At 71.9% G+C, this 113798-nt stretch carries 105 protein-coding genes, 2 pseudogenes and 1 riboswitch (1 of these 108 only partly in view); of the genes and pseudogenes, 71 read left to right on the top strand and 36 right to left on the bottom strand.

The features are described 5' to 3' along the window. The 3 genes in view from pcaH to AMK33_RS24265 are tightly spaced (each overlapping or abutting the next) and all read right to left on the bottom strand, a layout consistent with a single transcriptional unit that may run on beyond the window. Window positions 1-235 carry the beginning of a protocatechuate 3,4-dioxygenase subunit beta gene (gene pcaH / locus AMK33_RS24275; protein WP_073935065.1) on the bottom strand. It extends 545 nt beyond the left edge of the window, so the window shows 235 of its 780 coding nt (coding positions 1-235); the start codon lies at window positions 233-235; the stop codon falls past the left edge of the window. Continuing rightward, complete coding sequence (locus tag AMK33_RS24270) at window positions 232-876, bottom strand: CoA transferase subunit B (protein WP_073935064.1); 645 nt, start codon at window positions 874-876, stop codon at window positions 232-234. The genes pcaH and AMK33_RS24270 overlap by 4 nt, the downstream gene beginning before the upstream one ends. Next, window positions 876-1631: a CoA transferase subunit A gene (locus tag AMK33_RS24265; RefSeq protein WP_073935063.1), complete on the bottom strand. Its 756-nt coding sequence runs from the start codon at window positions 1629-1631 to the stop codon at window positions 876-878. The genes AMK33_RS24270 and AMK33_RS24265 overlap by 1 nt, the downstream gene beginning before the upstream one ends. 142 nt (window positions 1632-1773) lie before the next feature. Between AMK33_RS24265 and AMK33_RS24260 the strand changes: the two genes are divergently transcribed. Beyond that, window positions 1774-2238 (top strand): MarR family winged helix-turn-helix transcriptional regulator, encoded by a 465-nt coding sequence (locus tag AMK33_RS24260; RefSeq protein ID WP_073935062.1) that lies wholly within the window; start codon window positions 1774-1776, stop codon window positions 2236-2238. A gap of 3 nt (window positions 2239-2241) precedes the next feature. On the opposite strand, the gene AMK33_RS24255 is transcribed toward AMK33_RS24260, so the two are convergent. Next, window positions 2242-3234 carry a DUF3048 domain-containing protein gene (locus AMK33_RS24255; RefSeq protein ID WP_073935061.1) on the bottom strand — a complete coding sequence of 331 codons (993 nt, stop codon included), beginning with the start codon at window positions 3232-3234 and terminating at the stop codon, window positions 2242-2244. A gap of 198 nt (window positions 3235-3432) precedes the next feature. Between AMK33_RS24255 and AMK33_RS24250 the strand changes: the two genes are divergently transcribed. Then, on the top strand, window positions 3433-4623 hold the full coding sequence (locus AMK33_RS24250) for a zinc-dependent alcohol dehydrogenase (protein ID WP_073935060.1): 1191 nt from the start codon (window positions 3433-3435) through the stop codon (window positions 4621-4623). Between the two features lie 69 nt (window positions 4624-4692). Here AMK33_RS24250 and AMK33_RS24245 read toward each other — a convergent pair whose 3' ends face one another. Together AMK33_RS24245 and AMK33_RS24240 are read right to left on the bottom strand one after the other, a co-directional pair. Beyond that, window positions 4693-6882 carry an OmpL47-type beta-barrel domain-containing protein gene (locus AMK33_RS24245; protein ID WP_073935059.1) on the bottom strand — a complete coding sequence of 730 codons (2190 nt, stop codon included), beginning with the start codon at window positions 6880-6882 and terminating at the stop codon, window positions 4693-4695. Window positions 6883-6905: 23 nt separating this feature from the next. Beyond that, on the bottom strand, window positions 6906-9416 hold the full coding sequence (locus AMK33_RS24240) for a ThuA domain-containing protein (RefSeq protein WP_383615177.1): 2511 nt from the start codon (window positions 9414-9416) through the stop codon (window positions 6906-6908). A gap of 201 nt (window positions 9417-9617) precedes the next feature. On the opposite strand from AMK33_RS24240, the gene AMK33_RS24235 reads away from it, so the two are divergent. From AMK33_RS24235 to AMK33_RS24220, 4 genes are all read left to right on the top strand, one after another. Next, window positions 9618-10610 (top strand): multicopper oxidase domain-containing protein, encoded by a 993-nt coding sequence (locus AMK33_RS24235; RefSeq protein WP_073935057.1) that lies wholly within the window; start codon window positions 9618-9620, stop codon window positions 10608-10610. Between the two features lie 85 nt (window positions 10611-10695). Then, window positions 10696-11736: a LacI family DNA-binding transcriptional regulator gene (locus AMK33_RS24230; protein WP_073935056.1), complete on the top strand. Its 1041-nt coding sequence runs from the start codon at window positions 10696-10698 to the stop codon at window positions 11734-11736. A gap of 284 nt (window positions 11737-12020) precedes the next feature. Continuing rightward, a complete protein-coding gene (locus tag AMK33_RS24225) occupies window positions 12021-12815 on the top strand; it encodes a VOC family protein (protein WP_073935055.1) in 795 nt (264 codons plus the stop codon). 130 nt (window positions 12816-12945) lie between these two features. Beyond that, window positions 12946-13191 carry a WhiB family transcriptional regulator gene (locus AMK33_RS24220; RefSeq protein ID WP_073935054.1) on the top strand — a complete coding sequence of 82 codons (246 nt, stop codon included), beginning with the start codon at window positions 12946-12948 and terminating at the stop codon, window positions 13189-13191. A gap of 16 nt (window positions 13192-13207) precedes the next feature. Here AMK33_RS24220 and AMK33_RS24215 read toward each other — a convergent pair whose 3' ends face one another. From AMK33_RS24215 to AMK33_RS24205, 3 genes are all read right to left on the bottom strand, one after another. Beyond that, window positions 13208-14185, bottom strand: a complete 978-nt coding sequence (locus AMK33_RS24215) for an acyl-ACP desaturase (protein WP_073935053.1) — start codon at window positions 14183-14185, stop codon at window positions 13208-13210. A gap of 201 nt (window positions 14186-14386) precedes the next feature. Continuing rightward, window positions 14387-15163 (bottom strand): dimethylargininase, encoded by a 777-nt coding sequence (gene ddaH / locus AMK33_RS24210; RefSeq protein WP_073935052.1) that lies wholly within the window; start codon window positions 15161-15163, stop codon window positions 14387-14389. 178 nt (window positions 15164-15341) lie between these two features. Then, window positions 15342-16967 carry an ABC-F family ATP-binding cassette domain-containing protein gene (locus tag AMK33_RS24205; protein WP_073935051.1) on the bottom strand — a complete coding sequence of 542 codons (1626 nt, stop codon included), beginning with the start codon at window positions 16965-16967 and terminating at the stop codon, window positions 15342-15344. Window positions 16968-17281: 314 nt separating this feature from the next. On the opposite strand from AMK33_RS24205, the gene AMK33_RS24200 reads away from it, so the two are divergent. Both AMK33_RS24200 and AMK33_RS24195 read left to right on the top strand, forming a co-directional pair. Further along, a complete protein-coding gene (locus AMK33_RS24200; protein WP_073935050.1) occupies window positions 17282-17929 on the top strand; it encodes a GOLPH3/VPS74 family protein in 648 nt (215 codons plus the stop codon). 71 nt (window positions 17930-18000) lie between these two features. Continuing rightward, window positions 18001-18840 (top strand): isocitrate lyase/PEP mutase family protein, encoded by an 840-nt coding sequence (locus AMK33_RS24195; protein WP_073935049.1) that lies wholly within the window; start codon window positions 18001-18003, stop codon window positions 18838-18840. A gap of 16 nt (window positions 18841-18856) precedes the next feature. On the opposite strand, the gene AMK33_RS24190 is transcribed toward AMK33_RS24195, so the two are convergent. Then, on the bottom strand, window positions 18857-19270 hold the full coding sequence (locus AMK33_RS24190) for an SsgA family sporulation/cell division regulator (protein WP_073935048.1): 414 nt from the start codon (window positions 19268-19270) through the stop codon (window positions 18857-18859). Window positions 19271-19769: 499 nt separating this feature from the next. Between AMK33_RS24190 and AMK33_RS24185 the strand changes: the two genes are divergently transcribed. Next, complete coding sequence (locus AMK33_RS24185; RefSeq protein ID WP_073935047.1) at window positions 19770-20093, top strand: plasmid stabilization protein; 324 nt, start codon at window positions 19770-19772, stop codon at window positions 20091-20093. Window positions 20094-20160: 67 nt separating this feature from the next. After that, window positions 20161-20853 carry an endonuclease V gene (locus AMK33_RS24180; protein WP_073935046.1) on the top strand — a complete coding sequence of 231 codons (693 nt, stop codon included), beginning with the start codon at window positions 20161-20163 and terminating at the stop codon, window positions 20851-20853. Here the strand turns inward: AMK33_RS24180 and AMK33_RS24175 are convergent. Then, window positions 20850-21041, bottom strand: coding sequence for a hypothetical protein (locus tag AMK33_RS24175; protein WP_073935045.1), 192 nt, complete (start codon window positions 21039-21041; stop codon window positions 20850-20852). The genes AMK33_RS24180 and AMK33_RS24175 overlap by 4 nt on opposite strands. Before the next feature lie 211 nt (window positions 21042-21252). On the opposite strand from AMK33_RS24175, the gene mmpA reads away from it, so the two are divergent. Beyond that, window positions 21253-21399: a morphogenic membrane protein MmpA gene (mmpA, locus tag AMK33_RS24170; protein ID WP_201263071.1), complete on the top strand. Its 147-nt coding sequence runs from the start codon at window positions 21253-21255 to the stop codon at window positions 21397-21399. Window positions 21400-21417: 18 nt separating this feature from the next. On the opposite strand, the gene AMK33_RS24165 is transcribed toward mmpA, so the two are convergent. Continuing rightward, on the bottom strand, window positions 21418-22596 hold the full coding sequence (locus AMK33_RS24165; RefSeq protein ID WP_073935043.1) for a saccharopine dehydrogenase family protein: 1179 nt from the start codon (window positions 22594-22596) through the stop codon (window positions 21418-21420). Window positions 22597-22868: 272 nt separating this feature from the next. Between AMK33_RS24165 and AMK33_RS24160 the strand changes: the two genes are divergently transcribed. Genes AMK33_RS24160 through AMK33_RS24150 form a run of 3 tightly spaced genes read left to right on the top strand, consistent with a single transcriptional unit; the run spans window position 22869 to window position 27475 of the window. Continuing rightward, window positions 22869-24032, top strand: coding sequence for a CaiB/BaiF CoA transferase family protein (locus AMK33_RS24160; RefSeq protein ID WP_073935042.1), 1164 nt, complete (start codon window positions 22869-22871; stop codon window positions 24030-24032). 11 nt (window positions 24033-24043) lie between these two features. Further along, the gene (locus tag AMK33_RS24155) at window positions 24044-25258 is read left to right on the top strand and encodes an acetyl-CoA C-acetyltransferase (RefSeq protein ID WP_073935041.1); all 1215 of its coding nucleotides are present in this window, start codon (window positions 24044-24046) and stop codon (window positions 25256-25258) included. 39 nt (window positions 25259-25297) lie between these two features. Further along, window positions 25298-27475 carry a 3-hydroxyacyl-CoA dehydrogenase NAD-binding domain-containing protein gene (locus AMK33_RS24150; protein WP_073935040.1) on the top strand — a complete coding sequence of 726 codons (2178 nt, stop codon included), beginning with the start codon at window positions 25298-25300 and terminating at the stop codon, window positions 27473-27475. A 31-nt stretch (window positions 27476-27506) separates the two neighbouring features. Here the strand turns inward: AMK33_RS24150 and AMK33_RS24145 are convergent, their stop codons facing one another. Then, window positions 27507-28202, bottom strand: coding sequence for a MerR family transcriptional regulator (locus AMK33_RS24145; protein WP_073935039.1), 696 nt, complete (start codon window positions 28200-28202; stop codon window positions 27507-27509). Window positions 28203-28422: 220 nt separating this feature from the next. Between AMK33_RS24145 and AMK33_RS24140 the strand changes: the two genes are divergently transcribed. The 4 genes from AMK33_RS24140 (at window position 28423) to AMK33_RS24125 (ending at window position 34313) form a co-directional block, all read left to right on the top strand. Then, window positions 28423-29889, top strand: coding sequence for an amino acid permease (locus tag AMK33_RS24140; protein ID WP_073935038.1), 1467 nt, complete (start codon window positions 28423-28425; stop codon window positions 29887-29889). A 42-nt stretch (window positions 29890-29931) separates the two neighbouring features. Continuing rightward, window positions 29932-30411 carry a macro domain-containing protein gene (locus AMK33_RS24135; RefSeq protein WP_073935037.1) on the top strand — a complete coding sequence of 160 codons (480 nt, stop codon included), beginning with the start codon at window positions 29932-29934 and terminating at the stop codon, window positions 30409-30411. Between the two features lie 128 nt (window positions 30412-30539). Further along, window positions 30540-32507 carry a Xaa-Pro dipeptidyl-peptidase gene (locus tag AMK33_RS24130; protein ID WP_073935036.1) on the top strand — a complete coding sequence of 656 codons (1968 nt, stop codon included), beginning with the start codon at window positions 30540-30542 and terminating at the stop codon, window positions 32505-32507. Window positions 32508-32591: 84 nt separating this feature from the next. Continuing rightward, complete coding sequence (locus AMK33_RS24125; protein ID WP_073935035.1) at window positions 32592-34313, top strand: BCCT family transporter; 1722 nt, start codon at window positions 32592-32594, stop codon at window positions 34311-34313. Window positions 34314-34471: 158 nt separating this feature from the next. Here AMK33_RS24125 and AMK33_RS24120 read toward each other — a convergent pair whose 3' ends face one another. Then, window positions 34472-35425 (bottom strand): FAD-dependent oxidoreductase, encoded by a 954-nt coding sequence (locus AMK33_RS24120; protein WP_073935034.1) that lies wholly within the window; start codon window positions 35423-35425, stop codon window positions 34472-34474. A gap of 66 nt (window positions 35426-35491) precedes the next feature. On the opposite strand from AMK33_RS24120, the gene AMK33_RS24115 reads away from it, so the two are divergent. Both AMK33_RS24115 and AMK33_RS24110 read left to right on the top strand, forming a co-directional pair. Continuing rightward, window positions 35492-36514 carry an oxidoreductase gene (locus AMK33_RS24115; protein WP_073935033.1) on the top strand — a complete coding sequence of 341 codons (1023 nt, stop codon included), beginning with the start codon at window positions 35492-35494 and terminating at the stop codon, window positions 36512-36514. Between the two features lie 48 nt (window positions 36515-36562). Then, on the top strand, window positions 36563-38209 hold the full coding sequence (locus AMK33_RS24110) for an ABC-F family ATP-binding cassette domain-containing protein (RefSeq protein WP_073935032.1): 1647 nt from the start codon (window positions 36563-36565) through the stop codon (window positions 38207-38209). A gap of 178 nt (window positions 38210-38387) precedes the next feature. On the opposite strand, the gene AMK33_RS24105 is transcribed toward AMK33_RS24110, so the two are convergent. Then, a complete protein-coding gene (locus AMK33_RS24105) occupies window positions 38388-40730 on the bottom strand; it encodes a Tex family protein (protein WP_073935031.1) in 2343 nt (780 codons plus the stop codon). Between the two features lie 105 nt (window positions 40731-40835). Then, window positions 40836-40967, bottom strand: coding sequence for an LPFR motif small protein (locus tag AMK33_RS44740; RefSeq protein ID WP_267883264.1), 132 nt, complete (start codon window positions 40965-40967; stop codon window positions 40836-40838). 155 nt (window positions 40968-41122) lie between these two features. Here AMK33_RS44740 and AMK33_RS24100 point away from each other — a divergent pair, with 155 nt between their 5' ends. Further along, a complete protein-coding gene (locus AMK33_RS24100) occupies window positions 41123-42085 on the top strand; it encodes a GlxA family transcriptional regulator (RefSeq protein WP_073935030.1) in 963 nt (320 codons plus the stop codon). A 10-nt stretch (window positions 42086-42095) separates the two neighbouring features. Then, window positions 42096-42746, top strand: coding sequence for a DJ-1/PfpI family protein (locus AMK33_RS24095; RefSeq protein WP_073935029.1), 651 nt, complete (start codon window positions 42096-42098; stop codon window positions 42744-42746). Here the strand turns inward: AMK33_RS24095 and AMK33_RS24090 are convergent. After that, the gene (locus AMK33_RS24090) at window positions 42718-43473 is read right to left on the bottom strand and encodes an enoyl-CoA hydratase/isomerase family protein (RefSeq protein WP_073935028.1); all 756 of its coding nucleotides are present in this window, start codon (window positions 43471-43473) and stop codon (window positions 42718-42720) included. The genes AMK33_RS24095 and AMK33_RS24090 overlap by 29 nt on opposite strands. Before the next feature lie 112 nt (window positions 43474-43585). On the opposite strand from AMK33_RS24090, the gene AMK33_RS24085 reads away from it, so the two are divergent. Together AMK33_RS24085 and AMK33_RS24080 are read left to right on the top strand one after the other, a co-directional pair. Continuing rightward, on the top strand, window positions 43586-44248 hold the full coding sequence (locus tag AMK33_RS24085) for an HdeD family acid-resistance protein (protein ID WP_073935027.1): 663 nt from the start codon (window positions 43586-43588) through the stop codon (window positions 44246-44248). 137 nt (window positions 44249-44385) lie between these two features. Continuing rightward, entirely contained in the window at window positions 44386-44841 is a 456-nt protein-coding gene (locus tag AMK33_RS24080; RefSeq protein WP_073935026.1) for an ATP-binding protein, read from the top strand. Between the two features lies 1 nt (window position 44842). Here the strand turns inward: AMK33_RS24080 and idi are convergent, their stop codons facing one another. The 3 genes from idi to galE form a co-directional block, all read right to left on the bottom strand. Continuing rightward, a complete protein-coding gene (gene idi, locus AMK33_RS24075) occupies window positions 44843-45436 on the bottom strand; it encodes an isopentenyl-diphosphate Delta-isomerase (RefSeq protein ID WP_073935025.1) in 594 nt (197 codons plus the stop codon). A 158-nt stretch (window positions 45437-45594) separates the two neighbouring features. Then, complete coding sequence (locus tag AMK33_RS24070) at window positions 45595-46533, bottom strand: cation diffusion facilitator family transporter (protein WP_073935024.1); 939 nt, start codon at window positions 46531-46533, stop codon at window positions 45595-45597. Between the two features lie 147 nt (window positions 46534-46680). After that, window positions 46681-47652 carry a UDP-glucose 4-epimerase GalE gene (galE, locus tag AMK33_RS24065; protein WP_073935023.1) on the bottom strand — a complete coding sequence of 324 codons (972 nt, stop codon included), beginning with the start codon at window positions 47650-47652 and terminating at the stop codon, window positions 46681-46683. A gap of 285 nt (window positions 47653-47937) precedes the next feature. Here galE and AMK33_RS24060 point away from each other — a divergent pair, with 285 nt between their 5' ends. The 20 genes from AMK33_RS24060 (at window position 47938) to AMK33_RS23970 (ending at window position 69273) form a co-directional block, all read left to right on the top strand. Further along, a complete protein-coding gene (locus AMK33_RS24060; RefSeq protein WP_073935022.1) occupies window positions 47938-49758 on the top strand; it encodes a DUF5941 domain-containing protein in 1821 nt (606 codons plus the stop codon). After that, the gene (locus AMK33_RS24055) at window positions 49755-50507 is read left to right on the top strand and encodes a phosphocholine cytidylyltransferase family protein (RefSeq protein WP_073935021.1); all 753 of its coding nucleotides are present in this window, start codon (window positions 49755-49757) and stop codon (window positions 50505-50507) included. The genes AMK33_RS24060 and AMK33_RS24055 overlap by 4 nt, the downstream gene beginning before the upstream one ends. Next, window positions 50495-51556, top strand: coding sequence for an iron-containing alcohol dehydrogenase family protein (locus tag AMK33_RS24050; protein ID WP_073935020.1), 1062 nt, complete (start codon window positions 50495-50497; stop codon window positions 51554-51556). Before AMK33_RS24055 ends, AMK33_RS24050 begins: the two co-directional genes overlap by 13 nt. Next, window positions 51534-52313 (top strand): CDP-alcohol phosphatidyltransferase family protein, encoded by a 780-nt coding sequence (locus AMK33_RS24045; RefSeq protein WP_073935019.1) that lies wholly within the window; start codon window positions 51534-51536, stop codon window positions 52311-52313. The genes AMK33_RS24050 and AMK33_RS24045 overlap by 23 nt, the downstream gene beginning before the upstream one ends. A gap of 8 nt (window positions 52314-52321) precedes the next feature. Next, the gene (locus tag AMK33_RS24040) at window positions 52322-53194 is read left to right on the top strand and encodes a glycosyltransferase family 2 protein (RefSeq protein ID WP_073935018.1); all 873 of its coding nucleotides are present in this window, start codon (window positions 52322-52324) and stop codon (window positions 53192-53194) included. 99 nt (window positions 53195-53293) lie between these two features. After that, window positions 53294-54229 carry an ABC transporter permease gene (locus AMK33_RS24035; protein WP_073935017.1) on the top strand — a complete coding sequence of 312 codons (936 nt, stop codon included), beginning with the start codon at window positions 53294-53296 and terminating at the stop codon, window positions 54227-54229. Continuing rightward, complete coding sequence (locus tag AMK33_RS24030; RefSeq protein WP_073935016.1) at window positions 54222-54998, top strand: ABC transporter ATP-binding protein; 777 nt, start codon at window positions 54222-54224, stop codon at window positions 54996-54998. Before AMK33_RS24035 ends, AMK33_RS24030 begins: the two co-directional genes overlap by 8 nt. 359 nt (window positions 54999-55357) lie before the next feature. Continuing rightward, window positions 55358-56269, top strand: coding sequence for a squalene synthase HpnC (gene hpnC / locus AMK33_RS24025; protein ID WP_073935015.1), 912 nt, complete (start codon window positions 55358-55360; stop codon window positions 56267-56269). Further along, entirely contained in the window at window positions 56266-57216 is a 951-nt protein-coding gene (hpnD, locus tag AMK33_RS24020; protein ID WP_073935014.1) for a presqualene diphosphate synthase HpnD, read from the top strand. The genes hpnC and hpnD overlap by 4 nt, the downstream gene beginning before the upstream one ends. Continuing rightward, complete coding sequence (locus tag AMK33_RS45220) at window positions 57216-57341, top strand: DUF6380 family protein (RefSeq protein WP_383462426.1); 126 nt, start codon at window positions 57216-57218, stop codon at window positions 57339-57341. The genes hpnD and AMK33_RS45220 overlap by 1 nt, the downstream gene beginning before the upstream one ends. Beyond that, window positions 57338-58855 carry a hydroxysqualene dehydroxylase HpnE gene (gene hpnE / locus AMK33_RS24015; RefSeq protein ID WP_073935013.1) on the top strand — a complete coding sequence of 506 codons (1518 nt, stop codon included), beginning with the start codon at window positions 57338-57340 and terminating at the stop codon, window positions 58853-58855. The genes AMK33_RS45220 and hpnE overlap by 4 nt, the downstream gene beginning before the upstream one ends. A gap of 64 nt (window positions 58856-58919) precedes the next feature. Next, on the top strand, window positions 58920-59984 hold the full coding sequence (locus AMK33_RS24010) for a polyprenyl synthetase family protein (RefSeq protein ID WP_073935012.1): 1065 nt from the start codon (window positions 58920-58922) through the stop codon (window positions 59982-59984). Window positions 59985-60101: 117 nt separating this feature from the next. Next, window positions 60102-62147 carry a squalene--hopene cyclase gene (gene shc / locus AMK33_RS24005; protein WP_073935011.1) on the top strand — a complete coding sequence of 682 codons (2046 nt, stop codon included), beginning with the start codon at window positions 60102-60104 and terminating at the stop codon, window positions 62145-62147. Further along, window positions 62147-62917 carry a phosphorylase family protein gene (locus tag AMK33_RS24000; protein ID WP_073935010.1) on the top strand — a complete coding sequence of 257 codons (771 nt, stop codon included), beginning with the start codon at window positions 62147-62149 and terminating at the stop codon, window positions 62915-62917. The genes shc and AMK33_RS24000 overlap by 1 nt, the downstream gene beginning before the upstream one ends. Window positions 62918-62922: 5 nt before the next feature. Then, the gene (gene hpnH, locus AMK33_RS23995) at window positions 62923-63945 is read left to right on the top strand and encodes an adenosyl-hopene transferase HpnH (protein ID WP_073935009.1); all 1023 of its coding nucleotides are present in this window, start codon (window positions 62923-62925) and stop codon (window positions 63943-63945) included. A gap of 4 nt (window positions 63946-63949) precedes the next feature. Further along, the gene (ispG, locus tag AMK33_RS23990; protein ID WP_073935008.1) at window positions 63950-65107 is read left to right on the top strand and encodes a flavodoxin-dependent (E)-4-hydroxy-3-methylbut-2-enyl-diphosphate synthase; all 1158 of its coding nucleotides are present in this window, start codon (window positions 63950-63952) and stop codon (window positions 65105-65107) included. A gap of 28 nt (window positions 65108-65135) precedes the next feature. Continuing rightward, window positions 65136-67049 (top strand): 1-deoxy-D-xylulose-5-phosphate synthase, encoded by a 1914-nt coding sequence (dxs, locus tag AMK33_RS23985; RefSeq protein WP_073935007.1) that lies wholly within the window; start codon window positions 65136-65138, stop codon window positions 67047-67049. After that, window positions 67046-68449 carry an aspartate aminotransferase family protein gene (locus AMK33_RS23980; protein WP_073935006.1) on the top strand — a complete coding sequence of 468 codons (1404 nt, stop codon included), beginning with the start codon at window positions 67046-67048 and terminating at the stop codon, window positions 68447-68449. The genes dxs and AMK33_RS23980 overlap by 4 nt, the downstream gene beginning before the upstream one ends. A 75-nt stretch (window positions 68450-68524) precedes the next feature. Then, a complete protein-coding gene (locus tag AMK33_RS23975; protein ID WP_073935005.1) occupies window positions 68525-69148 on the top strand; it encodes a helix-turn-helix domain-containing protein in 624 nt (207 codons plus the stop codon). Then, entirely contained in the window at window positions 69145-69273 is a 129-nt protein-coding gene (locus AMK33_RS23970) for a DUF6126 family protein (RefSeq protein WP_073935004.1), read from the top strand. The genes AMK33_RS23975 and AMK33_RS23970 overlap by 4 nt, the downstream gene beginning before the upstream one ends. Window positions 69274-69281: 8 nt before the next feature. Here AMK33_RS23970 and AMK33_RS23965 read toward each other — a convergent pair whose 3' ends face one another. Next, window positions 69282-70079, bottom strand: a complete 798-nt coding sequence (locus AMK33_RS23965; protein WP_073935003.1) for a tyrosine-protein phosphatase — start codon at window positions 70077-70079, stop codon at window positions 69282-69284. 171 nt (window positions 70080-70250) lie between these two features. Between AMK33_RS23965 and AMK33_RS23960 the strand changes: the two genes are divergently transcribed. The 4 genes from AMK33_RS23960 to AMK33_RS23945 all read left to right on the top strand — a co-directional run bounded on the left by AMK33_RS23960 (window position 70251) and on the right by AMK33_RS23945 (window position 76029). Further along, window positions 70251-72350 (top strand): alpha-galactosidase, encoded by a 2100-nt coding sequence (locus AMK33_RS23960; RefSeq protein ID WP_073935002.1) that lies wholly within the window; start codon window positions 70251-70253, stop codon window positions 72348-72350. Between the two features lie 304 nt (window positions 72351-72654). Further along, a riboswitch (cyclic di-AMP (ydaO/yuaA leader) is annotated at window positions 72655-72818 on the top strand. A gap of 2 nt (window positions 72819-72820) precedes the next feature. Beyond that, window positions 72821-73750, top strand: coding sequence for a M23 family metallopeptidase (locus AMK33_RS23955; protein ID WP_073935001.1), 930 nt, complete (start codon window positions 72821-72823; stop codon window positions 73748-73750). Window positions 73751-73955: 205 nt separating this feature from the next. Further along, a complete protein-coding gene (locus tag AMK33_RS23950) occupies window positions 73956-74741 on the top strand; it encodes an SGNH/GDSL hydrolase family protein (RefSeq protein ID WP_073935000.1) in 786 nt (261 codons plus the stop codon). Between the two features lie 94 nt (window positions 74742-74835). Beyond that, window positions 74836-76029: an MBL fold metallo-hydrolase gene (locus AMK33_RS23945; protein ID WP_073934999.1), complete on the top strand. Its 1194-nt coding sequence runs from the start codon at window positions 74836-74838 to the stop codon at window positions 76027-76029. 135 nt (window positions 76030-76164) lie between these two features. On the opposite strand, the gene AMK33_RS45215 is transcribed toward AMK33_RS23945, so the two are convergent. Further along, window positions 76165-76476, bottom strand: a complete 312-nt coding sequence (locus AMK33_RS45215; protein WP_073934998.1) for a hypothetical protein — start codon at window positions 76474-76476, stop codon at window positions 76165-76167. A 183-nt stretch (window positions 76477-76659) separates the two neighbouring features. Between AMK33_RS45215 and AMK33_RS23935 the strand changes: the two genes are divergently transcribed. Next, window positions 76660-77391, top strand: a complete 732-nt coding sequence (locus AMK33_RS23935; RefSeq protein WP_073934997.1) for an alpha/beta fold hydrolase — start codon at window positions 76660-76662, stop codon at window positions 77389-77391. Between the two features lie 342 nt (window positions 77392-77733). Here the strand turns inward: AMK33_RS23935 and AMK33_RS23930 are convergent, their stop codons facing one another. Beyond that, window positions 77734-78522: an alpha/beta fold hydrolase gene (locus AMK33_RS23930; RefSeq protein ID WP_073934996.1), complete on the bottom strand. Its 789-nt coding sequence runs from the start codon at window positions 78520-78522 to the stop codon at window positions 77734-77736. A gap of 249 nt (window positions 78523-78771) precedes the next feature. Between AMK33_RS23930 and AMK33_RS23925 the strand changes: the two genes are divergently transcribed. Beyond that, window positions 78772-79773, top strand: a complete 1002-nt coding sequence (locus AMK33_RS23925; RefSeq protein WP_073934995.1) for an NAD(P)H-dependent flavin oxidoreductase — start codon at window positions 78772-78774, stop codon at window positions 79771-79773. 183 nt (window positions 79774-79956) lie between these two features. Here the strand turns inward: AMK33_RS23925 and AMK33_RS23920 are convergent, their stop codons facing one another. The 3 genes and pseudogenes from AMK33_RS23920 to AMK33_RS23910 all read right to left on the bottom strand — a co-directional run bounded on the left by AMK33_RS23920 (window position 79957) and on the right by AMK33_RS23910 (window position 82378). Further along, on the bottom strand, window positions 79957-80772 hold the full coding sequence (locus AMK33_RS23920) for a class I SAM-dependent methyltransferase (RefSeq protein ID WP_073934994.1): 816 nt from the start codon (window positions 80770-80772) through the stop codon (window positions 79957-79959). 373 nt (window positions 80773-81145) lie between these two features. Continuing rightward, window positions 81146-81391, bottom strand: a pseudogene (locus tag AMK33_RS43280) (MMPL family transporter); the annotation flags it as partial. 186 nt (window positions 81392-81577) lie between these two features. Next, window positions 81578-82378, bottom strand: coding sequence for a hypothetical protein (locus AMK33_RS23910; RefSeq protein ID WP_073934992.1), 801 nt, complete (start codon window positions 82376-82378; stop codon window positions 81578-81580). Between the two features lie 638 nt (window positions 82379-83016). On the opposite strand from AMK33_RS23910, the gene AMK33_RS42240 reads away from it, so the two are divergent. Continuing rightward, window positions 83017-83301: a hypothetical protein gene (locus AMK33_RS42240; RefSeq protein WP_143203856.1), complete on the top strand. Its 285-nt coding sequence runs from the start codon at window positions 83017-83019 to the stop codon at window positions 83299-83301. Between the two features lie 12 nt (window positions 83302-83313). Here AMK33_RS42240 and AMK33_RS23905 read toward each other — a convergent pair whose 3' ends face one another. Continuing rightward, entirely contained in the window at window positions 83314-83856 is a 543-nt protein-coding gene (locus AMK33_RS23905; protein ID WP_201263070.1) for an MOSC domain-containing protein, read from the bottom strand. A 299-nt stretch (window positions 83857-84155) separates the two neighbouring features. On the opposite strand from AMK33_RS23905, the gene AMK33_RS23900 reads away from it, so the two are divergent. From AMK33_RS23900 to AMK33_RS23875, 5 genes and pseudogenes are all read left to right on the top strand, one after another. Then, window positions 84156-85517, top strand: a complete 1362-nt coding sequence (locus tag AMK33_RS23900; RefSeq protein ID WP_073934990.1) for a CARDB domain-containing protein — start codon at window positions 84156-84158, stop codon at window positions 85515-85517. Window positions 85518-85781: 264 nt separating this feature from the next. After that, a pseudogene (locus AMK33_RS23895) lies at window positions 85782-85981 on the top strand (transcriptional regulator). 649 nt (window positions 85982-86630) lie between these two features. Continuing rightward, a complete protein-coding gene (locus tag AMK33_RS23885; RefSeq protein WP_073934988.1) occupies window positions 86631-87125 on the top strand; it encodes a hypothetical protein in 495 nt (164 codons plus the stop codon). Between the two features lie 50 nt (window positions 87126-87175). Next, window positions 87176-87925, top strand: coding sequence for a DsbA family protein (locus tag AMK33_RS23880; RefSeq protein WP_073934987.1), 750 nt, complete (start codon window positions 87176-87178; stop codon window positions 87923-87925). Then, complete coding sequence (locus AMK33_RS23875) at window positions 87922-88788, top strand: cytochrome c biogenesis CcdA family protein (protein WP_073934986.1); 867 nt, start codon at window positions 87922-87924, stop codon at window positions 88786-88788. Before AMK33_RS23880 ends, AMK33_RS23875 begins: the two co-directional genes overlap by 4 nt. Before the next feature lie 391 nt (window positions 88789-89179). On the opposite strand, the gene AMK33_RS23870 is transcribed toward AMK33_RS23875, so the two are convergent. From AMK33_RS23870 to AMK33_RS23850, 5 genes are all read right to left on the bottom strand, one after another. After that, complete coding sequence (locus AMK33_RS23870; protein WP_073934985.1) at window positions 89180-90223, bottom strand: zinc-binding dehydrogenase; 1044 nt, start codon at window positions 90221-90223, stop codon at window positions 89180-89182. Between the two features lie 371 nt (window positions 90224-90594). Next, window positions 90595-91170 carry a GTP-binding protein gene (locus AMK33_RS23865; RefSeq protein ID WP_073934984.1) on the bottom strand — a complete coding sequence of 192 codons (576 nt, stop codon included), beginning with the start codon at window positions 91168-91170 and terminating at the stop codon, window positions 90595-90597. A gap of 26 nt (window positions 91171-91196) precedes the next feature. Further along, window positions 91197-91565 carry a DUF742 domain-containing protein gene (locus tag AMK33_RS23860; RefSeq protein WP_073934983.1) on the bottom strand — a complete coding sequence of 123 codons (369 nt, stop codon included), beginning with the start codon at window positions 91563-91565 and terminating at the stop codon, window positions 91197-91199. Next, a complete protein-coding gene (locus AMK33_RS23855) occupies window positions 91562-91963 on the bottom strand; it encodes a roadblock/LC7 domain-containing protein (protein ID WP_073934982.1) in 402 nt (133 codons plus the stop codon). Before AMK33_RS23855 ends, AMK33_RS23860 begins: the two co-directional genes overlap by 4 nt. 13 nt (window positions 91964-91976) lie before the next feature. Next, window positions 91977-94505 (bottom strand): sensor histidine kinase, encoded by a 2529-nt coding sequence (locus AMK33_RS23850; protein WP_073934981.1) that lies wholly within the window; start codon window positions 94503-94505, stop codon window positions 91977-91979. Window positions 94506-95023: 518 nt separating this feature from the next. Between AMK33_RS23850 and AMK33_RS23845 the strand changes: the two genes are divergently transcribed. From AMK33_RS23845 to AMK33_RS23800, 10 genes are all read left to right on the top strand, one after another. Continuing rightward, complete coding sequence (locus tag AMK33_RS23845) at window positions 95024-95305, top strand: hypothetical protein (RefSeq protein ID WP_073934980.1); 282 nt, start codon at window positions 95024-95026, stop codon at window positions 95303-95305. 195 nt (window positions 95306-95500) lie between these two features. Continuing rightward, on the top strand, window positions 95501-95815 hold the full coding sequence (locus tag AMK33_RS23840) for a hypothetical protein (protein ID WP_073934979.1): 315 nt from the start codon (window positions 95501-95503) through the stop codon (window positions 95813-95815). 497 nt (window positions 95816-96312) lie between these two features. After that, window positions 96313-98190 (top strand): sensor histidine kinase, encoded by a 1878-nt coding sequence (locus AMK33_RS23835; RefSeq protein WP_073934978.1) that lies wholly within the window; start codon window positions 96313-96315, stop codon window positions 98188-98190. Between the two features lie 56 nt (window positions 98191-98246). Continuing rightward, on the top strand, window positions 98247-98681 hold the full coding sequence (locus AMK33_RS23830) for a roadblock/LC7 domain-containing protein (RefSeq protein WP_073934977.1): 435 nt from the start codon (window positions 98247-98249) through the stop codon (window positions 98679-98681). A gap of 2 nt (window positions 98682-98683) precedes the next feature. Beyond that, a complete protein-coding gene (locus tag AMK33_RS23825) occupies window positions 98684-99055 on the top strand; it encodes a DUF742 domain-containing protein (protein WP_030862933.1) in 372 nt (123 codons plus the stop codon). Next, window positions 99033-99662 (top strand): GTP-binding protein, encoded by a 630-nt coding sequence (locus AMK33_RS23820; protein ID WP_073934976.1) that lies wholly within the window; start codon window positions 99033-99035, stop codon window positions 99660-99662. The genes AMK33_RS23825 and AMK33_RS23820 overlap by 23 nt, the downstream gene beginning before the upstream one ends. A gap of 58 nt (window positions 99663-99720) precedes the next feature. Then, a complete protein-coding gene (locus tag AMK33_RS23815; protein WP_073934975.1) occupies window positions 99721-100296 on the top strand; it encodes a GAF domain-containing protein in 576 nt (191 codons plus the stop codon). Window positions 100297-100479: 183 nt separating this feature from the next. Further along, on the top strand, window positions 100480-101508 hold the full coding sequence (gene tdh, locus AMK33_RS23810) for an L-threonine 3-dehydrogenase (RefSeq protein WP_073934974.1): 1029 nt from the start codon (window positions 100480-100482) through the stop codon (window positions 101506-101508). A 181-nt stretch (window positions 101509-101689) separates the two neighbouring features. Next, window positions 101690-102889, top strand: coding sequence for a glycine C-acetyltransferase (locus AMK33_RS23805; protein ID WP_073934973.1), 1200 nt, complete (start codon window positions 101690-101692; stop codon window positions 102887-102889). 45 nt (window positions 102890-102934) lie between these two features. Further along, a complete protein-coding gene (locus AMK33_RS23800; RefSeq protein ID WP_073934972.1) occupies window positions 102935-103840 on the top strand; it encodes a LysR family transcriptional regulator in 906 nt (301 codons plus the stop codon). Between the two features lie 13 nt (window positions 103841-103853). Here the strand turns inward: AMK33_RS23800 and AMK33_RS23795 are convergent, their stop codons facing one another. Beyond that, window positions 103854-104615, bottom strand: a complete 762-nt coding sequence (locus AMK33_RS23795; RefSeq protein ID WP_073935116.1) for an SDR family NAD(P)-dependent oxidoreductase — start codon at window positions 104613-104615, stop codon at window positions 103854-103856. 146 nt (window positions 104616-104761) lie between these two features. Between AMK33_RS23795 and AMK33_RS23790 the strand changes: the two genes are divergently transcribed. Continuing rightward, on the top strand, window positions 104762-105400 hold the full coding sequence (locus tag AMK33_RS23790) for a TetR/AcrR family transcriptional regulator (RefSeq protein ID WP_073934971.1): 639 nt from the start codon (window positions 104762-104764) through the stop codon (window positions 105398-105400). A gap of 28 nt (window positions 105401-105428) precedes the next feature. Next, a complete protein-coding gene (locus AMK33_RS23785; protein ID WP_073934970.1) occupies window positions 105429-106013 on the top strand; it encodes a TetR/AcrR family transcriptional regulator in 585 nt (194 codons plus the stop codon). A gap of 4 nt (window positions 106014-106017) precedes the next feature. On the opposite strand, the gene AMK33_RS23780 is transcribed toward AMK33_RS23785, so the two are convergent. Continuing rightward, window positions 106018-107025: an SMP-30/gluconolactonase/LRE family protein gene (locus AMK33_RS23780; RefSeq protein WP_073934969.1), complete on the bottom strand. Its 1008-nt coding sequence runs from the start codon at window positions 107023-107025 to the stop codon at window positions 106018-106020. Window positions 107026-107214: 189 nt separating this feature from the next. On the opposite strand from AMK33_RS23780, the gene AMK33_RS23775 reads away from it, so the two are divergent. Then, on the top strand, window positions 107215-109023 hold the full coding sequence (locus tag AMK33_RS23775) for a flavin-containing monooxygenase (protein WP_073935115.1): 1809 nt from the start codon (window positions 107215-107217) through the stop codon (window positions 109021-109023). A gap of 86 nt (window positions 109024-109109) precedes the next feature. Here the strand turns inward: AMK33_RS23775 and AMK33_RS23770 are convergent, their stop codons facing one another. Both AMK33_RS23770 and AMK33_RS23765 read right to left on the bottom strand, forming a co-directional pair. Next, on the bottom strand, window positions 109110-110279 hold the full coding sequence (locus AMK33_RS23770; RefSeq protein ID WP_073934968.1) for a 4-hydroxybenzoate 3-monooxygenase: 1170 nt from the start codon (window positions 110277-110279) through the stop codon (window positions 109110-109112). Between the two features lie 120 nt (window positions 110280-110399). Then, on the bottom strand, window positions 110400-111155 hold the full coding sequence (locus AMK33_RS23765; protein WP_073934967.1) for an IclR family transcriptional regulator: 756 nt from the start codon (window positions 111153-111155) through the stop codon (window positions 110400-110402). Window positions 111156-111320: 165 nt separating this feature from the next. On the opposite strand from AMK33_RS23765, the gene AMK33_RS23760 reads away from it, so the two are divergent. Continuing rightward, window positions 111321-112001, top strand: a complete 681-nt coding sequence (locus AMK33_RS23760) for a TetR/AcrR family transcriptional regulator (protein WP_073934966.1) — start codon at window positions 111321-111323, stop codon at window positions 111999-112001. Between the two features lie 174 nt (window positions 112002-112175). After that, entirely contained in the window at window positions 112176-113753 is a 1578-nt protein-coding gene (locus AMK33_RS23755; protein ID WP_167748588.1) for an MDR family MFS transporter, read from the top strand. Window positions 113754-113798: the final 45 nt, after the last annotated feature.

Raw genomic sequence — 113798 nt, 5'->3', positions numbered from 1 at the left:
TGATGTCCCGCTCCCCGAACGCGGGGGAGGACAGCTCCACCAGCTCGGGGTCCTTGGTGACGTCGATGGCGACCGGGGGCTGCCTCGGGTGGCGCAGCACCGAGGAGCGGTACGGCGCGTAGTCGCGGCGCGGCTGGTGCTCGACGGGCGCGCCGTCGGCGACCCGCTTCTCGTACGCGGCGTGCTCGGCCGCGATCTCCCGGTCGATGTCGGCTTGGGTGAGTACGTGGGTCACGACAGGCCCTCCGCGAGGGTGAGTTCGGCTCCGGTCTTGGCGGCGATCTCCCGGGCGGTCACGCCGGGAGCGGTCTCGACGAGGACGAGTCCGTCGTCGGTGACGTCGAGGACGCCGAGGTCGGTGATGATCCGGTCCACGCACGCCTTGCCGGTCAGCGGCAGCGCGCACTCCGTCACGATCTTCGGCGAGCCGTCCTTGGCGGTGTGGGTCATCACCACGATCACCGTGCGGGCGCCGTGGACCAGGTCCATCGCGCCGCCGATGCCGGTGACGAGCTTGCCGGGTACCGCCCAGTTGGCCAGGTCACCGCGGACGGACACCTGCATCGCGCCGAGGACGGCGACGTCGATGTGCCCGCCGCGGATCATCGAGAACGACAGCGCCGAGTCGAAGAAGGAGGCGCCCGGAAGGACCGTGACGGTCTCCTTCCCGGCGTTGATCAGGTCAGGATCGACGGCGTCCTCGGCGGGGTACGGGCCGGTGCCCAGGATGCCGTTCTCGCTCTCCAGCACCACCTCGACACCCGGCGGGAGGTGGTTGGGGATGAGCGTGGGCAGGCCGATGCCGAGATTGACGTACTGGCCGTCGCTCAGCTCCCGGGCCGCCCGCGCGGCCATCTCTTCCCGTGTCCAGGCCATCAGCCGCTCACCGTCCGCCGCTCGATCTTCTTGTCCGCCGCCTGCTCGGGCGTGAGGGCGACCACCCGCTGCACGAACACGCCCGGCAGGTGCACCGCGTCCGGGTCGAGGGCGCCGGGCTCGACCAGCTCCTCCACCTCCGCGACCGTCACCCGGCCCGCCGTCGCGGCCAGGGGGTTGAAGTTGCGGGCCGACTTGCTGAACACGAGGTTCCCGTGCCGGTCGCCCTTCGCCGCCCGCACCAGCGCGAAGTCGGTGCGGATGCCGCGCTCCAGCACGTACTGAGTGCCGTCGAACTCCCGGACCTCCTTCGCGGGTGAGGCGAGAGCCACCCCGCCGGAGCCGTCGTAGCGCCATGGCAGCCCGCCCTCGGCGACCTGCGTGCCGACCCCGGCCGGGGTGTAGAACGCCGGGATGCCGGCGCCCCCGGCGCGCAGCCTTTCGGCGAGCGTGCCCTGCGGGATCAGCTCCACCTCCAGCTCACCGGCCAGGTACTGCCGGGCGAACTCCTTGTTCGCGCCGATGTAGGAACCGGTCACTCGGGCGATCCGGCCCGCCGCGAGCAGCACCGCGAGCCCGGACTCCATCGCCCCGCAGTTGTTCGAGACGACCGACAGCCCGTCGACGCCCCGCTCGTACAGCGCCTGGACCAGCACGTTCGGCACACCGCTGAGGCCGAAGCCGCCCACCGCCAGTGACGCGCCGTCCGGCACGTCAGCCACCGCCTCCGCAGCCGAGGCGACCACCTTGTCCATCCGAGGAACCCCATCCCTTCCAGGCGACCCGATGACCATTTAGTCAGCGCACTGAGTATTTACACGAGATGGCTCCCCTGTCCAGTACTCTTCTGATCCCACTGAAAATCAGTGCACCGATGAAACAACCGGGAGAGCGCACATGGCCGCCGTGGACCTCACCACCCATCCCGGGCACCTCGCCCGGCGGCTCCAGCAGGCGCACCACCTGCTGTGGAACACGATGGTCTCCGAGGAGATCACCTCGCCGCAGTTCGCGGTCCTCAACGCGCTCGTCGCCGAGCCGGGCCTGGACCAGCGCACCGTGGGGGAGCGGGTCGGCCTTGACCGGTCCACCATCGCCGAGGTGATCGGCCGGCTCATCCGGCGCGGGCTGCTGGACAAGGTCCGCGATCCGCAGGACGGCCGCCGCTTCCTGCTGCGCCTCACCGACGACGGTGTGCGCACCCACCGCAAGCTGACGGTGCGCACCGCGCGGATGAACCAGGTCTTCCTGGCCCCGCTCGACGCCGACGAGCAGACACTCTTCATCGACCTGATCCGGCGGGTGGCCGACGCGGCCGAAGGGCTGCGCGACCCGGCCCCCACCCTGACCGCACCGCGCTGAGGCTCAGGGCGTCTTCGCGTACACCACCCAGACCTGGCCGCGCGCGAAGTTCACCGCTTCGCCGGAGTCGGTGCTGAACGAGGTGCCGTCCTCGGCGGCGGGCCGCTTCCAGTTCGCCTCGTAGGCGCGTCCGCCGCGCAGCACGGTGGCCTTCCCGGAGCCCACCGTCTCGGTGTACGGGGTGTTGTTGCCGAGGAAGTCCCGGAATCCGGAGCGGCGCACGGTCACGTACTGCACGACCACCGTCGCGGGCGCCAGCCGCTCGCCCTCCGTGGTGAGTGCCGGGGCGCCGTCCATCGAGACCAGCCAGCGGTCGCGGGCGCCGGACCAGGTGAAGGTGAAGCGGGCGGCCGGGTAGCGCACCGTGAGCTCGTTCCGGGGCTCGCCGTCCGCCGGCGGCCGGCCGAAGCGGAAACCGGTGGTCAGGGCGGCCTCGCCGGGCGGGTCGTCCATGAGCCGCTCCGGTCGCAGATACAGGTTGTGGGGAGCGGACCGGCCGGCGCCCCGGGTGTAGGCATCGGGCTCCGACTCGGGCGTCACCGCCTCGAGCGGTGCCCGCTCGATCAGCGGCATCAGCTTGCTCTGCGCCCCGGAGTAGGCCAGCACCGGCCGGTCGAACTGGCGCAGCAGCTCCAGATCCGACTCCCGGGCGCTGCGCACCGGACCGACGGACTCCGGCAGCTCGGTGGCGTACACGGCGATCAGTCTGCTGCTCCCGCCCTCGACCTGTTCGGCGTACACCACGTCGGCGGCGTCCACGCCGGTCTGAGGCCGGGCCGCGGGGGCGTTGTCGATCTTCACGGTGAGTACCGGCGGGCCGGCCTGCCCGCCGGGCCGTGTCGGTGACTCGCTCGGCGAACCCCGCCCGTCGTCGCGCGGCCCGTCCGACGTCGTGCACCCCGCCGCCAGACCGGCCGCCAGCAACGCGGCCACCAGCGCCCTCGCCCCCGTGCCGCGCCGCCGCCGCGCCCCTCGCTCCGTGCCCACCGTCGCCACCGCGCCCGCCTCATATCATCCGTTGTCTTGATTGTGCGCTTTTCCTATCGTTGCTGGCCATAGCCGATCAGGGGTGGTCCCGCGCGGTGGCTTCCGCCGATCGGCTCAGCGACCGGCGGTTCGGCACACGGCCGCTCGGGTACCCGGACGCCCACCGCACGAGCGACACACCGGCCACCACGGAGGGAGCGGGCGGCGATGAGGGCACTGACCTGGCAGGGAAAGCGGGACGTGAGGGTGGAGAACGTGCCCGATCCCCGGATCGAGGAGCCGACGGACGCGGTCATCCGCATCACCTCCACCGGACTGTGCGGATCCGATCTGCATCTGTACGAGGTCCTCACCCCGTTCATGACCCCGGGCGACATCCTCGGCCACGAGCCGATGGGCATCGTCGAGGAGGTCGGTGCGGCGGTGCCCGACCTCCAGGTCGGCGACCGGGTCGTGGTGCCGTTCCAGATCGCCTGCGGCAACTGCTGGATGTGCCTCACCGGACTGCCCACCCAGTGCGAGACCACCCAGGTGAACGCCGAGGGCATGGGCGCGGCCCTGTTCGGCTACACCCGGCTGTACGGCGCGGTACCGGGCGCCCAGGCCGAGTACCTGCGGGTCCCGCAGGCCCAGTACGGCCCGATCAAGGTCCCCGAGGGGCCGTCCGACGACCGGTTCGTCTACCTCTCCGACGTCCTGCCCACCGCCTGGCAGGCGGTCGAGTACGCCGGTGTCCCGCGGGGCGGCAGCGTCGCCGTGCTCGGACTCGGCCCCATCGGCGACATGGCCTGCCGGGTCGCCCAGGTCAAGGGAGCGGGCCGGGTGTTCGGCGTGGACCTGGTCCCGGAGCGGCTGAACCGGGCGAAGGAGCGGGGTGTGGAGACCTTCGACCTGCGCTCCTTCGACGACGAGAAGGAACTCGTCACCGCGATCCGCGACCGGACCGACGGCCGCGGGCCCGACGCCGTGATCGACGCCGTCGGCACCGAGGCGCACGGCAGCGCGGCGGCCCGCATGGTGCAGAACGCCTCGGCGCTGCTGCCCCGCAAACTCAGCGGCCCGATGGCGGAACGCTTCAGCGTCGACCGGCTCGCCGCCCTGCACACCGCGATCGAACTGGTGCGGCGCGGCGGCACCATCTCGGTCATCGGCGTCTACGGCGGCATGGCCGACCCGATGCCCATGCTCACCCTGTTCGACAAGCAGATCCAGATGCGCATGGGCCAGGCGAACGTACGCCGCTGGAGCGACGAGATCATCCCCTACCTCACCGACGAGGACCCGCTCGGCGTCGACGACTTCGCCACCCACCGCGTGCCGCTCGCCGAGGGCCCGGACGCCTACGCGATGTTCCAGAACAAGCGCGACGGCGCGGTCAAGGTACTGATGCAGCCCTGACCACGGCCCGCCGTGACGAAGCGGGAAGCCGAGACCCTCGGCTTCCCGCCCCGTGCCGATCCGTGGGAACTACAGCTCCTTGATCCGGACGTCCCGGTAGGAGACGACGTCCGTCGTGCCGTGCACCTGCAGCCCGATGTAACCGGAGGCGAACCGCCGTCCGTCCGTGCCCGGGTCGTCCGAGCGCGGCGGGGTGAAGTCCTGGCCGCCGATGTTGTCGAACTCGTTGATCAGCACACCGTTGCGGTAGACCGAGTAGTGCTGGTCCACCACCCGGATCTCGTAGTCGTTCCAGGTGCCCTTCTGCGTCACGCCCGCGCCGGCCAGACCGACCCGGTCGAAGCCGTAGACCGAGCCCGTCTTGTACATGTCGCCGGTGGGTGAGTCGAACACCTGTACCTCGTGCCCGTACTTGATGGCGACCCACTCCGGCCGCGTCTCCTCCGGGTGGTCGTGGACCTGCGGGAACCGCACGAACACACCGGAGTTGGCGTTGCCGGTGCCCGGGGCGTCGTCACGCCACTGGAGCTTCAGCGAGAAGTCGCCGTACTTGCGCTCGGGGAACCACAGCATGCCGAGCCCGCCCCGGGTGGTGCCGGAGGTGATCGACCCGTCCGGGTTCAGCCCGAACGAACCGCCGCCCACCTGCTCCCACTTGGCGAACGACTCCTCGCTGCCGTCCAGGATCTTGCGGTAGCCCTCGGTCTGGCCGGGCTTGCCGATGCCGGACTGCCGGGCCGCCTTGTTGATCGCCCGGTACTCCCGCTTGTCGATGACCCCTTCCTTCTGCAGCTTGTCCAGCACGCTCTTCACGTGCTTCAGGAACAGCGCCTGCGAGGTCCACTCCTTCTCGTCCTCGATCAGCTCGCCGATCCGGCACCGGTTGTTGGTGACCCGGTTCGGCACGCCCGAGTCGACCGTGCCGACGATCACCGTCAACCGCTCGTCGTACTCGGGGCAGTTGGGTGCGGGCACCCCGCCGTCCGCCACGACCGTGAAGCTCACCGTGAGCGGCTCGGAGGTGTTGCCGGCGTTGTCGCTCGCCCGGTACGCGACCGTGTGCCGGCCCGCCCGGTCGACGACCACGGGCTCGGTGTACGCCAGGTACGGCCCGCCGTCGAGCGAGTACTCGATACCGGCGACGCCGGAACCCCCGTGCCCGTCGTCGGCGCTGACGGTCACGGTGGCGTCACCGACGTAGGCGCCGTCGGAGTTCTTGGTGCCCTCCACGGTCACGCCGGTCGCCGGCGGGGTGGTGTCCTGCGGGGGAGCGGTGACGACCGTGAACTCGACGCTCTTGACCGCCGCCGTGTTGCCCGCCCGGTCGGTGGCGCGGTAGCGCACGGTGTGCGTGCCCACCTCGTGCACCATCACCGGACCGGTGTACGCCTGCCAGGCACCGTCGGCGCCGATCGCGTACTCGATGGTGTTGACGCCGGTGCCGGTGTCCGACGCGGTGACGGTGACCGTCGCCATGTCGATGTAGTCGCCGCCGTCGTTCTTCTCACCGGCCACCGTCGCCGAGGTCTCCGGCGGGGTGGTGTCGTCCGACTGCGGGGCGACGACGGTGAACCCGACGCTCTGCTCCGCCGACACGTTGCCCGCCTTGTCCAGGGCGCGGTAGCGCACGGTGTGCGTACCGACCTGGTCGACCACGACCGGGGCGGTGTACGGCTGCCAGGCGCCGTCGGCCCCGACCGCGTACTCGATCCGGTCCACGCCGGAGTCCGCGTCGGTGGCCTCGACCGTCACACTCGCCGAACCGACGTACTCGCCGTCGGCGTTCTGCGAGCCGGTCACCCTCGCCGTGGCCTCGGGCGCCGTGGTGTCCTCGCCACCGCCCTCGGTCACCGTCAGGATGCCCTGCATCTCGCCGTGGCCGGGGATGGTGCAGTGGTAGAAGTAGCGGCCCGGGGTGAGCGTGACCTCGGCGGTGTACTTGCCGCCCTGGGCGTCGTTCGGATTGGCCATGATGTTCAGCTGGACGTCGTTGTTGAACTCCGGGTCGGAGGTCACGAACGTCAGCGTGTGCGGCATCCCGGTGGTGTTGCCGGTCGCCGCGCTGTTCTCGAACACGATGGTCGCCGGACCGGCCACCGCGGTCGTCGGCGCGGACGTGTACGCGGTGATGCTGTCACCGGCGGTCCAGGTGAGCACCTGCGCCGCCGCTTCGGCGTCAGTGGACTCGGTCTCGCCGGCCGCGGACGTCGTCTGCAGGCCGAGCACCATGAGCAGGGCGGCCAGCAGGCCGGCCCACATTCTTCGTTGCCGTATCACTGGTTTCACTCGGCCTTCCTCGCCAGCTGACCGGCGGCCGGGGTCGGCCCGCCGCCCGTGTAGGTGACCCGCCACAGCGCGGACTTGGAGTCGGAGGTGAAGAAGCCGCGCCCGTAGTCGAGGACGTACAGCGAGCCGTCCGGGCCGAACTTCCAGCCCATCAGGTTCTTGATGCCGTCGTTGCCGACCGGCACGATCTCCTTCAGGGACTCCGAGTGCACCGGAAGACCGCCGTCTCCTTGCGTCTTCGGGTCCATCAGCACCGCGTTGCGCGGCTGGTCGGCGTCGTAGAAGTCACCGACGAACCACTTGCCGTCCCAGTACGCCGGCCACTTGACCTCACTGGCGCTGCCGGCGTCGTAGCGGTAGACCGGGCCGTTCATCGCGGCCTGCCCGCCGCCCTTGAGCCAGGGCAGCCGGTACGTGGCCTCGTCCTGCTCGTACGACGGGATGCCGTTCTCGTCGCGCGGGTAGTCCGGGCCGCCACCCTGCGGCGAGTACCAGATGTTGTTGCCGGTCACCGGCGGCAGGTTGACCAGGCCGTCGTTGTTCGGCGACTCGTTCTTCGGGGCGTCGCAGTCGTACCAGCCCAGCGGCTTCGACGGATCGGGCAGGTTGCGGTCCCGGTAGGGCTGCTTGTTGCCCATGCAGTACGGCCAGCCCCGGTTGGACGCCTCGGTGATCACGGCGAACGTGTCGTACTTCGCCGGGCCCCAGGTCGGCGACGGGGAGCCGGCGTCCGGGCCGACCCAGCCCGCGTAGAGGACGTCGGTCTCCTTGTCGACGGAGATGCGCGCCGGGTTGCGCACACCCATCACATAGATCTCGCCGCGCGTCTTGCCACCGCCCTCGGCGGTCTCCTTCCCGGTGAAGAGGTTGCCCTCGGGCAGCGTGTACGTGCCGTCCGGCTCCGGGTGGATGCGCAGGATCTTGCCGTTGAGGTTGTTGGTGTTGCCGGCGGTGCGGCGCGCGTCCGCGAAGGACACGCCCTTGAAGTTGGGCTCCGGGTTGTTGCCCGAGTAACCGCCGCTGAATCCACTGGAGTTGTTGTCACCGGTGGCGATGTACAGGTTGCCCTTGGAGTCCCAGGCCATCCCGCCGCCCGCGTGGCAGCAACTGTGGATCTGCACCGGCCACTTCAGCAGCACCTTCTCGCTGGCCAGATCCAGCTTGTTGGTCGCCTGGTCGAGGGTGAAGCGGGAGACCCGCCGCTCGGCCATGTGCGTGTCCCGGTTGATCTCGGAATGCGGGGTGTAGTGCAGATACACCCACCCGTTGTCCTCGAACCGCGGGTCCAGCTCGATGCCGAGCAGGCCCTCCTCGACCTTCCGCAGCTCGTCGCCGCCGCCCTTGTTGCCGAAGACGGTGAGCGCCCCCGCGAGGGTGACCTTCTTGGTCTCCGGGTCGTAGACGTGGACCTCGCCCTTGCCCTTGCCGATGTCGGGGTCGTTCCAGTCGGTGACGACGGGCTGGGAGGAGTCGGCACCTCCGCGCCCGATGTAGAAGACGCGGCCGTCGGGGGCGGCGACCAGGCCGTGCGGCTCACCGATCTGGTCGTTCTGGCCCGGCTGGTTGGGTTGGGTCAGCCGCTCCGCCTTGTAGTTGCCGGTGATCGTCGCCTTGCAGTCGGCCTGCACCAGGCGGGTGGTCCACAGCAGGGCGCCGCGCAGATGGTCACGGAAGTCGGTCTCGTCGTACGACGACACCGTGCCGCCCATGCCGGTGTAGAAGGACCGGCCGCCGTCGTAGTCACGGCACCAACTGACCGGGTGGTCCCAGCCGTTGGCGCTCGCACCGGGCGCGTACGTCGACTCGCGCACCCTGGCGACCGTGTGCACGTCGCCGGACGGGTTCTCCACCCAGTTCAGCCACTTGTCGGGCCGCTTCCACTGCATCGGCAGGCTCTTGGTCGCCGGATGCGCCCGGTCGCCGACCTCGACGGTCGCCCGCTGCACCTTGTCCGGACTGGAGGCGGCCGGGCGGGCGCCGATCAGACCGGTGAACCAGTCCGAGTACGGCTCCGCGCGGGCCGCGTCGTGCAGGCCGACGAAACCGCCGCCGGCCTCCATGTACGCCTCCAGGCCCGCCTCCTGGTCCGGGTCGAGGACGTCCCCGCCGCCGGTCAGGAACACGACGGTGTTGAACCGGCCCAGCTTCTTGGCGTTGGTGAAGACCGAGGCGTCGTCGGTGGCGGTGACCTTGAACCGCTGGTCCGCCGGGCCGGACAGCCCGATCTTCTCGATCGCCGCGATCCCGGCGTTCACGAGCGGCGACTCGTCACCGGCGGCAGCGGAGCCGTGGAACAGCAGCACGCGTACGTTCGCGCCGCCCGGGGGCGACTTGATGGACATCGTTGTCAGGGACGGATCCGGGGCCGGGCGCGCGCTGGCGGCGGGACCCGACAGCAGCCCGGCGGCGACGATCCCGGCGGTCACGGTGGCCGCCCAGACCCGTCGTCTCGTTCTCGTCCTTCGTGCGCTTGCGGTGCTTCTCATGCTCAACCCTCGTAAGTGCATGGGTTCTTGATGCGATGTGGACCGCATGTGGCTACCCACCCCTCCTCGGTCGCAGCAACAGCGTCAAGGAAGCTAGACCTCTTTGCGCCAGACGCCAATACCTATCGCAGAGATGAAACGAACTTTGTCCTGAGTGTGGATAAACCCCGGGGTGGCCGCTACGGTTTCACAGGTTCATGACAGCCACGTGGGGAGTTCGGCATGGACAGACGCGGTTTCAACCGACGGGTACTGCTGGGCGGCGCTGTCGTCGCGACATCGTTGTCCGTCGCGCCCGAGGCCGTGAGCGCGGCCAGACCGGCGAAGACCGCGCCCGCCGGGGGCGAGGTGCGGCGCATCAAGCTGTACGCCGAGCGGCTGGACGGCGGACAGATGGGCTACGGCTTCGAGAAGGGCAAGGCGTCCGTCCCGGGCCCGCTGATCGAGCTCAACGAGGGCGACACGCTGCACGTCGAGTTCGAGAACACCATGGACGTGCCCGTGAGCCTGCACGTCCACGGCCTGGACTACGAGATCTCCAGCGACGGCACCAAGCAGAACAAGAGCGACGTCGAACCCGGCGGCACCCGCACCTACACCTGGCGCACCCACAAACCCGGCCGGCGCTCGGACGGCACCTGGCGGGCGGGCAGCGCGGGCTACTGGCACTACCACGACCACGTCGTCGGCACCGCGCACGGCACCGGCGGCATCCGCAACGGGCTGTACGGGCCGGTGATCGTGCGCCGCAAGGGCGACGTCCTGCCCGACGCGACCCACACCATCGTCTTCAACGACATGTCGATCAACAACAAGCCCGCCCACACCGGTCCGAACTTCGAGGCCACGGTGGGCGATCGCGTCGAGATCGTCATGATCACGCACGGCGAGTACTACCACACCTTCCACATGCACGGTCACCGCTGGGCCGACAACCGCACCGGCATGCTCACGGGACCCGACGACCCGAGCCAGGTCATCGACAACAAGATCTGCGGTCCGGCCGACTCCTTCGGTTTCCAGATCATCGCGGGGGAGGGCGTCGGAGCGGGCGCCTGGATGTACCACTGCCACGTCCAGAGCCACTCCGACATGGGCATGGTCGGCCTGTTCCTGGTGAAGAAGCCGGACGGCACCATCCCGGGATACGACCCGGACGCGCACGAGCACGTTCACCAGCCCGCCGCCGAGGAGGAGCCGACACACGAACACTGACGCGCCGGACGTGATCCGAGAGCGCTCTCGCCCGTGACCGGGCCGGGGCTATCCTTTCCCGCAGCCGCAGGTGAGGAGCCCCGAAGTGACCGACACAGCGCCACGCCCCACGCTGGAGGCCGTGGCCGCGCGGGCCGGGGTCTCCCGGGCCACGGTCTCCCGCGTGGTCAACGGCTCCCACGGGGTGCGGGAGCGCCTGGCCGAACGGGTGAGGCGGGCGGTGGAGGAACTCGGGTACGTGCCGAACCAGGCCGCCCGCAGCCTGGTGACGAAGCGGCACGACGCCATCGCCGTCATCGTGGCCGAACCGGAGACCCGGGTCTTCGCCGACCCCTTCTTCGCCCGGCAGCTGCGCGGCATCAGCAAGGAGCTGACGGCCCACGACAACCAGCTCGTCCTGCTGCTCACCGAGGACCGCGACGACCATGTCCGCGTCGGCCGCTATGTGGCCGGCGGCCACGTGGACGGCGCCCTGGTGTTCTCCCTCCATATCGACGACCCACTGCCCGAACTGATCCGGCAGGCCGGCCTGCCGACCGTGTACGGCGGCCGGCCCGACTTCAGCGGCGGCCAGGGTGGCGTCGTCTACGTCGACAGCGACAACCGGGGCGGCGCCCGCGACGCCGTACGGCATCTGCTCGGCCTCGGCCGCAGCCGTATCGCCCACATCACCGGCGCCCTGGACCAGACCGCGGCGGTGGACCGGCTCGACGGCTTCCGGGACGTCATGGCCGACGCCGATCCCCGGCTGGTCGTGGAGGGCGACTTCACCCCCGCGAGCGGTGAGCGGGCGATGCGGGAACTCCTCGACCGCTGCCCGAGCCTGGACGCGGTGTTCGCCGGCAACGACCTCATGGCGGCGGGAGCCCTGCGCGTGCTGCGCGAGCACGGGCGGCGGGTGCCGGACGACGTGGCGGTCGTCGGCTTCGACGACATGCTCCCGATCGCCGAACAGACCGACCCCCCGCTCACCACGGTCCGCCAGGACATAGAGGAAATGGGCCGCCTGATGGCCCGCCTCCTCCTGCGCGACCTCGACGGCACCGGCACGCCGCCGGAGGCCGCGGGCGCCGGCTCCGACGGCCTGATCCTCCCGACGACGTTGATCCGACGCGCGTCCGCGTGACCCGCGGCGGGTTCCGTGGGCCCAACGGGACGCGCCCCCGCCGCCCCTTCCCGTCACCCGGGGGCGCTGCCCCCGGAACCCCCGCTCCTCGAACGCCGGAGAGGCTGAGTTCCAGCCTCTCCGGCGTTCGAGGAGCGGGGCCTGGGACGGAGCCCCAGGTCGGGACGGGAAGGGGCGGCGGGGGCGAGCAAACCCCACGTCCGTCCGGGTGCTCCGGCGGTGGTTGCGAGTGGGCGGTGGAAGACTCGTCAGAGCAGGCGACGGGACCTCTCGGAGGAGGCACCATGCTCACCACCCGCTTCGTCGACGGCGCCCCCGACTGGATCGACGTCGGCACGTCCGACATGGAGGGCGCCGCCCGCTTCTACGGCGGCCTCTTCGGCTGGGAGTTCGCCTCCGCCGGCCCCGACGCCGGAGGCTACGGCTTCTTCCGGCTCGCCGACCGCATCGTCGCCGGCGGTATGCAGACCACCTCCGGGCAGGGCGCACCCGCCTGGACCGTCTACTTCCAGAGCCCCGACGCGGACGCCACCACCCAAGCCGCCCAGGAGGCCCGCGGCAGCGCACCCGTCCCACTGATGGACGTGCCGCAACAGGGCCGCATGGCGATCCTCGCCGACCAGGCCGGCACACCCTTCGGCATCTGGGAACCGTCACTGCGCAAGGGCATCGAGGCGGCCGGCGAGGTCGGCACCCTGTGCTGGGTCGAGCTGTACACCCCGGACGTCGCCCGCGCCGCCGCGTTCTACCACTCCGTCCTCGGCTGGGAGACCTCGGCGGTGACCTTCCCCGACGGCGTCTACACCTCCGTCAACCCCGCCGGGACGGGCGAGGACGGCATGTTCGGCGGACTGGTCCCGCCGGCCGACGACCTCGCCGGGGCGGAGGCCGGCGGGCCCCACTGGCTGCCCTACTTCGGGGTGGACGACACGGACGCCGTCGTCGCCAGGGCCGTCGAGCTGGGCGGCAGGGTACGGCTGCCCGCCACCTCCCTCGTCGGCGTCGGCCGGCTGGCCCGCCTGGAGGACCCGTACGGCGCACGGTTCGCCGTCCTCAAGGGCGATCCGCGCGAGACCTGACACACCCGGCGCGCCGCCGTGCGCGCAGAGTGCCCCGGCGTCATCATCATGCGGGCACGGAAGACCCGAAGGGCCTCCCATTGATCCCGTGTTGATCAAACGTTTTTCGCCGCACGGCACGCTTCCGGTCATGCACACCGAAACGATCCCGTCGCCCGACCTCACCTGGCAGGAGGAGGCGCTGTGCGCGCAGACCGGGGGAGACTTCTTCTTCCCCGAGCCGGGCAGTTCGGTCCGCGAGGCCAAGCGGATCTGCGGCCTCTGCCCGATCCGCGCGACATGCCTCGAGTACGCCCTGGCCCACGACATGCGCTTCGGCGTCTGGGGCGGCATGTCCGAGAAGGAACGCCTGGAACTGCGCCGTACGGGCCGGTAGGCCCCCGCCTCCGCCGTCAGGCGCGTTCCGCGCGGGCCGCCATCCGGGCCTTGCGGGCGGCCAGCTTCTCGTCGAACTTCGACGCCTCCGCGTCCAGGCCGCCCATGAACAGGCCCAGTTCCTCCTGCGCCTTGAGGCCCTCGGGGCCCAGCCCGTCGATCTCCATGATCTTCAGGAAGCGCAGCACCGGCTGGAGCACGTCGTCGTGGTGGATGCGCAGGTTGTAGACCTCGCCGATCGCCATCTGCGCCGCGGCCCGCTCGAAGCCGGGGATGCCGTGGCCGGGCATCCGGAAGTCCACCACGACGTCGCGGACCGCCTGCATGGTCAGGTCGGGCGCGATCTCGAACGCCGCCTTGAGCAGGTTGCGGTAGAACACCATGTGCAGGTTCTCGTCGGTCGCGATGCGCGCCAGCATGCGGTCGCAGACCGGGTCACCGGACTGGTGGCCGGTGTTGCGGTGCGAGACGCGGGTGGCCAGCTCCTGGAACGCGACGTAGGCGACCGAGTGGAGCATCGAGTGCCGGTTGTCCGACTCGAAGCCCTCGCTCATGTGGGCCATGCGGAACTGCTCCAGCTTGTCCGGGTCCACCGCCCGCGAGGCGAGCAGGTAGTCCCGCATCACGATGCCGTGCCGGCCCTCCTCGGCGGTCCAGCGGTGCACCCAGGTGCCCCAGGCGCCGTCCCGGCCGAACAGGGTGGCGATCTCGTGGTGGTAGCTGGGGAGGTTGTCCTCGGTCAGCAGGTTCACCACCAGCGCGATCCGGCCGACCTCGGTGACCTTCGACTGCTCCTTGTCCCAGGCCTCGCCGTCCTCGAAGAAGCCGGGGAAGTTACGGGCGTCGCTGAACGGCACGTACTCGTGCGGCATCCAGTCCTTGGCGACCTTCAGATGCCGGTTGAGTTCCTTCTCGACCACTTCCTCCAGCGCGTACAACAGCCGGGCGTCGGTCCAGACCGAAGGGCTGCCCAGGTGGGGAGAAGTGATCGACACGGGTGACTCCAGGGGACGGTGACATACGGTGGTGCCGGCGAGCGGTGCCGGGAACCTACGGAATCGTAGGCTACGAATCCGTAGGTTACGTAACCGTAGGTTAAGGGCGCCGTAAAGAGCCCTGATCAGCGGGGTTCCCATGGAGCGCCGTCCGGCGCGGAGCCGCAGGTCGCTGCGCCTGACGGGCGACGGTGTCACCCGTCAGGAGTACAGCTCCCGCAGCCGCACCGAGAGGCAGGTCACACAGCCCTCGAGCTTCTCGAACTCGCCGATGTCCACCGGGACCGGCTCGTAGCCGAGGTCCGCGAACAGCTCGGCGGTCTTCGGCGCGCTCGCCGCCATCAGCAGCCTGTCCCCACCGAGCAGCACCACATGCGCCCCGGCCGCCTCCGGTACCGGGAGGAAGCGCGGGAACAGCGACGGCGCGTCCATGTTCGGGACGTGCCCGACGACCGTCCCGTCCGGCAGTGCCGTGACCGCCGACTTCAGGTGCAGCACCTTGGCGACCGGCACGGTGACCACCCGCGCCCCCAGCGGTTCGAACGCGGCCCGCACCTGCCGCACCCCGGCCGCGTTGGTCCGCCCGCCCCGCCCCACGTACACCGTGTCGCCGATCTTCAGCACATCGCCGCCGTCCAGCGTGCCCGGCTCCCAGACCCAGTTCACCGAGCAGCCGAGCGACGCCACGGCCTCCTCGACGCCGGGGGTCTCCGCGCGGCGGGACTCGGCACCGGAGCGGGCGATCAGCGCCACGTTCCGGTACATCACCACCGTGTCCTCCACGAACACGGAGTCCGGGCAGTCGTCGGCCGGGTCCACCTCGATCGTCTCCCAGCCGTGGGCGCGCAGCGTCTCCGTATACGCTTCCCACTGCTCCACCGCGCGGTCGACGTCGACGCCCTCCCGCTCGATGTGCGTCACCAGCCCCTCGGCCAGACGGGGAGCGGGACGGCGGACGAGGGCCTTCTTGCTGGGCACGAGGGGGACTCCGAATCGGACGGGGCAGGGCTCGGCCGTACCGGGGGAGTCCGTGGAGCGGCCGGTTCCCCGGGCGTCGGCCCAGCCATCATGCAGGGCCGGTCCGGCCCGGGCCACCCCCCGGCGGCGATGAGGTGAACCACCGGTAACCGGCCGCGGGCCCGGACCACCGCGGACGCTACGCGGAACGCTCGACGGTTTCCGGCGTGACCTCCTTCAGCTCCCCCTCCTCCATCAGCAGCCACCGGGTGATGCCGATCGACTCCAGGAACGGCAGATCGTGACTGGCCACGATCAGGGCTCCCTCGTACGACTCCAGTGCCGTGGTGAGCTGCCGGACGCTCGCCATGTCGAGGTTGTTGGTCGGCTCGTCCAGCATCAGCAGCTGCGGCGCGGGCTCCGCCAGCATCAGCGCCGCCAGCGCCGCCCGGAAGCGCTCGCCGCCGGAGAGCGTCGCCGCCTTCTGGTCGGCGCGGGCGCCCCGGAACAGGAAGCGGGCGAGCCGGGCCCGGACCCGGTTGTCGGTGGCACCCGGAGCGAACCGGGCCACGTTCTCGGCGACGGTCAGCTCCGCGTCGAGGACGTCGAGCCGCTGCGGCAGGAACCGCAGGGGCACATGGGCCCTCGTCTCCCCGGAGACCGGCTCCAGCTCCCCGGCGACCGTGCGCAGCAGCGTCGTCTTGCCCGCGCCGTTGCGCCCGATCAGCGCCACCCGTTCCGGGCCGCGCAGATCGAAGCCGCCGTTCACCCGGGCGCCGTACGCCAGCTCCAGGTCCATGAGGGTGAGGACGCCCCGGCCCGGCGGTACGGCTGTGTACGGCAGGTCGACGCGGATCTCGTCGTCGTCCCGTACGGCCTCCACCGCGTCGTCGAGCCGTTCCCTGGCCTCGGAGAGCCTCTCCTCGTGCATGATGCGGTGCTTGCCCGCGGACACCTGCGCCGCGCGCTTGCGCGCCCCCATGACGATCTTCGGCTCGCGCTTCTGCTCGAACATCTTCTGCCCGTACCGCTTGCGGCGGGCCAACTTGACCTGGGCGTCGACCAGTTCGCGCTTCTGCTTGCGCAAGTCCGCCTCGGCGACGCGCACCATGCGCTCGGCGGCCTCCTGTTCGACGGCCAGGGCCTCCTCGTACGCCGAGAAGTTGCCGCCGTACCAGGTGACCTCACCGGAGCGCAGATCCGCGATCTGGTCGACCAGATCGAGCAGTTCACGGTCGTGGCTGACCACGACCATGACGCCCGGCCAGCCTTTGACGGCCGCGTACAGCCGCCTGCGGGCGTACAGGTCGAGGTTGTTGGTGGGCTCGTCGAGCAGCAGCACGTCCGGGCGGCCCAGCAGCAGCGCGGCCAGCCGCAGCAGCACCGACTCGCCGCCCGACACCTCGCCGACGGTGCGGTCGAGACCGATGTGCCCGAGGCCGAGTTCGCCGAGCGTGGCCAGGGCGCGTTCCTCGACGTCCCAGTCGTCGCCGACGGTCTCGAAGTGCTCCTCGGCCACGTCGCCCGCCTCGATGGCGTGCAGCGCGGCCCGCAGCCCGGCGATGCCGAGGACCTCGTCGACCCGCAGCGCGGTGTCGAGCGTCACGTTCTGCGGCAGGTACCCCACCTCGCCGGCGACCCGGACGGCGCCGTCGGCCGGCCGGAGCTCACCGGCGATCAGCTTCAACAGGGTCGATTTCCCCGATCCGTTGACGCCGACGAGGCCGGTGCGGCCGGGGCCGAAGGCGACGTCGAGGCCCTCGAAGACGGTGGTGCCGTCGGGCCAGGTGAAGGCGAGGGACGTACAGGTGATGGATGGTGCCATGCGGGCCTCCGCGGTTGCTCGGGGCGATCAGGGGCAAACGCGTATCGAGACACCGCGGGACGAGGACCGGCAGCCGGGGAGGGAAGGCCTGGGCATGAGAAAAGCCCTGTTCCGCAAGGACCGCAAGGACGGCTCGAACGCCGAGGTCGCACGCGACGTACACACACGTGTGGTGTGACGCGGTGTCTCAGAACCTCAGACGAGCAACGTCCTTCTCCATTCGACGGCAACAGAACCGCTGTACACCGTAGGAGTGCCCGGAACGGCTGTCAACGGCTTTTCGGAGCACGACGTCACCGCCCCGAGGAGGCCCCGTGACCGACGGCCCGCTCTCACTGCCGGCCCGCCTCTGCCTGCTGGCCTGGGACACCGACCCGGCCCGGCTGCCCCCTCTGGTGCGGGCCGGGGCCCTCGCCGAGCTGGCCCGGCGCGGTCTGCTGGTCGACGACGACGGCATCGCCACACCGCTCGACCTGGACTCCCGGACCGGGGACCCGGTCCTCGACGGCCTGCTGGAGCTGGTCAGCGAGTCCTGCCCGCACCGCTGGCGCACCTGGGTGACGCTGCGCGCCCGGTACACCCTGGACGCGGTCCGGGAGCAACTGGTGGCCGAGGGGGTGCTGCGCGCCGAGAAGCACCGGGTCCTCGGGGTGTTCCCGTCGGTGGAGCACGTCCTGGCCGACGCGGGCCGGGTACGGGCCCTGCGGCGGCGGGCGCGGCGGATCCTCGACGGACCGACACCGCCCGAGGACGTCCCCGAGCCGGACGCGACGGCCGTCGCCCTGGGCGCGGCGGCGGGCCTGACCACCCTCCTCCCGGCCGGCGCCCGCGCCGACCGGGAACACCGCGTCGAGCAGCTCTCCGCCCGCGCGGCGACTCCCGCGCAGGCCGTGATCATCCGGGAACTCCGGAACGCCCTGAGCGCCACCGCGAAGGCATCGCCCCTCCCCACCGGCGGCTGAAGCCCCCGGCCGTACGTCCACGTCGGATTCCCGCCAGCCGGGACGGCCGGGCCGCTGGTTGAGTGGCCGGTATGACGAACTCCGCCGCCCTTCTGCGCGACCGCGCCCTCGCCTTCCGTTCCCTGCACGTCCCGGGGCGCCCGCTGATCCTGCCCAACGCCTGGGACCTCGCCAGCGCCCGGCTGGTGGAGGACGCGGGCGCCGCTGCCGTGGCGACCACCAGCGCCGGTGTCGCCTGGGCCCTCGGGGCGGCGGACGGGGACCGGCTGGAGCGCGAGCGGGCACTCGGGGCCGTCGCGGAGATCGCCGGGGCCGTCCGCGTGCCCGTCACCGCCGACATCGAGAGCGGCTACGCCGAGGACCCGGCGGGGGTCGGCGACACCGTGCGCGCGGTGCTCGCCGCGGGCGCGGTCGGGGTGAACATCGAGGACGGCCCGTACGGCGCCGGGCAGGGCCCGTTGCGTCCGACGGCCGAGCAGGCCGAGCGCCTCGCCGCGGCCCGCGGGGCGGCCGACGCGGCCGGCGTGCCGTTGTTCGTCAACGCGCGCGTCGACACCTTCCTGCGCGGCGCCGGGGGAGTGGACGACACCCTGGAGCGCGCCGCCGCCTACCTCGCCGCGGGCGCCGACGGGATCTTCGTCCCCGGGGCCGTCGACCCGGGGACCGTGAAGGAGCTCGCCGACGGGATCGACGCGCCGCTGAACGTGATGGCCGGTCCCGGCGCCCCGCCGGCCGGCGAGCTGGCCGCCCTGGGCGTCGCCCGCGTGAGCACCGGCTCCGGCATCGCCCAGGCCGCGCACGCCCTGGTCCGCCGCGCCGCGCGGGAACTGCTCGACACGGGGACGTACGACGCACAGGCCGACGGGCTGGCGTACGGCACGCTCAACGCCCTGATGGGCGGCGGGCGTTAGCCGGGCGCGTCACGCGTCACGCGTCGCGCATCAGCTCCGCGAGATCGTGGTCCAGGTCGAGCCGGAGGTGCTCCAGACCCGTCGGCACCAGCTCGCCGGTGGCCTCCAGGAACCGGCGCAGCTCGCCCGAGCGGACGTGCACGACGGCGGTCCCCTCGGGGGCGTGGAACTCCAGCACGGTGCGGTCGTAGCCGTACGGCCTGACCCGTACGTCACCGTCGCCCTCGGGCTCCTCCATCCCCGCGGCGAGCAGGTCGCGGGCGAAGGTCCAGCAGACCTCGACGCCCTCCAGGGTGGCGGGCGCGGGGAAGGTCATGCGGACGGCGAACGGGTCGTCGCGGTCGTAGTGCAGGGTGGCGGGAATGCTCGGCATCCGCGGCGCGGCGGCGACGAGACGGGCCTCGACGGTCTGCTCGATGACGGTGGACAACGCCTTGCTCCCTCGTGACGGCTGGACAGGCTTCCGGGGCGGATCGGGTCGGCTACTGGATGAGACGACGGAATCGGCCAATCCGTGCACACGAAAAGCGAGTGACCTCTGTCACCGCCTTCATGCACGCGAGTGACACGGCTCTCCTCGGCGCCCCCTGAGGCACCCGTGCCGCCCGCCACGAGGCACTCGCGGAGCACGCGACCGACGACACGGACGAGACGAACGCGCCGCCGGGCGCCCGCGACAGCCGTGCGCGCGACGGCCCCGGCCGCCCCGACGGCCGTACCGGCCCGGGCACACGGACGGACCACGGGACATCGCCGCACCGGGCGCTCAAGGACACCGGCACCCCGGACACGCGGTTCCGCGGACTGTCCGCCGTCGGCACCGGCTCGTACGACACGGCCGGCCGCCCGGAGCACTGACGCACGCGGTGTGCCCTGATCGCCGTCGACGTGGGTACCCGTTCGCTGTACGCGAGAGGAAGTGAGCGGACATGCCAAGCGGTTCCAGCCCCAAACGGGAGCGTCAGTACGAGCACATCAAGGAGAGCGCCGAGGACCGGGGCGAGAGCACCGGACGCGCCAAGGAGATCGCCTCCCGGACGGTGAACAAGGAGCGCGCCCGGTCCGGTGAGTCGAAGACGGCCAGCCGCACCTCGACGCAGGACATGTCGTCCGGTAAGCGCGGCGGCCAGCGGTCCGGCAAGGGCTCCCAGGGCCCCACGCGCGACCAGCTGTACGAGGAGGCCAAGAAGCGCGGCATCGAGGGCCGTTCGAACATGAACAAGGGTCAGCTCCAGCGGGCGCTCGGCAAGTGAGCCCCCTCCGCGCGGAGGGGGAGCACCCTCCGCGCGGAGCACGCGCGCCGCGTAGGCTCGGGGCACCATGACGACCGTACGCACACCGGCCGACTGGCCCGTGACCGAGGAAGAGGCCCGCGCGGTCCAGGACGCACTCCGCGCGCGGGTGGTGCTCGACGAACCGGGCCCGCCGCCCGGAAGGGGCCATGTCACCGGAGTCGACGTGGCGTACGACGACGAGCGGGACGTCGTCGCCGCCGCGGCCGTCGTCCTCGACGCGGCGACCCTCGACGTGGTCGCCGAGTCCACGGCCGTCGGCCGGGTCTCCTTCCCGTACGTCCCCGGACTGCTCGCCTTCCGCGAGATACCCACCGTGCTGGCCGCCCTCGACGCCCTGCCGTGTCCGCCCGGCCTGGTGGTCTGCGACGGCTACGGCCTCGCCCACCCCCGCCGCTTCGGTCTCGCCAGCCACCTCGGCGTCCTCACCGGCCTGCCGACGATCGGTGTCGCCAAGAACCCCTTCACCTTCACCCACGACGAACCGGACACCCCGCGCGGGAGCACCTCCCCGCTGCTGGCCGGCAGCGAGGAGGTGGGCCGCGCCCTGCGCACGAGGGACGCCGTCAAGCCGGTCTTCGTCTCGGTCGGTCACCGCGTGAGCCTGGACAACGCCTGCGCCCACACCCTCGCCCTGGTCCCCGCCTACCGCCTGCCGGAGACCACCCGCAGGGCGGACGCCCTGTGCCGCCGGGCACTCGGCGAGGCCGCTTCCGCCTAGGACGCGTCCTCGACGCTCCACCGCCCCACTTCCCGGTACCCGGAGTCGTGGATCGCCGACCCGTCCCCGGGCTCCAGCGCGTAGTGCCGCAGGTTCCCGCCCCAGTACCGCAGGATCCGCCCCAGCTCCCCGGCGGGATCCTTCACCAACGCTTCGTCGTCCATGGCCACTTCGAGAAGAAATCGCATACCTTCAAGTGTTTCATTGAACTCCCCTTTGAGAGTCTGGCGCTTGACCGGCCGCGTTCCCACCGTGTTACCAGCGTGGTTTCCGGGACGTGAGGCGCGGAAGTCTCAAGCGCGAGTCGATCCGGCGTGGGACGTGCCCGTGCGGTCTGAGTACCGCTCCTGAGTACCTGTACGGATGTCCGCCCCCGCCCGCCCCGGCAGGCTGACACACATGACAACGCACCGTGCCGCCAAGCCTGTTGCCGCCGACTCACGGCCCGTCGAGCGGGCCGTGACCGTCGGGCTCGCCCTCGCCGTACTGGCCGGGCTGGGCTGGATCGTCGGGATGATCTACACGTTGGTCGAGTGGCCGCTGTAGTCCCTGACCGGCCGGGCGTCAGCGGGTCGCGGCGACGCGGAAGCGGATGCCCGCCGCGCGGAGGCGGTCGATCAGCGCATCACCCATCGCCATCGCCGTCGTGACCTGGCCGGCCGTCGGCGGGAGGTCGTCGAAGGCCAGGCAGAGCGCCCCCTCGGCCAGCATCTTCGCCGTCTCGTCGTAACCGGGGTCGCCGCCCGCGACCTCCGTGTACACCCGGCGCCCGCCGCCCTCTCCGACGAAGCGGACGGTGAACCAGCTCCGGGCGCGCTTCTCGGGGCCAGGACCGTCGCCGGGTCCGAGCCGGTCGGAGAGCCTGCGTCGCAGCGGCGGGAACTGGGCCGCCGTCACCAGCGCGCCCACGGCCGCCACCCCGCCCACCGCCACCGGGAGCCGCCGCACGGCCGCGTAGTGCCGGTAGCGGAAGTCGGGACCGTACCGGTCGAGCGCCTTGGCCGAACGGCGCACGATCTGCCCGTCGATGGTCGGCAGGGGCAGGGCCCAGGCGCCGACCTCCGGCGCGTAGCGCGGCACGCCCGTCGGGGCCGACGCCCGGCGGCCCACCAGCCGCGGTTCATGGCGCCGGCGGTCCAGGGCCGCCGCGCGGAGCCCGCGGTGCCGGGCGAACTGGTTCAGCGCCGAGGCGAAGGTCCCGCCCGAGAAGGCCGCGTCGACGGTCACGAAGCCGTCCACGGTCAGCGGCACCCCCTCCGGGAGCTGCCGCACGGTGAAGTACGCGCCCAGGTCGTGCGGCACCGAGTCGAAGCCGCAGGCGTGCACCAGCCGCGCCCCGGTCTCCCGCGCGCGTGCGTCGTGCCGGACGTACATCAGGTCCACGAACTCCGGCTCACCCGTGAGGTCGACGTAGTCCGCCCCGGTGTCCGCGCAGGCGGCGACGAGTTCCTCGCCGTACTCCACATAGGGGCCGACGGTCGTGGCGACCACCCGCGCGTGCTCGGCGAGGGCGCGCAGCGAGGCCGGGTCGGACACGTCCGCCCGCAGCAGCCCGACCTCCGCACCGCCGGGCAGCCGGTCCCGCAGTCGCTCCAGCTTCTCCGTGCTGCGTCCGGCGATCGCCCAGCGCAGCCCGGCGGGGGCATGGCCGGCGAGATACTCCGCGGTCAGGGTTCCGACGAAGCCGGTCGCTCCGAAGAGCACGATGTCGTACGGACGGTCCGTCCTTTTCAGCCTGCTCATGACACCCCTTGGTCGTGCAGCCGCGCCGCTGTCGGTGGCCGAGGCTAGCGTGAGGGGTACGGAGTCCGACGGCGAGCCCGGAGGAAACCGGTGACCGTGCCCCGAACGCCCTGAAGAAGCGGGAAAAGGCGCGACAGCGCGTGGACCGGCGCGGGAGACGGCGCCGCGCCGTACAGTGGCCAAGCGCTTGCTCGCCCGGTCTTGTGCCGGGTGGAACACGTTCCTAACATCATGGGTGTTACACCAGTAGTGTCACAGCCGATGGGGGCTCGATGACGGAGGCGAAGACGCCGGGACACGGTCCGCTCGGCGGCGTGCGCGTGGTCGAGCTGGCCGGGATCGGGCCCGGCCCGTTCGCCGCCATGCTCCTGGCCGACCTGGGCGCCGACGTCGTACGCGTGGACCGCCCGGGCGGCCCCGGACTCGGGATCGCCCCCGCCCTCGACGTGACCAACCGCAACAAGCGCTCGGTGATCGTCGACCTGAAGGCCCCCGACGGCCCCGCCCGCGTCCTCGACCTCGTCGAACGCGCCGACGTGCTCATCGAGGGCTACCGCCCCGGAGTCGCCGAGCGGCTCGGCGTCGGCCCCGGGGACTGCCACGCCCGCAACCCGCGCCTGGTGTACGGCCGGATGACCGGCTGGGGCCAGCAGGGCCCCCTCGCCGACCGCGCGGGCCACGACATCGCCTACATCGCCCTCACCGGCACCCTCGGCATGATCGGCGACCCGGACGGGCCCCCGGCCGTCCCGGCCAACCTGCTCGGCGACTACGCGGGCGGCTCCCTCTACCTCGTCGTCGGCGTCCTCGCCGCGCTGCACCACGCGCGCGCGACCGGCACCGGACAGGTCGTCGACGCCGCCATCGTGGACGGCACCGCCCACCTCTCCGCGATGATCCACGGCATGCTCGCCGCCGGCGCCTGGCAGGACCGGCGCGGCGCCAACCTCCTCGACGGTGGCTGCCCCTACTACGGCACCTACGAGACCGCCGACGGCAGGCACATGGCGGTGGGCGCGCTGGAGCCGCGGTTCTACGCCGAGTTCCTGCGCCTGCTCGGCATCGACGGCCAGAGCGAGGCGCACACCGACGTCACCCGCTGGCCGGAGCTGCGCGAGCGGGTCGCCGCCCGCTTCAGGACCCGCACCCGCGACGAGTGGACGGCCCGCTTCGACGGCTCCGACGCGTGCGTGGCGCCGGTGCTGTCCCTGCGCGAGGCCCCGCACCACCCGCACCTCGCCGCCCGGGGCACCTTCACCGACCACGCCGGCATCACCCAGCCCGCACCGGCCCCGCGGTTCTCCGCGACCCCCGCCGGCGTCCGCACCGGGCCCGCCCGGCCGGGCGCCGACACCGACGACGTGGCCCGCGACTGGGACGTACCCCGACTGCTGTCCTCGCCCCCGAAGCCCCCGAAGCCCTCGAACCCTCAGTGAAAGGCCCCCTCGTGAGCACCGAAGCGTACGTGTACGACGCGATCCGCACCCCGCGCGGGCGCGGCAAGGCAGGCGGCGCCCTGCACGGCACCAAGCCCGTCGACCTGGTCGTCGGCCTCATCCACGAGGTCCGCGACCGCTTCCCCGGCCTCGACCCGGCGGCCGTCGACGACATCGTGCTCGGCGTCGTCGGCCCGGTCGGCGACCAGGGCTCCGACATCGCCCGCATCGCCGCCATCGCGGCCGGACTGCCCGACACGGTGGCGGGCGTGCAGGAGAACCGCTTCTGTGCCTCGGGTCTGGAGGCCGTCAACCTGGCCGCCGCCAAGGTCCGCTCCGGCTGGGAGGACCTGGTCCTCGCCGGCGGCGTCGAGTCGATGTCCCGGGTGCCGATGGCCTCGGACGGGGGCGCCTGGTTCAACGACCCGATGACCAACCTCGCCACCGACTTCGTCCCTCAGGGCATCGGCGCCGACCTGATCGCCACCATCGAGGGCTTCTCCCGGCGGGACGTCGACGAGTACGCCGCCCTGTCGCAGGAGCGCGCGGCCACCGCCTGGAAGGAGAACCGCTTCGAGCGGTCGGTCGTCCCGGTGCGGGACCGCAGCGGCCTCACCGTCCTCGACCACGACGAGCACCTGCGCCCCGGCACCACGGCCGACTCGCTGGCCAAGCTGAAGCCGTCCTTCGCGGACATCGGCGAGCTGGGCGGCTTCGACGCCGTGGCCCTGCAGAAGTACCACTGGGTCGAGAAGATCGACCACGTCCACCACGCGGGCAACTCCTCCGGCATCGTCGACGGCGCCGCGCTCGTCGCCATCGGCTCCAAGGAGGTCGGCGACCGCTACGGACTCACCCCGCGCGCCAGGATCGTCTCCGCCGCCGTGTCCGGGTCCGAGCCCACCATCATGCTCACCGGCCCCGCCCCCGCCACCCGCAAGGCCCTCGCCAAGGCCGGCCTGACCATCGACGACATCGACCTCGTCGAGATCAACGAGGCGTTCGCCGCCGTCGTCCTGCGTTTCGCGCGGGACATGGGCCTGTCCCTGGACAAGGTCAACGTCAACGGCGGCGCCATCGCGCTGGGCCACCCGCTCGGCGCCACCGGCGCGATGATCCTCGGCACCCTCGTCGACGAACTCGAGCGCCAGGACAAGCGCTACGGCCTCGCCACGCTGTGCGTGGGCGGCGGCATGGGCATCGCCACCGTCGTCGAACGCCTCTGAGCCCCAGCGCCCCGCCACCTCACTCACGGAGACTTCCCCATGACCGAGAGCACCACCATCCGCTGGGAACAGGACCGTACCGGCGTCGTCACCCTCGTCCTCGACGACCCCCACCAGTCCGCGAACACCATGAACCAGGCGTTCCGCGACTCCCTCGCCGTGATCACCGACCGCCTGGAGGCGGAGAGGGACTCCATCCGCGGCATCATCGTCACCTCCGCCAAGAAGACCTTCTTCGCCGGCGGCGACCTGCGCGACCTCATCCGGGTCACCTCCGAGACGGCGCAGGACCTCTTCGACGGCGGCATGGCCATCAAGCGGCACCTGCGCCGCATCGAGACCCTCGGCAAGCCCGTCGTCGCGGCGATCAACGGCGCCGCCCTCGGCGGCGGCTACGAACTCGCCCTCGCCTGCCACCACCGGATCGCCCTCGACGCCCCCGGCTCCAAGATCGGCTGCCCCGAGGTCACCCTCGGCCTGCTCCCCGGAGGCGGCGGCGTCGTCCGCACCGTCCGCATGCTCGGTATCACCGACGCGCTGCTGAAGGTGCTCCTCCAGGGCACCCAGTACAACCCGCGCCGCGCCCAGCAGAACGGCCTGGTCGACGAGATCGCCGACACGCGCGAGGACATGCTCGCCAAGGCCCGCGCCTTCATCGACGCCAACCCCGAGTCCGCCCAGCCCTGGGACCGGCCCGGCTACCGCATCCCCGGCGGTACCCCCGCCCACCCGAAGTTCGCCGCCAACCTCCCCGCCTTCCCGGCCAACCTGCGCAAGCAGACGGGCGGCGCCCCCTACCCGGCCCCGCGCAACATCATGGCCGCCGCCGTCGAGGGCTCCCAGGTCGACTTCGAGACCGCCCAGGTCATCGAGGCCCGCTACTTCGTCGAGCTGGCCGCCGGACAGACCTCGAAGAACATGATCCAGGCGTTCTTCTTCGACCTCCAGGCCGTCAACTCCGGCGCCAACCGGCCCAAGGGAGTCGAACCGCGCAAGGTGACCAAGGTGGCCGTCCTCGGCGCCGGGATGATGGGCGCGGGCATCGCCTACTCGTGCGCCCGCGCGGGCATCGAGGTCGTCCTGAAGGACGTCTCCCTGGAGGCCGCCGTCAAGGGCAAGGGCTACTCCGAGAAGCTGTGCGCCAAGGCCGTCGCCAAGGGCCGTACCAGCCAGGAGAAGGCCGACGCGCTGCTCGCCCGGATCACGCCCACCGCCGAGGCCGCCGACCTCGCCGGCTGTGACGCGGTCATCGAGGCCGTCTTCGAGGACACCTCCCTCAAGCACAAGGTGTTCCAGGAGATCCAGGACGTCGTCGCCCCCGACGCGCTGCTGTGCTCCAACACCTCCACCCTGCCCATCACCGCCCTCGCCGAGGGCGTCGAGCGCCAGGCCGACTTCATCGGGCTGCACTTCTTCTCGCCCGTCGACAAGATGCCGCTGGTCGAGATCATCAAGGGCGGGCGCACCGGCGACGAGGCGCTGGCCCGCGCCTTCGACCTGGTCCGGCAGATCAACAAGACCCCGATCGTCGTCAACGACTCGCGCGGCTTCTTCACCTCGCGCGTCATCGGGCACTTCATCAACGAGGGCGTCGCCATGGTCGGCGAGGGCATCGAGCCCGCCTCGGTCGAGCAGGCCGCCGCCCAGGCGGGCTACCCGGCCAAGGTGCTCTCCCTGATGGACGAGCTGACGCTCACCCTCCCGCGCAAGATCCGCAGCGAGACGAAGCGGGCCGTCGAGGAGGCCGGCGGCACCTGGACCGCACACCCCGCCGAGGCCGTCATCGACCGCATGGTCGACGAGTTCGAACGCCCCGGCCGCAGCGGAGGCGCCGGCTTCTACGAGTACGGCGAGGACGGCAAGCGCGGCAGCCTGTGGCCCGGACTGCGCGAGCACTTCGGGAAGGCCGACCACGAGATCCCGTTCCGCGACATGCAGGAGCGCATGCTGTTCGCCGAGGCGCTGGACACCGTCCGGCTGCTTGAGGAGGGCGTGCTGACCTCCGTCGCCGACGCCAACATCGGCTCCATCCTCGGCATCGGCTTCCCCGGCTGGACCGGCGGCGTCCTCCAGTACATCAACGGCTACGAGGGCGGCCTGCCCGGATTCGCGGCCCGCGCGCGTGAGCTCGCCGAGCGCTACGGCGAGCGCTTCACCCCGCCGGCGCTGCTGGTGGCGAAGGCGGAGCGGGGGGAGGTCTTCACGGACGCCCGCTGACCCGCCGCAGGGGGTGACGGGGCGTGCCCCGTCACCCCTCCTCGTCGAGCCACTTGGCCAGCTCCTCCCGCAGCGACCGCTGGAAGGTGGTCAGCAGCGCCTGCACCACCAGCGGATGCATCCGGGCGGACAGGGACCGCACGTCCCGCGCGTCCCGCTCCGCGACCGCGTCGCGCAGCAGCCGCGACAGCTCGCGGGCCGCCGCGCGGGAGTGCTCGGTGAGCGCGGTGCGCGCGGCGAGGACCGTCTCGTGGGACAGCGGTACGTCCAGCAGCTCCATCCCGAGGCGCAGCAGCCCTGGGTCGACCCGCAGCACCTCGCCGTCCCGCTCGACGACGCCCATCGCCGCCAGCCGCCGAAGATCGTCCTCGCCCAGTGCCCGCCCCGCCCGGCGCTCCAGCTCCCCGCGCGGCACCGTCTCCACCGCCTCGGGCGCCCAGGAGGCCACCACCGCCCGCTGGATCGCCAGGTCCCGGGCGCTCAGATCCGGCGGCAGCTGCCCCAGGTACCGCTCGATCGCCGCCAGCGTCATGCCCAGGTGCTGCAACTCCTCGATGAGCTCCAGCCGGGCCAGATGCTCCCGCCCGTAGTGACCGACCCGCCGGGGACCGATCACCGGCGGCGGCAGCAGTCCCTTGGTGCCGTAGAAACGGACCGTGCGCACGGTGACACCGGCTCGGGCCGCCAGTTCGTCGATCGTGAGCGGCTGCTCGGTCTCGGTCGTCATGTGCAGCAGTATCGCTGTCCCACCACCGCTGTGACATCTCGACTGTCACTCCGCGCGGGCGTGTGAGATGTTCCCCGCTGTGACGTGCGCCATCGCATGAGGCGCCGCACTTCCGGAAAGGTGCCCCCTCGGTCCGTGCCGTGAACCGAGCGCGCAGGCCGAGGCAATCCGGACACCCGGGCGGGACCCGCCCGAGCGCACCAGAGAGTGGAACCACTTCGTGAGCAAGGACGCCGTCACCACGGCAACGGCCGCGGCACCCGCCGCGGCGGCCCCGACGCCCGCGGACGCGGGCGACGCCGGCTACAGCAAGGACCTCAAGGCCCGCCACGTCAACATGATCGCCATCGGCGGCGCGATCGGCACCGGGCTCTTCCTGGGTGCCGGAGGACGCCTGCACGACGCGGGCCCGGCGCTCGCCCTGGCCTACCTGGTCTGCGGCGTCTTCGCCTTCTTCGTCGTCCGAGCCCTGGGCGAGCTGGTCCTGTACCGGCCGTCGTCCGGCTCCTTCGTGTCGTACGCGCGCGAGTTCCTCGGCGAGAAGGGCGCGTACGTCGCCGGCTGGATGTACTTCCTCAACTGGTCGACCACCGGTATCGCCGACATCACCGCGATCGCCCTCTACACGCACTACTGGAGCGCGTTCACCGACATCCCGCAGTGGGTGCTCGCACTGATCGCCCTCGCCGTGGTCCTCGCGGTGAACCTGATCTCGGTGAAGATCTTCGGCGAGATGGAGTTCTGGTTCGCGATCGTCAAGGTCGCCACCCTCGTCGCCTTCATGCTCGTCGGCGTCTTCCTGCTCGCCACCCAGCACGAGGTGGGCGGCGGCACCCCCGGCCCGAGCATGATCACCGACAACGGCGGCATCCTCCCGCACGGTGTGATGCCGGTCGTCCTCGTCATGCAGGGCGTGGTCTTCGCGTACGCGGCGCTGGAACTGGTCGGCGTCGCCGCGGGCGAGACCGCCGAACCGGAGAAGGTCGTCCCCCGCGCGGTGAACTCCATCATGTGGCGCGTCGGCCTCTTCTACGTCGGCTCCGTCGTCCTGCTCGCCCTCCTGCTCCCCGGCTCGATGTACTCGGCCGGCGAGAGCCCCTTCGTCACGGTCCTGTCGAAGATCGGCGTCCCGGCCGCCGGCGACGTGATGAACCTCGTCGTCCTCACGGCCGCGATGTCGTCCCTGAACTCCGGCCTGTACTCCACCGGCCGCATCCTGCGCTCCATGGCCATGGCGGGCTCCGCCCCGAAGTTCACCGCCCGCATGAACCGCAGCCAGGTGCCCTACGGCGGCATCCTGCTGACCTGCGGCGTGTGCGTCCTCGGCGTCGGCCTGAACTTCCTCATGCCGGCCCAGGCCTTCGAGATCGTGCTGAACGTCGCCTCCCTCGGCATCATCAGCACCTGGGTGATCATCATGATCTGCCACCTGGTCTTCGTCCGCCGCGCCCGCGCCGGACTTCTCGCCCGCCCGTCCTTCCGGCTCCCCGGCAGCCCGGTCACCGAGATCGCGACCATCGCCTTCCTGGTCTCCGTCCTCGGCCTGATGTGGAACGACCCGGAGGTCGGCCGCAAGACGCTGCTGCTCGTCCCGGTGATCGCCGCGATGCTGGTCGGCGGCTGGTACGGCGTCCGCCGCCGGGTGGCGCGGAACGCCGACCAGGAGCTCTCGCGGCTGACGAAGTAGCAGGCCGCGGCCACTGTCAGTGGCAACGCCTACGGTGGCGTCATGTCGGGGATCACATATGTCCGGGGTGACGCCACCGTTCCGTCGGTGAAGGGCGTCAAGGTCATCGCCCATGTCTGCAACGACATCGGCGGGTGGGGGAAGGGCTTCGTCCTGGCCGTATCGCGCCGCTGGCCCGAACCGGAGGCCGCCTACCGCGCCTGGCACCGCGACCGCGCCGCGAACGACTTCGGTCTGGGCGCGGTCCAGCTGGTCCAGGTCGACCGGTACGTCTGGGTGGCCAACATGATCGGCCAGCGCGGCGTACGGACGGGCAGCAAGGGCGTGCCCGTCCGTTACGAGGCGATCGACACGGCGCTCGGCCGCCTCGCCGACAGGGCGACGGAGCTGAACGCCTCCGTGCACATGCCCCGCATCGGCTGCGGCCTGGCCGGCGGCAAGTGGTCCCGCGTCGAGCCGCTGATCACCGAGCGGCTGGTGGAACGCGGCATACCGGTGACGGTGTACGACCACGGTGACTGAGCGGACCCGTCACCGCTCCCGCGCGGGAGCCGGCGTGTCCCACCAGGCGTGGTTTCAGCCATCGGTGGCTTCACGAGGCGTCAACCGCCCTCTTCTGCACCCGAGTTCACCCATGTACCGTCCCGCGCATGCCGAAACGCACGCGCTTCACGACCTGGAGACCACTTGCGACGGCGGCCACCGCCGCCCTGACGGCCACACTCCTCACCCCCACGGCCGCACACGCCGCGCCACCGCGCGAGAGCCTGCCCGTCCACTCCTACGACGACGCCGTCCGCGAGGCCGTCTGGGTGGACACCGGGCTCGACGAGGACCTGGACGGCCGCACCGACCGGGTCGCCGTCGACATCGTCCGCCCCCGCGAACCCGCGCAGCGGGGCCGGAAGGTCCCCGTCATCATGGACGCCAGCCCGTACTACTCCTGCTGCGGGCGCGGCAACGAGAGCCAGAAGAAGACCTACGACGCGAACGGCGACGTCGTGCGGATGCCGCTGTTCTACGACAACTACTTCGTGCCGCGCGGCTACGCCGTCGTCGGCGTGGACCTGGCAGGAACCAACCGGTCCGACGGCTGTGTGGACGTCGGGGGCCGCTCCGACATCCAGTCCGCCAAGGCCGTCGTGGACTGGCTGAACGGCCGCGGCACGGCGTACACCACCCGCACCGGCACCGAACGGGCCAGGGCCGACTGGACCAACGGCCGCACCGGAATGATCGGCAAGAGCTGGGACGGCACCATCGCCAACGGCGTCGCCGCCACGGGCGTCGAGGGCCTGGAGACCATCGTCCCGATCGCCGCGATCTCCTCCTGGTACGACTACTACTTCACCCAGGGCGCCCCGCTCTACGACTCCGGCCCCGACTGGCTGTCCCAGTACGTCGAGAGCCCCGAGGCCCGCGCCAACTGCGCCACGGTCCAGCGTGAACTCGTCGAGGGCGCCCCGCGCACCGGCGACTGGACGCCCATGTGGACCGAACGCGACTACACGCGCGCCGCGAAGAAGGTGAAGGCCAGCGTCTTCCTGGTGCACGGCATGCAGGACCTCAACGTACGGATGCAGCACGTCGGCCCGTGGTGGGACGCCCTCGCGAAGAACGGCGTCGAACGCAAGATCTGGCTCTCCCAGACCGGCCACGTCGACCCCTTCGACTTCCGCCGCGCCGAGTGGGTCGACACCCTGCACCGCTGGTTCGACCACGAACTCCTCGGCTACGACAACGGCATCGACCGTGAGCCCATGGCCGACATCGAACGCCGGCCCGACCAGTGGGTGACCTCGAAGAGCTGGCCGCCGCGCGGCACGCACACCACGACCCTGCGCCCCGCCCGGGGCACCGAGGCAGGCGTCGGCACCCTCGGCCTGCGCAAGGGCGAGGGGACCGAGACCTTCACCGACGACCCGCGGCTGAGCGAGACCGACTGGGCCGCCCGCGTCGACACCCCGACCCCGGCCAAGGCCGGCTTCGTCACCGGCCCGCTCACCCGTGACCTGCGCCTGTCCGGCGCCTCCCGGGTCACCGTCACCGCCACCCCCAGCACACCCACGGCCCACCTCTCCGCCGTACTCGTGGACCTCGGCCCCGACACCGTCCGCGACTACGCCGCCGACGGAGAAGGCATCACCACCCTCCCCGAGCGCACCTGCTGGGGCGCGAGCACCACGGGCGACAGCTCCTGCTTCCAGGAGACCCGCGCCACGACCACCGACGTCGAGCACACGATCGTCAGCCGTGGCTGGGCCGACCTCGGCAACCACGCCGACGACGGCAAGGGCGAGCCGCTCACCCCCGGCAAGCGGTACACCATCACCCTCGACCTGGCGGCCACCGACCACGTCGTCCCCGAGGGCCACCGCCTGGCACTGATCGTCGCCGGCACCGACCGGGGCCTGATCGATCCCCCGGCCGACGCCCCGACGCTCACCCTCGACCTGGCCCGTACCTCCGCGCGGGTGCCGTTCGTCGGCGGAACGGCCGCCTTCGCCCGCGCCACGGCGGGCTCGCACACCACGGCCCCGGACACCGTCCTGGACGGCGTGGACCGACCGGACGTCACCGCCCACCGCGTCCCCGGGGAGGCCGACACATCGCGCTGAGTAGGTGAGTTTTGCGCCAAAGGTGGTAGGGGCGTAGCGGGAGGAGTGTTCTCCGCCCAACGGCTCTGACGAAAGGTGCCGCCTGTGACGCAGAACCAGCACAGCGACAAGGACGACACGGCGGGCCCGCTGCCGGGTTCGGAAGCGGGCCTGCCGGGCCGGGAGCGTCCGCGGACCGACCGGGTGGTGTTCGGCGTCACGGCCGTACTCACCCTCGCGTTCGTGCTGTGGGGCGCCGTCGGGACGGACTCGCTCGAGGACGCCTCCGACACCATGCTCGGCGGGCTGATGCACAACGGCGGCTGGGCGTTCGTGCTGGCCGCCTCCGGGTTCGTCGTCTTCGCCCTGTGGCTCGCGGCCAGCCGCTACGGCCGCATCCACCTCGGCGTCGAGGGCGAGAAGCCCGAGTTCCGCACGGTGTCCTGGGTCGCCATGATGTTCAGCGCGGGCATGGGCATCGGTCTGATGTTCTGGGGCGTGAGCGAGCCGCTGGCGCACTACACGGACGCCCCGCCGGGCACCACCCCCGCAAGCTCCGGCGACCGCATGTCGACGGCCATGGCCACCACCCTGTTCCACTGGACGCTCCACCCGTGGGCGATCTACGCGGTGGTCGGCCTCGGTATCGCCTACAGCACCTTCCGCAGGCGCCGCCGCCAGACCATCAGCGCAGTGTTCACCCCGCTCATCGGCGAGAAGCACGCGGGCGGCGTCAGCGGCCGGGTCATCGACGTCCTGGCCATCATCGCGACGGTCTTCGGCTCCGCGGCCTCGCTCGGCCTCGGCGCCCTGCAGATCGGATCCGGCGTCGAGAAACTCGACTGGATGGACAAGGTCAGCACCGGGCTGCTGGTCGGCATCATCGCGGTGCTGACCGTGGCGTTCGTGGCCTCCGCGGTCTCCGGTGTCGAGAAGGGCATCCAGTGGCTGTCCAACACCAACATGGTGCTGGCCCTGCTCCTCGTCGTGTTCGTGTTCGTCGCGGGTCCGACCATCCTCATCCTCGACCTGCTGCCGACCTCGGTCTTCGCCTATCTCGGCGATCTGCCCCAGATGGCCGGCCGCACCGAGATCAGCGGCGGCGAGGGCGTCGCCGACTGGCTGAGCAGCTGGACCGTCTTCTACTGGGCGTGGTGGATCTCCTGGACGCCCTTCGTCGGCATGTTCATCGCCCGCATCAGCCGGGGCCGGACCATCCGCCAGTTCATCGGCGGAGTCATCCTGGTGCCCAGCACGGTCAGCCTGGTCTGGTTCGCGATCTTCGGCGGCTCGGCGATGAGGCTCCAGGAGCAGAACCGGCTCGGCGACGAGACGACGCCCGAGGGCCGGCTCTTCGCCGTGCTCCAGGAGTACCCCGTCGCCACCGTCACCAGCCTGCTGGTGATGATCCTCGTCGGCATCTTCTTCGTCTCGGGAGCCGACGCGGCCTCCATCGTGATGGGCACCCTCTCGCAGAAGGGCGCGCTCGAACCCAGCCGCTGGATGGTGGTCTTCTGGGGCGTGGTCACCGGCGCGGTGGCGGCGATCATGCTGCTGGTCGGCAGCGGGCAGGGCGACGCGCTGACCGGCCTGCAGAACCTCACGATCCTCGCGGCGGCCCCGTTCGTCATCGTGATGATCTTCATGTGCGTGGCACTCATGCGCGACCTGCGCCGCGACCCGCTCATCGTGCGGGGCGAGATGGGCTCGGAAGCGGTGGAACTCGCGGTCATCGAGGGCCACAGGAAATACGACGGCGAATTCGAGATCCGAGTGGGCCCGGGCCGAGGCCCAGACGTGGAGGGCGACCCCATCGGCAAACACTGACCCCATGACAGACCGAGGCCGTCCCCTGCCCAGCCGCGGGCAGTCGTGCCTCTCCCCGTGCCTCAAGGGCCTGGGAGGTACCCCCAGGCCCTTGAGGCACGGGTGGGCGCGACGGCGCCTTGTGAACGCCGGTCGGCCAGGCGCGGCCCCGGCCGGGTTCAGCGGGCGGCAAGTACTGCCGCCTCCTCCGCACAGCCCCACGCCACCGTGACCCCCGCACCCCCGTGACCGTAGTTGTGCACCAGGGCCCGCCCGCCCGGCAGGGCCACACGCTCCAGCCGCACCGCGTCCCGAGCCGGCCGCAACCCCACCCGATGCTCCAGAACACGCGCCCCCGCGACAGCCGGACACAGCACCGCACACCGCCGCACGATCGCCTCGGCCACCTCCGGATCCGGTTCCAGGGACCACGCGTCCTCCTCCGCCGTACCCCCCAGCACCAGCCGCCCCGGCTGCGGGAAGAGGTACGCCATCGAACCGTCCGCCCCCGTGGACACCGTCCACGTACGGACCCCCGGATTCTCCACGACCACCAACTGCCCCCGCACCGGCCGCACCGAGCGATCCGGCACCAGCTCCCGCGCCCCCAGCCCCGTGCAGTTGACCACCACCGCCGCACCGGCCTCCGCCAGGTCCGCCACCGTACGCGTCTCCACCGCACCCCCCGCCGCCAGGAACCGCTCCCGCAACCACGCCAGATGAACCGGCATGTCGATGAGCGGCAGCCGCGCCCACACCCCCGACCCGACGGGATACTCCTCGGCCGTCGCCACGCGCAGCCCCGGCAGCCGCGCCGCTGCCCACGCGCCGACCTCGTCGAGCCCCGTCTCGCCCAGTACCCCTTCGGCCATCCGTACGCCCGTGACCTCCGGCCGCGCCGCCAGCTCCTCGTACACCTCCAGCGAGCGCAGCGCCCACGCGCGCACCGACGCCACCGGCTCGATCCGGTACGGCCACCACAGCGCGCCCGCGACCGCCGAGGTGGTCCGCCCGACCGGGTCGCGCGTCCACAGCCGTACCCGTACGCCGCGCTCGGCGAGCACCACCGCCGTCGTCAGCCCGACGACCCCGCCGCCGATCACCAGGACATCGCGGTCCAGTTCGGTTCCCATCGGGGGACCGTAGCGGAATATGTCATGCCGTGCTCAGGTCCGTCCCGCGGTGGGAATACTCACGGCATGTCTGCCGAGTACGCGACCTTCGGCCTGGCACCGGCGACGAGAGCCGGTGGACTCCTCGCCGACGGTGACTACCAAGTCCACCGGGACTTCGTCGACTTCGTCGTCGACGGATGCCCGCTGCTCTTCCGCCTCTCCGACCTGGACGCCGTCTCCCCGCTCGCCTCCGACGTCCCGCCCTCCCTCTTCACCGCCCAGGTCCACAGCCTGCTGCTGGAGACCGAGGCACCGCTGCCCGCCGGCCGGTACATCGTCTACGGCTGCCCCGAGTGCGAGGACCTCGCCTGCGGCGCGGTGACCGCGGTCATCGAACGGGACGGCGAGGACTTCATCTGGCGCGACTTCGCCTGGCAGACCGACGAGCACGCCGACCTGGAGCTCAACGGCTACCACGGCCTGGGCCCGTTCCGCTTCCAGGGCACCGAGTACCGTACGGCCCTCGCCTCCCTCCTCGACGGCGACGTCCCCGGCGCCCGCCGCCGGGTCCTGCTGATCGGCGCCCGGGTCGCCCTGCTCGCCAAGCTCGCCGCGGCCCTGCGCACCATCGGCATCGGCGCCGACATCGCCCACGACGCCGACGGAGTCCCCGCCGACGAACTGCGCGGCTACGGCGCCGTGATCTTCGGCCGGTCGGTGAGCGCCGGCGAACGCGACGCCGTCCGCCGCGCCTTCGCCGGCGCCGGCGTCGACGTGCCCTGCGTCGACGGCTTCGCCCCCGTCGTCCCGCTCCTCGTCGCCCAGACCGAACAGGCCCTGGAGCGCGGCCCGCGGGACCGGCGCCGCCTGACGGAACTCACCGCCGCCGGCGACGTCGCGGAGCTGGAGGTCACCTCGTCCTGCCGGGTCAGGCTCACGGCGTACCGGACCGACCGCCTCTCCCGCACCCGCACCCAGGACCTCTTCGACGGCGTGCTCGAACCCGGCCGCCACCGCGTACTCCTGGACGCCAAGGCGCTGAAGGGCGAGGCATACCTCGTGGCGCGCACCGGCGGGACCGTCCTGGTGACGGAGGCGAGGCGGTGAAAACCGGGGGGAGGCCCGCCGCGCCCGACCGTTAGGATCGGCGGTCTGATGACTGCCACCCTCGTCGCCAAGAACCTCGCCGCCGGGCACGGCGACCGCTCCCTGTTCACCGGTCTCGACCTCGTCGTCGCGCCCGGCGACGTGATCGGTCTGGTCGGTGCCAACGGCGCGGGCAAGTCCACGCTGCTGCGCCTGCTCGCCGGTCTCACCGCACCGGAACAGGGCGAGCTGCGCCTCTCCCCGCCCACCGCGACCGTCGGGCACCTCCCGCAGGAGCCGGAGCGCCGGCCCGGCGAGAGCGTACGGGCGTTCCTGGCCCGCCGTACCGGTGTCGCCGAGGCCCAGCGGGCGATGGACGAGGCGACCCAGGCCCTGGTCGACGGGGCGCCGGGCGCGGACGACGCGTACGCCACCAGCCTGGAGCGCTGGCTGTCCCTGGGCGGCGCCGACCTCGACGAGCGCGCCGAGGAGGTCGCCGACTCCCTCGGCCTGGCCGTCGGCCTGGACCAGCCGATGACCTCACTCTCCGGCGGCCAGGCGGCCCGCGCCGGCCTCGCCTCCCTCCTCCTCTCCCGCTACGACGTCTTCCTCCTCGACGAGCCGACCAACGACCTCGACCTGGACGGCCTGGAACGCCTCGAACGCTTCGTGACCGGTCTGCGCGCCGGCACGGTCGTCGTCAGCCACGACCGCGAGTTCCTCACCCGCACGGTCACCAAGGTCCTCGAACTCGACCTCGCCCAGCGGCAGATCAACCTCTACGGCGGTGGCTACGAGGCCTACCTGGAGGAGCGGGACGTGGCCCGCCGGCACGCCCGTGACGAGTACGAGGAGTACGCCGACAAGAAGGCCGCGCTCCAGGACCGGGCGCAGACGCAGCGCGCCTGGATGGACAAGGGCGTGAAGAACGCGCGCCGCAAGGCGGGCAACGACAACGACAAGATCGGCCGCAAGTTCCGCAGCGAGGCCAGCGAGAAGCAGGCCGCGAAGGCGCGCCAGACGCAGCGCATGATCGAACGCCTGGAGGTGGTCGAGGAGCCGCGCAAGGAGTGGGAGCTGCGCATGGAGATCGCGTCGGCCCCTCGCTCGGGCGCGGTCGTCGCCACCCTCCGGGACGCCGAGGTCCGACGCGGCGACTTCACGCTCGGCCCGGTCTCCCTGCAGATCGACTGGGCGGACCGGGTGGCGGTGACGGGCGCGAACGGCGCCGGCAAGTCCACGCTGCTCGGCGCCCTCCTGGGCCGCGTCCCGCTCGACGCCGGGCACGCGGCGCTCGGCTCCGGCGTCCTGCTCGGCGAGGTCGACCAGGCCCGCGCGCTGTTCCACGGCCCGGAGACCCTGCTCGACGCGTTCCGCCCGGCGGTCCCCGACCTGGACCCGGCCGACATCCGCACTCTCCTGGCCAAGTTCGGCCTCAAGGCGGACCACGTCGTGCGCCCGGCGGCCACCCTCTCCCCGGGCGAACGCACGAGGGCCGCCCTGGCCCTCCTCCAGGGCAGAGGCGTCAACCTCCTGATCCTCGACGAGCCGACCAACCACCTGGACCTACCGGCCATCGAACAACTCGAATCAGCCCTCAACACCTACCAGGGCACCCTCCTCCTGATCACCCACGACCGCCGCATGCTCGACGCGGTCCGGGTAACCAGACGCCTGGAGGTGACGGACGGCAAGGTGACGGAGACCCCCGCGTAGCTGCGGGCAGTCATTCCCGCCCGCCCCCTCCGCGGGCAGTCACCCCGCCCCTCCGCGGGCAGTCACCCCGCCCCTCCGCGGGCAGTCGTGCCGCCAGGGCGGCACGGGTGGGCGCGGGCTGCACCCGGCAAGCACCGGCCCGCGCACCCACCCCCGCCCAGCCCCGACGAGGGTGCGCCTACGCCAGCCCGGCCCGCCGCAGCGCGTCAGCCATCGCCCCGTTGGCCGGAGCAGGCGCAGCAGACTGCCCCTTCCCTCCGGAACGCCCCTGCTGCCGCTGCTTCGGCGGCCGACCCCCTTGCCGCTCCCCGCGCTGTCCCCGCTGCTCCCCTTGAGGCGCAGCCTCGTCGTCCAGCCGCAACGTCAACGAGATCCGCTTCCGCGGGATGTCCACCTCAAGCACCTTCACCTTGACGATGTCCCCCGGCTTCACCACATCCCGCGGATCCTTCACGAACGTCTTCGACATGGCCGACACATGCACCAGCCCGTCCTGGTGAACACCGACATCCACGAACGCCCCGAAGGCGGCCACATTGGTCACCACACCCTCGAGCACCATCCCGGAGGCCAGATCGGAGATCTTCTCCACCCCCTCCTTGAAGACGGCGGTCTTGAACGCCGGCCGCGGGTCCCGCCCCGGCTTCTCCAGCTCCTTCAGGATGTCGCCCACGGTCGGCAGACCGAACTTCTCGTCCACGAAGTCCCCCGGCCGCAGCGACCGCAGCACCGCCGTGTTCCCGATCAGCGCGGAGACCTCCGCCCCGGAGGACTTCACCATCCGCCGCACCACCGGATACGCCTCCGGGTGCACGCTGGAGGCGTCCAGCGGATCGTCACCGCCGCGGATCCGCAGGAAGCCCGCACACTGCTCGTACGCCTTCGGGCCGAGCCGCGCCACCTTCTTCAGCTCACCACGCGACCGGAACGGACCGTTGTCGTCCCGGTGCGCCACGATGTTCTCGGCGAGCCCGGACGTGATGCCGGAGACCCGCGCGAGCAGCGGCGCCGACGCGGTGTTGACGTCCACACCCACGCCGTTCACACAGTCCTCCACCACCGCGTCCAGCGAACGCGACAGCTTCACCTCGGACAGGTCGTGCTGGTACTGGCCGACGCCGATCGACTTCGGGTCGATCTTCACCAGCTCGGCCAGCGGGTCCTGGAGCCGGCGCGCGATCGACACCGCGCCGCGCAGCGACACGTCCATGTCGGGCAGCTCCTGGGAGGCGAAGGCGGAGGCCGAGTACACGGAGGCGCCCGCCTCGGACACCATCACCTTGGTCAGCTTCAGCTCGGGGTGCTTGGTGATGAGTTCACCGGCGAGCTTGTCGGTCTCGCGGGACGCCGTGCCGTTGCCGATCGCGATCAGCTCGACCGCGTGCTCCTTCGCCAGCCGCGCCAGCTTGGCGATCGCCTCGTCCCACCGGTTGGCCGGAACATGCGGATGGATGACGTCCGTGGCGACGACCTTGCCGGTCGCGTCCACCACGGCGACCTTCACGCCCGTACGGAAACCGGGGTCGAGGCCGAGCGTCGCGCGGGTGCCGGCCGGGGCGGCGAGCAGCAGGTCGCGCAGATTGGCCGCGAAGACCCGCACCGCCTCGTCCTCGGCCGCCGTACGCAGCCGCAGCCGCAGATCGATGCCGAGGTGCACCAGGATGCGCGTACGCCAGGCCCAGCGGACCGTGTCGCCCAGCCACTTGTCGGCCGGACGCCCCTGCTGGGAGATCCCGAACCGGTCGGCGACGATCCCCTCGTACGACGACGGGCCGTCCACCGGCTCCTCGGGCTCCAGGACGAGGTCGAGGACCTCCTCCTTCTCGCCGCGCAGCATCGCCAGGACCCGGTGTGAGGGCAGGTCGGTGAACGGCTCGGCGAAGTCGAAGTAGTCGGAGAACTTCGCGCCCGCCTCCTCCTTGCCGTCACGCACCTTCGCGGTCAGCCGCCCGCGCACCCACATGCGCTCGCGCAGCTCGCCGATCAGGTCGGCGTCCTCCGAGAACCGCTCGGTGAGGATCGCCCGCGCGCCGTCCAGGGCGGCCCCCGGATCGGCGACACCCTTGTCGGCGTCCACGAACGCGGCGGCCGCGGCGAGGGGTTCGACGCCCGGATCACCGAGCAGCCTCTCCGCCAGCGGCTCGAGCCCCGCCTCACGTGCGATCTGCGCCTTGGTACGCCGCTTGGGCTTGTACGGCAGGTAGATGTCCTCCAGGCGCGCCTTGGTCTCCGCGCCCAGGATCCGCGCCTCGAGTTCGTCGGTGAGCTTGCCCTGCTCGCGCACCGACTCCAGGATCGCCGTCCGGCGCTCCTCCAGCTCCCGCAGATAGCGCAGCCGCTCCTCGAGCGTGCGCAGCTGCGCGTCGTCGAGCATCTCGGTCGCTTCCTTGCGGTAGCGGGCGATGAAGGGCACCGTCGAACCGCCGTCGAGCAGTTCGACGGCAGCCCTGACCTGCCGCTCCCGTACGCCGAGCTCTTCGGCGATCCTGCCTTCGATGGACCCTGCGAGGGGTGTCGTCACGTTCCCGTACCGCCTTCTCCACTGAGGTTGCGCGGCAATTGTGGCAGGTGACGCCGACAATCGGGGATCAGGGCGGCGACTCGCCCGGGGACCGCACGGGCGGCGTCAGGCGCGACGGCCCCGGGCGGTGGACGAGGCCCCGCCGAACAGCCTGGCGAGCGCCCGGAACGGCAGGGTCACTACGGTGGCGATGGCCCCGCCGATCTGGCGCAGGACATCCGCGATGGCACGCAGCACGTGTCTCTCCTTCCGTCTCCCGGCCCCGTCGGCCGGGTCTGACTGCGTGTACCTCGTCAACGCTTCAACATGCACGCCGTTCCGGTCCGGGCATGGCAGGAAAGGTGGGGAACACGTCGTTGCGGCCATGCCGGGCGCCGCCAAGAATCGACGGCATGGCGCAGCGAACCGTTCTCGTCGTCCTCTTCGACGGCGTGCAGAGCCTCGATGTCACCGGTCCCGTGGAGGTCTTCGCGGGCGCCGAGCAGCACACCCCGGGGACGTACCGGCTGAGCACCGCCTCGCTGGACGGCGCTCCCGTACGCACGACCAGCGGGCTGACCGTCGTACCGGACGGGGCCCTGGCCGACGCGCCGGAGCCGCACACGCTGCTGGTGCCCGGCGGCCGGGGCACCCGCCGGCCCGACCCGCGGCTGACCGACTGGCTGCGCCGGCACGGGCCGCGCGCCGAGCGGCTGGTCTCCGTCTGCACGGGAGCGGTCCTGCTCGCCGGGGCCGGGCTGCTGGACGGCCGTCGCGCCACCACGCACTGGGCCTACTGCGACACGCTGGCCCGGAACCACCCGGCCGTCGAGGTCGACCCGGACCCCATCTACGTCCGGGACGGCCAGGTCGCCACCTCCGCCGGCGTCACCTCGGGCATCGACCTCGCGCTCGCCCTGGTCGAGGAGGACCTCGGCCGTCAGGTCGCCCTCGCCGTGGCCCGGCACCTGGTGGTGTTCCTGCGCCGGCCCGGGAACCAGGCCCAGTTCAGCGCCCAGCTCGCCGCCCAGACCGCGCGGCGCGAACCGCTGCGCGAGGTCCAGCAGTGGATCACCGAGCACCCCGGCGCCGATCTGAGCGTCGAGGCGCTCGCCGCCCGCGCCGCCCTCTCGCCGCGCCACTTCGCCCGCGCCTTCCACACCGAGACCGGCATGACACCGGGCCGCTACGTCGACCGGGTCCGGCTCGAACACGCCCGCCGCCTGCTGGAGGACACCGGAGGTGGTGTCGAGGAGATCTCCCGCGCCAGCGGTTACGGCACCCCCGAGGCGATGCGGCGCGCCTTCGTCCGCACCCTCGGGGCGTCACCGGCGGAGTACCGCCGCCGTTTCCGGCCCGCCCCCGCCCACACCTGAAAGGCCACCGATGCAGATCGCCATCGTCCTCTTCGACCGCTTCACCGCCCTCGACGCGGTGGGCCCCTACGAGACCCTCGGCCGTCTCCCGGACGCGGAGACCGTGTTCGTCGCCGAACGGGCCGGGCCCGTGCGCACCGACACCGGCACGCTCGCGCTCACCGCCGACAAGACCCTGGAAGAGGTGCCGAGCCCGGACATCGTCGTCGTCCCCGGCGGCCCCGGACAGACGCCCCAGATGGAGAACGGGACCCTGCTGGAGTGGCTGCGCGCCGCCGACGCGTCCAGCACCTGGACGACGTCCGTGTGCACCGGGTCCCTGCTGCTGGCCGCCGCCGGCCTCCTCCGGGGGCGCCGGGCCACCTCCCACTGGCTGGCGCTCGACCACCTGAAGCGGTACGGCGCCGAGCCGACCGGGGAGCGGGTGGTGACCGACGGCAAGTACGTCACCGCGGCCGGTGTCTCCTCCGGCATCGACATGGGGCTCACCCTGCTCGGCCGGATCGCCGGCGACGAACACGCCCAGGCCGTCCAGCTGCTCACCGAGTACGACCCGCAGCCGCCCTACGACGCCGGTTCCCCGCAGAAGGCGCCCGCGCACCTCGTCGAGGAGTTCCGGTCGAAGAGCCGCTTCATCCTGACGCAGGCACGCTCCAGGTGAAGCGCGGCGGCCTGCGCTCCAGGAACGCGGCGACGCCCTCCGCGGTGTCGCCGCTCTCCTGAGCTCGCTCGCTCCAGTACGCGTCCCGGTCGGTGCGGCCGTTCGCGAACTCCTTCGCCGCCGCCTGCGTCAGTCGCGACCGGGACGCCAGGACCCGGGTGAACTCGGTGACCCGCTCGTCCAGTCCGCCCCCGGGCAGCACCTCGTCCACCAGACCGGTGCGCAGCGCCCGCCCGGCCTCGATCAACTCGCCCGAGAACAGCAGGTACTTGGCGGTGGCCGGACCGACCAGGGAGACCAGTCGCCGGGTCGCGGAGGCCGGGTAGACGATGCCGAGCTTCGCCGGGGTCACCCCGAACCGCGCCCCCTCCTCGGCGAACCGCAGATCGCAGGCGGCCGCGAGCTGTGCCCCGCCGCCCACGCAGTGCCCGCGGACCGCCGCCAGGGTCGGCTTGGGGAAGGCGGCGAGCGCCTCCTCCGCCGCCACGGCCAGCCGCTGCGCCTCGAGCGGCGACCCCCGGAGCGTGGAGATGTCGGCGCCGGCGCAGAACGTCCCGCCCTCACCGGTGAGCACCAGCACCCGTACGTCCGGGTCGGCCGCCAGCGTTTCCAGCAGCGGCGGCAGGGAACCCCACATCGCGGCCGTCATGGCGTTGCGCTTCTCCGGATGGCGGATGACGACCGTGGCGACGTGCTCGGTGACGCCGTGCAGCAGCTGGGGCTCCATGCGCCGGATGCTATCCGCCCCGGTCGGCGCCCCGGCCGACAGGGCTCCACCGGCGGGGGAGGGGCGGACGGCGGAGACTGGGAAGAGGGGAAACGGGAGCGAGGAGGCAGTCATGGCCAAGTCCACCAAGCCCCAGGGCGAGGCCGCGAAACTGAGCCGCGGCTTCAGCTGGCTCGCCGTACTCGGCGTGATCCTGGTCGTCGCGGGCCTGGTCGGCCTGATCTACACCGGCCTCGCCACCCTGACCTCGATGCTGCTGTTCGGCTGGCTGCTGCTGATCGGCGGCCTGATCGGACTGCTGCACGCCGTCCAGGCGCGGCACACCAACTTCTTCTGGCTCGGCGTGGTCGTCGCGGCCCTGAACATCGCGGCCGGCGTGGTCGTCCTGAAGACACCGGAGGCTGCGGCCGAGGCGCTCACCATGTTCGCCGCGCTGCTGTTCCTCACCGGCGGGGTGTTCCGCCTCGTCGGCAGCCTGGTGGTGCGCGGGCCGCAGTTCGGCTGGACGCTGGTGCAGGGCGCCTTCGGGCTGCTCCTGGGCATCCTGGTGCTGGCCACCTGGCCCAGCAGCAGCCAGTACGTCATCGGTACGTTCTTCTCCCTCTCCCTGCTCTTCGACGGGCTCGGCCTGATCGCCACCGGCTACGGCGGACGCCGGATCGTCGGCATGGTCTCCGACCGGCTGGCCGGCGAGAAGGCGGCCACGACGCGGGCGCCGGGGGAGAAGCCGCACGGCGGCGATCACCGGGCCGCCGAACCCGTACAACCCGAATAGTTCGCCGACCCGGCACAGGGCGGACCGGAACGGTCCCGCAAGCGACCGTGTCATACGCGGACGGTCGGAAACGCTCGATATCCGCTGACTTCTGTTCAGGGGTGGGGAGCGGGGCCGATGGGCCCAACACTCGACGTGTGGTGACAATCGAGCGTGAGAGCGGCGATCCGCTGCCGTACGAAGGTGTCTGGCGATTCACCGCCCCGGCCGTCGACGCCTCGGTCCCGCAGGCCCGCCACGCCGTGCGGGACCTGCTGCTGCGCCAGGGGGTGCCGGTCGCGGACGACATCGTGCAGGGACTGCTGCTGATCGTCTCCGAGCTGGTCACCAACGCCGTCCGGCACGCGGCGCTGCTGTCCCCGACGCTCGCCGTCGAGGTCGCCGTCGGCGCCGAGTGGGTCCGGGTTTCCGTGGAGGACAACCACCCCTACCGGCCCACCGCCCTGGAGACCGACCACGGCCGCACCGGCGGCCGCGGACTGCTCCTGGTGCGGGAGATCACCCGCGAGGCGGGCGGAGCGTGCGACGTCGAGCACACCACCACCGGCGGCAAGGTCATCTGGGCCGCCCTGCCGCTCAAGCAGATTCCCTAGGTCACCAGCCCGCCGACGGGCCCGTCAGTTCGCGGACCGCCGGGCGGGCCGCGTCCAGGACGGTCGGGAACCAGGCCGAGAAGGTGTCCTTCGCGTGCCGTTCCGCCAGCTCCGCCGGGGTCACGAACGCGGTGGTCGCCACCTCCTGCGGGTCCGGCCGCGGCGGCGACTGCACCATGCCGACGAAGAGGTGGTTGTACTCCTGCTCCACCAGGCCCGAGGCCGGGTCCGGGTGGTTGTAGCGGACCGTGCCGGCCTCGGCGAGCAGCGACGGGGAGACGCCCAGCTCCTCGAAGGTCCGCCGGGCCGCCGCCGCGAACGGCGCCTCACCGGGGTAGGGGTGACCGCAGCAGGTGTTGGACCACACACCGGGGGAGTGGTACTTGCCCAGCGCCCGCTGCTGCAGCAGCAGCCGCCCGCGCTCGTCGAACAGGAACACCGAGAACGCCCGGTGGAGCTGCCCCGGCGGCTGATGGGCGGCGAGCTTCTCCGCCGTGCCGGTCGTCACGCCGTCCTCGTCCACCAGTTCCAGCAGGATCGGCTCGGCGGCGCCGCTCGACGGGCTGTTCGTCGCGGTGGCAGGTGTGATCGGCATACCCATCCTTCACTCGGTCTTCGCGCCCCAAGTCTGCCGCACGAATCCGGCACTCCCGGCACTCCTTGACGCGCCCGCATGTCCCCGGGGCGCCCGCACGGGGGCGGAAGGCCGCGTACTCCGGCGCATCGGCGCGCGGCGGAGCGCGTGGACCAGTCCTAATGGCACAGACGCGCCTCGTGCTCCGCGTGCCCGCCGGGCTCCAGCTGGAAGGTGCAGTGCTCCACGTCGAAGTGGGCGCCCAGGCAGTTCTGCAGCTCGTGCAGCATCTTCTCGTGGCCGATGGTGTTCAGGACGTCGGAGCTGACGACGACGTGCGCGGAGAGCACCGGCATCCCCGAGGTGATCGTCCAGGCGTGCAGGTCGTGCACGTCCTCCACGCCGTCGGTGGCGAGGATGTGCTCCCGCACCTGAGCCATGTCCACGCCCTTGGGCGCCGCCTCCAGCAGGACGTCCAGTGTCTCGCGCAGCAGCTTCACGGTGCGGGGCACGATCATCAGCGCGATCAGCAGCGAGGCGATCGGGTCGGCGACCGTCCAGCCGGTGGTCAGGATCACCAGCGCGGACAGCATCACCGCGACCGAGCCGAGCGCGTCCGCCACCACCTCCAGGAAGGCGCCGCGCACGTTCAGGCTCTCCTTCTGCCCGCGCATCAGCAGGGTCAGCGACACCAGGTTCGCGACCAGGCCGATCGCGCCGAACACCATCGCCAGGCCGCCCTTGGTGTCGGCCGGGGTGACGAACCGCTCGATCGCCTCGTACAGCACGTAGCCGCCGACGCCGAGCAGCAGCACACAGTTGGCCAGGGCGGCGAGGATCTCCGCGCGGGCGAGGCCGAAGGTGCGGTGCTCGCTCGGCGGGTGGCTCGCGAAGTGGATCGCGAGCAGCGCCATGCCCAGGCCCAGGGCGTCCGTCGCCATGTGGGCCGCGTCCGTGACCAGCGCGAGCGAGTCGGCCAGCACACCGCCGACGATCTGGACCACCATGACACCGAGCGTGATCGCCAGCGCCACCCGCAGCCTGCCGCGGTACGCCGCACTCGCGGTACCGCCGGCGGGCGCGCCGTGCGCATGCCCGTGGTCGTGCCCAGCCCCCATGAAACGGCCCCTTCCTGTGACCCCGTCCGGATCACAGTGAACTACGGGGAGGGGGTATCCGCAACGCGGCACTGAACACCGTTGTCATGTGCCCTGACCTGCGCAAACGATGCGCAGGTCAGACGGTGGACAACAGTCGCGCGGCGCTCAGCGGCCCTGGTGCAGCCGCCATCCCCGCCACGCCGACTCGATCATCTCCCGCACCGAGCGCCGGGCGGTCCAGCCGAGCCGCTCGGCCGCGCGGGCGGCCGACGCCACCGCGCGGGGCGCGTCGCCGGGGCGGCGGCCCTCGACGAGCGGGGCCCGGGTGTCGCCGGTGACCTCGCCGATGACCGTGATCAGCTCGCGCACCGAGACGCCCTCGCCGCGGCCGATGTTCACCGTCAGGTCTCCCGAGAGGTCCCCCTCGGACAGCCTCCGGGCCGCCGCCAGGTGCGCCTCCGCCAGATCGGCCACGTGGATGTAGTCACGGACGCACGTGCCGTCCGGCGTCGGGTAGTCGTCGCCGAAGATGCGCGGGGCCTCGTCGCGGGTGAGCCGGTCGAAGACCATCGGCACGATGTTGAAGACACCGGTGTCGGCCAGCTCCGGCACCGCCGCCCCCGCCACGTTGAAGTAGCGCAGGCACACCGTGTCGATGCCGTGCGCCCGGCCCGCCGCCCGGACCAGCCACTCCCCGGCGAGCTTGGTCTCGCCGTAGGGGTTCGCCGGGGCGCAGGGGGCGTCCTCCGTGATGAGGTCCACACCGGGGTCGCCGTACACGGCCGCGGACGAGGAGAAGACGAAGCGCCCGATCCCGGCGTCGGCGACGGCGTCCAGGAGTGTCCCGAGGCCCCCCAGGTTCTCCCGGTAGTACGTGGTCGGGTGCGCCACGGACTCGGCGGGCTGCTTGCGCGCGGCGAGATGCACCACTCCCGTCACCCCGTGCTCCGCGCACACCCGCTTCAGCAGCTCGCCGTCCAGCGACGATCCCCTGACCAGCGGGACGTCGGCGGGCAGCCGCGCCGGCACCCCGGCCGAGAGGTCGTCCAGCGCCACGACCCGCTCCCCGGCACCGGTCATGGCCCGCGCCACATGTGCCCCGATGTAACCGGCCCCGCCGGTGATCAGCCATGTCATGGTCGCCCACCCTATGCCGAGCGGACCCGGCAGTCCCCAATGTGTGGATTCAGGCCAAATGACCGTTCTGGTACGGCGGTTTGTGGGCCGGGCCCCGCATCACCGATGATGATCGCGGCGGAGGCGCGGGCGAACCATGCCGATCCGGCCGTCGAACAGGCGGTGAACACGGGCTTCCGGACATCCGATAACCTCTGCCGACATGCCGCCCGGAGGTACCGCACGGGCGCCTCATCGTGTACATGACCGGCGTCGACGCGTCGGCACCCAGGGAGTGAGATTCGGTTGTCGACCGCCATCCTCACCGGCCAGCCGGTCCCCGGTTCGTCACTCGAGGGCGATCTGCGCTCCCTCGGCTTCGACGTACGGACCGCGTCCGGTATCGCCGAGGCCGGGACCCTGCTCGCCGGGGTGCCCGCGGGACAGCGGGTCGCCGTGGTCGACGCCCGCTTCGTGGGCCACGCGCACGCGCTGCGCCTCGGCCTCACCGACCCCCGCTTCCCGCTCTCCGCGATCCCCGGTGCCGTCACCGCCCAGCCGACCGGCCGCCAGGCCCTGATCCGCGCGATGGCCCGCGAGGACTCCGCGGCCGACGCCGGGCCGGCCGGCGCCACCGTCCTGGCCGACAGCCCCACCGACCGCGTCGTCACCGCCCTCGACGCCGAGGGCGCCGACGTGCACCGCCCCGAGCTCGGCAGCCTCGTCGCCACCGTCCCCGGCGACCCCCAGGCCCGCAACGAGGCCCGGCAGGCCGTCGCCGCCGTCGACGACGAGGCCGTACGCCTGAAGTCGGCCGTCAAGGCCCGCGACGGCTTCTTCACCACCCACTTCATCAGCCCGTACTCGCGCTACATCGCCCGCTGGTGCGCCCGCCGCGGACTGACCCCCAACCAGGTCACCACCGCGTCCCTGATCACCGCGCTCATAGCCGCCGGCTGCGCCGCGACCGGCACCCGCGGCGGCTTCGTCGCCGCCGGCGTGCTGCTCCTCGCCTCCTTCGTGCTGGACTGCACCGACGGCCAGCTCGCCCGCTACTCCCTGCAGTACTCCACCCTCGGCGCCTGGCTCGACGCCACCTTCGACCGCGCCAAGGAGTACGCCTACTACGCGGGCCTCGCCCTCGGAGCCGCCCGCGGCGGTGACGACGTATGGGCCCTCGCCCTCGGCGCGATGGTCCTCCAGACCTGCCGGCACGTCGTGGACTTCTCCTTCAACGAGGCCAACCACGACGCCACCGCCAACACCAGCCCCACCGCCGCCCTCTCCGACAAGCTCGACAGCGTCGGCTGGACGGTCTGGCTGCGCCGCATGATCGTCCTGCCGATCGGCGAACGCTGGGCGATGATCGCCGTCCTCACGGCCGTCACCACCCCCCGGATCACCTTCTACGCCCTGCTCATCGGCTGCGCCTTCGCCGCGACGTACACCACGGCGGGCCGGGTCCTGCGCTCGCTGACCCGCAAGGCGAAGCGGACCGACCGGGCGGCACAGGCGCTGGCGGACCTCGCCGACTCCGGCCCGCTCGCCCAGGCCCTCACCGGCCCGCTGAAGAACCCCGTGCGGCGCCTGCCCGGCTTCACCGCCCCCGCCGTCGCCCTGCTCGGCGGCCTCGCCGTCGTCGCCACGGCCCTGCTCACCGGCTTCGGCGGCCCCTGGACGATCGTCGCCGCCTGCGGCTACGCCCTGACCTCCGCCCTCGCCGTGGCCCGCCCCCTCAAGGGCGCCCTCGACTGGCTGGTCCCGCCGTTCTTCCGCGCCGCCGAGTACGGCACCGTCCTCGCGCTGGCGGCGAAAGCGGACGTGAACGGAGCCCTTCCCGCGGCCTACGGGCTGGTGGCCGCGGTCGCCTACCATCACTACGACACGGTCTACCGCATCCGCGGCAACGCGGGCGCGTCCCCGCGCTGGCTGGTGCGGGCGATCGGGGGGCACGAGGGCCGCACCCTGGTGGTCGCCGTCCTGGCGGCAGTGCTCACCGCCTCACAGTTCACGGTCGCGCTCACGGTCCTCGCCGTGGCCGTGGCCCTGGTGGTGCTCGTCGAGAGCATCCGCTTCTGGGCGTCCGCAGGGGCGCCCGCCGTACACGATGAAGGAGAACCCGCATGATCGGCCTCGTGCTGGCGGCCGGCGCCGGACGGCGTCTGCGCCCCTACACCGACAGCCTTCCCAAGGCGCTGGTGCCGGTGGGGCCCGCGGGCATAGAGGGCGAACCGACGGTCCTGGACCTCACCCTCGGCAACTTCGCCGAGATCGGCCTGACCGAGGTCGGGGTCATCGTCGGCTACCGCAAGGAGGCCGTCTACGAGCGCAAGGCCGCCCTGGAGGCGAAGTACGGCCTCAAGCTCACCCTCATCGACAACGACAAGGCCGAGGAGTGGAACAACGCCTACTCCCTGTGGTGCGGCCGTGACGCCCTCAAGGACGGCGTGATCCTCGCCAACGGCGACACCGTGCACCCGGTCTCCGTCGAGAAGACCCTGCTCGCCGCCCGCGGCGAGGGCAGGCGGATCATCCTCGCCCTCGACACGGTCAAGCAGCTCGCCGACGAGGAGATGAAGGTCGTCGTCGACCCCGCCAAGGGCATGACGAAGATCACCAAGCTGATGGACCCCGCCGAGGCCACCGGCGAGTACATCGGCGTCACCCTCATCGAGGGCGACGCCGCCGACGAGCTGGCCGACGCGCTGAAGACCGTGTGGGAGACCGACCCGCAGCAGTTCTACGAGCACGGCTACCAGGAGCTGGTGAACCGCGGCTTCCGGATCGACGTGGCGCCGATCGGTGACGTCAAGTGGGTGGAGATCGACAACCACGACGACCTCGCCCGCGGACGGGAGATCGCGTGCCAGTACTGACCCGGCTGATCCCCTCGCCGGTCGTCGTGGACATCCGCCCGGGTGCCCTCGACGACCTGGGCTGTGTCCTCGCCGACGAGCGCATCTCGCAGTCCGGCCGGCTCGCCATCGCCGTCAGCGGCGGCTCGGGCGCCCGGCTGCGCGAGCGGATCGCGCCCTCGCTGCCCGGCGCCGACTGGTACCAGGTCGGCGGCGGCACCATCGACGACGCGGTCCGGCTGGCGAGCGACATAAAGGGCAGCCACTACGACGCGGTCGTCGGCCTCGGCGGCGGGAAGATCATCGACTGCGCCAAGTTCGCGGCGGCGCGCGTCGGCCTGCCCCTGGTCGCCGTCGCCACCAACCTCGCGCACGACGGCCTCTGCTCGCCGGTCGCGACCCTCGACAACGACGCGGGCCGCGGCTCCTACGGCGTACCGAACCCGATCGCGGTCGTCATCGACCTCAATGTCATCCGCGAGGCCCCGGTCCGTTTCGTACGGTCCGGCATCGGCGACGCCATCTCCAACATCTCCGCGGTCGCCGACTGGGAACTGGCCCACCGCGTCAACGGGGAGAAGATCGACGGCCTGGCCGCCGCGATGGCCCGGCAGGCCGGCGAGGCGGTGCTGCGGCACCCGGGCGGGGTCGGCGACGACGGCTTCCTCCAGGTGCTGGCCGAGGCACTGGTCCTCACCGGCATCGCCATGTCCGTCTCCGGCGACTCCCGCCCCTCCTCCGGCGCCTGCCACGAGATCAACCACGCCTTCGACCTGCTCCACCCCAAGCGGGCCGCCGCCCACGGCGAGCAGTGCGGACTGGGCGCCGCCTTCGCGATGTACCTGCGCGGTGCCCACGAGGAATCGGCCGCCATGGCCGAGGTGCTCCGCCGCCACGGACTCCCGGTGCTGCCGGAGGAGATCGGATTCACGCCGGACGAATTCGTCCGGGTCGTCGAGTTCGCTCCGGAGACCCGCCCCGGGCGCTTCACCATCCTCGAACATCTCGACCTGAAGACCGAACAGATCAAGGACGTCTACGCCGACTATGTCAAGGCCATCGGTAGCTGAACTCCGTCCGGTCGTGCACCCCCCGGGGGTCAAGGACCGGCGCAGCGGTGAGCACTGGATGGGGCGCCTCTACATGCGCGAGGTGTCCCTGCGGGTGGACCGCTACCTGGTGAACACCAGGGTCACGCCCAACCAGCTCACGTACCTGATGACCGTCTGCGGTGTCCTCGCGGCCCCGGCGCTGCTGGTGCCCGGGATCACGGGGGCCGTCCTCGGCGTGGTCGCCGTCCAGCTCTACCTGCTGCTGGACTGCGTCGACGGCGAGATCGCCCGCTGGAGGAAGCAGTACTCCCTCGGCGGCGTCTACCTCGACCGGGTCGGCGCCTACCTCACCGACGCGGCCGTCCTGGTCGGCCTCGGCCTGCGCGCCGCCGACCCGTGGGGTTCCGGACGGATCGACTGGCTCTGGGCCTTCCTCGGCACCCTGGCCGCGCTCGGCGCGATCCTGATCAAGGCCGAGACCGACCTCGTCGGCGTCGCCCGCCACCAGAACGGGCTGCCGCCGGTGAAGGAGGCCGCCGCCGAGATGCGCTCCTCCGGCATGGCGCTGGCCCGCCGGGCCGCCGCCGCGTTCAAGTTCCACCGCCTCATCCTCGGCATAGAGGCGTCCTTGCTGATCCTGGTCCTCGCGATCGCGGACGCCGTCCAGGGCGACCTGTTCTTCACCCGCCTGGGCACCGCAGTCCTCGCCGGCATCGCCCTGCTGCAGACCCTGCTGCACCTGGTGTCCGTCCTCGCCTCCAGCAGGCTGAAGTGAGCGCCGGCATGAAGGTCGGCGCGGTGATCATCACCATGGGCAACCGCCCCGACGAGCTGCGCGCCCTGCTGGACTCGGTCGCCAAGCAGGACGGCGACCCGGTCCAGGCCGTGGTCGTCGGCAACGGCTCGCCCGTCCCCGAGGTCCCCGAGGGCGTCCGCACCGTGGAACTGCCGGAGAACCTCGGCATCCCCGGCGGCCGCAACGTCGGCATCGAGGCCTTCGGCCCCGGCGGCACCGACGTCGACATCCTGCTCTTCCTCGACGACGACGGCCTGCTCGCCGGCCACGACACCGCCGAGCTGTGCCGCCAGGCCTTCGCGGCCGACCCGGCGCTCGGCATCATCAGCTTCCGCATCGCCGACCCGGAGACCGGCGTCACCCAGCGCCGCCACGTGCCCCGGCTGCGCGCCTCCGACCCGATGCGCTCCTCCCGCGTGACCACCTTCCTCGGCGGCGCCAACGCCGTACGCACCAAGGTCCTCGCCGAGGTCGGCGGGCTGCCGGACGAGTTCTTCTACGCCCATGAGGAGACCGATCTGGCCTGGCGGGCCCTCGACGCCGGCTGGATGATCGACTACCGGTCCGACATGGTGCTGTACCACCCGACCACCGCCCCCTCGCGGCACGCGGTCTACCACCGCATGGTCGCCCGCAACCGGGTCTGGCTGGCCCGCCGCAACCTTCCCGCGCTCCTGGTCCCGGTCTACCTGGGCGTCTGGATGCTCCTCACCCTGCTGCGGCGGCCCTCGCGCCCCGCGCTGAAGGCGTGGTTCGGTGGATTCCGGGAGGGCTGGGCCACCCCCTGCGGACCCCGCCGGCCCATGAAGTGGCGTACGGTGTGGCGGCTGACCCGACTGGGCCGGCCCCCTGTCATCTGACAAGCTCGTATCCGGGAACATCGGGGCCGTACCCAGGCTCTCCGGCTCATGCCAGGCCCTCCGAGGGCCGCGCATCTCGAGGACGAAAGTTTTCCACCAGTGAGTGAGACCACGCACGACGGCACGGTCGCGGTCACCGCGCCCGTGCCGCCCGACGAGGGCCTGACGGCGGACCGGCTCGCCGCCAAGTACGGGCTGTCCGTCAGCGGCGCCCGGCCGTCCCTCGGCGAGTACGTCCGTCAGCTCTGGGACCGGCGGCACTTCATCCTCGCCTTCTCCCGGGCGAAGCTGACCGCCCAGTACAGCCAGGCCAAGCTCGGCCAGCTCTGGCAGGTGGCGACCCCGCTGCTGAACGCGGCCGTGTACTTCTTCATCTTCGGCCTGCTGCTCGGCGCCAACCGGGGCATCCCGAAGGACGTCTACGTGCCGTTCCTGGTGACGGGCGTGTTCGTGTTCACCTTCACCCAGAGCTCGGTCCTCGCCGGGGTGCGGGCCATCTCCGGGAACCTGGGACTGGTGCGGGCCCTGCACTTCCCCAGAGCCTCGCTGCCCGTCTCCTTCGCGCTCCAGCAGCTCCAGCAACTGCTGGCCTCGCTGATCGTGCTCGTCGCCGTGATGCTGGCGTTCCGCAGCTTCCCCGATCTGTCGTGGCTGCTGGTGATCCCGGCGCTGCTGCTGCAGTTCGTGTTCAACACCGGGCTCGCGCTGGTCTTCGCGCGGATGGGCAGCAAGACGCCCGACCTGGCCCAGCTGATGCCGTTCGTGCTGCGCACCTGGATGTACGCGTCCGGCGTGATGTTCAGCATCCCGGCGATGCTGCACGGCAAGGACGTGCCCACCTGGCTGGCCGACGTGCTGCAGTGGAACCCGGCGGCGATCTACATGGACCTGGTCCGCTTCGCGATGATCGACGAGTACGGCTCCTCGTACCTGCCCCCGCACGTGTGGGCGTTCGCGGCGGGCTGGGCGCTGCTGGCCGGCGTGTTCGGCTTCGTGTACTTCTGGAAGGCAGAGGAGAGGTACGGCCGTGGCTGACACCACCGACGAGAAGATCCCCACGGTCATCGCGGACGACCTGCACATCGTCTACCGCGTCAACGGCGCGAAGACCGGCAAGGGCAGCGCCACGGCGGCGCTCAGCCGCATCGTGAAGCGGGGCGAGGAGCGGGGCGTGCGCAAGGTGCACGCCGTGCGCGGGGTGTCCTTCGTCGCCTACCGGGGCGAGGCCATCGGGCTCATCGGCTCCAACGGCTCGGGCAAGTCGACCCTGCTGCGGGCCATCGCCGGACTGCTGCCCGCCGAACGGGGCAAGGTCTACACCGACGGCCAGCCCTCGCTGCTCGGCGTCAACGCCGCCCTGATGAACGACCTGACGGGCGAACGGAACGTCATATTGGGCGGGCTCGCCATGGGCATGTCCCGCGAGCAGATCAAGGCCCGCTACCAGGAGATCGTCGACTTCTCCGGCATCAACGAGAAGGGCGACTTCATCACCCTGCCGATGCGGACGTACTCCTCCGGCATGGCGGCCCGGCTGCGCTTCTCCATCGCCGCAGCCAAGGACCACGACGTCCTGATGATCGACGAGGCGCTGGCCACCGGCGACCGCAAGTTCCAGAAGCGCTCCGAGGCCCGCATCCGGGAGCTGCGCAAGCAGGCCGGCACGGTGTTCCTGGTCAGCCACAACAACAAGTCGATCCGCGACACCTGCGACCGCGTGCTCTGGCTGGAACGCGGTGAGCTGCGCATGGACGGCCCCACCGACGAGGTGCTCAGGGAATACGAGAAGTTCACGGGGAAATAGCCCGGTGCCAGGAGGGCCCCGCCGGAACTGTCCGGCGGGGCCCGGCGTCTGCGAAGGAGACGTCAACTCCGGCCGCCCGGTGGAATCTTGACGCCGATCGGTGTGTTGTCGTGTTGCGCGGAGACCCCCGTCGTTACGGGCCACGTTGCACAACGTAAGCTGTACCGGTCCCGAAAGGCGGCAATCAGGGCCATAATGCCCGACACCATCCGACGGTGCCGCATGGCGAAAGCCTCGGCGGCGTGTCCGAAATAGTATGCATTGGGTCAGCAGTGTAGAACGGGAGATGTGACGGCAATGGCTACGGAGACTCCCCGGCTGAACGCAGCGTGTGCCGTCCCCGCCCATGGCAGTCCGCGATGACGCCCGTGCCCGCGGCGCGTGCCGTCGACCCCGAGCGCGCCACCCTCGACAAGGCCGCCGCCGAGAACTTCCCCGTGGCCCCCTTCTTCCTGCCCCGGCCCTGGCGCGACGACCTCATGGCGGTGTACGGGTTCGCCCGTCTGGTCGACGACATCGGCGACGGCGACCTGGCCCCCGGCGGCACCGACGCCCGCCTCCTCGGGGTGCCGGAGGAGGACGCCGGAGACCGGCTGGTGCTGCTGGACGCCTTCGAGGCGGACCTGCGCCGGGTGTTCGACCCGGCGGGCCCCGAGCCGGGCCATCCGCTGCTGCGCCGGCTCCGACCGACGGTCCGCCGCCACGTGCTGACCCCCGAGCCCTTCCTCGGCCTGATCGCCGCCAACCGCCAGGACCAGCTCGTCAAGCGGTACGAGACCTACGACGACCTGCTCGCCTACTGCGAACTGTCGGCCAACCCCGTCGGCCGCCTCGTCCTCGCCGTCACCGGCACCTCGACGCCCGAGCGCGTCCGCCGCTCCGACGACATCTGCACCGCCCTCCAGATCGTCGAACACCTCCAGGACGTCGCCGAGGACCTCGGCCGCGACCGCATCTACCTGCCCGCCACGGACATGAAACGTTTCCACGTCCAGGAGGCGGACCTCGCCGCACCCACCGCCGGCGCATCGGTGCGCGCACTGGTCGCGTACCAGGCGGAACGCGCCCTCGGGCTGCTGAATGAAGGCTCCCCCCTCGTGGGTAGCGTCCACGGCAGACTCAGACTGCTGCTCGCGGGGTTCGTGGCGGGAGGAAGGGCGGCCCTCCACGCGATCGCCGCCGCCGAATACGACGTACTTCCCGGCCCGCCCAAGCCCGGCAAGGTCCAGTTGCTGCGCGAGGCGGGCGTGACTCTGCGAGGAAAGGGGTGATCCGGACCGTGGAGTCGCAACCACCCGCGTCCGCACCGGTACTCGCCGCCTACAGCTACTGCGAGGCCGTCACCGGACAGCAGGCACGCAACTTCGCCTACGGCATCCGGCTGCTGCCGACGCCCAAGCGGCGCGCGATGTCGGCGCTGTACGCGTTCTCCCGGCGCGTCGACGACATCGGAGACGGCACGCTGGCGAACGACGTCAAGGTCGCCCGGCTGGAGGACACGAGGGCGCTGCTCACCCGGATCCGCGACGGCGCGGTCGACGAGGACGACACCGACCCGGTCGCGGTCGCCCTCGCCCACGCCGCCGAGCACTTCCCGATCCCGCTCGGCGGCCTGGACGAACTCATCGACGGCGTCCAGATGGACACGCGCGGCGAGACCTACGAGACCTGGGACGACCTCAAGGTCTACTGCCGCTGCGTCGCCGGCGCCATCGGACGGCTCTCGCTCGGCGTGTTCGGCACCGAACCGGGCGCGCGCGGCGCCGAACGCGCACCCGAGTACGCCGACACCCTCGGCCTCGCCCTCCAGCTCACCAACATCCTCCGCGACGTCCGCGAGGACGCCGAGGGCGGGCGCACCTACCTGCCCGCCGACGACCTCGCCAAGTTCGGCTGCTCGGCCGGGTTCGACGGGCCCACGCCACCGGAGGGCTCCGACTTCGCGGGTCTGGTCCACTTCGAGGTGCGCAGGGCCCGCGCCCTCTTCGCCGAGGGCTACCGGCTGCTCCCCCTGCTCGACCGGCGCAGCGGCGCCTGTGTCGCCGCCATGGCCGGCATCTACCGCCGGCTCCTGGACCGCATCGAGCGCGACCCCGGGGCGGTGCTGCGCGGCCGGGTCTCCCTGCCCGGACGCGAGAAGGCGTACGTCGCGGTGCGCGGCCTGTCCGGCCTGGACACCCGGCACGTGACCCGGCGCACCGTCAGGAGGCGTGCCTGATGGACACCCCGCACCCCGGCGGAAAACGGCGGGCAACCCTCCGCCGCGACGCCGCGTCCCAGACTGAGACGGCCGGTCCCGCACCGTTCGAGCAGCGCACCGGCCGGACAGGGGAGGGCGCATGAGCCACGGCACACGCTCCGCGGGACCGCTCACGGACGGCCCCGTTCCGGCGGGACGGCACGCCGTCGTCGTCGGCGGCGGGCTCGCCGGCGTCACCGCCGCGCTGGCGCTCGCCGACGCCGGGGTGGGCGTCACCCTGCTCGAAAGCCGGCCGCGCCTGGGCGGGCTCGCCTTCTCCTTCCGGCGCGGCGACCTGACCGTCGACAACGGCCAGCACGTGTACCTGCGCTGCTGCACCGCCTACCGCTGGTTCCTCGACCGGATCGACGCAGCGGCGCTGGCACCGCTGCAGGACCGCCTCGACGTGCCCGTCCTCGACGTCGACCGTCCCGAGGGGCGGCGGCTCGGCAGACTGCGCCGCGACGCGCTGCCCGTACCCCTGCACCTGGGGCGCAGCCTCGCCACGTATCCGCACCTCTCGCTCGCCGACCGGGCCAGGGCGGGCCGGGCCGCGCTCGCGCTGAAGGGGCTCGACCTCGCCGATCCGGCCCTGGACACCCAGGACTTCGGCAGCTGGCTGGCCGCGCACGGCCAGTCGGCGCGCGCCGTCGAGGCCCTGTGGGACCTGGTCGGGGTCGCCACCCTCAACGCGGTCGCGGGCGACACGTCCCTGTCGCTCGCCGCGATGGTGTTCAAGACCGGTCTGCTGTCCGACCCTTCGGCGGCCGACATCGGCTGGGCCCGGGTGCCGCTGGGCGAACTGCACGACCGGCTCGCCCGCAAGGCGCTCGACTCCGCGGGCGTGCGTACCGAGGTCCGTACACGGGTCACCTCCGTCTCCGTGAACGGGAACGGGGCATGGAGCGTCCAGGTTCCCGGTGAGACGATCCACGCCGACGCGGTCGTCCTCGCCGTACCGCAGCGCGAGGCGTACGACCTGCTGCCCGCGGGCGCGCTCGACGCCCCCGAACGGCTGCTCGCCCTCGGCACCGCGCCGATCCTCAACGTGCACGTCGTCTACGACCGCAAGGTGCTCGCCCGGCCCTTCTTCGCCGCCCTCGGCACCCCCGTGCAGTGGGTCTTCGACCGCACCGACGCGTCCGGGCTGAAGCGCGGCCAGTACCTCGCGCTGTCCCAGTCGGTCGCCCAGGACGACATCGACGAGCCGGTCGCCGTGCTGCGCGAGCGGTACCTGCCCGAACTGGAGCGGCTGCTGCCGCGTACCCGCGACGCCCGGGTCGAGGACTTCTTCGTCACCCGGGAGCGCACCGCCACGTTCGCTCCCGCCCCCGGCGTCGGACGCCTCAGGCCCGGCGCCCGCACCAAGGCCCCCGGCCTGTACCTGGCCGGAGCGTGGACCGCCACCGGGTGGCCCGCGACCATGGAGGGTGCGGTCCGCAGCGGCGTCGGCGCGGCGGACGCCGCGCTGAGCGCCCTCGGCCGGCCCCGCCCCCGCCACCTCTTCGCACTGGAGGAGGCGGCGTACTCCACCTTCCCGGGGGACACCCCCCGGACCCCCGGCCACCATCCGGAGGACACCGGTGTCGCACTGCGAGGTGGGCCCGGTGAAGGTTGACGAACGCGGCGCGGCAGGTCCCCGCACCCCCGGTACCGCAACAAGAGGAGAGACTGTGCCCCCTGTGCCCCCGGCCTCGCAGGCCGCTCGAAGGACCGCGGTGGACGTGTCCGCGCTCCTGGAGCGCGGGCGGACCCTGGCCACGCCGGTACTGCGGGCGGCCGTCGACCGCCTGGCACCTCCCATGGACACGGTCGCCGCCTACCACTTCGGCTGGATCGACGCCCACGGCCGGCCCGCGGACGGCGACGGCGGCAAGGCCGTGCGCCCCGCCCTCGCCGTGCTGTCCGCCGAGGTCACCGGGGCCGCTCCGGAGACCGGCGTCCCCGGCGCGGTCGCCGTCGAACTGGTCCACAACTTCTCGCTCCTGCACGACGACCTGATGGACGGCGACGAACAGCGCCGGCACCGCGACACCGTCTGGAAGGTGCACGGCCCCGCCCAGGCCATCCTGGTCGGCGACGCCCTGTTCGCCCTGGCCAACGAGGTGCTGCTGGAACTCGGAACCGTCGAGGCGGGCCGCGCCACCCGCCGGCTGACCACCGCCAGCCGTTCGCTCATCGACGGCCAGGCCCAGGACATCTCCTACGAGCACCGCGACCGCGTCAGCGTCGAGGAGTGCCTGGAGATGGAGGGCAACAAGACCGGCGCCCTGCTCGCCTGCGCCAGCTCCATCGGCGCGGTGCTCGGCGGCGCGGACGACCGCACCGCCGACGCGCTGGAGAGGTACGGCTACCACCTGGGCCTCGCCTTCCAGGCCGTCGACGACCTCCTCGGCATTTGGGGCGACCCGGAGGCCACCGGCAAGCAGACCTGGAGCGACCTGCGCCAGCGGAAGAAGTCCCTCCCGGTCGTGGCCGCGCTCGCGGCGGACGGCCCCGCCTCCGAGCGGCTCGGCGAGATCCTCGCCGCCGACGCCAAGAGCAGCGACTTCGCGAACTTCTCCGAGGAGGAGTTCGCGGCCCGTGCCGCCCTCATCGAGGAGGCCGGCGGCCGCGACTGGACCGCCGGAGAGGCACGCCGTCAGCACACCGTCGCCATCGAGGCCCTGCACGCCGTGGACATGCCCGACCCGGTGCGGGAGCAGTTCACGGCGCTCGCGGACTTCGTCGTCGTACGAAAGAGATGATCACTATCGGTCGAATAGCCCTCGCGTAGTCGCCGGCCGGTGACCAGGGGAGAACGGCACCGGCCGACGGCGGACCCACAGCAGACACCACTCGCAGGACTGCACGAAGGGGAAGCCATGACAGCGACGACCGACGGAAGCACCGGGGCGGCCCTGCCGCCCGCGGTGGCCGCGGCCAGCGAAAACGACACCGACATCCCCGAGGCGGCCGGGGTTCCCGACAGGGCCGCCCGCGCCATGCGGCGCGCCACCGACTTCCTGCTGTCCCGGCAGGACGACCAGGGCTGGTGGAAGGGCGACCTCGAGACCAACGTCACGATGGACGCCGAGGACCTGCTGCTGCGTCAGTTCCTCGGCATCCGGGACGAGGACACCACCCGCGCCGCCGCCCTGTTCGTCCGCGGCGAGCAGCGCGAGGACGGCACCTGGGCCACCTTCCACGGCGGACCCGGCGACCTCTCCGCCACCATCGAGGCGTACGTCGCACTGCGGCTGGCCGGCGATCCGCCCGACGCCCCGCACATGGCGAAGGCCTCCGCCTGGATCCGCGAGCGGGGCGGCATCGCCGCCTCCCGCGTCTTCACCCGGATCTGGCTGGCCCTGTTCGGCTGGTGGAAGTGGGAGGACCTGCCCGAACTCCCGCCCGAGCTGATCTGGTTCCCGTCCTGGGTGCCGCTCAACATCTACGACTTCGGCTGCTGGGCCCGGCAGACCATCGTGCCGCTGACGATCGTCTCCGCCAAACGGCCGGTGCGCCCCGCCCCGTTCCCGCTGGACGAACTGCACACCGACCCGCACCGCCCCAACCCTCCCCGGCCGCTCGCCCCGGCGAGAAGCTGGGACGGCGCCTTCCAGCGGCTGGACAAGGTCCTGCACACGCTGCGCGGAGCCGTCCCGCGCCGGCTGCGCGGGGCGGCCGTGAACACCGCCGCCCGCTGGATCATCGAACGGCAGGAGAACGACGGCTGCTGGGGCGGCATCCAGCCCCCGGCGGTGTACTCGGTCATCGCGCTGCACCTGCTCGGATACGACCTGAACCACCCGGTGATGCGCGCGGGCCTGGAGTCGCTGGACCGGTTCGCCGTGTGGCGCGAGGACGGGGCCCGGATGATCGAGGCCTGCCAGTCCCCGGTGTGGGACACCTGCCTCGCCACCATCGCGCTGGCCGACGCGGGCCTGCCCGCCGACCATCCGCAACTGGTCAAGGCCGCCGACTGGATGCTCGGCGAGCAGATCGTGCGGCCCGGCGACTGGTCCGTGCGCCGACCCCATCTGCCGCCCGGCGGCTGGGCGTTCGAGTTCCACAACGACAACTACCCCGACATCGACGACACCGCCGAGGTGGTCCTCGCGCTGCGCCGGGTCAAGCACCACGACCCCGAGCGGATGGACAACGCGATCGGGCGCGGGGTGCGCTGGAACCTCGGCATGCAGTCGCGGAACGGCGCCTGGGGCGCGTTCGACGTCGACAACACCAGCCCGTTCCCCAACCGGCTGCCGTTCTGCGACTTCGGCGAGGTCATCGACCCGCCGTCGGCCGACGTCACCGCGCACGTCGTGGAGATGCTCGCCGTCGAGGGCCTCGCCCACGACCCGCGCACCCGGCGAGGCATCCAGTGGCTGCTCGCCGAACAGGAGCCCGACGGCTCCTGGTTCGGCCGCTGGGGCGTCAACTACCTCTACGGCACCGGCTCCGTGGTCCCCGCGCTGACCGCGGCCGGGTTCCCCGGCTCGCACCCGGCGATCCGGCGGGCGGTGGCCTGGCTGGAGAAGGTGCAGAACGACGACGGCGGCTGGGGCGAGGATCTGCGCTCCTACCGGTACGTCCGGGAGTGGAGCGGCCGTGGCGCCTCCACCGCCTCGCAGACCGCCTGGGCGCTGATGGCGCTGCTCGCGGCGGGGGAGCGGGAGTCCAAGGCCGTCGAACGCGGTGTCGAGTGGCTGGTGTCCACCCAGCGCGAGGACGGCTCCTGGGACGAGCCGTACTTCACCGGCACCGGCTTCCCCTGGGACTTCTCCATCAACTACCACCTCTACCGGCAGGTCTTCCCGCTCACCGCGCTCGGCCGGTACGTGCACGGGGAGCCGTTCACCGGGAAACCGGTCGCGGCGAAGACCGGGGCCGGGCCCGGACAGCCGCTCGCCGAGGCGAAGGGAAGCTGATGAGCCCCCAGCCCGCCCCGGCCCCGCTGCTGATCGCCTGCGCGCTCGGCATCGAGCAGTTCGCCCTGCGCAGGCGGGAGCGGGGCGTGTGGCGGAGGGGCGCGCCGGTGACGAGAGCCCGCGCGGGCGGAGGCCCCGACGAAGGAAGGGCTGAGCACGGGCGGGCTCTCGCCACCGGCTTTCAGCGCCCCGGAGCCGCACGGGACGAGTGGAGCACTTCGGGCGGGCCGGTCACCGTCCTGCGTACGGGCATGGGGCCGGCGGCGGCCGAACGCTCCGTCACCCGGATGCTCGCCGGCCCGGAGCTGAACCGGGCGGCCGTCCTCGCCACGGGCTTCTGCGCCGGACTCGCCCCCGGGATGCACCCCGGTGACCTGGTCGTCGCCGAGGAGACCCGGGACCCGCGCGGCAGCGTCCCGTGCGTGGGGACCGAACTGCTGGTGAAGGAGCTGGGGCGCGCGGTGCCCGGGTGCACCGTCCACACCGGTCCGCTCACCGGCTCCGACCACGTCGTCCGCGGGCACGAACGGTCCGGTCTGCTCGCGACCGGCGCGATCGCGGTCGACATGGAATCCGCCGCCACGCTTCTGAGCGCCGTCCGGGTGGGCGAGCGCCCGGTTGCGGCCGTCCGGGTGGTCGTGGACGCTCCTGAACACGAACTCGTCCGGATCGGCACGGTGCGCGGTGGAATATCGGCTTTCCGCGTTCTTCGGTCCGTACTCCCGGCTTTCCAAGAATGGCACCGTTCCTTGCTGCTCCCCAGGAGGTGAGCCAGATGGCCATGCCGCTGCGTCAGTCCATCAAGGTCGCTACATACTTGGCCGAACAGAAGCTCCGCAGGCGGGACAAGTTCCCGCTGATCGTCGAACTGGAACCGCTCTTCGCCTGCAATCTCAAGTGCGAGGGGTGCGGCAAGATCCAGCACCCGGCCGGGGTGCTCAAGCAGCGGATGCCCGTCGCCCAGGCCGTCGGCGCGGTACTGGAGTCCGGGGCGCCCATGGTGTCGATCGCCGGCGGCGAACCCCTGATGCACCCGCAGATCGACGAGATCGTGCGCCAGTTGGTGGCCAGGCGCAAATACGTCTTCCTGTGCACCAACGCCATGCTGCTGCGCAAGAAGATGGACAAGTTCACTCCTTCGTCCTACTTCGCGTTCGCCGTGCACATCGACGGGCTGCGCGAGCGTCACGACGAGTCGGTGGCGAAGGAGGGCGTGTTCGACGAGGCCGTGGCGGCCATCAAGGAGGCCAAGCGGCGCGGCTTCCGGGTCACCACCAACTCGACCTTCTTCAACACCGACACCCCGCAGACCATCGTCGAGGTCCTCAACTACCTCAACGACGACCTGGGGGTCGACGAGATGATGATCTCGCCCGCCTACGCCTACGAGAAGGCCCCCGACCAGGAGCACTTCCTGGGCGTGGAGCAGACCCGGGAGCTGTTCAAGAAGGCCTTCGCGGGCGGCAACCGGCGCCGCTGGCGGCTGAACCACTCCCCGCTGTTCCTGGACTTCCTCGAGGGCAAGGTCGACTTCCCGTGCACCGCGTGGGCGATCCCCAACTACTCCCTCTTCGGCTGGCAGCGCCCCTGCTACCTGATGAGCGACGGCTATGTGCCGACGTACCGGGAACTGATCGAGGACACCGACTGGGACCGGTACGGCCGCGGCAAGGACCCGCGCTGCGCCAACTGCATGGCGCACTGCGGCTACGAGCCCACCGCCGTCCTCGCCACCATGGGGTCCCTGAAGGAGTCGCTGCGCGCCATGCGCGAGACGGTCTCCGGGAACAGGGAGTGAGGCCGTGACCGCTGTCTCCCTCGGGATGCCCGAGGTACCGCTGCCGCCGCTCGCCGTACGGCGCGCCTCGCGGCGGATCCAGGTGGGACCGGTGGCGGTCGGCGGCGGCGCCCCCGTGTCCGTGCAGTCGATGACGACCACGCGCACGTCCGACATCGGCGCCACGTTGCAGCAGATCGCCGAACTCACCGCGTCCGGCTGCCAGATCGTCCGGGTCGCCTGCCCCACGCAGGACGACGCGGACGCGCTCGCCACCATCGCCCGCAAGTCGCAGATCCCGGTGATCGCGGACATCCACTTCCAGCCCAAGTACGTCTTCGCGGCCATCGAGGCCGGCTGTGCCGCCGTACGCGTGAACCCGGGCAACATCAAGCAGTTCGACGACCGGGTGAAGGAGATCGCACGGGCCGCCCAGGACCACGGCACCCCCATCCGGATCGGCGTCAACGCCGGGTCGCTGGACCGGCGCCTGCTCCAGAAGTACGGCAGGGCGACCCCGGAGGCGCTCGTCGAGTCCGCCCTGTGGGAGGCGTCCCTCTTCGAGGAGCACGGTTTCCGGGACATCAAGATCTCCGTGAAGCACAACGACCCGGTGGTGATGATCAACGCCTACCGGCTGCTCGCCGAGCGATGCGACTACCCGCTGCACCTCGGCGTGACCGAGGCGGGCCCCGCGTTCCAGGGCACGGTCAAGTCGGCCGTCGCCTTCGGGGCGCTGCTCAGCGAGGGCATCGGCGACACGATCCGGGTGTCGCTGTCCGCGCCGCCGGCCGAGGAGGTCAAGGTCGGCATCCAGATCCTCCAGTCGCTGGGGCTGAAGGAACGGCGGCTGGAGATCGTCTCCTGCCCGTCCTGCGGACGCGCCCAGGTCGACGTCTACAAGCTCGCCGACGAGGTGACCGCGGGCCTGGAGGGCATGGAGGTGCCGCTGCGGGTAGCCGTCATGGGGTGCGTCGTCAACGGCCCCGGCGAGGCCCGCGAGGCCGACCTCGGCGTCGCCTCCGGCAACGGCAAGGGGCAGATCTTCGTGAAGGGCGAGGTCATCAAGACCGTCCCCGAGTCGAAGATCGTGGAGACGCTGATCGAGGAGGCGATGAAGATCGCCGAGCAGATGGAGAAGGACGGCATCGCGACGGGGGAGCCGGCCGTCACCGTGAGCTGAACAGCACGGAACCGAAGGGGGACCGAGCGTGACGATCCTGGAGAGCATCCGGCAACCACGCGACCTGAAGGCGCTGTCCGAGGCGGAACTCGGCGAACTGTCCCACGAGATCAGGGAGTTCCTGGTGCACGCGGTCGCCAGGACCGGCGGCCACCTCGGACCCAACCTCGGGGTGGTGGAACTCACCGTCGCCCTGCACCGGGTCTTCGAGTCGCCCGTCGACCGCGTCCTGTGGGACACCGGCCACCAGAGTTACGTCCACAAGCTCCTGACCGGCCGTCAGGACTTCTCCAAGCTGCGCGGCAAGGGCGGCCTGTCCGGCTACCCCTCCCGCGAGGAGTCCGAGCACGACGTCATCGAGAACAGCCACGCCTCCACGGCCCTCGGCTGGGCCGACGGACTCGCCAAGGCCCGCCAGGTGCGGGGCGAGAAGGGCCATGTCGTCGCGGTGATCGGCGACGGCGCCCTCACCGGCGGCATGGCCTGGGAGGCGCTCAACAACATCGCCGCCGCCAAGGACCGCCCGCTGATCGTCGTCGTCAACGACAACGAACGCTCCTACGCCCCCACCATCGGCGGACTCGCCAACCACCTCGCGACCCTGCGCACCACCGACAGCTACGAACGCGTGCTGGCCTGGGGCAAGGACGTGCTCCAGCGCACCCCCGTGATCGGCCGCACCGTCTACGAGGCGCTGCACGGCGCGAAGAAGGGCTTCAAGGACGCCTTCGCCCCGCAGGGCCTCTTCGAGGACCTCGGCCTGAAGTACCTCGGCCCCATCGACGGCCACGACATCAAGGCCGTGGAGTCCGCGCTGCGCCGCGCCAAGCGCTTCCACGGCCCCGTCCTGGTCCACTGCCTCACCGAGAAGGGCCGCGGCTACGAACCCGCCCTCGCCCACGAGGAGGACCACTTCCACACCGTCGGGGTGATGGACCCGCTCACCTGCGCGCCGCTGGCCCCGTCCGGCGGACCGTCCTGGACCTCCGTCTTCGGCGAGGAGATCGTCCGGATCGGCGAGGAACGCGAGGACGTGGTCGCGATCACCGCCGCCATGCTGCGTCCGGTCGGCCTCGGCGCCTTCGCCGAGCGGTTCCCGGACCGGGTGTGGGACGTCGGCATCGCCGAGCAGCACGCGGCCGTGTCCGCGGCGGGCCTGGCGACCGGCGGCCTGCACCCGGTCGTCGCCGTCTACGCCACCTTCCTCAACCGCGCCTTCGACCAGCTCCTGATGGACGTGGCGCTGCACCGCTGTCCGGTGACCTTCGTCCTGGACCGGGCCGGCGTCACCGGCGTCGACGGGCCCTCGCACAACGGCATGTGGGACATGTCCGTCCTCCAGGTCGTCCCCGGGCTGCGCATCGCCGCGCCCCGCGACGCCGACCAGCTCCGCGCCCAGCTCCGCGAGGCGGTCGCCGTCGACGACGCGCCCACCCTGCTCAGGTTCCCCAAGGAGTCCGTGGGCCCGGCGGTCCCCGCGCTGGACCGCGTCGGCGGCATGGACGTACTCCACCGGGCGTCCGGCCCCGAGGTGCTGCTGGTGGCCGTCGGCGTGATGGCGCCCGTCTGCCTGAAGGCCGCCGAGCTGCTCGAAGCGCGCGGCATCGGATGCACCGTGGTCGACCCCCGCTGGGTCAAACCCGTCGACCCGGCCCTCCCGCGACTGGCCGCCGGGCACCGTATGGTGGCCGTCGTGGAGGACAACAGCCGTGCGGCCGGGGTCGGTTCGGCGGTGGCGCTGGCGCTGGGCGACGCCGGGTGCGACGTGCCCGTACGGCGGTTCGGCATCCCGGAGCAGTTCCTCGCGCACGCCAAACGCGGCGAGGTGCTCGCCGACATCGGCCTCACCCCGGTCGAGATCGCCGGACGGATCAGCGCGAGCCTCACCGCCGGGGAAGAGCCGGCGCACCAGTCACCGGACCCACAGGAGCCCCAGGCATGACCACCGCGGAGTCGTCGGGGACCGGGGAGTTCGACCTCGGCGCGCTGCTGGCCGAGCGCGGAGCCGAGCGCTACGAGCTGCACACCCGGTACCTCAACCACCAGCTCCCGCGCATGCTGCGCACCATCGGCTTCGACAAGGTCTACGAGCGTGCCGAGGGCGCCCACTTCTGGGACGCCGACGGCAACGACCACCTGGACATGCTCGCCGGGTTCGGGGTGATGGGCCTGGGCCGCCACCACCCCGTGGTCCGCAAGGCGCTGCACGACGTCCTGGACGCCTCCCTCGCCGACCTCACCCGCTTCGACTGCCAGCCGCTGCCCGGCCTGCTGGCCGAGAGGCTCCTCGCGCACAGCCCCCACCTGGACCGGGTGTTCTTCGGCAACAGCGGCACGGAGGCGGTCGAGACCGCCCTGAAGTTCGCCCGGTACGCGACCGGCAGACCGCGCGTCCTGTACTGCGAGCACGCCTTCCACGGCCTGACCACCGGCTCCCTCTCCGTCAACGGCGAGTCCGGCTTCCGGGACGGCTTCGCCCCGCTGCTGCCCGACACGGCCGTACCGCTCGGCGACCTCGACGCGCTGGAGCGGGAGCTGCGCAGGGGGGACGTGGCCGCCCTGATCGTGGAGCCGATCCAGGGCAAGGGCGTGCACGAGGCGCCGCCCGGCTATCTGCGGGCCGCGCAGGAGCTGCTGCACCGGCACAAGGCGCTGCTGATCGCCGACGAGGTGCAGACCGGCCTGGGCCGGACCGGCGACTTCTACGCCTACCAGCACGAGGAGGGTGTCGAACCGGACCTGGTGTGCGTGGCCAAGGGGCTCTCCGGCGGCTACGTGCCGGTGGGTGCCACGATCGGCAAGGACTGGATCTTCAGGAAGGTCTACTCGTCGATGGACCGGGTGCTGGTCCACTCGGCCAGCTTCGGGGCCAACGCCCAGGCCATGGCGGCGGGCCTCGCGGTGCTGTCGGTCATGGAGAACGAGCGGATCGTCGCCCGCGTCCGCGGCACCGGCGAACTGCTGCGGACCCGGCTGGCCGCACTCACCGAGAAGTACGAGCTGCTCGCCGACGTCCGCGGCCGGGGCCTGATGATCGGGATCGAGTTCGGCCGGCCCCGGTCCCTGAGACTGCGCTCACGCTGGACCGTGCTCCAGGCCGCCCGCAAGGGACTCTTCGCGCAGATGGTGGTCGTCCCGCTGCTGCAACGGCACCGCATCCTCACCCAGGTCTCCGGCGACCACCTGGAGGTGATCAAACTGATCCCGCCGCTGATCATCGACGAGGAGGACGTCAACCGGTTCGTGGACGCCTTCACCGCGGTGATGGACGACGCGCATGACGGCGGCCTGGTGTGGGAGTTCGGCAGGACGCTGGTGAAACAGGCGGTGGCCGACCGCTGACCCTCGTGCCCGCGCCGGGTTTGCCTCTGAGGCAAGAAAATTGCCCGTGGGGCAAATCCGGGGCTGAATGGAGGCATGAGCTCCTCCGAGACCGGGCCGCCGGCCGAACCGGCCGGCGCGCTCCCCGTGGTCGCGCCGCAGCTGCGCGCCCTGCGGCGACGGGCCTCCCTCACCCTGGAGGCCGCCGCCCGCGACGCGGGTCTGTCGCCCGCCCATCTCTCCCGGCTGGAGACCGGACAGCGCCAGCCCTCGCTGCCGATGCTGCTCTCCCTCGCCCGCATCTACGGTACGACCGTCTCCGAGCTGCTCGGTGAGTCGGCCGCCGACCGGGACGCCGTGGTGCGCGCCGCCGACATGGAGTCCACGGCGGCGGGCGGCTGGACGTACTGGCAGGCCGGTGCCGCCGGACGCGGCATGCAGGCCCTGCGGGTCCGTGTGCCGCACGGCTCCCAGGGCGACATCGTGCGCGTCCACCCCGGTGAGGAATGGCTGTACGTCCTCAAGGGGCGGCTGCGGCTGCGCCTCGGCGACACCCTGCACCGGCTCGCCCCGGGCGACAGCGCGCACTTCGACTCGCTGACCCCGCACCGCATCGCCGCCGCCGACCCCGACGGGGTCGAGCTGCTGTTCGTCCACACCCTGCTGCAGAGTCCCACGGCCGCGCTGTGCCTGGGCCCGATCCACGGAGAAGCGACATGACCGGCAAAGACATGGAAGAGAAGCTCCCCCGGGCCCTGTGGGTGCGGCTGTTCGTCTACGTGGTGGTGGGACACCTCTTCGCGGCCTTCATCTACTTCCTCTTCGAGATGGCTCCGAAGAAGTAGCGCCCGCCTCAGTCGAGCAGGCGCTCACGCAGCCGCTCCCGGGCCTCGGGGGTGAGCCCGAGCGCCTGCTCCAGATACGGGTCCACACCGCCCCAGGTCTCCTCGACGGTCTCGAAGGCCGCCGACAGATACTCCGCGCGCGCGTCGAACAGCGGGCTGAGCAGCTCCATGACCTCGGGGGAGTAGGCCGAGGCGGAGCTGCCGCTGCGCTGCACCTTGTAGCGGCGGTGCTTGGCGTTGGACTTCAGGTAGTCGTCGACGATCGCGTCGCGTTCGACGCCCACCGCGAGCAGCGTCACCGCCACCGACAGCCCCGCGCGGTCCTTGCCGGCCGCGCAGTGCATCAGCGCGGGAACGCTGTCCTCGGCGAGCGAGCGCAGCACCCGGGAGTGCTCGGCGGTGCGCTCCTTGATGATCAGCCGGTAGGAGCTGATCATCCGGTCCGCGCCCTTGCCGTCCGCGAGGATCGAGCGAAGCTGCTCCAGATCGCCGTCGCGGACCATCTTCCAGAACTCGGCGCCGTCGGCCGGGTCGCTGAGCGGCAGGTTCACATTGCGCACGCCCGGCAGCGTGACGTCCGGCCCTTCCAGCTTCTGGTCGGCCGCGTTGCGGAAGTCGAAGACCGTGTGCAGTCCGAGCGAGGACAGGAAGACGGTGTCCTCCGCGGTCGCGTGGGCGAGATGACCGCTGCGGAACAGCACACCGTGCCGCACCCGCCTGCCGTCGACGGTCGGCAGTCCGCCCACGTCGCGGAAGTTGCGTACTCCGGCCAGCTCGGGTTCGGTCGACGGCACCTGCTGCGTCACGAAGGACTCCTCCCACTCGGCGCCGCCGGCGGGGCTCGTCGACGGGCACGAGTCGACGATACGACATGCCTGCCTGGGGCAATGAGTTGTCCACAGGCATTGCCCGGCCGCCCCCACGCCCCCGATGATGTTGGTGTCTGATCGCACCTGTTCGAGTCTGTTGGAGGTTCGGTGGCGCAGGTCTCCCAAGACGGTCGTACGTGGCTCCTGTCGGGGCCGGCCAGCAGCTATGCGCTCCATGTCACGGACCGCGACGAGCTGGTGCATCTGCACTGGGGCCCGAGGATCACGCCGGCCGACGCGGAGGCACTCGCCGCGCGCCCGCTGCCGGACGACTGGCCGTTCGAGTCCCGCCTGGACGGACGTGAGGAGTACCCGGTCGAGGGCGGCCCCCGCTTCGTGAGGCCCGCCCTGTCCGTACGCACCGTCGACGGGCGGCGCGGCACCGAGTGGGCCTTCGACGGCCACGAGACGGACGACGGCGAAACCGGCGACGGCGAACTCCGCCTCCGCTTCCGCGACGGTGAGCTGACCGTGACCCTGCACTACCGGATGCGCGACGACGTGATCGAACGCTGGGTGACCCTGCACAACAGGGGACCCGCGGTCGAGCTCCTGCGCGCCGACTCCGCCACCTGGACCCTGCCCGAGCGCGAGCACTGGCGGCTGTCCCAGCTCCACGGCCGCTGGGCCGCCGAGTCCCGGCTGACCCGCTCCCCGCTCACCTACGGCGAGAAGGTCATCGGCAGCCGCCGCGGCCACACCGGACACCAGCACCTGCCCTGGGTCGCGCTCGACACCGACGCTACCGAGGAACGCGGCGAGGTCTACGGCTGCGCCCTCGGCTGGTCCGGCTCCTGGCGCGTCTGTGTCGCCCAACTCCCCGACGCGCGCGTGCAGATCACCGGCGGCGCGGGACACGACGACTCCGGCCTGCTGATGCTGGGCACGGCGGAGACGTACGTCACACCGGTCTTCGCCGGTCTGTGGAGCGACGGCGGCTTCGGCGGTGCCAGCCGCGCCTGGCACGCCTACCAGCGGACGTACGTCGTCCCGGACGCGGACCGGGACCGGCCCGTGCTGTTCAACTCCTGGGAGGCCACCGGGTTCGACATCTCGGAGGAGCGGCAGCGGGGGCTCGCGGCGCGGGCCGCCGAGATGGGTGTCGAACTGTTCGTGGTCGACGACGGCTGGTTCGGGGCGCGTACGAGCGACCGGGCCGGGCTCGGCGACTGGACGCCCAACCCCGACCGCTTCCCCGGCGGCCTGAAACCCCTCGCCGACCATGTGCACGGGCTCGGGATGGAGTTCGGCATCTGGGTCGAGCCGGAGATGGTCAACCCCGACAGCGACCTGTACCGCGCGCACCCCGACTGGGTGCAGTTCCAGCCGGGCCGCCGGCGCACGGAGTACCGCAACCAGCTCGTGCTCAACCTCGCGCGGGACGACGTGCGGGAGTACCTCTGGGAGCAGCTCGACGGACTGCTCTCCGGCGCCCCCGTCGACTATGTGAAGTGGGACTTCAACCGCTGCTCCACCGACGCCGGGTGGCCGGACGACCCGTACCCGCAGCGGCTGTGGACCGACCATGTGCGCGGCCTGTACGCCCTGCTGGACCGGCTGCGGGCGGCCCATCCGGACGTGGCCTTCGAGTCCTGCTCGGGCGGCGGCGGGCGGATCGACCTGGGGGTCCTCTCCCGTACCGACCAGGTGTGGACCTCGGACAACACCGACCCGCTCGACCGGCTCACCGTCCAGCACGGCTTCAGCCAGCTCCACCCGGCCCGGGTGATGGCCGCCTGGGTCACCGACAGCCCGAACGCGATGCTCAACGGACGGGTCAGTCCGCTGCGCTTCCGGTTCGTCAGCGCCATGGCCGGGGTGCTCGGCGTCGGCGGCGACCTCGCGCGGTGGGGCGAGGAGGAGCTCGCCGAGGCGCGGGAGTGGGTCGCGCTCTACAAGGAGATCCGGCCCGTCGTCCAGCGCGGCGACCTGTACCGGCTGCGCCCTCCGGAGGGCGGACTGAGCGCGGTGCAGTACGTCCTCGGTGACGAGACCGTCGTCCTCGCCTGCCTCCAGGCGCAGCACTACGGAGAGCCCGTCCCGGCCCTCCGGCTGCGCGGCCTCGACCCGGAGGCGTCGTACGAATGCCGCGAAACGGGCGAAACGTACCGAGGTGCCCTCTTGCTGCACCACGGACTGCGCACCGGTCTGCGGGGAGATCTGGACGCCGTGGTGGTGCGGCTGCGGCGCCTGCGATCCGACGATTAGGGCGTTCTGTCCGATTAGGTGGATTCGCCATAACGTGCCCCGAAAGAAAGGGAGATGGGGAAGGGGTGCGTGAGCAGCGTCATATCCGTGACGATGTGTTGTCGCCATGTTCACGTAATTCTGTGTAACGACAAGGGAATTCACGGGAGAAAGGGAATCCCGGCTGACGCTCGGTGACGTCAATTCCGCCTTTGGATCACGGAAAAACGCGTTCGCGGTGAACCTCGCGCTTGTCCCCTCGCGTCCGGGTCGCTTACGTTCGCCACCGATCCGGACGGACGCCCAATCCTGCCGCCGCCCGGAGCCCGTACACACACTGACCCGTGCACGGCAGGAGCGGGGGACCCACAGGTACCACTGCCTGTTCCGGTTCCCGGAACGGCTTGGGGTTAAGTCGCGCCAAAACGCGGCCGGGCATCTCCAGCCCGAACCCGACAGCTCACCTCGCAGGCGCCGGAGAGGAATTCGACATGCCCGCGAAGGGTAAGCACCGCCGTACCAAGGCCCAGCGTTTCACCCGCTCCATCGCCGTCGCCGGAACCGGTGGCGCCGCACTCGCCCTGCCGCTTCTCGGCGCCACCGGCGCGCACGCCGCCACGCCGGGGGCCGCCCCCGAGAAGGCCGTTCAGTCCCTTTCCGCCGCCGGCCAGAAGACCGTCGCCGAAAAGGGCGACGAGGCCCGCACGTACACCGTGAAGGCCGGCGACTACCTCGCGAAGATCGCCGAGACGGAGCACGTCGACGGTGGCTGGAAGCAGCTCTACACGGACAACCGCGAGGCCATCGGCGACGACCCGTCGCTGATCCACCCCGGCCTGAAGCTCTCCGTCGACGGCGAGGCCACCACGAGCGCGCCGGAGAAGTCGTCCGCCCCGGAGGCCCCGCAGGCCTCGGAGCAGGAGGCCGAGCAGCCGGCGGAGCAGCCCGCCGAGCAGCCCTCCTCGGACGCCTCCACCCAGACCACGAGCACCGACCAGGCCGCGAGCGCCTCCGGTTACAGCTCCCCGGTGCCCGGCGCCGGGCTCGGCACCGCCTACAAGGTGGCCGGCAGCATGTGGTCCAGCGGCTACCACACCGGCGTCGACTTCGCCGTCCCGACCGGCACCTCCCTGAAGGCCGTCGGTGCGGGCACCGTCGTCTCCGCGGGCTGGGCCGGCGCGTACGGCAACCAGGTCGTCATCCAGCTCGACGACGGCCACTACGCCCAGTACGCCCACCTGTCCTCGCTCTCCGTCTCGGCCGGCCAGACCGTGACCGGCGGCCAGCAGGTCGGCCTCTCCGGTTCGACCGGCAACTCGACCGGCCCGCACCTGCACTTCGAGATCCGCACCACCCCGGACTACGGCTCGGACGTGGACCCGATCTCCTACCTCCGCTCCAAGGGCGTCTCCATCGGCTGACCCCCGCGGCGACCTTCCTGACACGCACGCCGAAGGCCGGACCCCGATCCCCGGGGCCGGCCTTCGGCGTATTCCGGAATTGGCCAACATTTTGAGAGTGTCTTATCTCACCGCACGTCAACCCTTCCTTACGGTCGCGTAGGTCACATTCGAAGGTGAATCATGAGCGGTTGTGGCAGACGATTCGAAGAGTGACAGCAGAGCAGTGATCGGGTCGTACGTGGCGGTGGGGGACAGCTTCACCGAAGGCGTCGGCGACCCCGGCCCCGACGGGGCGTTCGTCGGCTGGGCCGACCGGTTCGCCGTACTTCTCGCGGACCTCCGGCCCGAGGGGGACTTCGCGTACACCAATCTCGCCGTACGCGGAAAGCTGCTGGACCAGATCGTGGCGGACCAGCTTCCGAAGGCGGTCGAACTCGCCCCCGACCTGGTCTCGTTCTGCGCGGGCGGCAATGACATCCTCCGCCCCGGCAGCGACCCGGACGAGGTGGCCGAGCGGTTCGAGCGGGCGATCGCCGCGCTCACGGCCGTGTCCGGCACGGTGATGGTGACGACCGGGTTCGACACCCGTGGCGTGCCCCTGCTGAAGCATCTGCGCGGCAAGATCGCGACGTACAACGGGCATGTGCGGGCCGTCGCCGACCGCTACGGCTGCCCCGTGCTCGACCTGTGGTCCCTCAGGAGCGTCCAGGACCGCAGGGCCTGGGACGCCGACCGGCTGCACCTGTCGCCGGAGGGACACACCCGCGTCGCGCTCCGCGCCGGGCAGGCTCTCGGCCTGGACACCCCCGCCGACCCGGAACAGGCCTGGCCGCCCCTGCCGCCCCGCGGCACCCTCGACATCCGGCGGGACGACGTCCACTGGGCCCGCGAGTACCTGGTGCCGTGGATCGGCCGCCGGCTGCGCGGGGAGTCGTCGGGCGACCATGTGATCGCCAAGGGGACGCTGTCACCGGACGACATCAAGGAACGGATCGCCTCGGTGGCGTGAGAGCCGTTTCACCGTGGGCGGCCGTATCCGGCACCACGCCGCCGGATACGGCCGCCCATAATGGAATGCCTGACCGACTCCACTTGGAGGTACCGTGGCCGGTTCCCGTTCTCAGAGCTCCGGGCTGCGCGCCCTGCGGCCCGTGGCCTTCGGCGCGGACCCGAGCGGCGAGCGCATGGCACGCATCCGCAGATCCCCGCACTTCAAGGACGGCGTGTTCCAGAACCCCGGGGGCACCGCCCGGATCCGCCCGTCGGGGTCGACGCGGGACCTGGCGAAGACCTACTTCGACAAGGACTCCCGGACCCGCCGCGCCCCCAAGAGCGCCATCCCGGTGCACCCGACCACCCTGGCCGACATCTCCCGCCCGCCGGCCACCGGGCTGCGCCTGACCTGGATGGGCCACTCCAGCGTGCTCGCGGAGATCGACGGACACCGGGTCCTGTTCGACCCCGTGTGGGGTGAGCGCTGTTCACCGTTCCCCTTCGCCGGACCCAGGCGGCTGCACCCCGTCCCGCTGCCGCTGGCCGCGCTCGGCCCGGTCGACGTCGTCGTGATCTCCCACGACCACTACGACCACCTGGACCTGCCCACGATCAAGGCGCTGGCCGGCACGGACACCCTGTTCGCCGTGCCCCTCGGCGTCGGCGCGCACCTGGAGCGCTGGGGCGTGTCCGCCGGACGGCTGCGCGAGCTGGACTGGCACGAGACGACGGAGATCGGCGGGCTCACCCTCACCGCCACCCCGGCCCGTCACTTCTGCGGCCGGGGCCTGCGCAACACCCAGCACACCCTGTGGGCCTCCTGGGTGGTCACGGGCGAGGAGCACCGGATCTACCACAGCGGTGACACCGGCTACTTCGAGGGCTTCAAGGACATCGGCACCGACCACGGCCCGTTCGACGCCACGATGATCCAGGTCGGCGCGTACTCGGACTTCTGGCCCGACATCCACATGACGCCCGAGGAAGGCGTCCGGGCCCATCTCGACCTGCAGGGAGGCGGTCCGGGCGGGGTGCTGCTGCCGATCCACTGGGGGACGTTCAACCTGGCGCCGCACGCGTGGGCGGAGCCGGGGGAGTGGATGAAGGAGGCCGCCGAGGAGGCCGGGCAGGCGGTGGCGTTCCCGCGGCCGGGTGAGCCGTTCGAGCCGGCTGGGAAGCCGCCGGTGGAGGCGTGGTGGCGGGCGGTGTCCGGCCCGATCGCCCGTCCGTGGCGGCGTCCGCGGAGTGCTGGGGGTGTGGCCGGGACGAGCAGGAGTGATCTCGACCTCGCCGGTGAGCGGTGAGCGGTGAGCGGTGATGTCGGTCGGGTACGAGCTCGGGGTGACGGCCCGGATGCTGGAACGTCTCCCGGCTGAAGAGCGGGATCGTTTGCTGCGAGTCTTGGACGGGGCGCCCCGCGCGGCGCGTGAAGCCACTGCTCAGCGATTCAGGCCCTTGCCGTCCCTGGACGGTTCGTCTCGGGTTGTCGTCCGAACACGCATCGTGGAGCGCTGAGCCGGCCGGAGGGAGAAGCCGTCGCGGACGATCGCGATGTGGGCCTCGGGCGGGTAGAGGATGCGCGGGCAGCGGCAGAGCACCAGGAACTGCGCCCGTTTCTTGGTCGGCTCGATCTTCGGGCGGCCGCCCTTGTACTTCGGGTGGAGCGAGCCGAAGCCGTCGGTGTCGAAGTCGTGGGTCACCTCGCGGACTTGGTCGTCGTTGGTGAACGACGCCTCGACGATCTTCGCCACCGCCGGGTCACCACCGGCCCGGTCCCCCTGCGAGTGATCCGCAGAAGCCGCCGCTCGGCACAGCATTCGAACGGCGCGGCTCACTGTGACTGAGCGTCCCCGCCGGCCGGCATCTCCGCATCCCAGTGTCGGGACGGCCCGCCGGTGGAGTCGGCCCGAGGAGAGCGCTGATCTGGGGGACTCATGGCGGCAGCGGGCGCACCGCCCGTCATCTCCGTACACGGGACGCGGTTCAACGCGGGACAGTGGAGCCCACAGCTCGCCGCACTCCAAGAGGACTTCCGGGTAGCCGCTGTCGACCTGCCAGGCCACGGCGCCCGCTCTGCTCAGCCCTGGAGCCTGAACGCGGCGACGGAGATCATCGCTTCCGCGGTGGACTCGCTCGACTGCGGACCGGCTCTGGTCGTCGGGCACTCGTTCGGTGGATACGCCTCGCTGGAGTTCGCGCGGTGCTGCCCCGAGCAGCTGCGGGGGCTGGTCCTTGCCGCGGCCAGCGCCTCGACTCGTGGCCCGTGGGCAACGCCGTATCGGTGGGTCGCCGGGCTCGCCCCTCGCATACCGGCGGGCCGGCTGGCCCGGTGGAACGACCGGTTGCTGCGGCGGCTCCATCCTCCCGAGGTGGTGGAGGCGACCGTCCTCTCCGGCTGCGCCTTCCACACCCTGCCGGCCGCCTGGGGCGAGGCGCCGGGCCGCTTCGACGCGGGTGCGATGCGTCATGTGGCGGCTCCCGTGCTCATCTTGAACGGCGAGAAGGACACCGTCTTCCGGTCCGGGGAGCTGGACTTCGCCCGTGCGCATCCGCACGCCCGCGTCGAATTGATCCCGCGGGCAGGACATCTCGCGCACTTCGACGATCCAGATTCCTTCACCGATGCTGTCCGCCGCTTCGCCCTACAGCTACCTGCTCGCGGCTGAGCGCGCCGGAGCCGGGTCCACCAGGGCTGCCCGGGCGCAGTGGGACCGCGAACGCTCAGACTGACCCGAACGCGCGCCCACTGGCCGACCGCGGTGTCGTTCGCCTGGAGCCCTGGAGGATCTTCCGTCACGCGCGCTGCGGCCCGGCTCTCATGACGTCCATCGCCCGAGGCGTCCCCATCCCGGAACGGCACCGCTGATGATGTGCCCTCCCCGCGGTGAGGGCGGGCATCGACGGGAGCCTGACGGTACCGCGGAGCCCTGGGGGCCGCCCGAGCGGCAGGGCTTGGGCGGCTCTGCCCGGATGCCGCCGCCCCTGGCAGCCTGGTGCCCTTCGCCAGGTCAGCCGTTGACGGTGTCGAGCACCACCTGGGTGACCTGTTCGGGGTCGTCGGACATCGGTGAGTGTCCGCAGCCCTTGAGTGAGACGTGACGGGCGCCTGGAAGCAGTCGTGCTGCCCTGAGTGCCTGATGGGGTGGGGTCATCAGGTCCCGTGTGCCCCAGCCGACCGTGACCGGGACCGGAACCTCAGGGGTGAAGGCCCGCAGCCGGTAGGCGCGCACAGCGCGCCGCGTCGGCTCGAAGCCGGGAGAGCGGACCAGGTCGCGCAGCGCGCCGGCGGCCGCCGTCTCCGGGATCCGCCAGGGCCGGGCGGCGAGCTGCCAGAAGGCCACGGTGCGCCCGATCGGGTGTCCGGCGATCCAGTGGGGGCGTTCAGCGCAGGCTCGTGCCATCGCGTGGGCGACGCGGAGCGAACCGAGAGCGTAGGCGGCCTCGGGGCGGGTCCACAGCCCGATGGGGGACAGCGTGACGGCGCTGCCGACCGCGCCGCTGCGGGCCAGTTCCAGGGCGACGGCCCCACCGAGGGAGTTCCCCACGACGGGCGGGCGGGTGAGGCCGGCACCGGGGAGCCACTCGGCGACGGCGGCGGCCAGCGCCTCGACGCTGGGTGTGGTCCCTTCGGGGAGCGAGGGGCTGTCACCGAAGCCTGGGAGGTCGACGGTCACCACCTCGTGCCCGCGGGCGAGACGCTCCAGGACGGGTGCCCAGCCATCCCGGTCGAGTTGGAGGACGACCATCAGGGGCGGCCCACTGCCGAGTCGCCGCGACGCCAGTTCCAGATCCGGCATGTTCGCATCGTAGGAGGACAGTCCAGGACGCGCACCCGTGCACGGAGGCACGTGTCGGTGGTCTGTCTACGCACTCTCCCCCGGCTCGGGTTCCAGGCGCCGTGACCAGGACCCGGCATGATCCGGAAGGCAAACCCTCCAGTACGGTGCGGTGCCCATCCGTACGGTTCGGCAGGTGGCCGGGAACCGTCACGCCTAGGCTTGATGTCTGGAAGATCCCTGTCTTGGGTCCTGCGGGATGGAGGCGCGATGCTGCGGACACCGGTGTGCGAGGTATTGGGCATCGAGGTGCCGGTCGTGCAAGGGCCGCTCGGAGGGCCCTGGCAGCAGAGCATGCGGCTTGCCGCGGCGGTCAGCAACGCTGGGGCTCTGGGCAGTGTCCCCACCACGCTGCGCACGCCGGCGCAGGTCCGTGACGACGTGCGTCGGCTGCGAGATCTCACCGACCGGCCGTTCGCGCTGAACATGACCCGGCGGCCGTTCGACCCCGAGGTCTTCGACGCGGTGATCGCCGAGGCCCCACCGGTGTTCTCCTTCGCGCTCGGCGAGCCGGATGACCTGGTGACCCGCGTCCACGATGCCGGCGCGATCTTTCTGCAGCAGGTGACGACGGTCGAGCAGGCGGTGCGCGCGGCCGAGGCCGGCGTCGACGTGATCAGCGCGCAGGGCACCGAATCCGGCGGGTTCTGCGGCGATGTCAGCACGATGGCGCTGGTGCCACAGGTCGTCGACGCCGTCCGGCCGCTGCCGGTACTCGCCTCTGGCGGCGTCGCCGACGGGCGGGGCATCGTCGCGGCACTGGCCCTGGGGGCGCAGGGCGTGAACATCGGCACCCGATTCCTGGCCTCGGCCGAGTGCGGGGTCAGCGACGACTGGAAGGCAGCCATCGTCTCCGCCGCTAGTCAGGACGCTGTCAAAGTGGCGTTCGCCGAGCACATCCTGCCCCCGCCGACCGAGGGTGGGTACATGACCGTCCCCCGGTCGCTGCGCACCCGGTTCGTCGAGGAGGGGAACGTCAGCCCCGAAGCGGCCGCCGCCCAGGCCGAGGCGTTGCGCAGCAAGGTGATGACGTCGATGCGCGACGGTACGGCACACGAACTGATCCCGTTGACGGGCCAGACCGCTGGCCTCGTCCGCGACATCGCCCCGGCCGCCGAACTCGTCAACCGGTTGATCACGGAAGCAGAGGTGACGCTACGCGCTCTCGCCGACCTGGCGTCGGCGAAGAACGGCGCCGATGAACCCGGGTAGGAACGGCTGGCGCCGGCGTCTCGCAGCAGGATGCTGACCCGAGCCCGCTGATCCCGCCGCGGCAACGAGCCGAACACATCGGCAACGAGCTCCGGCAACTGACACCGAAGCGGGTCCACCTCCCCCGGCCTCGTACCCGGACGATGCCCGCTACCAGGCGAGATCACCCGACATGACGAAGCACTACCGGGCAGCTCGGTTGGTCCTGCGGCCTCGTACCGCCCAGGCCAGGGCCGTGAGCGAGACGGAGCCGTCCGCCTCCCGGGGGACTTTCGCGCTCAGTGCGTCTCGTACCCGCTCCCGGTGGGCCGGGGCGAGGGCGGCGAGGTAACCCGGCGCGGGACCCTGGCCCGCCCGGAAGGGGTCCCACAGGTCGGCGAAGTCGGTGAAGACCGTGGGCACCTCGATCGGGACGACGGACACGTCTGCGAGTCCCGCCCCGGTCCAGACCGCGCGCAACGCTTCCGGGCGGCAGACCGGGAACCGGCGGCCCTCGTCCAGCGTGGCCGCGGCCGGGTCCACCTCGATGGCGGCGTCCCAGAAACGTCGCAGGAAGCCCATGCCTTCGGCGTAGTCCCACACGTACGCGGCGACCAGGCCACCCGGCCGGGTCACCCGCGCCATCCGGGCGACCGCCGCGGCGGGGGAGGGCAGGAAGTTCAGGACCAGACCGCTGGCGACCACGTCGCACGCCTCGTCGCGTACGGGCAGCGCCATCGCGTCGGCCACGACGAAGTGCGCGGGCGAGGCGGCGGACGCCCGTGCTTGGGCGACGAACCCTTCCGACCGGTCGACTCCCACCACCGCGCGGGGCCGGCAGCGGGCGACCACCACGGCCGTCAGGCCGCCCGCACCGCAGCCCACGTCCAGCCACCGCAGACCGTCGGCGGCGCCGAGCCAGGCGCCGAACTGCTCGGCGACGCGGCGGCTCCAGCGGCCCATGTACCGCTCGTAGGCGGCCCCGGCCGACCACACGTCGTACCGCTGCTGCTCTTGCATGCGTTCAGGATTCCGGCCCCGCGGCCTTACCGGCCGCAGCCACGCCAGCGTCGCTCGACGACTCCTGGTTCCCTGTCGACTGACAGGGCGCCATGCTGCCGGACATCCACATGACGCCGGCGCAGGGGGCGCAGACCCACCTCGACCTGCGGGGAGGCGGCCCGGGCGGCGCGCGTGCTGCTCATTCCGGCGCTTTGCCCGGAACGGTGGCGGCTGGTGGCGGCTGGTGGCGGCACTCTACGCGCCGGCACCGCGCACGCCCTGACTCCTCTCCCGCTGGTACAGCTCGCTTGGGGCCCGTGCCGCGCTGACGTGGCTGGGGTGCGGACGCGACGTCAGCGCGGCACGGTGCGCGAGGGTCTCCAGGACTGCCCTACTGGTCGTACCTGTCGTGCAGGACGGGGACGGTCTGCGGGGTTTGGTGGGGCAGGGTCTGCGGGGTGGCGGAGTGACGCATGAGCTGTTCGCCCTCCACGTCGACGTCGGGCAGGATGCGCTGCAGGAAGCGCGGGAGCCACCACGCTTGGTGGCCGAGCAGGGTCATCACGGCCGGTACGAGGGTCATGCGGACGATGAAGGCGTCCACGAGGACGCCGACGGCCAGGGCCAGGCCCATCACCAGCAGGCAGTAGACGGGGAGGGCGGCGGAGAGATTGTCGGCGACGTCGATGTTGACGGCGGTGTTGCCGGTGACGTTCAGTTGTGTGCCCGTTTGCCGCTCGATGCTGTCGCGTGCGCTGCGGATCTCGGACAGCACGGTGGCGGTGGCCTGCCTGTCGGGGCCGGAGAAGGGTCCGACTCGTCGTCAGTGCGCCCAGGGCAGACGAACTGCCTCGATTTCGGAGTCGTTCAGCAAAGCGCTGATGAGGGCCGGGGGCCCGGCGATCTTGGTGGCCCACAGGTCGTAGTCGGTGCACAGGACCCATGAGCGGTCATCGGCCCAGAGGTTGGACGGGCTGAAGTCGGCTTCGGAGTGGTCGTAGAGGATCTCGGCGTCGCCGAGCCGCCCCGCACGCACGTGGAGGTCGTCGAAGTCGACGGCTGCGAGCATCAGCGGGTTGTAGTAGGCCAGGCAGCGGGTGTCCGGACCCGTGGGGCTGTACTGGGTGAGGATGGCGATCAGCCGGTTCCAGGTCTCACGGTCCAGACTCCCCTCGGTCGGCGGAATCATGCCCAGCGGCCAACTTCCCTCCTTCTTGGCCGAGGGAAAGCAACGGTAGGAGGGCATCAGGCCGTCGGGCACGACCGGGTCGCCGGTCCGCCGGGCAAGCTCGGCCCAGCGAAGCCGTCGCCAGCCGGGGCCCGGGTGCTGGGCGCGGCCCAGCCCTCCTCCCGTGGCGACGCCCACGGCATCGAGGTCTATGCCCGCGACGACGTGCGGCCGGCCACTCCCGTCCGCCGACCGCGCCTGGTGGCAGTCGTGGTACGACACCTCGGCCGGCCCCTGCTCGTGCTCGTACATGGCGTTGAGCACCCACACCGCGTCGGGCATCGCCGGAGGCATGAACCCGGTCACGCCGTCGCCGCACAGCTCCAGCAGCCAGTCGGTGGCCCCAGACGGCGCGAGCTGCCACAGACCCGACACCGGGTTCGACTCCTCGGACATGTGTTCATGATCCCAGGCGTGATGCCGCCCCGGACGATGACCTCGCACGTGAAGTGCGTGGCGATTCTTGAGCCTGTCGCGAAGGGTGCCCGAACTGCGGGTCCGTCGGGGCCGGCGACGGTGGGACAGTGTGTCCCGCCTTGACGGTCGCCGGCGGGAAGGGACGGTGCAGCGGAGGTACCGGGAGACGCACCGGCCAGGCTCTGCTGGTACCTGATGCCACCGCTCGGCCGGGCCGAAGTGCCGGCCGGGTGCGCCTGACTGGCACCCGCGCAGGGCCCGCTCAGCCTTCCACCGCTTCGTCGATCGGGTTGCCGTAGCGGGGGGATGCCTTCAGTGGGGCCGGCGTTTCCCGGGCGTCCTTGCCACCACGGTCATCGCTGAGGCGCGGGCGCATTGTGCGCGACGCGACTTACGGGACGCCCCGCGACGGGTGTCGGGCCCTGCCGACCTGGGGGCTCGGCTGGTGGGTGATTCAGCAAGCCGTCGTGCGGACGAGCACGAGTTCAATGCTCGGCTTGTGCCGGTTGGCCCGACGGGTGTCGTCGTGATCCTCGCGCCGTCAGGAGCGGGCGGATCTCGTTGATGGCGCGGTCGAAGCTGGAAGAGCCCACCCCGTAGACCACACAGAGGGCCTCGTGGGTGAGGTCCGTGCGCAGGTGAACCAAGGCGGCCGGCAGCCGGCCGGTGAGGAACGGTTCGTATGTCGGCCCGGCCCCGGCCTGTCGCAGGCGGGCGCGCTGACGTCGCTCGTACCGCGCGGACTCGCAGCGCGCTTCTCAGCGTGGCGCGAGTTCTTCGACCAACTCGCCGAGATGCCGGTGCGCGACGCAGCAGAAGGCAGGACGGGCCATGGCCGCGCGGGCCTGCTTGGTCTTTCTTCCTTCAAGAACCCGCGCGGCCGTCGTCGTGTCACGGCCTGACCGGGAGGATGGTCAGACCCGGTCCAGGGGCCGGTGCGGACCACTGGGAAGCGCCGTTTCGATCGTGTCACCGGGGCGCACCACGCCGCCTTCCCGCACGATGCTCATGATGCCGGCTTTGCGCACGATGTTCCCCGCCTCGTCACGGCCGGCGACTTGCTTCAGCAGCCCGCTCCGGAAGTTGTCGATCTGCAGGCAGGGATTGCGGAGGCCGGTGACCTCCAGGACTGCGGAGTCGCCGATGCGCAGCAATGTGCCAACTGGCAGGCCGAGCAGATCGATGCCGCGCGTGGTGATGTTCTCGCCGAGTTCGCCGGGTGCCACCTTGAACCCTTCTTCGCCGACCTCGGCGAAGAGCTCTTCATGAATGAGGTGGACCTGGCGCAGATTCGGCTGGGTGGGGTCCTGCGCGACGCGCGAGCGGTGCTTGACCGTCACACCGGCGTGTACGTCCCCCTCCACACCGAGCCCGGCGAGCAGTCTGATGCTGTCCCGGTTCGGCTTGGTGAACGAGTATTCCCCGTTGCTGCTGACCGCCGTCACTCTCCCGCTCATACCTCGGAACCCCCTCGTCGGTAACCGTGATCAGCCACGAGCCTAGAACACGGGCCGGAACCCAACCCGCCGCACTCATCCAGACCGCCCCTGGACGAGGGAAACGTCGAAGTGCTGCTGGAGTGCCAGCGGTACGGAGCATTCCCAGGTGCCGACCACGGGACAGGTTGCAGGGTCCTGAGGTTCTTCAACAGGGCCGGAAACCGGGGCGCGGTGGGCTTCCCCGCCATGTGATGATCTTTCCGCCGCGCCAGGCTCCCGGCGCGTCGGTCGCCTCACCACACCCTTGGGGGGTAGCAATGAGCTTGTTATCTGCTGGACGCCCGGTACGTCTCAGATCCGGCGCCGCCGTGGCGGTGGCGGCCGGTCTGCTGGCGGCCGGCCTCGCCGCGCCCGCGTTCGCCGCCGACGACCCGCCGCAGACCGACCAGCTGTGGATCAACACGCCGTACGAGCAGACGCTGCCGATCGGTACCGACGGCGGTCAGCCGCAGTCCCGCACTCTCGGCGTCGGCATCTACCACGACAACGACAACTTCACGGTGACCGACGGCAGGCTCACCGTCGACGTCTCCGGCCTTGCCGGGGTCGCCGAGGTGAGCTGGTCCGACAACTGCACGCCGAGCGGCACCGGCGCGGTGTGCGACATCCCCGTGGTCCCCGCGATCGGGGGCGACTACGAGGACCAGGTGTTCCTGACGGTGCGCGCGGCCGACGGCGCCGAAGTCGGCGCGCAGGGCAGGATCACCTACGAGGCGACGGCCACCGGCGGTCCCGACGGGACGCTCACCGCGCCGCACGAGAGCTTCGACACCACGCTCACCGTCGGCGCCGGACCCGACCTCGCCATCGACCCCGTTGCCGACATCGAGGAGGGTCTGCCCGGCGACGAGCGGACGATCCCGTTCAAGGTCACCAACAACGGCAACGAGAGCGCGAACGGGTTCACCGTCAGGCTGTACGCCTCGTACGGCCTGACGGATCTGACCCGGTACGACGCCTGCGCCTACACCACGACGGACGGCAACGACTACGCACCGTCGAACAAGGCGATCTGCACGTTCGACCAGGTGCTGGCGCCGGGCGACTCCTTCGAGCTGCCCGAACCGCTGACGGTGCGACTCGCCCCGCACGCACTGAACGAGCGGCTCGACATCGACGTCGAGCCGGGCGGCGGCGCCCAGGACATCGACTCCCAGAACGACTACGCGGTCCTCCCGATCGGCGCGGAGAACACCGCGGACTTCTCCGTGACCGGTGACACCATCTCCGGCGCGGCGGGCGAGACGGCCACGGCCGAGATCACGTTCAGGAACAACGGCCCGGCCTGGCTCGGCAACCTCGGCTCCGGCGACCCTGTCGCCGAGGTCCGGCTGGTCGTGCCCGAGGGCACCACGGTCACCGGCGTGCCGTCCGGCTGCTACCCGCGCACCCTCGACGGCGGCTACTACCCGAAGCGGACGGGCGCCCCGCGCTACGACTGCGACCTGCGGTACTGGGTGCTGGAGGACACCCGGCGCACGTTCGCGTTCTCCGTGCGCGTCGACACCGTGGTGCCCGGCGCGACCGGTGCCGTGAGCATCCACCCCCCGTTCGGCGAGTACTCCTTCGCCTTCGACCCGGATCTCACGAACAACACGGCGGTCCTGACCGTCGACTGACCGGCCCGCGGGTTCGGAGCAGCCGCCTGAGCGGCTGCTCCGAACCCGCGTTTCGTCTGGTGGGGGACGCGCGGCAGCTGCCGCCGTCGGCGCAGCACCACGGGAAGGGACATGACCCGGCGGTTCCCGGCTCCGGGCCGTCGGTCGTGGTGCACCACAACGCCAGAGTTGTTTCCGTCCGTGCGAGACCGAGGCCGTCTGGCCGAGCTTGGAGTTGACCTCCGGACGGTATACCCTAGGGGGTATCTCGAAAGTGCGTGGGTCGTGGAACTGGCGATGGCTGCTGAGGAACTGAAGACGGTGGTCAACCGGTTGCGGCGGCGTCCCGGGCGCTGGACAGGGCTGGCTTCGCGATCATCGCCGCCGGTCTGCAGCACTGCCTGACCGACGCGGACATGGTTGCTTCCGGTGACCGGGAGCAGATGCGGGCCCGGCTGGAGAAGCTGTTCCTGTCGCTGGCCTGAGTGCCCGGTCGCACCGGAGTGCTCGGCTTGTCGGGTGAGGGCGCCGCTGGGTATGAGGGACGGTTCCCGGGCGGCAGCACGGTGGCGAGCGGGTCGGCACTGGAACGGCAGCGCGGTGACCAGGGCTGGACGGCGTGGACGGTTTCTGCGCCGGCCTGGGGGCCATGGACCGGAGCGAGTGGCCTAGGGTGGCTGTGTCTCTGAGCAGGGTGTGGGAGTGGCGATGAAGCGAGCGGCACGCGGGCGGGCGCACGCCCGGTTCCGTGGTGTGCTGGCTCTGCTCGTGGCCGTGGTGGCGCTGCTGTGCGTCTTCGGGCGCGCGGAACGTGAAGGACCAGGGACGCCGCCTGCCGTCGCGGAGCGCGTACACACTCTCACCGTTGCTGAACCGTCGGACGGCGCAGCGGCGCCGTGCGGCAAGAAGGTGATCGCCGATCGCAGCGTGCAGCGGGCCGAGAACCCTCCGCCGTCTGCCGCGTGCCCCGGTCCCGCATCGCTGCCCACCGATCCCGCACCTTCCGTGTCGCAGCACTCCGGGGTGCTGTCGGCGGGCCCGGCTCCGCCGCCGACGACACTTCACTCCGTTCTGCGGATTTAGACCGGCCCGTTGGCCGCGTCCCTGAATCCTCGAAGAACGGAGTTCTTCAACATGTCCCCTTCCTCGCGCTCCTGGAGCCGGGCGGGTGCGGCACTGCGTGGTTGGCGGTTCCGGCAGTGGGCTGTGGCGGGCGTCGGTGCCCTGGCCACGGCGGTCCTGGTCGGCGCGCCCACCGACGTGGTGCCCAATCCGCTGTTCGGCCGGTCGGTGCCCGTGCAGTGGTGGAACTACCCGGCCCTCGCCGTCACGGCCGTCCTGGCCGGCATCGTCCTGAGCACCTACGTGCGCCGGCCCTCGACCTCTCCGCAGCCGAAACCCTCGGACGGTGGCCGTCTCGGGGCGATCGGCGGGGTGCTGTCCTTCTTCGCCGTCGGCTGCCCGGTCTGCAACAAGCTCGTCCTTGTGCTCCTCGGGGCTTCCGGTGCCCTGAGCTACTGGGCGCCCCTGCAACCGCTGCTGGCCCTCCTGTCGGCGGGGCTGCTGGCGGAAGCCGCGCTGCGCCGCCTGTCCTTGCAGGCCGCGTGCCCGGTCACGGCCTCTGCCTGACCCGCGGCCCGGTTCCGCACCCTGTTCCTCCTCAACGTCTGAGGTGTCCCATGTCTGGATCCACCCTGTCCTCGTCCCGCCGCAGCCGCAGGCGGACCGTCGCGGCCGTCGCGGTTCTCGCCGCCGCCGTGGTGACCGCGGCCTTCGCCCTCACGCTCGACGATTCGAGCAACCGCAACGGGAGGGCCGGCGAGCCCGCGGCTGCCACCGGGTCCGCCGTCCCCGCGCCCGCCGACGAAAGCCTGCTCGCCCTCGCCCGCCGTGATGCGTCCGACCCGCTGGCCCTCGGGCGCGCGGACGCCCCGGTGGTGATGATCGAGTACTCCGACTTCCAGTGCCCGTTCTGCGGCCGGTTCGCCCGCGAGACCAAACCCGAACTGCTGCGCTCGTACGTGGACAGGGGAGTCCTGCGCATCGAATGGCGCAACTTCCCCGTCTTCGGCGAGGAGTCCGAGCAGGCCGCGCTGGCCGGCTGGGCGGCCGGACGGCAGAAGAAGTTCTGGGAGTTCCACGACGTCGTCTACGGCAAGCCGCGCGAACGCAACGCCGGTGATTTCGGCGCCGAGAACCTCATCGCCATGGCCCGCGAGGCGGGCATCACCGACATCGAGCGCTTCCAGGCCGACATGGCCTCCGACCAGGCCCGCAGCGCCGTGCAGAAGGACCGGGAGGAGGGCTACGTCCTCGGCGTGACCAGCACACCGGCGTTCCTGGTCAACGGCAGGCCGATCCTGGGCGCCCAGCCCACGGCCGCCTTCGAGGAAGCCGTCGAGACGGCGGCGAAGGCGGCCGGACGATGAGCGAAGTCGGCCTGGCGGTGGCGTTCCTCGGCGGACTGCTGGCCCTGCTCAGCCCGTGCAGCGCACTGCTGCTGCCGGCCTTCTTCGCCTACTCCTTCACCAGCCGCACCCGGCTGGTGACGCGTACCGGCCTGTTCTACGCCGGGCTGTGCACGACACTCGTACCGCTCGGCGTGGCCGGCTCGTTCGCCGGCCGCCTCTTCTACGGCCACCGCGACACCCTGGTGACCGTGGGAGGATGGACGGTCGTCGCCCTGGGCGTGGCGCAGATCGCCGGGGTGGGCTTCGGCTCCCGCCGGATGGCGCAGGCCGCGGGCGGACGCCGTTCGGGCTCGGCCCTGTCGGTGTTCGCCCTGGGCGCGGTGTACGGACTGGCGGGATTCTGCGCGGGACCGATCCTGGGCTCCATCCTGACCGTGGCGGCCGTGGACGGCGACCCCCTGCACGGCGGGGTACTGCTCGCCGTCTACGCCCTGGGCATGGCGGTTCCGATGTTCGCGCTGGCGTCGCTGTGGGACCGGTTCGACCTGGGCCGCAGGCGCTGGCTGCGCGGCCGGACCTTCCGGGTGGGACCGGTGACGCTGCACAGCACCTCGCTCGTCGGCGGCCTGTTCTTCATCGCTCTCGGAGTGGCGTTCCTGGCCTTCGACGGCACATCCGCGCTGCCGTCGGTACTGAGCACCGACACCGAATTCGCCCTGGAGGAACGGCTGTCCGACATCGGCGCAGCGGTCTCCGACCGGCTGGTCCTGCTGCTCCTGGCCGGCGCGGCGGCGTCGGCCGCCCTGCTGGTGCTGCTCCGGCCGGCCGGCAGGCGGGAGCAGCAGTCACCGCCGGAAACGGAGCCGGCCGCACACGAGTGACGCACCTTCGCCCGCACACCTGATACGCGTCGAGGGAGGGGCCCGGCTCCGGGCCCCTCCCTCGACGGGTGGCTCAGCAGTTGCGCCATGCGGCCAGGGTGTTGTCGGGATCGGCGGCGCGGGGACGGTTGTGGGGCATGGCGGCCGTGCCGCAGGTGTGGGTGAGGGGGCCGGCGGCCGCGCCGGCGCGCACACCGATGATCCCGACGCGGGGGTTGGAACACGGATGACGGAGGCGGCGATCGGAGCCAGGGAGCAGTTGTCCGGTCTCGTCGGACGTGCCGGGCGACGGCCGCGGACACCCCGCGGCCAGGTCGGGCCCGCTCTGAGGCCGCCCTCGACCAGGAGGCCGACATTGCCGCCCACGAAGGTGTCCGGCGGGACCGGCCCGTCACGGGATGATCGTGATCTTTCCTACATGGGTACCGCCCTGAAACGCCTTCTGAGCGGCGTGGATGTCGCTCAGGGGGAAGCCGGCCGCGATGCGGGGTCGCACGCTTCCGGTGCGGGCCAGGCCGGCCAGAGCTGCGAAATGGGCGCGGGTGTGCATGGAGGAGCCGATGAGACGGAGGTTGTGCAGGTAGAGGCGACGCAGGTCGAAGGTGATGACGGGGCCCGCGACGGCACCGGCGACGACCCAGCGTCCGTTCTCCCGAAGAGCGGGCAGGAGCCGCTCGAGCCACGGTCCTCCCGCCACGTCCGCGACGGCGTCCAGGCCCCCGGGCGCCACCGCGGCCAGCCGGCGTTCCAGATCGGCGGGGTCCGCGTCCCTGGGCAGCGTCGCCGAGGCGCCGGCCTCCTCCAGCGCGGCGGCCTTGGCGCCGCTGGTCAGCGCCACCACCCGCGCGCCGCGAGCTGCCGCGAGCTGCACCAGGGCCAGGCCCACCCCGCCGGAGGCTCCGGTGACGAGCACCGTCTCACCACTGCGGATCTCCGCACGTTCCAGCATGCCCATCGCCGTGCCGTAGGCGACCGGGAGGGCGGCCAGCTCCTGGTCGGAGAGCGGGGAGGCGCTCATGTCATGCAGGCGGTCGGCATCCACCACGACGTACTCGGCGAAGCCGCCGTCCCTCTCACTGCCCAGCAGACCGACGGGCGGAGCGTCCTCACGGTCGTCGGCGTAGAAGGCGGGATCGACCAACACCCGGCAGCCCACCCACTTCGCCGGTACGCCGGCACCGACTTCGCTGACGGTGCCCGCGATGTCGCCGCCCTGGATCAGCGGGAACTCCAGTGGACCCCGCCATCCCGCCTTCGCCTCCGGACGTCCGGGCAGCCCGTACGCCCCTTCGCGAGTCCACACATCCGTGTTGTTCATCGCCGCCGCGGCCACCCGGACCAGCACCTGCCCCGGACCGGGCTCGGGCAGCGGCCAGTCGGTCCGTAGCCCCAGCGCTTCCATGCCCCCATGGCGGTAGAGAACAGCGGCACCCATGACACGTTTCATCACAGCTTGATCGTGCCTCACAGCGACTGAGGCGGCCACCTACGTCATCTGCGCCGCGATCGCCACCACCATGCCTCAGGTGCTCTCCAGCAGCTCCCGGAACCTATACGGAAGATGTCATTGACGGAGCGGTGTACCGACGGCCACTCGGCGATCTCGACCTCGAGGGCGAGCTGTGACGTCGATGGGGGACGACCTTGCCGGGGCGCGACCGCATGGCGCGGGCCTGGTCGTTCACGCCGTCATCGGACCCGGCCGGGCAGACCGCCGGATGAGAGCGGAATCCGGGCCCGGGGACGGCCCCGATGGCATCGAAGCCGCCGTGGCCACCGGCGCCGTCCATGTCCGTGATGCGGGACCTATATTGCCGTCCCGCGTTGGGTCTCCACCGTCAGAACGTGTTCGACCGCCTGGATCAACGTCTCCTTGACCGAGGCGCGCAGGCGGGCGTCGCAGAGCAGGACCGGTACGTGCGGGCCCAGCGTCAGTGCCTGGCGTACCGTCTCCGCCGGGTACTGGCGGGCGCCCTCGAAACAGTTGACGGCGACCACGAACGGCAGCCCGCTGCGTTCGAAGTAGTCGACGGCCGGGAAGCAGTCGGGCAGCCGTCGGGTGTCGGCCAGGACGATCGCGCAGAGCGCCCCGGCGGCCAGTTCCTCCCACATGAACCAGAAGCGGTCCTGGCCGGGGGTGCCGAACAGGAAGAGCGCGAGACGGTTGTGGATGGTGATCCGGCCGAAGTCCAGGGCCACCGTGGTCGTGCCCTTCCGTTCGACACCCGACAGATCGTCCACGTCGACACCGGACCGTGTCAGCGTCTCCTCCGTGTGGAAGGGGACGATCTCGCTGACCGTGGAGACCAGCGTGCTCTTCCCCACCCCGAAGCCCCCTGCCACCAGGATCTTCGCGGCGTCCGGCAGCTCTGTCCGTGACATGGCGGGCTTGCCTTTCCGTCTCGTACTCACAGTGCGCGCAGTCCTTCGAGTACTTCTCTGATCATCCGGACGCTGGGCCGCGCCGCCGGGTCGGCGGGCTGCCGCACCCGGATGGCCCGGGCGTTGAAGAGGTCTCCGAGCAGCACACGTACGACCCCCACCGGCAGGTTCATGCGCGCCGCCACCTCGCCCACCGGGCGCGGGCTGCGGCAGAGGGCGAGGATCGCCCGGTGCTCGGGCTGCGTCTCCACCTCGTGCTGGAGCGTGTCGACCGTCGCGACCACGAAGGCCACGAGGTCGAAGAAGTAGCCCTCGTTGCGGGTCCGCCCCCGCACCATGGCGTACGGGCGGACGACCGGGCCGGCCGCCTCGTCCACCCATTGCGCGTGGGTCATCGTGACTCGACCGACATGTGGAAGCCGAGGCGTTTGACCAGCATGGCCATCTCGTAGGCGACGACGCCGATGTCCGCGCCCTGGCGGGTCAGCGCCGTCAGACAGGAGTTGTCGCCCGCCGCGCACACGAACAGGAAGCCGCCCTCCATCTCCACCATGGTCTGGAGCACCGCGCCGCCGCCGAAGTGGCGCCCGGCGCCCTTGGCGAGGCTGTGGAACCCGGAGGCGACCGCGGAGAGCCGCTCGGCCTGGTCGCGGTCGAGTGCCTCGGAGGCGCCGAGCAGCAGCCCGTCCGTGGACAGCAGGACGGCGTGGCCGATCTCCGGCACGTTGCGCACCATGTCGCTCAGCAGCCAGTCGAGAGGAGAGCCCGTCTCGGACGGGCCGACCTGGGTCATGTCAGCCACGCTGTCAACCACGCTTTCTGGAAGTGGGGGTGGGGATGTGGGCCGGGAAGGCGGCGTGCGCGTCGTGGCCGAGCGCGTCGCCACGCGGCCGGCCGGCCGGGTCGCCGGGGGCCGCGTACTGCTCGACCCGGGCGCGGGCCGCGCCCGCCTGGAGGGCGGACATCATCGAACGGACCTGGTCGGGGCGTTCGCCCGGGTGGGGGCGGGGGCCGGCGGGGCCGCGCGTCGCGGTTCCGGCCGGTGCCGGTGCCGGTGCCGCTGCTGGGGCCGGTGGGCCGACGCGTCGCTCGTAGTCGGTACGGCCCCAGTCCATGAGCTGTCCGCGACCACCGGTGTCGCTGCTCGAGGCGGCCTCGTCCGAGAGGTTCGCCTGGGGTACACGGACCGGGAGGCCGTCGATCATGTTGCCCTGCGCCGGGGCCGGGGCCGGGGCCGGGGCCGGGGCCGGGGAGGGGTGGGGGCGCGCCGGGGCCGGGGCCGCGTGAGCCCGTTCCGGCGGGCCCGCGGGTGTCGGGGCCAGGGCCTCGGGGGCCGGCGGGACCGGAGCCGCGTGAGCCCGCGTGGGTGCCGGTGGGCCCGTGGGTGTCGGGGTCAGGGCCTCGGGGGCCGGCGGGGCCGGGGGCGCTGACGGGGGCTGGGTCCACTCCAGCAGGGCGTCCGGGATGAGGACCACCGCGTTGACGCCGCCGTAGGGCGAGCGGCGCAGGGTCACCTCGATGCCGTGGCGGTGGGCCAGGCGGCCCACGGTGACCAGACCGAGGCGGGTGCTGTCCAGGGTGGTGACGTCCAGCGGTGCGCCGAGGCGCCGGTTGGCCGCGTCCAGTTCCTCCGGAGGCATGCCGAGGCCGCGGTCGTCGATCTCGATGACCAGGCCGCTGGCCGCCTTGCCCACGCTGACCCGGACCTCGCTGTCGGAGGGCGAGAACACCTCCGCGTTCTCGATGAGTTCGGCGAGCAGGTGGATGACGTCGGCGGCGGCACGACCCTGGATGCCCACCGTCGGCACGGGCAGTACGACGACCCGCGCGTACTGTTCGGTCTCCGCGATGCCGCCGCGGACGACGTCCACCACGGGGACCGCCCGGCGCCAGAACCGGCCCGGCGCGGAACCGGAGACGATCAGCAGGCCTTCGGCGTAGCGCCGCATGCGGGTGGCGAGCTGGTCGAGTTCGAAGAGCCGGTCCAGGGTGTTGGCGTCCTCCTCGTGGCGTTCCATCACGTCGAGCAGACTGAGCTGCCGGTGGATGAGAACCTGGCTGCGGCGGGCGAGATTGGTGAAGAGCTGGTTGATGCCCTGGTGCAGGCGGACGTCCTCCTGGGCGAGGTCCACGGCGGTGCGTTGCAGCGCGCCGAAGGCGGCCCCGAGCTCCGCCATCTCCCGGTTGACGAAGACGGGGCTCTTCATGCCGGTGCGGACGTCCACCGTCTCGCCGCGGCGCAGTCGGCCCACGACGTCGCGGAGTCTGTCGTCGGTGAGGTTGCGCGAGGAGGTGTTGAGGCGGTTGATGTCGCCGACGAGGGAGCGCGCCATGCGGACCGACATCACGACGGAGACGATCAGCGAGGCGAGGCTGAGCGTTCCCGCGACGGCGAGTTCGACGAAGGCGCGGTGGGCCGGGGGGCCGGTGAGGGTGAAGACCAGGCGGATGTAGTCGAGGGCGGTCGTGCCGTTCACCTTGGCCGCCGCGTCGTAGGCGGCACGCCACTGCGCGATGGTGAAGGGGAGCGTGCGGGCGGTCGGGCCCGCGTCGATGAGCCTGTCCTCCAGGGCGGTGACCTCGGCCATGGCCCCGCCGGGTGCGGCGAGTTCCAGGAACGGCTTGCGCTGGGCGGCGGGCAGCCGGGCGAGCACCTCGGCGCTCAGCAGCCGTCGGGCGCCGATGGTCTGGACGAGGGTGCGGTAGGCGGTGGCGCTCAGCCGGCGGTCGGGGGTGGCGGCGGTGGCCGAGATCAGTGCGTCCTCCTGGGAGAGGAGGTCGCCTGCGGGCACCTGGGTGTAGAGGGCCTGGCCGAACTCCTGGGCGTCCTGGTCGGGGAGGATCGTCATGGCGCGCAGCGCCTCGGCGATGTCGTGGTTGATGCCGGTGTAGGCGGCCATGACCTGGTCCGGCGAACTGGTGCCCGTGTCGGTCCCGCGCCGGATGTCGCTCAGGGTGGCGAGGGACTTCTCGGCGCGTTCGATGCCCTCGCGCACCGAGTCGCTCTCCGCGCTGCGGACCTCGTCGTCGTGCGCCTCCTTCAGGAACGCCGCTATCGCCGCGTCGCTGGCCGCGCGCCCTGCGGTCAGCGACGCGGGGTCGCCGTCCGGCACGGTGGCCGCCACGACCGCGTCGCGCCGTTCGCTCTGGAGGGCTATCACGGCTCGGCCGAGGGGTGCGGCGAGGTGATTGCCGATGGTGTCGACGCGCGAGAGGGTCAGCGCGTTGCCGAGAGCCAGGTGGGCGGCGTAGCCGCAGAGCGCGGCCAGTGACACCAGCGGGAGCAGGAGGAGCGCGGTGAACTTGCGGCGGATGGACCAGCCCTGACGTTTCATTGAGGCCCTGTCGAGTAGCGCGGTGGCGCGCGGCTGCCGGCGAACGGATGAAGTACTTCCGCGACGCGGAGAGCGCCTTCTCCACGGCATGAAGAGGATGTGCGGCTCATGTGCGGGCCGAGTGGAAAGGGGCTCATGACCATGGCGGGATCTCCGCGTCCTGATCATGCTAGAGCGGACCTGACGGGCTGTTATTTAATATTGTCCGACATTTTCGTTAACGCGGAAGAGCCCGCTGTCGCGTCGCCCATGAGGAATGTGGTCCGAGTTCCGGGGCGCAGACCAGGGCCGCGCCCCGTCCGGCAGTTCAGGCAGCCCCGGCATCCAAGGGCCACTGCGAGTTGTCGTCCGCACACGCATCGCGGGTTGCTGAGCCGCAGCCACGCCTCGGCCTGGTTCCTCCGGTCCCCTCGACTGATTCAGAGATCACGCGAAGAGGCCCTCGCCGGGGCGGAGTCGAGGACGTGCGGTTCAACTAGGGTCAGGAATCACTGCCTTCGGACCACCGTGAGGGAGCCATGGCCGTCACGTACTTGATGCTCGCTCGGCTGCCTGGAGGAGGCCTGGGTGCCTTCGACGCTTGTGAAAGCGCCGTTCTGCCGCTCCTCGCCGAGTACGGAGGGCGTCTTGAGCGACGACTGCGCACTCTGGACGATCAGGTCGAGGCCCACCTCATCACCTTTCCCACCAGCGAGGACCTCGCCTCCTACCGGGCGGGCCCCCGGCGTTCCGCCGCCGCACCACTGCTGGAATCGTCCGGGGCGGCGGTCGAACTGCTCGCGGTCCGCGACGTGCAGTGACGGTTCAGTACGCGGCCGACAACACACCTCCTCACGTGTCCGACGGCCCTGTGCCGGCGGGCGGTCGGTGACGGGGCGAGGAAGGAGTCGTCCGCGCCGGCCGGCCGTCCGGGCACCGTACGGCCGCCGCACGACGAGGCCGATCTCCTGCTGGCCTACGGAGAACTCGCCCTCGCGCTCCACACCGCCTCGGCGGTGACCGACCGCGCGACCGCGGCCATGGCGGACGCCCTCGCGGCGGGACGGGGGCTCGGCCACGAGCGGCGCGCCGACACGGCCGCCCAGGTGGCGATGGCCGGCACGGTCACCGCCAGGGCCGCCCTCCTCACCGGCGAGCGCGTGCCGGCCCTCACCGACGCGGACGGCGCCGACCGGTTCTGGCGCAACGTCCTGGCGCTGGTGGACCGCGGCCCCGCCGGTCCCACCATGCGGGCCATCGGCGACCACTACCTGAACACCGTACGGCGTGGCGCACCCTCCCCGTCCTGGCTGAGTGGTGACGGTGAGTGATGTTCTGGCCGGAGGGGTGGGGTGCGGCGACGGCGGTCGAAAGCGCCTGACCCGCTGACCCCGGACGGTCGACGGGCACACCGACGGGGCTTGGGCGGTCGGGGGCCTTCCCTCTTCGCGGACCTGCGGCGACCGCTTGTGACCAGCGTTGATCGCTCCTTGTTCATTCACGATCCCGCGCTCGGGAGGGTTATCGGTCTGTCGTACGAAGCCTCATACCAGAGCGCGATGCTGTCCGCATGAGTTTGTCAACTGCCCACCGCACATGATGCGGTGGCGACTACGTTGAGTGTCGGTCGGGCGGCACCGCGGCACCTCATGTCGTAGGGCGCTTCTGCGTCGAGGGGCCGCGTCCAACAGTCGGATCAGGGAGCGGGGACCGGTACGTGCAGCCACAAGGCGGACGAGGGAGCGGACGGGGCGAGGGGCCCCGACGCCCGGGCCCGGCCGGTGCCCCGGGTCCGGCCGGAGCGCGGGGCACCATCGGCACCACGGTCGTGGCCCGCGAGCCGGACCGCGCCGATGCGAACCCCGCCGAAACCCGGGCCCGCCGGACCGGTCCGGCCGCCCGTGCGGACCGCCGTGAGGGCGGACGGCACGGCCGGCCGCCCGCGCGGACCGCTCCCGTGCCGCCCGAGGCACCGATACGGCCCCAACTGCTGCGTCTCGCCGTGCTCCCGCCCGTGGCGGTGGCCCTCAGCGCCTGCGCGGCCGTGCTCTTCACCGTCCGCTCCACCGGGGTCCGGCCGAGTCTCACCCTGTGGGCCGTCCTCGGCGGCGCCACCTCGGTGACGTTCGCCGGCATCGTCATCGCCGCCGTGGCCGCCGACCGCGCCGCCCGGTCCGTGCGCGACCGCATCGGCACGCTGCGCCGCAGCACCGCTCGGCGCGAGGCCGACCTGGGCACCCTCGTCGAGACACTGCGCCGCGGCGACGCCCCGCCCCCGCACGGGCGGCGGGGCGAACAGACCGATGCCCTCGACGACGACGCCGACTTCGACCTGCTCGCCGCCGACCTCGCCCGCGCGCACGACGGGGCCGTCCACGCCGTCGTGCAGGCGTCCCAGCTCTCCAGCCAGACCGGCAGCGAACAGAAGCTCGAGGTGTTCGTCAACCTCGCCCGGCGCCTGCAGTCCCTGGTGCACCGCGAGATCTCCATCCTCGACGAGCTGGAGAACGAGATGGAGGACCCCGACCTGCTCAAGGGGCTCTTCCACGTCGACCACCTCGCCACCCGCATCCGCCGCCACGCCGAGAACCTCGCCGTGCTCGGCGGGGCCGTCTCCCGGCGGCAGTGGAGCAACCCGGTCTCCATGACCGAGGTGCTGCGCTCGGCGATCGCCGAGGTCGAACAGTACTCACGGGTCAAGCTCGTGCCGCCCATCGACGGCACCCTGCGCGGGCACGCCGTCGCCGACGTCATCCACCTGCTCGCCGAACTCGTCGAGAACGCCACGGTGTTCTCCGCCCCGCACACCCAGGTGCTGCTGCGGGCCAACCTCGTCACCTCCGGGCTCGCCGTCGAGGTCGAGGACCGCGGACTCGGCATGCCCGTCGGCGAGCAGGACCGGATGAACGCGCTGCTCACCGACCCCGACCAGGTGCATGTCGCCAGCCTGCTGGCCGACGGCAGGATCGGCCTGTTCGTGGTCTCCCAGCTCGCCAAGCGGCACGGCATCCACGTACGGCTCCAGAGCAACATCTACGGCGGGGTCCAGGCCGTGCTCGTGGTGCCGCAGGCACTGCTCGGCACGGAGCCGGGGACCGCCGGCGGCGGACAGGGCGCGGCACCGCCCCCGCACGACCGCGGCACCGGCGCCGCACCGACGGCCCGTCACATGTCCGTCGTACCGGCTCCCGTGGACACTCCGACGCCGGGCGGAGGGCAGGCGCAGGCACCCGCGGCGCCCCTCACGCCCGCCGTCCCCCAGCCCTGGCCCTCCACCCGGCCCCCGTCGCCCGTCGGCGACGCGCCCGCCCCGCCGCTGCCCCCGCGCGGTGCCCGTGAGGTGCGCCCCGACCCCGCCGAGGCCGTACCCGGCGTCCACCACGTTGACCGGGACGACGCCCTCACGGACCACGGGACCACGCCCCTCACCCCGCGCGGCGGCACGGTGCGGGGCACCATGGGCAGGCCCCGGCTGCCCCGCCGCCGCGCCCAGGAGCACATCGTCCCGCAGCTCCGCGACGGCCCCGCGCCCCGCCAGGACACCGAGCACGTCGCCGGGCACGACCCCAACCTGATGGCCGCCTTCCAACGCGGCGTCAGCCTCGCGGAGGCCCAGCAGGAGTCCCCCGCCGCACCGCGGCCCGCCGTACCCGCACCCCCCACCGACCACCCCGCCCGACACGGCGGGAGCACGCCCGCCGGATGACCGGCACCACCCCCAGCGCTCCCGCAGACCTTCGTACCCCAAGGAGTCGATCCACCATGGCGAGCGATGCGCCGACCGCCCAGGTATCCGACCTCGACTGGCTGATGAGCGGCCTCGTGCAACGCGTACCGCACACCAGCAGCGCCGTACTGCTGTCCTGCGACGGACTGGTGAAGTCCGTGCACGGCCTCGACCCGGACGCCGCCGACCACATGGCCGCCCTGGCCTCCGGCCTGTACTCCCTCGGCCGCAGCGCCGGCATCCGCTTCGGCGACGGCGGCGACGTCCGCCAGGTCGTCGTCGAGCTCGACTCGACCCTGCTGTTCGTCACCACCGCCGGCTCCGGCACCTGCCTCGCCGTCATGGCCGGCCGCGAGGCCGACGCGGCGGTGCTCGGCTACGAGATGGCGATGCTGGTCAAGTCCGTACGGCCGTACCTGATGACCGCTCCCCGCCAGCAGGGCGTCGAACCGCCGGCGATGAGGCCTTGAGCGTGACGGCGGCCGGTGACGGGCCCTGGCTCGACGACGCGGCCGGACGACTGGTGCGTCCCTTCACGGTCAGCAACGGCCGCACCCGTCCCACCGTCGCCCTCGACCTCATGTCGCAGGTCAGAGCCACCGGCGCCACCCCCTTCGGCTATCTCGGCCCCGAGCACGCGCAGGCCCTCGACCTGTGCCGCGCTCCCGTCCCGGTCGCCGAGGTCGCCGCTCACCTCAGGCTGCCGGTGGCCGTCACCAAGGTGCTGCTGGCGGACCTCGTCGACTGCGGGGCGCTCACCGACAAGCCCCCCGCGTTCCACCACAACCCGACGGACCGGGCCCTTCTGGAGGCAGTGCTCGATGGACTACGACGACAGCTCTGACCACGTCGACGGCGCGGACCACGACGACGACCCGTTCCCCACCGCGCTCAAGATCCTGGTGGCGGGCGGGTTCGGCGTGGGCAAGACGACCTTCGTCGGCGCGGTCAGCGAGATCGCGCCACTCAGCACGGAGGAACTCCTCACCACGGTCGGCGCCGCCACCGACAACCTCGACGGCATCGAGAACAAGGTCGAGACGACCGTGGCCATGGACTTCGGCCGCATCACCCTCGACGCGGAACACGTGCTGTACCTGTTCGGCACCCCCGGCCAGGAACGCTTCTGGTTCATGTGGGACGAACTCTGCGAGGGCGCGCTCGGCGCGGTCATCCTCGCCGACACCCGGCGCCTGGAGGAGTGCTTCGCGGCGGTCGACTTCTTCGAACAGCGCGGTCTCGGGTTCGTCGTCGCCGTCAACGAGTTCGACGGCGCCTTCCGCTACGACCCCGGGGAGGTGCGCGCCGCCCTCGACCTCTCCGCGGAGATCCCCGTCGTCTGCTGCGATGCCCGGATCTCCAGCTCCGGCGTCCAGACCCTGCTGACCCTGGTCCGCCATCTCATCGCCCACACCCCGGCCGCCACGACGGGGTATGGCGTCCACATGTGATCCCCGCACACCCTCGGAGCCCATATATGACCTTTCCCCATGACCTGGGAGCCCGCCCATGAGCTACGACCCGCCCCGCCCGGCAGGTCGTCTGCTGCTCACCCCCGAGGACGGCCAAGCGCCGGAGCGCGCCCGCAGGCTGCGCCGGCTGGGACTGGGGGACCACCCCGAGCCCGCGCTCGACGCCTTCGCGTACGGCCTCGCCGAGCTCACCGGCGCGCCGTACGCCATGGTCAACCTGCCCGGTGAGAACGGGCAGTTCTTCGCGGGCCTGCACACCCCGCCCGTCGCACCGGTCGTGCGCGGCGACGGCACCGGCGCCCTGCTGGGCCGGGTGCTGCCCCGCGACCACGGCTTCTGCCCCCATGTGGTGGCCCGGCGCAAGGCGTTGGTCCTGGAGGACGTGAGCGACTACCCGCGGTTCGCCGGCAACCCGGTGGTGGACGAGTTCGGCATCCGCTCCTACCTGGGCGCGCCGCTCATCGACAGCACCGGCATGGTGCTCGGCACCGTGTCGGTCACCGACATCCAGCCCCGTGCCTGGGGACAGCCGGGGCTCGCCGCCATCAAGGCACAGGCCGCGGATCTCGTCGTACGGCTGGAGCGCCGGGAGGACGACGGGCTGCCGCTGTGAGTGCCTTCGAACGCCGCCGATGGGGTGACGGTGTGAAGGAAAGCTGTGGCCGCGCTTAAGAAATCCTCGATGGACCGGTGAGGGTGTCGTACGGCAGATTGCAGTGCGATTCCACTCCTCTTCCCGGGCCGGGGCCGCTTCGGCGTGCCCGCGGGCCGGGACTCACCCTCAGGAGCCGTAGCGTTGAAGGCGCTGGTCAAGGAGAAGGCGGAGCCCGGGCTGTGGCTCACGGACGTCCCGGAGCCCGCCGTCGGACCCGGTGACGTGCTGATCAAGGTGCTGCGCACCGGTATCTGCGGCACCGACCTGCACATCCGGTCCTGGGACGGCTGGGCCCGGCAGACGATCAGCACCCCGTTGGTCCTCGGGCACGAGTTCGTCGGCGAGGTCGTGGAGACCGGCGGGGACGTCACCGACATCAAGGCCGGTGACCGGGTCAGCGGCGAGGGCCACCTGGTGTGCGGCAAGTGCCGCAACTGCCTGGCCGGACGCCGCCACCTGTGCCGGGCCACGGTCGGCCTCGGTGTCGGACGCGACGGCGCCTTCGCCGAGTACGTCGTGCTCCCCGCCACCAACGTCTGGGTGCACCGGGTGCCCGTCGACCTCGACGTCGCCGCGATCTTCGACCCGTTCGGCAACGCCGTGCACACCGCGCTGTCCTTCCCGCTCGTCGGCGAGGACGTCCTGATCACCGGCGCCGGCCCGATCGGTCTGATGGCCGCCGCCGTCGCCCGGCACGCGGGCGCGCGCAACGTCGTGATCACCGACGTCAGCGAGGAGCGCCTGGAACTAGCCCGCAAGATCGGCGCGACCCTGGCGCTCAACGTCGCCGAGTCCACCATCGCCGACGGGCAGCACACCCTCGGCCTGCGCGAGGGCTTCGACATCGGCCTGGAGATGTCCGGCCGCCCCGAGGCCATGCGGGACATGATCGCCAACATGACGCACGGCGGCCGGATCGCCATGCTCGGCCTGCCGGCCGAGGAGTTCCCGGTCGACTGGTCCCGGATCGTCACCTCGATGATCACCATCAAGGGCATCTACGGCCGTGAGATGTTCGAGACCTGGTACGCCATGTCGGTGCTGCTGGAGGGCGGCCTGGACCTCGCCCCCGTGATCACCGGCCGCTACTCCTACCGCGACTTCGAGGCCGCCTTCGAGGACGCGGCCGGCGGCAAGGGCGGCAAGGTCATCCTCGACTGGACTGATTGATCATGGCTCGGTTCGCCGCCGGGACGCAGAAGTCCGTGCCGGCGCAGCGACCGTGCTCGACCCTTCGGGCCTCCGCGCTCCCCCACTCTCGACCGCGCTCGAGCGGGAGGGACCCCCATGCTGCCCCGACACAGACACGCCCCTTTGGCTCACTCGCCCTCAACGCACCCTAGGAGCCTCGATGTTCGAGTCCGTCCGTGACGACCTGCGCGCCACCCTCGACGAGATCCGCGCCGCCGGACTGCACAAGCCCGAGCGCGTCATCGGCACCCCGCAGTCCGCCACCGTGAACGTCACCGCCGGCGGCCGTCCCGGCGAGGTGCTCAACTTCTGCGCCAACAACTACCTCGGCCTCGCCGACCACCCCGAGGTGATCGCCGCCGCCCACGAGGCCCTGGACCGCTGGGGCTACGGCATGGCGTCCGTCCGCTTCATCTGCGGCACCCAGGAGGTGCACAAGGAGCTGGAGGCGCGGCTGTCGGCGTTCCTCGGCCAGGAGGACACGATCCTCTACTCCTCCTGCTTCGACGCCAACGGCGGTGTCTTCGAGACGCTGCTCGGCCCCGAGGACGCGGTGATCTCCGACGCGCTGAACCACGCGTCGATCATCGACGGCATCCGGCTCTCCAAGGCCCGCCGCTTCCGCTACGCCAACCGCGACATGGACGACCTGGAGCGCCGGCTCAAGGAGGCGGCGGAGGGCGGCGCGCGCCGCACGCTGATCGTCACCGACGGCGTCTTCTCCATGGACGGCTACGTGGCCCCGCTGGACGAGATCTGCGACCTCGCCGACCGGCACGGCGCCATGGTCATGGTCGACGACTCGCACGCCGTCGGCTTCGTCGGCCCCGGCGGGCGCGGCACCCCCGAGCTGCACGGCGTCATGGACCGGGTCGACATCATCACCGGCACCCTCGGCAAGGCGCTCGGCGGCGCCTCCGGCGGCTATGTCGCCGCCCGCGCGGAGATCGTCGCCCTGCTGCGCCAGCGCTCCCGCCCGTACCTGTTCTCCAACACCCTCGCCCCGGTGATCGCCGCCGCCTCCCTGAAGGTCCTCGACCTGCTGGAGTCGGCCGACGACCTGCGCGTCCGGCTGGCGGAGAACACCGCGCTGTTCCGCCGCCGGATGACCGAGGAGGGCTTCGACATCCTCCCCGGCGACCACGCCATCGCCCCGGTGATGATCGGCGACGCGTCGAAGGCGGGCCGCATGGCGGAGCTGCTGCTGGAGCGCGGGGTGTACGTGATCGGCTTCTCCTACCCCGTGGTGCCGCAGGGCCAGGCCCGCATCCGCGTCCAGCTCTCCGCCGCGCACTCCACCGAGGACGTGAACCGCGCGGTGGACGCCTTCGTGGCGGCACGGGCGGAACTCGACGCCTGAGACGCCTGAGCGGAACACACCGAGCGATTTGAGACAATCGCATCCATGATCGAGGCACGGCGGCTCCACATCCTCCGTGCGGTGGCCGACCACCGCACGGTCACGGCGGCAGCCGCCGCGCTCTATCTGACCCCCTCGGCCGTTTCTCAACAGCTCGCCGCCCTTGAGCAGGAGACCGGCCACCGTCTCGTCGAGCGCGGCGCCAAGGGCGTACGGCTGACCCCGGCCGGAGAGATCCTGCTCGGCCACACCAACGCCGTCCTCGCCCAGCTCGAGCGGGCCGAGGCCGAACTGGCCGCCTACGGATCGGGGGAGGCCGGCACGGTCACGGTCGCCGCGTTCGCCACCGGGATCGCCGAGGTCGTCGCGCCCGCCGTGGCCCGTCTCGCCGGGTCGGCGCCCGGCATCCGCATCCGGGTCCAGGACGCCGAGGGGGACGCCAGCCTGCTGATGGTCCTGGACCGGCAGGTCGACGTCGCCGTGGCGGTCGAGTACCGCGGGGCGCCGCCCGCCGACGACCCGCGACTGGCCCACGCACCGCTGTACGCCGAACCCTTCGACGCGGTCGTCCCCGTCACCCACCGTCTGGCCGACACCGCCGAGGTGCCGCTCGCCGAGCTGGCCAAGGACCCGTGGATCGGCCCGTACCCCGGCAACCCCTGCCACGACGTGGTCGTGCTGGCCTGTGAGAGCGCCGGGTTCCAGCCCCGCCTGGAGCACTCCTCGGACGACTTCCGCGCGGTGGTCGCCCTCGCCTCGGCGGACGTCGGCGTCGCCCTGGTGCCCCGCTCGGCGCTGCGCGGCATGGACCTCACGGGTGTGGTCGTCCGCCCGGTCGACGGGGTGGCCCCGACCCGCCGCGTCTTCGCCGCCGTCCGCCGCGGCGCCGAGGAGCACCCGCTGATCCGCCCGGTCCTGGACGCCCTCCGCGCGGCGGCCGGGGAGGCCTAGGCCGGCGCGGGGGTCACACCGCCGACCAGCCGTCGTCCACCGGCAGGACCGCCCCGTTGACGTTGCCGGCCGCGTCCGAGGCGAGGAACAGGATGGCCGCGGCCTGCTCCTCGGGCCGGGCCAGGCGGCCGAGGTTGACGAAGTGGGGGCCGAGCGTCGCGGGGCCGTGGGCGGCCGGGTCGGCGTTCACGGCGATGTTGGTGGCGGTGCCGCCCGGCGCGATGGCGTTCGCGCGGATGCCCTGCTTGCGGTACATCACCGCGAGGTTCCTGGTCAGCCCCACGACGCCGTGCTTCGAGGCGGTGTAGGCGGCGCCCGCCGCGCTGCCGCGCAGACCCGCCTCGGAGGCGGTGTTGACGACGGCGCCCTTGCCGGCCGCCAGCATGTGCGGCAGCACGGCGCGGGTGAGCAGGAAGGGCGCGGTCAGATTGACCCGCAGGACACGTTCCCACTCCGTGTCGGTCACGTCCGCCAGAGCCGTCATCCCGTCCATGATCCCGGCGTTGTTCACCAGGACGTCCACGCCGCCGAAGCGTTCGACGGCGGTCCGCGCCACCCGGTCCACGACGGCCTGGTCGCCCAGGTCGCCGGTGACGGCGACCGCCGTGCCGCCGGCCTCCTCGATCGCCTCGACCGTCGACGCGGCGCCCGCCGCGTCGAGGTCCGCGACCAGGACCCGGGCGCCCTCGGCGGCGAAGGCCAGGGCGGCGGCGCGGCCTATCCCCGACCCGGCCCCGGTGACGATGACGCCGCGTCCGTCGAATGTGCCGGCCATGAAGCTCTCCTGTTCCTCGTGCGGGGCTCCGAGCGCCCCGGTCGGCATCACCGTACGACTTAATGTCTCTGAGTGACGAAAAGGGGATGAGGGAAGATCTCCGAGAGCTCGATCACCCGCCCGCCGGAACCGGAGGAGAGGAACCGATGACCGCACCCCGTGGCCGCACGGGACGACCGCCCCTGACCGAGGCGCGCAGAACCGAGATCCGGAGGGAGATCGCCCGGGCCGCCGTGGAGCTGTTCGTCACCCAGGGCGTCACGGCCACCACCGGCGAACAGATCGGCCGGGCCGTCGGCCTGTCGGCGCGCACCGTGTGGCGCTACTTCCCGAGCAAGGAGAGCTGTGTGACACCGCTGTTCTCGGAAGGCATCGACACCCTCGCCGTCTTCCTGCGGGAGTGGCCGTCCGGGCAGCCCCTGGACGAGGCCGTGGACCGGTGGCTGGCGGTGGGGGCCGGCGTGGCCGGCGGGCCCGACCAGGAGACCGTCGGCGCCCTGGTCCGGCTCACCCGGACCGAACCCGGACTGCGCGCCGTCTGGCTCCAGACCTACGACGAGGCCGAGCCGGCGTTCGCCCGCGCCCTGGCCGAGCGGGCCGGACTGCCGGCCGACGACCTGGACGTGACGATCCGTGCGGCGATGTTCAACGCGGCCCTGCGCGCGGCCGTCGAGCACCACGCCTGGCGCGGCGAGCACACGCGGGGCGAACGCGGGGCGGCCGAGACCGAGTTGGAGGCGACCCTGCGCCGGGCGCTGGCCGTCGCCGCGGAGGGGATCGGGTAGGGCCGCGGTTCCCCGCTACCCTGTCCGGATGACCGAGCACGCCACGTCGGACGGGCGGAGGCCCGCGAACCGGGGGCCGAGGGCCGCCGCCGGCAACCGGGCCGCCCTGGTCACCGCCGCCCGGGAGATCTACGCGGCGCACGGTCTGGACGCCCCGCTGTCCGCGATCGCGCGCCGGGCCGGTGTCGGACAGGGCGTGCTGTACCGGCACTTCCCCGACCGGGACGCCGTCGCGGCGGCGGTCCTGGAGGAGAACGTGCGCCAGATCGAGCAGGCGGTTGCCGCGGAGGGCGCGACCCCGGACGGGGTGCTGGGCGTGCTGACCTGGCACCTGGTGCGGTCGGCGGCCTTCATCGGCCTCCTCCACGCCGACGGGGCGAGCGGCCGCTTCCCCGCCCACGCGTACGCCCGGGACCTGTCCGAGCGGGTCGAGCGCGCCCTGCGCGGGTGCCTGCCGGACGGCCACCGCCTGACGGACGACCTGATGCTGGCCGTCGCCATGGTCTCCGGAGCCGTCACCGGCCCCACGCCCGAGACGCGTGAACACCGGGCGCTGGCGGCCTGGCGGCTGCTCGGCGTCACGGTGGGACCGGTGCGGCCCTTCGAGGGCTGAGCGCTCAGCCGCCGTTGGACTGCCGTATGCCCTCCGCGAACGCGTCGAAGGTGTACAGGTACCCGCCGGCGGGTCCGCTGACGGTCATGTACGCCTTGGTCCCGCCGGGCGTGATCGCCACGTTGGTCGCCGACTCGAGCCCCTCGGCGCGGGCCGGCACCTCCACCGTCGCGAGGCGCTCGCCGTACCGGTCGTAGACGGCCATCGCGGGCCGGCCGTGCAGCGCCTGGTACAGGTTGCCGTCCGCGTCCACGGCGATGGAGTCGGTCTGCGCGATGCCGCCGTCGACACGGACGGCCGTGTGCCGGCCGGTCGTCCCGGCCCGCTGGACGACGGGGAGGTAGGAGATCCGGTTCTCCGTCAGCTCACTGATCCACAGCCCGCGGTAGTCCACGTCGAACGAGATGCCGTTCGTCGCGGCGAGACCGTCGGCCAGGACGGTGACCTCCTCGCCGTCCCGGCCGACGCGCACCACACGTCCGCGCTTCTCGCCCTCGGACAGGCCGAGGGAGTCGCTGACGTACAGGTTGCCGTCCCGGTCGAAGGCGATGTCGTCGGGCCGCATCCGGGCGCCGTCGACCTCGCCGGTGAAGAAGGTGCGCCGGTCGCTCCCGTCGGGGGCCAGGGAGACGATCTCGCCGTGGGCGAAGTCGGACAGGTAGAGCCGTCCGTCGTACGGGCTGAACTGGGCCGAGGTGTACGCCCCCCGGTCGTCCGTGAAGACCTTCCGCACCGTCTTCTTCCGGACATCGACGCGCAGCACCTTCGGCTCTCCGGCGGGCGCGGTGACGTCGACGACGGTCAGCCTGCCGTCCTCGCCGAACACCGGACCCTCCAGCAGGGTCATCCCGGTCTCCTCGTGGACCGTGGTCAGCCGCATGAGCTGGTGGGCGGTGACGGTCCGGTGCGCGGCGGGGCCGCCGGGCGTGTGCCGGTCGCTGCCGCATCCGGTCAGGGCCAGCGCGCCGAGCGCGGCCAGCACGGCAAGGGATCGGTTCCGAAGTCGTCGCATGGGGGTCACTTCTTCCTGTCCGAAGGTCGTCGTGCCCCCGAACCCTAACCGGACAGTGTTGTCCGGTTGTTGCTACGGTGCGCCAAGGCCGTTCGTTCCCAAGGCAGTTCGTACGGCCGTCCGGCCCCGACAGCAGACGGAGAGAAGCGAGGTCCCCACATGGCGTCCCCCCACATGGCGTCCCCTCACATGGCGTCCCCTCACAGGCCGGCCCCCAACGAGCTCGCCGCGCTGCGACGGCGCTACCGCCGCGAGCGCGAGCGGCGCGTACGGCCCGACGGCCTCCGCCAGTACCTCGGCGCCGACGCCGAGTTCGGCTTCTACGCCGCCGACCCGTACGTGGGCGAGCCCGCCGGGCGCGAGCCGCTGCGCGACACCGTCGACGTGGCCGTCGTCGGCGGCGGTTTCGCCGGCATCCTCGCCGGGGCGCGGCTGCGTCAGCAGGGCGTGGCGCGGGTCCGGATCCTCGACAAGGGCGGTGACTTCGGCGGCACCTGGTACTGGAACCGGTACCCGGGCGTCCACTGCGACATCGAGTCCCACGTGTACCTGCCGATGCTGGACGAGACCGGATACGTACCGCAGTGGAAGTACGCGCCGGGCGAGGAGATCCGGCAGCACGCGATGCGGATCGCGCGGCAGTACGACCTCTACGCGGACGCCCTGTTCTCCACCACCGTCACCGCGCTGACCTGGGAGGAGAGCTCCCGCACCTGGATCGTGGCCACCGACCGCGGCGACAGGTTCCGGGCGACGTACGTCATCACCGGCACCGGCACCATGACCGAGCCGAAACTGCCCGGGATACCCGGCATCCAGGACTTCGAGGGGCACACCTTCCACACGTCCCGCTGGGACTACGCCTACACCGGCGGCACCCCGCAGGGCGGTCTGACCGGGCTCGCGGACAAGCGCGTGGGCGTCGTCGGCACCGGCGCCACCGGCGTGCAGGTCATTCCGATGCTGGCCGAGGACGCCGGGCACGTTCACGTCTTCCAGCGCACCCCCTCCACGGTGGACGTGCGCGCCAACCGCCGTACCACGGCCGAGGACGTCGGCGCGGACCGTGCGGGCTGGGCCCGCGCACGCCGGGAGAACTTCCTGCGCATCGTCTCGGGCGAGACGTTCGACGAGGATCTCGTGGCGGACGGCTGGACGTCGTCGGCGAGCCTGCTGGAGAAACTGCTGCCGAGCTTCCGCCGCCCGGACGACCGGGAGGCCTTCGAGGCCGCCCACGAGATCGCCGACGCCACGAAGATGAACGAGGTGCGGGCCCGGGTCGCACAGGCGGTCACCGACCCGTCGACGGCGGAGACCCTCAAGCCCTGGTACCGGTACGCCTGCAAGCGCCCCACCTTCTCCGACACGTACTACGCGGCCTTCAACCGGAGCAACGTCACCCTGGTCGACACCGCGGACACCCACGGCATCGAACGCGTCACCGAGGACGGTGTCGTGGTGGGCGGCACCGTGTACGCACTCGACTGCCTGATCTTCGCCACCGGGTTCGCCGTCGGCGTCTCCGGCGTCCACTCCGGCAGGCTGCCCGTCCACGGCCGGGGAGGAGTCCAGTTGCTCGACGCGTGGGCCCGCCACGGCATCCGCACCCTGCACGGCTTCACCGCCAACGGCTTCCCGAACCTGATCCAGATGGGTTCCCTGCAGAACGCCGGCAGCGTCAACTTCACACACGTCCTGGACGAACAGGCCGTGCACGCCGCCGCCCTGGTGGCGGCGGCCGAGGCCAAGGGCGCCCTCGTCGAACCGTCCCGCGAGGCGGAGGCCGCCTGGATCGCCACCCTGGCCGAAGGCGCCCCCGACCACGAGTGGTTCCACGCCGAGTGCACCCCCGGCTACTACAACCGCGAAGGGCGCGGACGGCCGGGCGGCCCGACGGCCTATCCGCACGGCGCCCACGCCTTCCACGAACTCCTGCGCCGCTGGCGGGAGGAGTCCATGGACGAGGTGCTCGCCTGGCCCCTGACCCCTGACGCCTGACCCCTGACGCCTGACGAACGCACGGGCGCGACCGGCCGATCAGGTGTCAGGGCCGTACGGTGATCAGCGCGCCGCCCGCCCGGCGGTCACCCGAGCGGCCAGCCGGTGTAACCCTCGGCGAGGTACGCGCGGCCGGCGTCCGACTCGACGACCGAGCGCAGCTCGCCGATCTGGCGCATGCGGTCGAAGTCGCTCGTCCCGGGCTGCGGATGCAGCATGCTCGTCATCCACCAGGAGAAGTGCTGCGCCTTCCAGATGCGCTTCCGTGCGGTGTCGGGGAAGGCGTCGAACAGGGACTCGTCCCCGTCGAGCAGCAGCGCGCGCAGCGCCTCGGTGAGGACGACGACGTCGGCGACCGCGAGGTTCATGCCCTTGGCACCGGTGGGCGGCACGGTGTGGGCCGCGTCGCCGACGAGCACCACCCGGCCCCGGCGCATCTCGTGCGCGACGAAGCTGCGGAAACGGAGCACGTCCCGCTGGAAGATCGGGCCCTCGTTGAGGGTGGTGCCGGGGACGCGTGACTGCAGGATCTCCCACAGTTGCTCCTCGGTGTACGCCCCGGTGTCCGTCGCCGGGTCGCACTGGAAGTACATGCGCTGCACACCGGGGCCGCGCTGACTGATGAGGGCGAAGCCGTTCGGCGAGTTGCTGTAGATCAGCTCCTCGGCACTGGGCGGCGCCTCGCACAGGATGCCGAACCAGGCGAACGGGTACTCCCGGAAGTAGCCGCCGTAGGTGCCCGTGACGGCCTCGCGGGCCACACCGCGGGAGCCGTCCGCGCCGATGACGACATCGGCCTCGATCTCGACGGTGTCGCCCCCGGCGTCCTTGGCCACGATGCGCGGCCGGTCCGTCTCCGCGTCCTCCACGCGCTCGGCGGTCACTCCGAAGCGGAGGTCCTGGCCGGCGGCGAGGCGCGCGGCGACCAGGTCCTTCAGCACCTCGTGCTGCGGATAGAGCCACACCGCCCGGCCGACGGTCGCGGCGAAGTCGATCCGGTGGCCCTCACCGTCGAAGCGCAGCTCTATGCCCTCGTGCTTCTGCCCGACCGTGAGAACCCGGTCCGAGGCCCCCGTCTCGCTGAGGATCTCGACGGTGCCCTGCTCCAGGATGCCGGCCCGGATGGTGGTCTCGATCTCCTCGCGGCTGCGGGAGTCGATGACGACCGACTCGATGCCGTGGCGGCCGAGCAGATGGGACAGCAGCAGACCGGCGGGGCCTGCTCCGATGACGGCGACTCGGGTGCGTACGGGCATGTCGTCTCCTTCGACGGCCGACGGGGTGGCAGGGAGTCTGGCGCCGGTCCGCCCCTGTTGACGACGGCCCTTCCCATTGAACGGGAATCGGATCTCCTCGACGTGCGACCCGGCCGGTGGCTACGGGCGGTGCGTGCCGAGCGCCGCCGAGATGCCCGCGGCGGCGGAGCGCAGCACCTCGGCCACGGGACCGGTCGGCGTGTCACGGGGGAGTACGACCGACAGCGCGGCGATCACCCGCCCGCGCCCCTCGCGCACCGGCACGGCGACGCCCGTGGAGACGGCCTCGACCGTCCCCGGAGCCACGACGACGCCGTCACGCCGGATGCCGGCCAGGACCCGGCGCAGCAGCGCCGCGTCGGTCGCGGTCTCCGGCGACACCGCCTCCAGCGGCCCGGCGAGGACCCGCTCGCGCAGCTCCTCCGGGCCGTGGGCGAGCAGGACCAGCCCCGACGACGAGGCGTGCAGGGGCAGCCGCCCGGCGATCCGGGTGATGTTCGCGCCCGCGTGCGGATGGGACAGACGCTCCACGAAGAGGGTCTCGCCGTTCTCCAGCACCGCGAGCTGGGTGTGCTCCCGGACCCGGGCCTGCACCCGCTCCATGAACGGCAGCGCAGCCTGCCGCAGGCGCAGGGCGTGGGAGCCGCGCAGCGCCAGCTCCCACAGCCGCATGCCCAGACGCACCCGCTGCTCCTCGTCCCGTTCCAGCAGCCCGCACTCCACGAGATCGGCCACGATCCGGTGCGCCGTGGACGACGGCAGCCTCGCGCGCCGTCCGATCTCCGACGCCGTCTGCACGGTCCGGTCGGTGTCGAACGTCTCGAGGACGCGGACGATCCGCTCGGTGACCGTCTCCCCGGACCGTGAGTTCGCCATCGTCCGTCCTTCCGGGCTGATTCGCGGCATGCCGCCGTGACGAGTATCGGGCGGTGCTCCCTCACGCAGGGCACCGGAGACGGACTTCACGCCGTCGTGCGCCCGCCGCCCGCCGGGCGGGAGCCGGGCGGAGGGAATTTTGCATGGCGTGCATCTTTGCATAGCATGCAAGGTATGTCGGAGAAGGGTGCCGCGCAGGGCGGGCTGCGGGAGCGGAAGAAGCGGGCTACACGTGCCGCTCTCGCCGAGGCCGCCGTGCGGCTGGCCGCCGAGCACGGTGCGGAGAAGGTCACCGTCGAGGCGATCAGCGCGGCGGCCGGAGTGTCCGTGCGGACCTTCTTCAACTACTTCGACACCCGCGACGACGCCTTCGTCGTGATCGACGCGGACGCGGGCGCGCGGATGCGGCAGGCCGTGCTCGACGCGCCGGCCGCGCTCTCCCCGCTCCAGGCCCTGCGCGAGGCCCTGGCCGCGGAACTCGCCGAGGCGGAGCAGCAGCACGAACTGTGGCGGCTGCACGCCCAGGTGGTGCACGCCTCGCCGCACCTGCTGGTCCGTACGCTCGGCGCGCACATGGCGGACGAGACGGGACTGGCCGAGGCCGTCGCCGCGCGCATCCGCGCCGGCGGGCCGACGGCATCCGTGTCCCCACCCGCCTGCGCGACCGACGAGGAACGGCGCGGTGCGCTCGACCTCTACCCGCGGCTGCTGGCCGCGGTGGCGGGCACCGCGGTGCGGACCAGCGTGGAGCACTGGTCCGCCCGGCCGGAGGAAGCCGCCTTCCTCGACGTCTTCCAGGAGGTGTTCGCCCTCCTCGCCGCCGGTCTCCCGGCACCTCCCGCGTAAGTCCTCACCACCGGCCGCCCGGCTTCCCGCCACGGCCGCCCCTGCTGTCCGTTCCGCGCCCACGAGGGGCCGGCACCTGCCGGCGCCCGCCCCGCGCGCGTGACCGTTCGACCACCGTCCGAAAGAGATCCCGTGACCTCACCCCCGGCGCCCGCCGACGCGCCTCCCGCCTCCATGACCCAACGGCAGATACTCCAGGCCATGTCCGGCCTGATGGCCGGCATGTTCGTCGCCATCCTGGCGGGCACCGTCGTCTCCAACGCGCTGCCGACGATCATCGCCGACCTGGGTGCCAGCCAGTCCTCCTACACCTGGGTCGTCACCGCCGAACTGCTGGCCATGACCGCGACGGTGCCCCTGTGGGGCAAGCTGTCCGACCTCTTCAACAAGAAGCTGCTGCTTCAGCTCTCGCTGCTGATGTTCGTGGTCGGCTCGCTGCTGGCGGGCTTCTCGCACGACACGACGCTGCTGATCTTCAGCCGGGTCGTGCAGGGCATCGGCGCGGGCGGTCTGACCGCGCTCGCGCAGGTCGTCATGGCCGCCGTCATCCCGCCCCGGGAACTGGGCAGGTACTCCGGCATCTTCGGTGCCGTCTTCGCCGTCGGCACCGTGGCCGGACCGCTGATCGGCGGTGTGCTGGTGGACACCGACTGGCTGGGCTGGCGCTGGTGCTTCTTCATCGGCGTGCCGTTCGCGCTGCTGGCCATCTTCCTGTTGCAGCGCACGCTGAAGCTGCCCACCGTCAAGCGCCAGGTGAAGATCGACTGGCTCGGCGCCTTCCTGATCGTCGCCGGTGTCTGCGCGCTGCTCATCTGGGTCTCGCTGGCCGGCAACCAGTTCGACTGGGCGTCGTGGCAGACCGCCGCGCTCGTGATCGGCGGCGTGCTGCTGCTGGCCCTGGCGGTCCTCGTCGAGGCCCGTACCGACGAGCCGGTGATCCCGCTCGACATCTTCAAGAACCGCACGGTCACCCTGACCACGGTGGCCAGCCTCCTGGTCGGTGTCGCCATGTTCGGCGGGACCGTCTTCCTCTCGCAGTACTTCCAGGTCTCCCTGGGCAAGTCGCCGACCGTCGCCGGTCTGATGAGCCTGCCGATGATCCTGGGTCTGCTGGTGTCGTCCACCGTCGCCGGGCAGTTGATCAGCCGGACCGGCAAGTGGAAGAGCTACCTGGTGGCGGGCGCGGTCATCATGACCATCGGCCTCGCGCTGCTGGCCACGATCGACGCCAAGACGCACTTCGGCCTGCTCAGCGTCTACATGGCGGTCCTGGGCATCGGTGTCGGCATGCTGATGCAGAACCTGGTGCTCGCCGCGCAGAACGACGTCCCCGCGGCCGAACTGGGCGCCGCGACCTCCGTGCTGTCCTTCTTCCGCAGCATGGGCGGCACCATCGGCACCAGCGTCCTCGGTGCGATCCTCGCCAACCGGGTCGCCAGCGAGATGACCAAGGGGCTGGAGAAGGCGGGCGCCGCCGGAGGGGCCGAGGGCGGCTCGGGCGGCGGCGGGCACAGCGTCCCGGACATGAGCACGCTCCCCGCCCCGATGCGGGAGATCGTGGAGCACGCCTACGGTGTCGCCACCGCCGAGCTGTTCCTCATCGCCACGCCGTTCGCGCTGCTCGCGCTGGTCGCCGTGGTCTTCCTGAAGGAGAAGCCGCTGAAGACCACCAGCGGCATGGAACGCCTCGCCGAGGAGTCCGCCACCGCGGACACCACGCCGGACAAGGACCGGACGGCCCCGGTCGCCTGAGCCGCGATCCGGCCGGCCGGACTCACGGGAAACGGACGGGGCCGC

Origin of the sequence: Streptomyces sp. CB02400 (assembly GCF_001905725.1) — a bacterium.
In the GTDB taxonomy this organism is placed as follows: Bacteria; Actinomycetota; Actinomycetes; order Streptomycetales; family Streptomycetaceae; genus Streptomyces; species Streptomyces atrovirens.
Note: the sequence above shows the minus strand (reverse complement) of the source record. Positions and strands in the feature narration are given on the sequence as shown.

Coding starts and splice junctions, on each gene's coding strand:
- AMK33_RS24070 (WP_073935024.1), bottom strand. CDS start 46,533: ATGGGGGCTGGGCACGACCACGGGCATGCGCACGGCGCGCCCGCCGGC.
- AMK33_RS23775 (WP_073935115.1), top strand. CDS start 107,215: ATGGCGTCCCCTCACAGGCCGGCCCCCAACGAGCTCGCCGCGCTGCGA.
- AMK33_RS23870 (WP_073934985.1), bottom strand. CDS start 90,223: ATGGGTGCCGCTGTTCTCTACCGCCATGGGGGCATGGAAGCGCTGGGG.
- AMK33_RS24115 (WP_073935033.1), top strand. CDS start 35,492: ATGTCTGCCGAGTACGCGACCTTCGGCCTGGCACCGGCGACGAGAGCC.
- shc (WP_073935011.1), top strand. CDS start 60,102: ATGACAGCGACGACCGACGGAAGCACCGGGGCGGCCCTGCCGCCCGCG.
- AMK33_RS24260 (WP_073935062.1), top strand. CDS start 1,774: ATGGCCGCCGTGGACCTCACCACCCATCCCGGGCACCTCGCCCGGCGG.
- galE (WP_073935023.1), bottom strand. CDS start 47,652: ATGACATGGCTGATCACCGGCGGGGCCGGTTACATCGGGGCACATGTG.
- AMK33_RS24100 (WP_073935030.1), top strand. CDS start 41,123: ATGGCGCAGCGAACCGTTCTCGTCGTCCTCTTCGACGGCGTGCAGAGC.
- AMK33_RS24045 (WP_073935019.1), top strand. CDS start 51,534: ATGTCAAGGCCATCGGTAGCTGAACTCCGTCCGGTCGTGCACCCCCCG.
- AMK33_RS24135 (WP_073935037.1), top strand. CDS start 29,932: ATGTCGGGGATCACATATGTCCGGGGTGACGCCACCGTTCCGTCGGTG.
- AMK33_RS23975 (WP_073935005.1), top strand. CDS start 68,525: ATGAGCTCCTCCGAGACCGGGCCGCCGGCCGAACCGGCCGGCGCGCTC.
- AMK33_RS23755 (WP_167748588.1), top strand. CDS start 112,176: ATGACCCAACGGCAGATACTCCAGGCCATGTCCGGCCTGATGGCCGGC.
- AMK33_RS24225 (WP_073935055.1), top strand. CDS start 12,021: ATGCTCACCACCCGCTTCGTCGACGGCGCCCCCGACTGGATCGACGTC.
- AMK33_RS23795 (WP_073935116.1), bottom strand. CDS start 104,615: ATGGCCGGCACATTCGACGGACGCGGCGTCATCGTCACCGGGGCCGGG.
- AMK33_RS24165 (WP_073935043.1), bottom strand. CDS start 22,596: ATGAGCAGGCTGAAAAGGACGGACCGTCCGTACGACATCGTGCTCTTC.
- AMK33_RS23845 (WP_073934980.1), top strand. CDS start 95,024: ATGGCCGTCACGTACTTGATGCTCGCTCGGCTGCCTGGAGGAGGCCTG.
- AMK33_RS23930 (WP_073934996.1), bottom strand. CDS start 78,522: ATGCCGGATCTGGAACTGGCGTCGCGGCGACTCGGCAGTGGGCCGCCC.
- AMK33_RS23770 (WP_073934968.1), bottom strand. CDS start 110,279: ATGCCCGTACGCACCCGAGTCGCCGTCATCGGAGCAGGCCCCGCCGGT.
- AMK33_RS23865 (WP_073934984.1), bottom strand. CDS start 91,170: ATGTCACGGACAGAGCTGCCGGACGCCGCGAAGATCCTGGTGGCAGGG.
- AMK33_RS23925 (WP_073934995.1), top strand. CDS start 78,772: ATGCTGCGGACACCGGTGTGCGAGGTATTGGGCATCGAGGTGCCGGTC.
- AMK33_RS23905 (WP_201263070.1), bottom strand. CDS start 83,856: ATGAGCGGGAGAGTGACGGCGGTCAGCAGCAACGGGGAATACTCGTTC.
- AMK33_RS23920 (WP_073934994.1), bottom strand. CDS start 80,772: ATGCAAGAGCAGCAGCGGTACGACGTGTGGTCGGCCGGGGCCGCCTAC.
- AMK33_RS23875 (WP_073934986.1), top strand. CDS start 87,922: ATGAGCGAAGTCGGCCTGGCGGTGGCGTTCCTCGGCGGACTGCTGGCC.
- AMK33_RS24095 (WP_073935029.1), top strand. CDS start 42,096: ATGCAGATCGCCATCGTCCTCTTCGACCGCTTCACCGCCCTCGACGCG.
- AMK33_RS23970 (WP_073935004.1), top strand. CDS start 69,145: ATGACCGGCAAAGACATGGAAGAGAAGCTCCCCCGGGCCCTGTGGGTG.
- AMK33_RS24195 (WP_073935049.1), top strand. CDS start 18,001: ATGACGAACTCCGCCGCCCTTCTGCGCGACCGCGCCCTCGCCTTCCGT.
- AMK33_RS23780 (WP_073934969.1), bottom strand. CDS start 107,025: ATGCGACGACTTCGGAACCGATCCCTTGCCGTGCTGGCCGCGCTCGGC.
- AMK33_RS24265 (WP_073935063.1), bottom strand. CDS start 1,631: ATGGACAAGGTGGTCGCCTCGGCTGCGGAGGCGGTGGCTGACGTGCCG.
- hpnE (WP_073935013.1), top strand. CDS start 57,338: ATGAGCCACGGCACACGCTCCGCGGGACCGCTCACGGACGGCCCCGTT.
- AMK33_RS23790 (WP_073934971.1), top strand. CDS start 104,762: ATGACCGCACCCCGTGGCCGCACGGGACGACCGCCCCTGACCGAGGCG.
- AMK33_RS24185 (WP_073935047.1), top strand. CDS start 19,770: ATGCCAAGCGGTTCCAGCCCCAAACGGGAGCGTCAGTACGAGCACATC.
- AMK33_RS24175 (WP_073935045.1), bottom strand. CDS start 21,041: ATGCGATTTCTTCTCGAAGTGGCCATGGACGACGAAGCGTTGGTGAAG.
- AMK33_RS24000 (WP_073935010.1), top strand. CDS start 62,147: ATGAGCCCCCAGCCCGCCCCGGCCCCGCTGCTGATCGCCTGCGCGCTC.
- AMK33_RS24040 (WP_073935018.1), top strand. CDS start 52,322: ATGAAGGTCGGCGCGGTGATCATCACCATGGGCAACCGCCCCGACGAG.
- AMK33_RS24220 (WP_073935054.1), top strand. CDS start 12,946: ATGCACACCGAAACGATCCCGTCGCCCGACCTCACCTGGCAGGAGGAG.
- AMK33_RS23880 (WP_073934987.1), top strand. CDS start 87,176: ATGTCTGGATCCACCCTGTCCTCGTCCCGCCGCAGCCGCAGGCGGACC.
- AMK33_RS23800 (WP_073934972.1), top strand. CDS start 102,935: ATGATCGAGGCACGGCGGCTCCACATCCTCCGTGCGGTGGCCGACCAC.
- AMK33_RS24145 (WP_073935039.1), bottom strand. CDS start 28,202: ATGACGACCGAGACCGAGCAGCCGCTCACGATCGACGAACTGGCGGCC.
- AMK33_RS24245 (WP_073935059.1), bottom strand. CDS start 6,882: ATGTGGGCCGGCCTGCTGGCCGCCCTGCTCATGGTGCTCGGCCTGCAG.
- mmpA (WP_201263071.1), top strand. CDS start 21,253: ATGACAACGCACCGTGCCGCCAAGCCTGTTGCCGCCGACTCACGGCCC.
- AMK33_RS24240 (WP_383615177.1), bottom strand. CDS start 9,416: ATGCACTTACGAGGGTTGAGCATGAGAAGCACCGCAAGCGCACGAAGG.
- AMK33_RS23815 (WP_073934975.1), top strand. CDS start 99,721: ATGAGCTACGACCCGCCCCGCCCGGCAGGTCGTCTGCTGCTCACCCCC.
- AMK33_RS23855 (WP_073934982.1), bottom strand. CDS start 91,963: ATGACCCAGGTCGGCCCGTCCGAGACGGGCTCTCCTCTCGACTGGCTG.
- AMK33_RS23805 (WP_073934973.1), top strand. CDS start 101,690: ATGTTCGAGTCCGTCCGTGACGACCTGCGCGCCACCCTCGACGAGATC.
- idi (WP_073935025.1), bottom strand. CDS start 45,436: ATGCCGATCACACCTGCCACCGCGACGAACAGCCCGTCGAGCGGCGCC.
- AMK33_RS24120 (WP_073935034.1), bottom strand. CDS start 35,425: ATGGGAACCGAACTGGACCGCGATGTCCTGGTGATCGGCGGCGGGGTC.
- AMK33_RS23910 (WP_073934992.1), bottom strand. CDS start 82,378: ATGTCCGAGGAGTCGAACCCGGTGTCGGGTCTGTGGCAGCTCGCGCCG.
- hpnH (WP_073935009.1), top strand. CDS start 62,923: ATGGCCATGCCGCTGCGTCAGTCCATCAAGGTCGCTACATACTTGGCC.
- AMK33_RS23955 (WP_073935001.1), top strand. CDS start 72,821: ATGCCCGCGAAGGGTAAGCACCGCCGTACCAAGGCCCAGCGTTTCACC.
- AMK33_RS24130 (WP_073935036.1), top strand. CDS start 30,540: ATGCCGAAACGCACGCGCTTCACGACCTGGAGACCACTTGCGACGGCG.
- AMK33_RS23885 (WP_073934988.1), top strand. CDS start 86,631: ATGTCCCCTTCCTCGCGCTCCTGGAGCCGGGCGGGTGCGGCACTGCGT.
- hpnC (WP_073935015.1), top strand. CDS start 55,358: ATGACGCCCGTGCCCGCGGCGCGTGCCGTCGACCCCGAGCGCGCCACC.
- AMK33_RS23850 (WP_073934981.1), bottom strand. CDS start 94,505: ATGAAACGTCAGGGCTGGTCCATCCGCCGCAAGTTCACCGCGCTCCTC.
- AMK33_RS24270 (WP_073935064.1), bottom strand. CDS start 876: ATGGCCTGGACACGGGAAGAGATGGCCGCGCGGGCGGCCCGGGAGCTG.
- AMK33_RS24150 (WP_073935040.1), top strand. CDS start 25,298: ATGACCGAGAGCACCACCATCCGCTGGGAACAGGACCGTACCGGCGTC.
- AMK33_RS23830 (WP_073934977.1), top strand. CDS start 98,247: ATGGCGAGCGATGCGCCGACCGCCCAGGTATCCGACCTCGACTGGCTG.
- AMK33_RS23765 (WP_073934967.1), bottom strand. CDS start 111,155: ATGGCGAACTCACGGTCCGGGGAGACGGTCACCGAGCGGATCGTCCGC.
- AMK33_RS24180 (WP_073935046.1), top strand. CDS start 20,161: ATGACGACCGTACGCACACCGGCCGACTGGCCCGTGACCGAGGAAGAG.
- AMK33_RS24160 (WP_073935042.1), top strand. CDS start 22,869: ATGACGGAGGCGAAGACGCCGGGACACGGTCCGCTCGGCGGCGTGCGC.
- AMK33_RS24205 (WP_073935051.1), bottom strand. CDS start 16,967: ATGGCACCATCCATCACCTGTACGTCCCTCGCCTTCACCTGGCCCGAC.
- AMK33_RS24055 (WP_073935021.1), top strand. CDS start 49,755: ATGATCGGCCTCGTGCTGGCGGCCGGCGCCGGACGGCGTCTGCGCCCC.
- AMK33_RS23785 (WP_073934970.1), top strand. CDS start 105,429: ATGACCGAGCACGCCACGTCGGACGGGCGGAGGCCCGCGAACCGGGGG.
- AMK33_RS24250 (WP_073935060.1), top strand. CDS start 3,433: ATGAGGGCACTGACCTGGCAGGGAAAGCGGGACGTGAGGGTGGAGAAC.
- AMK33_RS45220 (WP_383462426.1), top strand. CDS start 57,216: ATGGACACCCCGCACCCCGGCGGAAAACGGCGGGCAACCCTCCGCCGC.
- AMK33_RS23980 (WP_073935006.1), top strand. CDS start 67,046: ATGACCACCGCGGAGTCGTCGGGGACCGGGGAGTTCGACCTCGGCGCG.
- AMK33_RS23935 (WP_073934997.1), top strand. CDS start 76,660: ATGGCGGCAGCGGGCGCACCGCCCGTCATCTCCGTACACGGGACGCGG.
- AMK33_RS24090 (WP_073935028.1), bottom strand. CDS start 43,473: ATGGAGCCCCAGCTGCTGCACGGCGTCACCGAGCACGTCGCCACGGTC.
- AMK33_RS23900 (WP_073934990.1), top strand. CDS start 84,156: ATGAGCTTGTTATCTGCTGGACGCCCGGTACGTCTCAGATCCGGCGCC.
- AMK33_RS24085 (WP_073935027.1), top strand. CDS start 43,586: ATGGCCAAGTCCACCAAGCCCCAGGGCGAGGCCGCGAAACTGAGCCGC.
- AMK33_RS23760 (WP_073934966.1), top strand. CDS start 111,321: ATGCAAGGTATGTCGGAGAAGGGTGCCGCGCAGGGCGGGCTGCGGGAG.
- AMK33_RS24235 (WP_073935057.1), top strand. CDS start 9,618: ATGGACAGACGCGGTTTCAACCGACGGGTACTGCTGGGCGGCGCTGTC.
- AMK33_RS23820 (WP_073934976.1), top strand. CDS start 99,033: ATGGACTACGACGACAGCTCTGACCACGTCGACGGCGCGGACCACGAC.
- AMK33_RS23860 (WP_073934983.1), bottom strand. CDS start 91,565: ATGACCCACGCGCAATGGGTGGACGAGGCGGCCGGCCCGGTCGTCCGC.
- AMK33_RS24110 (WP_073935032.1), top strand. CDS start 36,563: ATGACTGCCACCCTCGTCGCCAAGAACCTCGCCGCCGGGCACGGCGAC.